Genomic DNA, 111,750 nt, shown 5'->3' on the forward strand with positions numbered 1-111,750 from the left:
GGCGCCGCGCTGGACCTGGCCGAGCGCTGGGCCGGGCACCCGCGGGTGCAGGTGCAGCTTGCCGCCCATGCCGTCGATACCTGCTCCGACAGCTTCCTGCGCGAGATCGCCGGCCTGGCCGCCGCGCGCGACATGCGCGTCAACATGCACCTGGGGCAGAGCCAGGTCGAGGTGGAGCGCGTCAGGGCGCGCACCGGCCGCACGTCCACCGAGGTCCTTGACGACACCGGCCTGCTGACGCCGCGCCTGATGGGCGGGCACTGCATCTACCTGAGCGAGGCCGACATGGCGCGCATGGCGCGCGCCGGCGCGCATGCCGTGCACATCCCCAAGTGCAACGCCACCTCCGGCCGCCTGGCGCCGACGCCGGCGCTCAAGCGCGCCGGCATCAATATCGCGCTGGCGACCGACACCCAGCACGCCGACATGATCGAGCTGATGCGCTGGGCGCTGGTCACCGCGCGCGTGCAGGAAGGGGGCGTTGCCGATGACTGGCAGCCACACCATGTGTTCGAGATGGCCACGCTGGGCGGCGCGCGCGCGCTGGGCCAGGCGCATCGCCTCGGCAGCCTCGAGGTGGGCAAGCGCGCCGACCTGGTGATGCTGGACTTCCGCCGGCCGCACCTGGTGCCGCTGGTCAACCCGCTCGGCAACCTGGTGCATACCGGCCAGGGGCGCGACGTGGAGATGGTGGTGGTCGACGGCGAGATCCTGGTCGAAGGCGGACTGCCCACGCGCGTGGACATGGACGAGGTCTGCCGCGAGGCCGAGCAGGCCTGCCGCGAGCTGTGGGCCGATGTCGGCCGCGCCTACTGGGAGCCGGCCGCCTGAGCACGGCCGGCCGCCATCGATTGCATCACGAGGTGATATATCCGTGCGATGGCATGCCTGTTGCGTCAGGGCAGGGACCACGCAACCACACTTTCCGTTCAGAGGTGACACCCATGCATTTGCCGCGCCGTGTTTCCCGCCATGTTTTCCGCTGTGTTTCCCGCCATATCGTCCGTTCCTTCGCTTGCCTGGCCATGATCGCGCCGCTGCTGGCGGCCGGCCCGGCGCAGGCCGCCGCACAGGCCTATCCGACCAGGACCGTGCGGCTGGTGATCCCGTTCCCGCCGGGCGGGGCCGCCGACACTTTCGGCCGCATCGTCGCCGACAAGCTCGGCGCAGGCTGGAAGCAATCGGTGCTGGTGGAGAACCGGCCGGGCGCGGGCGGGCAGATCGCCACCGAGTACGTCGCCAAGTCGGCGCCGGATGGCTACACACTGCTGCTGGTGACAGTCGGGCACGCCGTCAACCCGAGCCTCTATCCGCGCCTGCGCTACGACACCGAACGCGACTTCACGCCCGTGGCCATGCTGGCGACGCTGCCGAGCGTGCTGGCGGTCAACGCCGGCGTGCCTGCCAACTCGCTCGCCGAACTGATCGCGCTGGCCAGGCAGCGGGACGGCAAGCTCACCTTCGCCTCGGCCGGCAATGCCTCGACCAGCCATATCGCCGGCGCGCAGTTCGCCAGCCTGGCCCATATCAACCTGATGCACGTGCCATACAAGGGGGCGCCGCCTGCGCTGGCCGACCTCGTCGGCGGGCAGGTGGACCTGATGATCGATCCGGTGGTGTCGTCGCTCGGCTATATCAAGGGCGGCAAGCTGCGCGCGCTGGCGGTGACCTCGGGCAAGCGCCTGCCGGCGCTGCCCGACGTGCCGACCATGGCCGAGGCCGGCCTGCCGGAGTACCGGTTCTCGCCCTGGTTCCTGGTGGTGGCGCCGGCGGGCGTGCCCGCGGACATCGTGCTCCAGATCAACCGCGACCTGGCCGCGGTGCAGGCCATGAGCGACGTGCGGCAGCGCTTTGCCACGCTCGGCGCGGAGCCCGCCGGCGGCTCGCCCGCCGAGGTCGGCGCCTTCCTGCACAAGGAGATCGAGCGCTACGCGAAGATGGTGCGCAGCGGGAAGCTGGCGGTCGAATAGGGCATGGGGCGCGGCCTCCGCACGCCCGCGGAGGGCGCCATGCCGGGAGCGCAAGCGGACCATGGGCCATCCAAACCTTCGGCCGGCACGCTGTGGCCGGCCATTTTCTGAGAGCATGGCCCCTGAGGCATAGAATATTGGTTTCGCGATCAGTACAAGAGACCATGCACCGCACCGACGAATCACTTTCGGAGCAGGAACCGGCAGCCATCCACGAACCCCGACTTTGGCGAGACAAGGGTTGGACTGCCCGAGTGATCAAGAACGAGGATGGCGACGGCTGGGCTGTCGAAATGATCCGGGATGGCAGCGCAGAACCGGCGCTGGTCGGTCCCTGGACCATGGGACGCAACAAGGTCGATCCGAAGCCGCTCGATGCCACGGCTCACCAAACGCTGGTCAAGACCGCCACCGAAGTCATTCGGCGGCATGAGCAGCAACTGCACGCGCAACTCAACAAGCAGACCAGCTTCGACACCGAATCCGGAGCCGTCACCGTGAAGCTCGTCGTTACGCCGGATGAATTCGAGCCTTTCGGTACGCTTACGGCGGTGGATCCCTTCGGGGATGTGATTGCGACCGTCAAGGTATCGCCAGATTTTCGCCTGACGCGGGACAGCGCCGCCCGCTGGGCGGCTGATGGCTATGGCAAGGTTCGCTGACGTCGCACACGGTTCCCCGGAGCGGCCAATAGCCGTTGCTGGAGATTGGTAAGGCACCTGCAATGCCGCCTCCTGGTCAGCCCCCTGGCTGGAAGCGATTGGCGAGTTCTTCGACGATCGAGGCCTGTAGCCTGTCGCGGGAAACCTTGAGTGGATCACGATCCGCGGTCGATGCCATCCAACGCTTGAAGTCGACAAACGCGCTTGGACTGATCGTTGTCATCCGAGCCATCCGTCCGGTGACGGAAACGATGGGCGCCGAGAATGGCGCTGATCCGAGCAAGACATTGGCGCGTCGCGCCTGGACAGCCCGGAGGGCATCTTCATCGTCGGTCAGTTGAAGCGGGTGGGGACCTGAAGGATGGATACGAGGATGTCTGGCGCTCGTCCGACGCGGACCGCGCGGTTCAGCCGCCTCCGATCGGCCGGGCACCGCCAGTCCCTGTCCCCTGACCATAGGAGGTGACATGTCCGAGGCATTTACCACCTTGTTCTACCTCCTCGTGGGCCATGCGCTCGCCGACTACCCCCTGCAGGGTGACTTCCTGGCCAATGGGAAAAACCGCAACACGCCCCTCGGCAAGGTTTTCTGGCCACATGCCTTGTTCGCCCATTCGATGATCCATGGCGGATTCGTCGCCGTGATCACCGGCCATGTGTGGCTCGGCATCGCCGAGGCGGCGATTCACGCGGCCACCGACTGGCTGAAGTGTGAGAAGCGGATCTCGTTGCGCTTGGACCAATTCGTGCACTACGGCTCCAAGGTCGCGTGGGCGCTCATCACGTGGTGGATGGCATGACGCGTCTCGATCCTGGATCGCCAGCCTTGAACAATTGCCGTCACGCATGCTCGTGCTTGCGCCGCTCAATTGCCGAAGCGGGCCGGATCGTACGGCCGGGGATCCACGTAAGGCGTCTCGCCGTCGATCAGTTCGGCGAGCAGCCGCGCTGTGGCGGGGCCGAGGGTAAAGCCCTGGTGCGCATGTCCGAAGTGGAACCACAGGCCCGGATGGCGCGGGGCCCGGCCCACTACCGGGCGCATGTCGGCCACGCAGGGCCGCGCGCCCAGCCAGGGGGTGTCCTCGACGGGGGCGCCGAGCTCCACCAACTCGCTGGCATGGCGCTCGGCCCGCAAAAGCTGCACCGGCGTGGGCGGCGCATCGTGGCGGGCGAATTCCGCGCCCGTGGTGAGGCGCAGGCCCCGCTTCATCGGCGCCAGCAAGAGGCCGTTCTCGGTATCGAGCAGCGGCAGCCTGGGCATCGCCGGGGCCGCATAGTGGCGGTGGTAGCCTCGCTTCACGAACAGCGGAATCCGGTATCCGAGCGGCCGGGTCAGCGCCGGCGTCCACGGGCCCAGCGCAATGACCGCATGCTGCGCCGTGACCACGCCGTCGTCCGTTGACACACTCCAGCCGCCGCCGGCAGGCCTGAGCGTACTGGCGTCGCCGCGGCTGAGGATGCCGCCGGCGTTCTGGTAGCAGGCGGCATAGCGGTGGACCAGCTCGCCGGGGTCGGCGACGGTCCACGGATCGCGCCAATGGACCGCGCCGGCCAGTGCCCCGTGCAGGGCCGGCTCCGCGGCGGCGAGGGCGGTGCCGTCCAGGATCCGGCAATCGAGGCCGTGCTCCCGCGAGAGCGCTGCGGCCTTTGCCGCCTCGCGGTCGAACGCCGCGCTGGTGCGGTAAGCCTGCAGCCATCCCTGCTTGCTGACCAGGTCCTGCGCGCCCGCCAGCGCGATCAGGCGTTCGTGCTCGGCCAGGCAGTGCCGGATCAGCGCGCTGTATGCAGTGACCGTCGCCGCATAGCGGCCGGGTGCCGATTCGTGCCAGTAGCGGACCAGCGCCGGCAGCAGGCCGGCGAGCGCCCGCGGATGGTAATGGACATCGTTGCCCTGGCGCGCCATCACCCGCAGCACCGCAGTCCACTCGCGCGGGAAGGCATAAGGCTGCACCGCCTCGCGCTGGATGATGCCGGCATTGCCGTAAGAGGTTTCACGGCCGGGTGCCTGCCGGTCGACCAGCACCACCGTGTGGCCGCGCTGGCGCAGCGCCAGCGCCGTGCAGACGCCAATCATGCCGGCGCCGAGTACCAGGATGTCTTTGCTCATGCGGGGGGTCTGCCTTTCCTGCAACGTTGATCCGATGCCCCGATTCTGCAACGCCGGCGTACGGGGCGGAACTGGCATCGGCAGCAATGGATTGAATTCCCGATTGCTTCTTCGGCCATCGATTCGCACTTGCCCTGTCGATCACTTACCCGCATCGATGCGCATGATGGCTTGCGCCAGGTGCCGGACGAAGGCGCGGCCCGCGGGCGGCAGGTTGCGTCGGGCCAGCGTCCGCTATTCTTCACCACTAAGCTGCTCGAGGCGCCGCCGGAAATCTCGAGGAGATTCGCCTGTTTCACGTTTGAAGAACCTGGTGAAGTAGGCCGGATCTGAGAAGCCGATGGCGTATGAGAGCTCGCTGATGGACATCGAGGTGTACGCCAGGCTCCGCTTGGCCTCGAGGAGCAGGCGTTCATGTACAAGGTCCAACGCCGACTTCTGCGCAATGCGGCGGCACAGAAAGTTGAGATGCGCAGTAGTAATGCCAAGCTCCCTGGCATAGCGGTCCAACGCGTAGTGCTTATCCCACCACTGGTCCAGCAAGTCGGTGAAGCGTAGATAGAGCGGGTTATCTTTCACTCCGCGCGCACCTTGCGGTCGGCACTGCTGAATTTTCCTTGCCAGCAGCACGATAACGGTGGAGAGCAATGACTCCACCAGCAGGTGCCGGTGCGGTGCGCCACCCCGATACTCGCGAACGAAGGCAGAAAATGCGGAGGCAAGGCAAGTGCTGTCTTCGTCGCTTCCTACGGTATGCAGGAATGGATGGGAGAACCAGCCTGGCCCGCCCTCCATTGTCTGTGCCAGTCTCACGACGAACGGATAGGCGACGGTCACGACGTAACCGATGGCGTCAGGGCTGAACTTGAAGCCATGGACGAAATTTTGCGGAACGAGGAGCATTCGTCCGCTTTCCATGTCGCTCTCCTCTCCATCCAGGTGGAGTTGCGCGATGCCTCGCTGCAGATAGAGAACCTGCAGCAGACCAGCGTGCTGGTGCGGCTTGATGTGCCAGTCGTGAAGTCGGCTCCGTGCCTCAATAGACTCGCAATGCATCATATCCGGCATGGGCCAGACCTCCTGTTCGCCGTAGAGCATGTAGATGGGGACGCGCGGGCTTTTCATGTTCCTCCTCCGTTTCCGATCCTGGCGGCGGTTTCCCGAAGAAGATAACTCCTGTCGGGGCAGTCAGCAGTGGCATGTTCGAAAAGTACAAGTGATTGCGTCGAATGTGCAAGTCGAGCGTCCTGACGAACGGGACAGTCTGCCTGCATGCGCACTTGAAAGTCATTTCCAGGTCGTTGGTATAGCCACGAAAAGTACAAGTTTTTGTCTTGATCGTACATTCCGGTTGATGGTCCCGGGTGCAAGAATTCACCAGCACACAAGAGGCTGCGTCCCCCTCGGATCCGCATCGAATGCAGGTCATCTGCATCTGCCGCGCGATCGATACGCAAGCCGTAATGATTAATACAGCCGGAGACATCTGTGCGCACCCAGGTAGGCATCATTGGCGCGGGCCCGGCGGGCCTGCTGCTATCGCAGCTTTTGCATCTTGCAGGTATTGAGTCCGTCGTTCTTGAATCAAGAAGCCGGGACGCAATTGAAGCCACGATTCGGGCTGGCATTCTCGAACATGGAACCGTCGATCTGATGGAGCGCATCGGAGCTGGGGAGCGCCTGAAGCGCGAAGGCTTCCGCCACGACGGCATCCATTTGCGCTTCGACGGTCAGACGCGGCGCATCGATTTCCCCGAGCTGACTGGCGGCAAGTCGGTGTACCTGTATCCGCAGCATGAGGTCATCAAGGATCTTGTGGCGCTTCGTCTGCGGTTGGGCGGCGACATTCGCTTCGCGGTAAGGAACGTCACGCTCCACGACCTCGAAACAACCGCGCCGCGGCTAAAGTACGTGAATAGCCAGGGCGCCGCGGAAGAAATTCATTGCGACTACATCGTTGGCTGTGATGGTACCAACGGTGTATCGAAGCCCAGTATCCCAGAGGGCAAGTTGAAGACCTACGAGAAGGTCTATCCGTTCGGTTGGTTCGGCATTCTGTGCAAGGCGCCTCCTTCATCGGACGAGTTGATTTACGCCCAGCACCAACGTGGATTTGCGCTTGCATCCACCCGGTCGCCGGAAATTCAACGTATGTACTTCCAGGTCGACCCCACAGAGAAGGTTCAAAACTGGTCGGACGACCGCATTTGGGCCGAGTTCCGCGCACGCCTGGAAACCAGGGATGGCTGGCTACCTGCGGAAGGACCGATCTTCAGCAAGGTCATTGTAGGCATGCGGAGCCTGGTGACGGAGCCGATGCAGTACGGCCGTTTGTTCCTCGCGGGAGACGCCGCACATGTGGTCCCTCCTACCGGCGCAAAGGGGCTCAATCTCGCAGCGGCGGACGTTCAGGTTCTGGCGAACGGCTTCGAAGCGTTTTACCGCCGCGGCAATTCAGAGCCGCTGCTTCGCTACTCCGACATGGCGCTGAAGCGCATCTGGAAGGCTCAGCGATTCTCCTGGTGGATGACGTCGCTGATGCACCGCGCCCCAGGCGACGACGACTTTCGCTATCAAATGCAAATGGCCGAACTCGACTACGTCACGAGTTCTCCGCTCGGCGCTGCATCCCTCGCAGAGAACTACGTTGGCCTGCCGATGCAGTACGCATCGTAGACCCAGCTTCCCGATTTCCATCTTTCAGAGCATTCCTTCGAGAGGGAGGGAGTGCGCTCATTCGTACAAGATGAACCGCAGTTCACCTAAAAAGCAGGCATACGCATAGCGAACATAGAGTCAAAAAAAGACCGAGTTCCATTCCATGTTGTTATACGGAGAGACATCGTGCCCCCAAGCCAGAAATCAACCGCGAGCGCCGCGGTAGATGTGCAGGCGGTTATCAATAACCACCCGTTTTCCTCGTTTCAGTGGTTCGTCTTCGCCATGTGCTTTGTCATCGTGCTGCTCGACGGCTTCGACACGGCAGCCATTGGCTTCATCGCACCATCCCTGATCGCTGAGTGGGGTATTGGCCGGCCCGCGCTTGCGCCGGTGCTGAGCGCGGCCCTGTTTGGCCTGGCGGGGGGTGCCCTCGTCGCCGGCCCGCTTTCAGACCGCCTGGGCCGCCGGGTGATGCTCATCATCTCCGTCGGGATCTTTGGCGTTGCCTGTCTGGCATCCGGTTACGCGGGAACGCTCACTCAGTTGACGATTCTCCGGTTCATTACCGGCCTGGGGCTTGGGGCAGCCATGCCTAACACTGTGACGCTGATGAGCGAGTTCTGCCCGGACAAGCGCCGAGCCGCAATCGTGAATCTGATGTTCTGCGGTTTCCCGCTGGGCGCAGCCTTTGGTGGATTCCTGGCGGCCTGGATGATTCCGACCTTCGGCTGGCGCAGTGTTCTCCACCTTGGCGGCGTGGCACCGCTGGTTCTTCTGGTGTTCCTTGTGATTCTGCTTCCTGAGTCGGTTCGCTACATGGCTGCAAAGAGGAAATCGCAGGCGAAGATTCGCCAGACGCTTGAGCGCATCGCCGGCACGCGCGTCGAGGCGGCTGAGTTTGTCGCTATCGAGCCTGCTGAAACCGCCGGCCAGGCAGGGATCCGCGTGGTTCTGTCCCGCAAGTATGCCGTTGGCTCTGTCATGCTGTGGGTGGCCTACTTCATGGGCCTGGTCATTTTCTACGCGTCGATCAACTGGATGCCCATCCTGCTGAAAGAGGCGGGCCTGACGCAGAAAACGGCCACGCTCATCTCGGCACTGTTCCCTCTGGGTGGTATCGGCGCTGTGCTTTGCGGCGTCCTGATGGACAAGTTCAACGCCAATCGCGTCATCGCCATCTGCTATGCGTTGACTGCAATCTCCGTGTACGGCATCGGACAGGCGGTTGGCAATGTGGGCCTGCTGGTATTGGTCGTCTTCCTCGCCGGCGTGCTCATGAACACGGCGCAGTCCTCGATGCCAGCACTTGCCGCGGCATTCTATCCGACTGCCGGCCGCGGTACTGGCGTCGCATGGATGCTGGGCATTGGTCGCTTTGGCGGGATTGCAGGTTCGTTCCTGGTAGCCGAGCTCGCCCGCCTGCATGTCGGGTTCACCGGCATCTTCGCCATCGTGGCTGTTGCCGGCCTCATATCCTGCATCGCGCTGACCATTAAACAAGCAGCAAATCCGAGGGCGTCAGCAGCGCGCTTCAACTCGAGCGAAGCCGTCGGCCACTAATCGCCCAGCTTCTTCCGCGGTAGCCTAAGCCTCTGATTCAAAAAAGAAATTGATCGACGGGCAGGGCAGCGGTGGCCGTGCAGGCTGTTGCGCAATGGCGCCAGCGATGTGTTTGCATTCGCACTACGCCACTTCCCGACCTAATATAGCCATGCCATGGGCGGCACGGGGGGCTACCTATGATGGTCGGTCTGGCGGTCTTGCCATGTTGACGCGCAGGGCTTTCCTGCTTGGCGGCGCGGGCGCTGCCGGTGCGCTGGTGATCGGATGGGCGTGGCTGCCGCCGCGCCAGCGGCTGGCGGGCGATCCGCCGCCGGTGCGCGACGGGCAGTTCGCGCTGAACGGCTGGGTCAAGGTGGCGTCCGACAACACCGTGACGGTGGTGATGAGCAAGGCCGAGATGGGGCAGGGCGTGCATACCGGCGCGGCCATGCTGCTGGCCGAGGAGATGGAGGCCGACTGGTCGCAGATCCGCGTCGAGCCGTCGCCCGTCGACAACCTGTACAACAACATCGAGGGCGTGGTCACTAACCTGCCGTTCCGGCCCGACGACAAGGGGTGGCCCAGGCGCGCCGCGGAATGGTTCACGCGCAAGGGCGTGCGCGAGGTGGGCATGATGTTCACCGGCGGCTCCACCAGCATCAGGGACCTGTGGCATCCGATGCGCGAGGCCGGCGCCGCCGCCCGCATGATGCTGTGCGCGGCAGCGGCGAAGCAGTGGGACGTCAAGGCCGAAGAATGCCGCGCGCAGGCCGGCAAGGTGGTGCACCCGTCGGGACGCAGCGCCACCTTCGGCGAACTGGCCGCGGCTGCCGCGCGCGAGGCTTTGCCACGCAAGGTGGAACTGAAGGACCCGGCCAGCTACAGGCTCATCGGCACCCGCGCGGCGCGCCTTGATGCCCCTGCCAAGCTCCACGGCAAGGCCAGTTTCGGCATCGACGTGGTGGCGGATGCGATGGTCTACGCCAGCGTGCAGATGTGCCCGACGCTGGGCGGCAAGCTGCAGGGCTCCCCGCCGGACGACGTGAAGACGCTGCCCGGCGTGCTCGACGTCGTCCCGCTGCCTCCGTTCCCGGGCGGCAGCGGCGGGGTGGCGGTGATCGCCAGCGATGCGTGGATCGCCATGCAGGCGGCGGAAAAGGTCCAGTGCAAATGGGACGAAGGAGAAGCGGCGAAGCTGTCGAGCGACGGCATCCGCGACACGCTGGTGAAGGCGCTCGACGCCTCCGGCCCGCGCGTCTGGCACGAGCATGGCGACGGGCGCGCCATGCAGCAGGGCAAGCCCGGCATCCAGGTCTTGTACTCGGCGCCATACCTTGCGCATGCCGCGCTGGAGCCGGTCAACTGCACGGTGCTGGTCGAGGACGGCCGCGCCGTCGTGTGGGCCGCCACGCAGATGCCCGGGCTGGCGCGCCGCTGCGTGGCGAAGACCCTCAAGCTGGACACGGACCAGGTCGAACTGCGCCAGCTATCCATCGGCGGTGCCTTCGGGCGCCGGCTGGAAGTCGATTTCATCTGCCAGGCGGCCGCCATCGCCGCGAAGCGCAAGGGCGTGCCGGTGCAGACGATCTGGTCGCGCCCCGAGGACATGCGGCATGACTTCTACCGTCCGGCCAGCGTGTCGCGCTTTGAGGCGTGGCTGGACGGGAACCGCAAGGTCATCGCCGTGCGCAATATCTCGGCCAGCCAGTCGGTGCTGGAGAGCACCGCGAAACGCAACTTCGGGCTGCCGGACATCTTCGTGTCGCGGCTGGACAAGTCGACGGTGGAAGGGGCGTTCGACCAGGCTTATGACTGGCCGGACGTGTGGGTCGGCCACCAGAGCGTGGATCTTGCCATTCCGGTCGGCTACTGGCGCTCGGTGGGGCACTCGCACCATGCCTTCTTCATGGAGAGCTTTGTCGACGAGCTGGCGGCGGCGGTCGGCAAGGATCCGCTCGACTACCGCTTGAGCCTGCTCAGGGATGAGCGCCAGCGCGCGGTGCTGGAGCAGGCAGGGAAAATGTCGGGCTGGGGCCAGCCCTTGCGCAAGAAGCCCGGCGTGGTGAAGGTGGGGCGCGGGGTGGCTCTGCACGAGTCGTTCGGCAGCGTGGTGGCGCAGGTCGCCGAGGTGTCGGTGGACAGCGCGGGGCAGGTCCGCGTGGATCGCGTCTTCTGCGCCATCGATTGCGGCATGCCGGTCAACCCGACCCTGATCGAGCAGCAGGTAGAGGGCGGCGTCGTGTTCGGGCTGTCGGCAGCGCTGTGGCAGAAGATCACGCTGGAGGCAGGCAAGGTGAAGGAGGACTACTACACCGCGTTTCCGGCCATGCGCCTGCGCGATTGCCCGGACATCCAGGTGCACGTCATGCCTTCGACGGGCCCGCCACAGGGCGTGGGCGAGTCCACCACGCCGCCGATCGCGCCGGCGGTGGCGAACGCCTTGTTCCAGGCGACCGGCGAACGCCTGCGCGACCTGCCGTTGCTGAAGACCCTGCCGCCTTCCGGAGCCTGCGATGCCAGACCAACAGCTCAGTGTCAACGGTAAGCGCGTCGACATCCGCTCTGACGGCTGCACGCCGCTGTTGTGGGTGCTGCGCTGCGAGCTGAAGCTGACGGGCACCAAGTTCGGCTGCGGCGTGGGCGTGTGCGGCGCCTGCGCGGTGCATGTCGACGGCAAGATGCTGCTGTCGTGCCAGCACCAGGCGAGCGAGATGGCAGGCAAGCGGATCGTCACCATCGAAGGACTCGACGGCCCCGAGGCGAGCGCCCTGCGGGCGGCCTGGCTCAAGCACGAGGTCGTGCAGTGCGGCTACTGCCAGAGCGCGCAACTGATGGCAGCGAGCGCGCTGCTCAGGCGCACCCGCAATCCGAAGGAAACCGAGATCGTCGACCAGATGAGCTGCGTGCTCTGCCGTTGCGGCACGTATACGCGGATCAGGCGGGCCATTGCGGCAGCCGTGGAGATGTTGAGAGGCTGAGGCAGCATCGCTGCCGACAGTCGCGCGTGGCCGCAATGCCGTGCAGACGAGCTGGAAGTCTTGGGGAGGACGGCGATGAAGCATTCCGGGCCAGCACCAGGGTCGCCCTGTCCGGGCGGGTCGCAACCGGCGGCCCATGCCGCCGGCGCCGCGGCGATCCCGTCCGCGCCCGCTGCGACCGGACGCGTGGAGCTTTATACGCAACGAACCATGGTCAACTGGCTGAGCCCGCTGCAGCTTCCGTTCACCGCCATGCGCGTTGCCGTGGCGATGGCGGTCGGCACCTTTGCCGACCAGCGCATGGTGCAGGCTGCGCTTACCACCCTGAATCCGAATCCGCCGATCCCCGTGCCGGCCGACGAGGGCGGCGGGGTCTGGGTCGACTACCTGGCCGACACCGGCGATGGCTGGGACGCGTCGTATTCCATGGCGCTGTGCGTCAGTCACGCGGTCACGCTGCGCGAGCCGGGCGTGACGCTGCCGCGGGCCAAGGTGCTGCTGCTCGGGGGCGACCAGGTGTATCCGACCCCTGCGCATGATGGCTATCGGACGCGCTTTGTCGACCCGTTTCGCGCGGCGTTTCCTGCGCCGGTCGAGTCGGCGGGCCCTGCATACGACGACCAGCCGATCAAGTTGCCGGATGCGCCGTGGATGGTCGCCACGCCAGGCAATCACGACTGGTACGATGGCCTGCGCGGCTTCGCCCGGCTGTTCTGCAGCGGCAAGCCCGTGGGCGGCTGGGAGACACGCCAGCGCACGGGCTACTATGCCCTGCAGTTGCCCGGCGGCTGGTGGATCTGGGGGCTGGACCTGCAACTGGAATCGGAAATCGACCGGCCGCAGCGCGAATACTTCCAGAAGATGGTCACGGAACTGCAGCCCGGTGACCTTGTCGTGCTCTGCGCGCCCGAGCCGAGCTGGATTGACGAGATGGAGCGCGTGCGCCGCGGGGAGCGGCGGGCCGTGCCGTCGATCGAGACCAAGACGCCGCGCTTCCGCAGCCTGAGCGAAATCGAGGGGATGCTGGGCGACCGGCTCGCGCTGGTGCTGGCCGGCAATGCGCACCACTACGCGCATTACGTGCCGAGCGCGGGCACGGCGGGGCCGCATCGCATCACCTGCGGTGGCGGGGGCGCGTTTCTCCACGGCACGCACCAGTTGCCGGATCCGCCGCGGCCCATCGTCGTGGGCGCGGCTAAACAGGCGTATGCGCTGCAGTCCGTGTATCCGGAGAAGGAGACGTCCCGGCAACTGCGCAATCGCGCGTGGCAACTGCCCGCGCGCAACCTCTCGTTCTGCGCACTGGTGGCCATCCTGTACCTGCTGTTCGACTGGATCGTCCAGAGCGCGAGCCTGGCGGTCGCGCCTGGCCCTGGCCAGCGCGGCTTCGTGCAATGGCTGGCCGGTCTCGAGGTGACATTCGGGAATATCGGCGCGGTGTATGGCGAGCTGTTCCGGGTCATGGCGCATAGCCCGGCTTCGGTGGTGTACGCGGCGGCGATCGTCGCGACCTGTGCTGCGCTGTCGACCAGGAATGTCAGGCGCGGCGTCGGGCTGGCGTGCCTTGTCGGCGCGTTGCACGGGCTGCTGCACCTGGCACTGGCGATCGCCCTGCTATGGCTCATCACGCGTTTCAACCTCCATGGCTTTGGCGCTGACAATCCGCCACCCATCCTGTTTTTCCTCATCGAGGCCATGGTGCTGGGCGGGGCCGCCGGCGGCCTGCTGTTCGGCGTATGGATGGTGCTGGGCAACGCCTTGTGGCGCCTGCACCCGGAGGAGGTGTTCTCGTCCCAGCGCATCGCCGATTACAAGTGCTTCCTGCGGATGCGGTTCGAGGGCGGGCAATTGACGATCTACCCGCTCAAGCTGGAAAGGGTTTGCCGTCGCTGGAAGCTGGGAGAAGGTGTCAGGCAAGTGACGAAGGTCCGCAGCACCTGGCGTGTGCGCGCCCAGCCCGGCGCAAGCGGCCCGCGGTTCGTGCCGGCGGACGGTGAGGTATCGCCGCCGGAGGCGGTGCAGATGATCGAGGAAAAAGCCGTCATCATCCGGCGACAGGGGGCGGCATGACGCGCAATGCGCTGGCTTACGATGTCGTCGTCATCGGCAGCGGCTTCGGCGGCGCGGTCTCGGCCTGCAGGCTCGCGCAGGCCGGCCGCAAGGTGCTGGTGCTCGAGCGCGGCCGGCGCTGGAGCCCGGCAAACTATCCGCGCGACGAGAATGACCCCTGGCTGTGGAACCAGGAGCGCGCACACCGCTTCAGTGGCTGGGCCGATATCCGGACCTTCTCCGATGTCTGGGTCATCGCCGGGGCGGGAGTCGGCGGTGGCTCGCTGATCTACGCCAACGTTTCCGTGGAAGCCAGGCCAGAGGCGTTCCAGCAGGGCTGGCCGGAAGACGTGACCTATGCCGGCCTGCAGCCCCATTACGAGGAAGTCGGGCGCATGCTCGACGTGAGCGCAGTGCCGGATAACCAGCTGAGCGTGCGAACCCGGCTATTGCGCGAGGGGGCGGAAGCCTGCGGCTGGGGCGGGCGATTCCGCAAACTGCCGCTGGCGGTGTCGTTTTCCAGCGACTGGGACCCGGCGCGGCCAGACGCCCGCGATGACCGGCATTCAGAGCGATTCCTGAACCGGCATGGACGGTGGCAGGGCACTTGTGTCCATTGCGGCAACTGCGACGTCGGGTGCCAGGTGTCGGCCAGGAATACGCTGGACCTGAACTACCTGGCGGTGGCCGAAGACAACGGCGCCGAGATCCGTCCCTTGCACCTGGTGGACAGGCTCGAGCCGCTGGAGCAGGGCTGGCGGATATGCTTCCGGAAAATCGACCCCGAAGACCAGACCACGAGCCCCGGTGAAGTCACGGCCGCCCGGGTGATCCTGGCCGCCGGTTCTATCGGCAGCACCGAGCTGCTGCTGCGCTGCAGGGATCAGCATCGCACGCTGCCCGGGCTTTCACCGCGGCTGGGATATGGCTGGGCTCACAACGGCGACTTCGTGACGCCTGCCTGGTATGGCAACAGGACGATCTCTCCTTCTCATGGCGTGACCATCTCTGCCGCAATCGACCTGCTGGACCACGGCGGCCCGAACGGACAGGCGCTCTTCGTGGAGGACGGCGGCATCCCGAACCTCGCAGGCAACTTCATCCGGCGCCACATGAAAAGAACGCGTTCGCGCAAGCTGCGCGCGGTGTGGAAGGAGGTAGGGGAGCTGTTCGACGACGGCGATCCGGTCGAGCGGATGATGCCCTGGTTCGGGCAGGGCGTGGACCCTGGCGATGGCCGGCTGAGGCTGGGCCGCACGTGGTACGCGCCGTGGCGTCGGGTACTGCGGCTCGACTGGTCCTATCAGGCCTCGGTGGCTGTCATCGAGTCCATGATTGCCGCGCACACGCGGCTCTCGGAAGCGACCGGCGGGGATCCGTGGGTGCCGCTCACCTGGCGACGCTGGCACAACCTGATCACGCCGCACCCGCTGGGAGGCTGCAACATGGGGGCATCCCTCGCGGACGGCGTCGTCGATGCGTGGGGCCGGGTATTTGGCTACGAGGGACTGTATGTCATGGACGGTGCGATCGTCCCGCGTCCGCTGGGCCTGAACCCTTCGCGCACGATTGCAGCGCTGGCGGAGCGCAACGTGACCATGCTCTTGCGCGAGCAGGGCTGACGCTGGCTTGTGGCGCATGACCCGCAAAGGGCAGATGCTCCCCCAAAGGGGAGCAATCCGTCCGCTGCCGAGCAATTCTATTGAGCGAGTTGGCTGGCGGACGGCTTACCGGACGGCTTACCGGGCGGCTTACATGCGTGCGAACTCGGTGTAGCCCTCCGCGCCGCCACCGAAGTAAGTGGCGGCCGGAGCGTCATGCAGCGGAGCTTCCAGCCGCAACCGCTCGACGAGGTCGGGATTGCCGATGAAGGGCTTGCCGAAGGCGATCATATCCGCGTGACCCGAAGCGGTGGCGTCCAGCGCGCGCTGCCGATCATAGCCATTGTTGGCAATGTAGGCACCGCCGAAGGCCGTGCGCAGCGCTTGCACGTCAAGCATGCCGGCCCCGTTACCACCGTGCAGCTGTCCTTCGACGACGTGCAGGTAGGCCAACCCCATCTCTCCCAGCCGGCGAGCCAGGTAGCCATGCGTCGCCATTGGCGTGCTGTCCAGCGGGGTGTCGCCGACCGCGGTGGAGAGCGGCGAAAGGCGAAGTCCCACGCGATCGGCGCCCCAGATGTCCGCAACGGCTTCAACAACTTCCAGCGGAAAGCGGGCGCGGTTCTCGATGGAGCCGCCGTAGCGGTCGTCGCGACGGTTTGTGCTGTCGCGCAGGAATTGCTCCAGCAGATAACCGTTGGCCGCGTGCACTTCTACGCCATCGAACCCCGCATCCTTCGCGCGACGTGCGGCCTGTCGGTAGTCTTCCAGGATAGCGGCGATCTCCTCGGTGGCGAGTTCACGCGGCATCGAGGGCGGCAGGTGTCCGGCTTCGGTGAAGACGGTGCCGCCAGCCTGGAGCGCGGAAGGCGCTACGGGCGCAGCGCCACCCTCCTGCAGGCTGGCGTGCGACATGCGGCCTACGTGCCACAACTGGATCACGATACGGCCGCCGGCTGCATGGACTGCCTCTGTCACGGGCGCCCAGGCCTCCACGTGCGCATCGGTATAGATGCCGGGCGTATAAGCGTAGCCACGGGCCTGACGAGAGATGTTGGTCGCTTCGGTGATGATCAGCCCCGCGGAAGCACGCTGCCCGTAGTAGTCGATGGCCAGCGGCGTCTGGATACCGTCCATGCCTGCGCGCGACCGCGTGAGCGGCGCCATGGCAATTCGGTTGCGTACGTCGATAGCACCCAGGCGGGCAGGGGAGAAAAGGGCTTCGGAAGACATGGCAGCTCCAGATGACTGAGGACGGTTGCAGTGTGAGGCGAAGGGCTCGCCGCCTGCCGGAAAGGCCAGGGCGGCGGCGCTTCGTTGCAGTGCAGTATGTGCGCCGGAGTTGCATTCATCCAATTTATTTGTTGAATTCAAGTTATATCGTCAGCAATATGACTACATGCGCTACGACCTGAATCTGTTGCCCGTTTTCCTCGCGCTCATGGAAGAGCGCAGCGTCACCCGTGCCGCCGAGCGGCTGGGGATGACGCAGCCGGCGCTGTCTAATGCGCTGGCCCGACTGCGCGAGATGCTGCAGGACCCGTTGTTCATCCGTGAACGGTACGGCATGCAGCCGACCGGGAGGGCTGAAGCCCTGGCCCCCGGCATCGCCGCCGCCGTCGCCAGCCTGGACGAACTGGTGCTTGGCCAGCAAGGCTTCGATCCGACGAAGGCGGATCGCCTGTTCACACTGGCGCCGAACAGTTACGTCGAGTTCGTGCTGGTGCCAGGTATCGTCGCGCGACTGCGCGAGCGCGCTCCGGGCATCCGGCTGCGACTGGTGCCGTTCGGGGCGGACCTGGCGGAAACGGGCGTGACCTCCGGGGCGACGGCGATGGTGCTGGGCCGCATCATCGACCCGCCCGGCAACCTTGTTGTGCAGCCCGTGATGGAAGACGGCCTGGCCTGCGTATTGCGCGCCGGCCATCCGCAAGTCAACAAGCGAATCTCCACGAAGCAGTATGAGCAACTCAAGCACGTCAATGTGCTGCCTCCCGGCCGCTTGCGTGCTGGCCTGTTCCAGGCGCTCCAGCGCCATGGCCTGCGACGCGAGGTCGCGATTTCGGTGACGCACTTCCTGGCCGTTCCGGAAATCGTCGCCGCGACAGACTACTGCGCGACATTGCCGGGCCTGATCTGTCGCCACCTGGCGCGCGATGCACGGCTGAAGATACTGGCCGCGCCGGTCGACCTGGGCACATTCCCGGTGGAGATGGCGTGGCATGTGCGCTACCGTCACGATCCTGCGCACCAGTGGTTGCGCGACCTCGTCATCGAGGTGGCTCGCGAAACATTGCCCGGCAAGACGGCCTGAAGGGCGGCCAGGAGTTGGCTCCGGCGGCTCAGTGGCGTGGCTCGACCCGACGCAATGCGCGCAGCATCGCGAGATCACAGGCTGTCTTCAGCACGCCGCAGGCGAGCAGCGGCGTACTGGCCTAACCGTAGGCCGTCAACGCGGCGGCGATGCTGGAGCGAAAGCGTTCCGCTACTGCTTGCTACTGCCGGTATTGGCGCCATCGGTGAATGGATCCGCCTTGCCCGCCTTCGCGCCGTCGGTATAGGGATCCGCCTTGCCAACCCTTGCGCCATCGGTGTACGGGTCAGGCTTCTTGGCCGGCGCCAGGTCAGTGCGGGTCGAGGACTTGGCCCCATCCGTATAGGGGTCGAATTTCCCGGATTTCGCACCGTCCGTATACGGATCCGGCTTTCCCTTGGCTCCTTGCGTATAGGGATCCACCGCCTTTTGCGCATAGCCGGGCAGGGCTAGCGATGCTCCGAAGGCCGCAATTGCCGCGATAACTATTGCTCTCATTTCTTTCTCCTGAGAGTATCAACTTCGCTCAAGCGTAGAACCCGACGGACACTGGCGAACCGCCATGAACTGGCATTGCCAGGCGCGCCCGCGCTGGGTTGCCTCCCCATAGTAGGTCGTATTGTGAAGGCATTCAGATACTTGCGCGGCTAATCGCGGGTCAGGCTGGCCCGAGGTGTCCCATGCTCCGCTCTTCGGCCAGCAGGCTATGAATCTGTGCCACCACGGCCGCACCTTCTCCCACGGCGGCGGCGACGCGCTTGGTGGACGCAGAACGCACGTCGCCGATCGCAAAGATGCCTTCGATGCTTGTCTGCAGCGGCAATGCCTGTACCGCGTCGGCGCCGGTGCCGGTCAATACGAAACCCTTGCTGTCGAGCGCAACCCCGCAAGACTTCAGCCAGCCGGTGTTGGGTTCGGCGCCGATAAATATGAACAGATGATGCGTGGTCATGCTGCCCTCCGTGCCGCCTGCCCCGCGGTAGTGCACGCGCCTGAGCTGCACGTCTCCCTCGAGCCCCTGAAGCTCGATACGGGTATGCAGTGTCAGGTTTGGCAGCGACCGGACCCGCTCGACCAGGTAGCGCGACATCGTCTGCTCAAGGCTTGGCCCGCGGATGAACAGGTGCACATGCTCCGCATGCGATGAAAGGAATACGGCGGCCTGTCCCGCGGAATTGCCCCCGCCGACCAGCACCACAGGCTCCTTGCGGCATAGCCTGGCTTCGATCGGCGTCGCCCAGTAATAGACGCCGGAGCCCTCGAAGCGCTCAAGTCCGTCGAGGACAGGGCGCCGATACTCCGCGCCCGTGGCAATGACCGCGGTCCGGGCAAGGATGCGCTTGCCATCGGATAGCTCGATGACGCGCGGGTATTTGTCGCAGTACAGGGCCTTGACCTCGCATGGAATCGCGATATGGGCGCCGAACTTCTGGGCCTGCACGAACGCGCGGCCCGCGAGTTCCTGTCCCGTGATGCCGGTGGGGAAGCCCAGGTAATTCTCGATGCGCGCGCTCGTGCCGGCCTGGCCGCCCGGTGCGCGGCAGTCGAACACGGCGACAGACAACCCATCCGATGCCGCATAGACGGCCGCCGCAAGCCCGGCAGGGCCGGCGCCGATGATCGCCACGTCATAGACATGCATCGGATCGAATTCGGGGATCAGTCCGAGGCAGGACGCGAGCTGGCCGACATCGGGATTGCGCAGCACGGCGCCGCTCGGACAGACGACAAGCGGAAAATCGTCGGCCAGTGGCGCGAGGCGCCTGAGAAAGGCAATCGCTTCCGCGTCCCGCTCCGCGTCCAGCGCGATATTGGGATAGTTGTTACGACGCAGGAAATTCTGCAGTTCAAGGAATCGTGCATTGCCGGGTGCGCCGACAACGACGGCCCCGCGTCCACGTTCGACTGCCAGAACGCGCCTCAGGATCAGGGCGCGCATGATCTTCTCGCCAATATCGGCTTCCTTGATCACCAGCGCGCTCAGCTCATCGGGCCGCAACAGCACGGCCTTGACGTCTTCGAGAACCTGCGCGTCGACAATCGCAGGCTTGTTGGAAAGCTGCGTGATATCCGAAGTGAACTCCCCGTGCCGCGTATAGGTGTGGATGATCTTGCGGTGATTCAGGCGGTCGCGGATGACGATCCGCACCTTGCCCGACAGGATGACGAACACTCCGGGGCAGAGGCTGCCCGCGCGATAGAGGAAGTTGCCTTGCGGGTAGTGGTGCAGCTTGCCAAAGCGGCGCACCCTTTCCACCTCGGTATCGGTGAGGACCGGAAACATCTGCTCGAAACGAGGATGGTCGCGTATGGCCGCATCTTCCTCGATGGCCGCCTCGCCGAGGTCTGCACTCGCTTCGAAGTCTGGCGACGGCGTCTCGCGTGCTTCGTCCGGGTCGTTGTTCATCGCCGATCCTCCACGGTGTAGCCTTGGCCACGTCAAATATAGGCGCAAACCGGAATGAGTTCGGGTTGCGCTGGATTCACGCGACGCACTTGAGCGCATTCGGTCACATCGAGCCATGCGCTCCACGACGCAAGGGTGCAGCCTGCGCCTCGTGCGTGTCGATCTCGCTATGCCAGCCTTTGGCCTTTCGGCCGTTTTTCTGGTCAGGCAATGACCCGCTTGCCGCGCTCGCCGGATCCACAACTATCGGTTGCGAGTGAATCAAGATTGCTCAGCCTAGTGCTACCTCCGGCCGGCTCCTAGAGTGGTTTCCAACGGCGACGCGCTCCAACCCACCAGCGCAAGCCGCCTGAAGCATCCGTTATCCATACCCTCAGGAGTTGATCATGTTTGCCCATTTCTCTCGCGTGCTTGCTGTTGCTTCCTTCACCTTGGCTGCTGGCGCGGCGCTGGCCTCCGGCAGTGCCCATGCCGGTTCGCTTGTCGCCGGCATGGATACCTCCGGCGTATCGTCTTCGCCGGCGCGCTCGGTCGATGCCTTTACCGACGGCGCCCGCAACGGGCCCCGCAATCCGTATGTCGACGGCGCACGCGTTGGCAACCGCAACCCGTTTGTGGATGGTGCCCGGATCGGTGGCCACGATGTCTTCACCGACGGCGCCCGCATCGGCCCCCGCGACACGTTCTCCGCAGGCGCCTGAGCCGCTACTGTCACCGCTCCATGGCTGGCAGGTCTCGATCGCGTTGAGCGGAAGAGGCCTCCCTGAATTCCCATCCTCCGGCCCCGCTGACCATCCCGGCAGCGGGGCATCTTGCTCCGGAACGCTTGAGGAAATCGCAAGCGAAGCGGGCGAAAAAATCGTTTGCCAGCGAGTGCTGCGGCAACAACTATCCAATGGCGAGCCAGCCAGGCGCGTACTGCGGCCCGCAACCGGAAACCACCCCAGCCATCAGACAAATGCAGACATTGCCAGGCGCCGCGCGCGTTTCAGCACCTTCTTGAAAAAGCCGGCGTTGTGAATAAAGTTAGAGCGCGCCGCACCGGCGGTGCCTCTGCGACAGCGTTCCCCACGCTTCCGAAACGGAGAAAGAATATGGAAGACCACACCACTGCGCCCACGGCAGGCCATGGCACTGCTGCTCCTGGTGACGACGCCGTCACGCTTACGCGCCGCCGGTTCCTGCAATCCGTCTGCGCCTCCGGCGCGGGGATCACAAGCGTGGGCTGGGCACCTGGCGCATTCGGCCAGTCCGTGCCGCAGGTGCCCGCGCAAGCCGGCGCTGCCGAGGGATATCCCGTCACGCTGAAGGTCAACGGCACCACGCACCGGCTGACGGTAGCCGCCAACGCCATCCTGCTCGACACGCTGCGCGACCAGCTTCACCTGACCGGGACAAAGAAGGGATGCGACCACGGCCAGTGCGGCGCGTGCACGCTGATCGTGAACGGGGTCACGGTCAATGCCTGCCTGTCGGTGACGGTCATGCACGACGGCGACGAGATCACGACCATCGAAGGGCTGGCGCGCGATGGCAGGCTGCACCCGGTGCAGCAGGCGTTCTGGGACCACGACGCCTACCAGTGCGGCTACTGCACGGCGGGGCAGATGATGAGCGCGGTCGGCATCCTGCAGGACAAGCGGATTCCGGCCGACGACGCTGCGGTCCGGGAAGCCATGAGCGGTAACATCTGCCGCTGCGGCGCGTATAAGAACATCGTCACGGCAGTCCAGGACGCGCGCGGCAAGATGCGGAGGAACGTCTGATGCGCAACTTCGAATACGCGCGCGCCGCCGATATCGAGCAGGCGATCATGCTGCATGCGCGCGGCAGCGACACGGTCTTCCTGGCCGGCGGCACGACGCTGCTGGACCTGATGAAGCTCGACATCATGCAGCCCGCCCGCGTGGTGGACATCCACAAGCTCAAGCTCGACCAGGTGGAGCCGCTTGGCGACGGCCGGGTGCGCATCGGCGCCATGGTCAGCAACACCGACCTGGCCCGGCACGACCATATCCGCAAGCACTATCCCGCGCTGTCGCAGGCACTGCTCTCCGGTGCCAGCACGCAGCTGCGCAACAAGGCCACGACCGGCGGCAACGTGATGCAGCGGGTGCGGTGCGGCTATTTCCGTGACGGGGTCTCGGCGTGCAACAAGCGCAACCCGGGTTCGGGCTGCGCCGCCATCGAAGGCCTCAACCGCAATGTGCACGCGGTGCTTGGCGGCAGCCAGCACTGCATCGCGGCGCATCCGTCCGATATGTGTGTCGCGATGGTGGCCATTGGCGCGACGATCCACTTGCAGGGGCCGAAGGGCAGGCGCGACGTGCCGTTCGCGGATTTCCACCTGCTGCCCGGCGACACGCCGTGGAAGGAGCACGCGCTGGAGGCCGGCGAGATGATCACCCATATCACCCTCGACGCGCCGATGCCCGGCAGCCGCTCGGCATACCTGAAGCTGCGCGACCGCGGCTCGTACCAGTTCGCGCTGGCTTCGAGCGCCGTGGTGGTCGCGCTCGACGGGAACGTCGTTCGCGATATCCGCATCGCGCTTGGCGGCGTCACGACCAAGCCCTGGCGCGCGGCCAATGCCGAGGCCGTGATGCGCGGCAAGCCGGCGTCGGAGGCCTTGATCCGCGAGGCCGCCGCGACGGCCATGGCCGGCGGGCAGTCGTACGGACAGAATGGCTTTAAGCTCATGCTCGGCCAGCAGGCCGTCATGCGGAATTTGTCGCTTCTCATGGCCTGAAGGGGGTGCGAGCGTGAACAACACTGCTATCGGCGCGTCGCCGCGCCGCATCGACGGCCGGCTCAAGGTATCCGGCAGCGCCCTCTATACGGCGGATCGCACGCTGCCCGGCATGCTGCACGCCTACGGCGTGTACAGCACCGTGGCGAGCGGCCGCGTCACCGGCATCGAGATGGCCGACGCGCGCCGCGTGCCCGGCGTGGTCGATATCCTGCACAACGGCAACTTCCCGCGGCTCTACCGGATTCCAAAAAGCCCGATCTCCGGCGCGACGATCCTGACCGCGTCGATTACCGACGAACACCGGCTTCCGTTCGAGGACAATACCATCCACTACGGCGGCCAGATGGTGGCACTGGTCGTGGCCGACACGTTCGAGCACGCCCGTGAGGCGGCATACCGCGTCAAGGTGTCGTACGCCCGCGCCAAACCGGTCACGGACCTCGAACACGGTATCAAGGCGAATGGGCTGCGCGATGGCGGCAGAGGGCATGCGCGCGGCACGCCGGCACCGGCGTTCGACCGGTCCGCCGTCAAGGTCGACGCCGTCTACCGTACCCCGGTCGAGACCCACAACCCGATGGAAATGCACGCCACGCTGGCGTGGTGGGAGGGGGGTGAGCTCCATCTCTACGAAGCCACCCAGGGCGCCACCGTCCATCGCAATACCATCGCGCAGATCTTTGGCCTGACGCCCGAGCGCGTCACCGTCGACGCGCCCTTTATCGGCTCGGGATTCGGCTCCAAGCTGTTCCTGTGGCCGCATTCCGTCGCGGCCAGCGCGGCGGCGCGGATGACCGGCCGGCCGGTAAAGCTGGTGGTGCCGCGCGCATACATGTTCACGACCACCGGACAGCGGCCTGAAACGCGCCAGCGCGTGCGCCTGTCGGCAGGGGCCGACGGCAAGCTCACGTCGATCCGGCATGAATCGGTCAACACCACCTCGTTCATCGAACAGTACGTAGAAAATTGCGGCGGGATGACGCAGAGCGTGTATTCGTGCCCGAACCTCATGGTGAGCCATCACACGACCAACGTGCACCGGGGCGCGCCGACGTCGATGCGCGCTCCCGGCGCCGCGCCGGGATTGTTCGCGCTCGAATCCGCCATCGACGAGCTGGCACTGGCCTGCCGCATGGATCCCTTGCAGTTCCGGCTTGCCAACCTGTCCGCGCGCGATGAAAGCCTTGACCTGCCGTGGTCCAGCAACCACCTGCGCGAGGCCATCGAGCAGGGCAGCCGCAAGTTCGGCTGGGGCCGGCGCGATCCGCGGCCGGGTTCGATGACGGCCGGCACCGAGATCGTCGGCTACGGCATGGCGGTGTGCAACTGGGACGCCTGGCGCACGCCAGCCGAGGCTCGTGTCCTCCTGCGCAGCGATGGCACCGCCGCGGTGACCTGCGCAATCCAGGACATCGGCACGGGCATGTACACCATCGTCGCGCAAACGGTCAGCGAACTGACCGGGCTGCCATTTGAAAAGATCGATGTCAGGCTGGGCGATTCGGCGTTTCCGGCGGCTCCGGTAGCGGGCGGTTCGTGGGCGACGGCCAGCGTGCTCCCGGCCGTCGCCGAGGCCACGCGCAACGCGATCGGCCAGCTGCGCACGTTCGCGACGCAGGACGGCGCCGCCTTCGCAGGTGCCAGGCCCGAAACGCTGAAGATGCAGAACGGCCGCCTGACCGACGGCAAGCGCGCCGTCGACCATGCCTCGATCCTCAATGCCCAGCGCTTTGCCAGCGCGGAGGGCTTCGCCCGCACCGGCGGCACACCGACCGACAAGCTGTCCTTCATGTCCTTCGGCGCCCACTTCGTCGAGGTGCGCTGGGATCCCGGCATTTCACGGTTGCGCGTCGCCAGGGTCGTGAGCGCGATCGACGTGGGGCGGGTCATCAACCCGGTCACTGCGCGCAACCAGGTGGAAGGTGCGATCGTGATGGGCGTCGGCATGGCCTTGTTCGAAGCCACCGAGTATGACGAACGCGACGGCATGCCGGGCAACAACAACTATGCCGAGTATGCCGTTCCGGTCCATGCAGACCAGCCGGAGATCGAGGTGATCCTGCTCAACCATCCCGACCTCGAATTCAATGAATTCGGCGCGCGCGGCATCGGGGAAATCGGCATCACCGGCTTTGCCGGCGCTGTCGCCAATGCGGTGTACCACGCCACCGGCAAGCGGATCCGGGATCTCCCCATCACGAAGGAGAAGCTGATGGCGTAAGCGTGTCACCGGGTTGCCGGAAGCGCCAAGGCAGTGTGCGCATCAGCCCAGTTGCGCGAGTCGATAAACTCTTCCGCGAGCGCGCCTTTCGACAGTGATCAAAGCGACCCGTAAAATGGCAGATCCAGCCTCTTCTGCCATCGCGGACGGGCACTCTCCGACCGCTCCATGGAGTTCGCTATGCACCACGTAGCCCTGGCGCTGTATCCCGGCTTCCAGGCGTTGAACCTGGCAGTCTCGACGGTGCTGGAATTTGCCAACCGCTCGCTCGCACAGCCGATGTACAAGGTTCACCTGCTGTCCGAACATGGCGGGCCGGTGCCGAGTTCAGGGGGGTTTTCGGTCAGCACCGAGCCGTTCGGCAGGCGCCGCTTCGATACGGTGCTGGTGGTCGGAGATAACGACGTCCTGCCCACGCCGCCCGCACTGGTGAAATTCCTGCAGCGCGCGGCGCGGACCTCGCGGCGCATTGGCGCCACCTGCACCGGCGCCTTCAACCTGGCGGAGGCCGGGCTGCTGGACGGCCGCCGCGCCACCACGCACTGGTACTACGCGGAGCAGCTGCGTCGGCGCTTCCCGGAAGTCGGGGTGGAGGAGGACCGCATCTTCATCATCGACGGCCCGGTCTGGACCTCGGCCGGCATGTCGGCCTGCATCGACCTGGCGCTGGCGCTTGTGGAGAAGGATGCCGGTGGCGCCGTTGCGCGCGATGTCGCCAGGAAGCTCGTCGTGTATCACCGGCGGGCCGGCGGGCAGTCCCAGTTCTCGGCGCTGCTGGACCTGGAGCCGCGCTCTGACCGCATCCGCGCCGCGCTGGATTTTGCGCGGCAGAACCTGCAGCGGGAGCTCTCCGTGGATCAACTTGCCGAAGCGGCGCACCTGAGCCCGCGCCAGTTTGCCCGCGCATTCCGGGATGAGACCGGGCAGACCCCGGCCAAGGCCGTGGAGCACCTGCGCGTGGAAGCGGCCCGGCTGATGATGGAAAGCGGCCGCCACGCCATCGACGTGGTCGCGCGGGATACCGGCTTCGGCGACCGCGAGCGCATGCGGCGGGCATTCCTGCGGGCATTCGGACAACCGCCGCAGGCGATCCGCCGCATGGCGCGCGGCGATGCGTTGCAGGTCGCGTAGCTTCGTATTCCGCGACGTACCGGCGAAAAAGGCCGGCCATGCGCGGACCATTCAGGCTACCAGGGAACTACCGCGCCACGCCGTACCGGGCCGCGGGCTGGTCGCGCGACAGGTTGGGGCCAAGCGCGGCACGTGCAGCCTCGAACGCCTTCCAGTCGGCTTCGTCAGGCAACGATGGCACGGTAATCACTTCACCCAGGTCGAGCCCGGCCAACGCGGCATCGACCAGGTCGTCGCCGCTCATCACGATGCCTTGCGGCAGGTTCTCGACCGGCTGGCCCGCAATGTCCCAGAACTCGGTCCGCGTCGCGCCGGGAAGCACGGCCTGCACGCGTACCCCCTTGCCGGCGAGCTCATGCTGCAGCGACTGGGTAAAGGCCAGCACGAACGCCTTGGAGCCGCCATAGACTCCATTCAGGATCTCGGGCGCCACCGCGACGACGGACGCGATATTGATGATGGTGCCTTCGCCGCGCGCCACGAATGCCGGCGCAGCGGCATAGGTCAGGCGAGTCAGAGCCGTGACGTTGAGCTCGATCATCGCCTGCATCTTGTCGACATCCGACACCAGCAACGGTGCCGCCGCGCCAATGCCGGCATTGTTGACCAGCGTGGCGATGCTGGCATCGGTGCGCAGCAGGTCTTCGATACGCCGGACATCGGCAGGCTGGCCCAGGTCAGCGGCCACGATCTCGACCGAGCGGCCAGTGTCGTCGGCGATGCGGCGGGCCAGCGCCTCGAGCCGGGATCGGTTGCGTGCCACCAGGATCAGGTCGTGGCCGCGGCGGGCGAGGCGGTCCGCATAAATGGCGCCGATGCCGGAAGATGCGCCGGTAATGAGGGCGGTGCCGGCATGGATGTCAGTCGTCATGTCAAAGTTCCTGGTTCACGGGAGGGACGTCTCGCCGGCTGGCCGGCTGCGTGAGCTCAAGATTAGGTACGGAAGGCCATGGCGACAATGTCATAGATACCACCTTTTCTGCCACCACCAACGAGGGGGGCTTTCACGGGAAGGAAAGAGTCCCACATGACCCGCGCGCGGTATCCACCGACGATGGCGGTGCCCCGTGAGCAAGCGGGTATGTATCGGACTGTGGCGTCTGCTGCACCAGATACAGTGCGATACACGGAAAATCGCCGGCACTCATACAATGGCGTCGACGCAGACTGGCGGTTCAGCGTACTTTTCTGAGGGGACAGAGATGGATGCACACGTCGACCATATCCTGGTTGTCGATGACGACCGGGAAATCCGGGAGCTGGTATCGACCTACCTGGCCAAGAATGGACTGCGCGTGACCGTGGCGCAGGATGGCAGGCAAATGCGCTCGATCCTGGAGGCCAATGCCGTCGACCTGATCGTGCTGGACGTGATGATGCCGGGCGACGATGGCCTGGTACTGTGCCGTGAACTGCGGGCCGGCAAGCACAAGACCACCCCGGTCCTGATGCTGACCGCGCGCAGCGACGAGACCGACCGCATCCTCGGCCTTGAAATGGGTGCCGACGACTATCTCCCCAAGCCGTTCGCCGCGCGCGAGCTGCTGGCCCGCATCAAGGCGGTGCTGCGCCGGACGCGCATGCTGCCGCCCAATCTGCAGATCACGGAAGCGGGCCGGCTGCTGGCGTTCGGCGACTGGCAGCTGGACACCACGGCGCGGCATCTGATCGACCACGATGGCATCATCGTCGCGCTGAGTGGCGCGGAATACCGCTTGCTGCGCGTGTTTGTCGACCATCCGCAGCGCGTGCTCAACCGCGACCAGCTGCTCAGCCTCACGCAGGGCCGCGAGGCGGAAATGTTCGAGCGGTCGGTCGACCTGCTGGTCAGCCGGTTGCGCCAGCATCTCAAGGACGATGCGCGCGAGCCCCGCTACATCAAGACCGTGCGCAGCGAGGGCTACGTGTTCTCGATGCCGGTAGCGATCCGGGAGGCGCGGCAGTGAACCTCCGGGCCTTGCCGTGGCCCCGCACGCTGGGCGCGCGGCTGTTCCTGATCCTGCTGGCCGGGCTGGTGGTGGCTCATGGCCTGTCGTTCGGCGTGCTGTTTGCGGAGCGCTACATCACCGCGCGCCAGGTCATGCTCGGCACGCTGGAAACCGACGTATCAACGTCGATCGCGATCCTCGACCGCGTGCCGGCGGCGGAGCGGCCGCAGTGGCTGCGGCACGTCAACCGCGGCAACTACCAGTATGTGCTCGGGCCGGGCCTGCCGGGCGTGCCGGAGATGAGCGCGCAGGCCCAGGAGATCGCCGACCGCATTACCGAAGCGAGCGGCGGCCGCTTCCCCGTCAGGGTCGAATCGATCCCGGGGCAGGGCAAACGCCTGCAGGCGCACCTCACCCTCAGCGATGGCAGCCCGCTGACCATCGACGTGCATCCGAAGCCGCCCGCGATCGCGCAATGGCTGCCCTATGTGCTGGTGCTGCAGTTGTTGCTGCTGGTGCTGTGCTGCTGGCTGGCGGTACGGCTGTCGCTGCGCCCGGTGGTGGCGCTGGCCAATGCCGCCGACGCCCTCGACCCGAACGCCGCGAGCGAGCCGCTGGCCGAGACCGGGCCGACTGAACTGGTGCGTGCCGCGCGCGCGTTCAACGCCATGCGCGAGCGCATTGCACGCTTTGTCGAGGAGCGCGTGCAGATCCTGGCGGCAATCTCGCACGACCTGCAGACGCCGATCACGCGCATGAAGCTGCGCGCCGAGATGGCGGATGACTCCGAAGACAAGCGCAAGCTGGTGCACGACCTTGCCGAGATCGAGACGCTGGTCAAGGAGGGGCTGACCTATGCGCGCGCCATGCATGGTGACGGCGAGAAGGCATCGCGGATCGACATCGGTTCTTTTGTCGAGAGCCTGGTCTACGATTACCAGGACACCGGCAAGGCCGTCACCATCCGGCAGAATATCGGCGGCGCCATCCTGACGCGCCCGCACGCCCTGCGCCGCATCCTGACCAACCTGACCGACAACGCCATCAAATTCGGCGGGGCGGCGGAGCTGAGCGTGCGCCGCGACGGCGCCGCGGTGGTGATCGGCGTGCTTGATCGCGGGCCCGGCATCCCGGCAGAGAAGCTTGAATCCGTGATACAGCCGTTTGTCCGGCTCGAAGCGTCGCGTAACCGGGAGACCGGCGGCACGGGCCTGGGCCTGGCCATCGCGCACCAGCTGGCGCTGGCGATCGGCGGTTCGCTGACGCTGCGCAACCGGGAGGGCGGTGGGCTGGAGGCGCAGCTCAGGCTTGGCTGAGGGGACAAGCCTCGCTCAGGACGCGCGGATTTCAAGAGTTCCCGCATAGGCGGGAACCCAGTGACTTCATCGGCCCCCGCTGACGGCAGGTTGCCCCGGCGAGCCCCGCAGCGCTGCACCGCGCCACATCGCGTTGGCGACCGCCGTGACGCAATTCTCCAGAAGTTGTCTATGCTTGCGCGTAAGCCGGCGACGATTGCTGGCCGATCCTCAGTGCGCATGCAACGCTGCGCATGGTGAGTGCAGCGGGCACGGCACAAGGCAAGGAGGAACGCGATGGCCAAGGGATTCGACGCAATCATCATCGGTACCGGACAAGCCGGCCCCGCACTTGCCGCGCGGCTGTCCGGCGCGGGCATGAACGTGGCCGTCATCGAGCGCGCGCATTTTGGCGGCACCTGCGTGAACACCGGCTGCATTCCTACCAAGACCCTGATCGCGAGCGCTTATGCGGCCCACCTTGCGCGGCGGGCGGGCGACTATGGCGTGACGATTGGCGGGCCGGTCGCTGTCGACATGAGGCAGGTGAAGGCGCGCAAGGACGGCATCGCCGGGCACTCCGCCAGCGGCGTGGAACAGTGGATGCGCGGCCTGGCCAACGGCACGGTCTACCAGGGGCACGCCCGCCTGGAAAGCGCGCACGGTGTGCGCGTCAATGGCGAACTGCTGCAAGCCGACCGCATCTTCATCAACGTCGGCGGCCGGGCCCTCGTTCCGCCGATGCCCGGGCTCGACACGGTGGCGTACCTGACCAATTCGGGCATGATGGACGTGGACTACCTGCCGGAGCACCTGGTCGTCATTGGCGGCAGCTACATCGGCCTGGAGTTTGCCCAGATGTACCGCCGCTTTGGCGCCAGGGTCACCGTCGTGGAAAAAGGCCCGCGCCTGATCCAGCGCGAAGACGAAGACGTGTCGGAGGCGGTGCGGGAGATCCTGGAGCGCGAGGGGGTGGAAATCCGCCTCGATGCCAACTGCCTGAGCGCGCGCCGGGCCGGAGAGGGCATCGCCGTCGGGCTCGATTGCGCGACCGGTTCGCGCGATGTGCACGGCTCGCACCTGCTGCTGGCGGTGGGGAGGGTGCCCAACACGGAAGACCTGGGGCTCGACAAGGCCGGTGTCGAAACCGACGAGCGCGGCTATATCAAGGTGGATGAACAGCTGCGCACCAGCGTTCCCGGCATCTGGGCGCTGGGGGACTGCAACGGCCGCGGGGCCTTCACGCATACGTCGTATCACGACCACGAGATCGTCGCCGCCAACTTGCTCGACAACGATCCCCGCACGGTTGCGGACCGCATCACCGCCTATGCCTTGTTCACCGATCCCCCGCTCGGGCGCGCCGGCATGACGGAAACGCAGGCCCGCCAGAGCGGGCGCAAGGTGCTGGTCGGCAGGCGCACGATGAGCCGCGTCGGGCGCGCCGTGGAAAAGGGCGAAAGCCAGGGCTTCATGAAAGTGGTGGTCGATGCCGAGACCCGCTTGATCCTGGGGGCGGCAATCCTGGGCCTGAACGGCGACGAGGTGATCCACTCGCTGCTCGACGTGATGTATGCCGGGGCACCCTATACCACCATCAGCCGCGCCATGCACATCCACCCGACAGTCTCCGAGCTGGTGCCGACGATGCTGCAGGAGCTGGCATAAGCCGGAATGAGTGAATGGAAGGGAGGCCGGCCTCAGCCGAAGGTAAAGGCATAGGCCTGCGCACCGGTGTCCAGGAAGCGGATCTCGAAGGTATGCTCTCCCACCTTGCCGGCCTGGCGTACCAGTTGGTAGAGCCGCGTCTGCGTGACCGCACCGTTGCCGGCGGCATCGATGTCGGCGCCGTGGCTGTCGCCAGGGGGCTTGCCGTCGATCGTCACCAGGAAGCGCACCGCCCGGCCGTCGGGCGCCGGACCCAGCACCAGGTGCAGGTCGCGTGCATGGAAGCGATAGGCGATGCTGCCATCGGCCTTGTCGACGGTAGCCCGCTCGGCGCCCACGGTCCATTGGCCGGCCAGGCCCCACTGGTTGAGCCGGAGCTTGCCGACGCCGTACCGCTGCGGGGCATCCTGCCGCATGCCGCCCGGCGAGGCGAAGTTGGCCGCTTGCAGATAGCCCAGGTAGGTTTCGCCGGAGCGGAGATTGGACAGGTCCGGTGCGGCCTGGGCGCCTTCCGCAAGCGGGGCGACGACATCGCGCGCCGTGGACGGCTGGCCGGCTTCCGCCAGCAGCGCCTGGATCACACGCTCCGAGTTGGCGTAGTCGCCTTCGCCGAACTGGTGGTGGCGGATATTGCCGTGGGCATCGACAAAATACGCGGCGGGCCAGTAGCTGTTCCGGAAGGCGCGCCAGATGCGGTAGTCGCTGTCGACGGCGACGGGGAAGCCGATGCGGAAGTTCGCGACCGCGCGCTGCACGTTGTCCGGCGATTTTTCGAAAGCGAACTCGGGCGTGTGCACGCCGATCACCGTCAGGCCCTGGTCCTTGTACTTGTCCGCCCACGCGCGCAAATAGGGCAGGGTGCGGATGCAGTTGATGCAGGAGTATGTCCAGAAGTAGACCAGCGTGACTTTGCCGCGCAAGTGATCGCGCGTGAGCGGTGCCGAGTTGATCCATTGCACGGCGCCGTCGAGTGCCGGCATGCGGCCCTCCACTGGCAGGCGGCTCGGCATGGCCACCGGCATGTCATTGGCGGCCAGCAGCATGCCGGTGCCGGGCTCTGCCGCCGCGTGCGCGGCCTGGGGCGCAGGGCGCGCCTTGTGCAGCACGTCGACCAGCGCCTGTTCGATCCGCGCCGGCCCGCTCGCGGACAGGCGGGCCAGCAGGCCGGTGTCGGCGCCCAGCCCGATGGCAAGCACGCTGCCAAGCACGCCGGCACCCAGCCCCCGCCGCACCCATTCACCGGCACCCATCGACCGCTTCATGGCTGCCAACACGTGGGCGCCGATGCCGAGCGCGGCCGCCAGCGAGGTCGCCGCGCCCGCGGCATAGGCGGCCAGCGCCAGGGAGGTCGAGACGCTCGCGCCCTGCAGCGCCGCAGCGGTCAGCACTATGCCGAGGATCGGCCCCGCGCAGGGTGCCCATAGCATCCCGGTGGCGATGCCGAGCAGCAGCGATCCCCAGGGCGAAGGTGAGGCTGTCTGGGTCGAAGCTGAGGCCGCGGCAGCGTTGCCGGCCAGGCGGTTGCCAAGCGCCACCAGGGGCCGGGCCAGCGTATCCGCCACCTTTGGCAGGAGCAGGGAGAGCCCGAACAGTGCCAGCAGCGACAGCGCGGCCAGGCGCCCGTAGGCATTGGCCTGCACAGCCCAGGCGCCGCCGGCCGAGGCCAGCGTGGCGATGGCGGCAAAAGTCAGCGCCATGCCGGCCAGCATCGGCAGCTTGCCGCGCAGGAACGGCTGGCCGGCGCGGCTCAGCACGAAGGGCAGGACCGGCAGGATGCAGGGGCTCAGGATGGTCAGTACCCCCCCGAGGTAGGCGAGTATCAGCAGGCTCATGATCAGTGTTTCCCACAGGGCTTGGCTTCCCCGTATCAGACACCGTCCGCGTAGCCGGATTGTGTCGTGGATCGGCGCCTGTGTACCGGATTGTCGAGCCCGTGCCGCCAGATACACTGCCATACAAAAACCTGCCGCGGCACGCATCGGGCAGGGCGAAAGCGTCCCGCCGGTCTGCTCAACATCGAGAGTGTCGAGAGCGTCGTATTCGCACCCGCCCTGGCTGAGCGGGACGGTCCGGCGACGTACCGACTTTGTACGCCTTTGTATCAACGCGACCTCCCGACACGTCCGGCGACAAAAGTGCCGCCCATCCGCTAAGGGGCAGATACATCGGTCGCCTTCAATGCAATCCGTGGCACGGCGGTGAACTGCAACACAAGCAATCCCGGTGAGCCGCAACTCCGATGACCATTTACTGGAAGCTGATCATGACTGCCAACACTGCAAAGACTGTCAATATTGCCAAGCGTTTTGTCTTCGCCATCGCCCTGCTGGCCGCCGCCGCTGGCGCACAGGCCGCGTCGTCCGGCGTCGGTGCGCGCGACCCGTACACCGACGGCGCCCGTGCCGTGCACGATGCGCGCAGTCCGTTCAACGACGGCGCCCGCTCGGTGCAGTCGCCGCGCAGCCCGTACAGCGACGGCGCCCGCTATGTCGATCCGTTCACGGACGGCGCACATTCGCTGGCCGGCATGGATCGCACCGGCGTATCGGCCGAGCCGGCGCGCAGCATCGACCCGTACCTGGACGGTGCCTACGCCTGACGCCATGCAACCTGGGTGGCCAGGGCCGCATCAGGCGCGGAGCGCGCCGATTCGCCGCGCTCCGGCAGACGCCGGAGCGGACGGGCCCCTGGGGCATCCGCTTCCCTCACAATTCTGCACGGACCAGTATCATGCGCACGACGTTATACCGCCTCGTACCGATAGGGCTGCTGATAGGGCTGCTGATCGCGGCAGCCGGAATTGCCGCCTTCGGCCAGCGAGGCCTCGCACCGGCCGTTGGCGACCAGGGTCGCGCGCCCGAGTTCGCAGGGATCCATCAGTGGCTGAACTCGCCGCCGCTGTCCATGGAGGGCCTGCGCGGTAAAGTCGTGCTGGTCGATTTCTGGACCTATGCCTGCGGCAACTGCATCAACACGCTGCCATACGTAAAGCAGTGGCACCACAAGTACAAGGACCAGGGCCTGGTCGTGGTGGGCGTCCACACGCCGGAATTCCCGTTCGAGAGATCGACCGCCAACGTGCAGGCGGCGATCAGGCGCTTCGATATCCGCTATCCGGTTGCCCTGGACAATGCCTACGCCACGTGGTCAGCCTTCAGCAACCAGTACTGGCCCGCCCTCTACCTGATCGATGCCAATGGGCGCATCGTGTACAAGCACTATGGCGAGGGCAGCTACGCCGAAACCGAGGACACCATCCGCAAGCTGCTGGCGCAACGCCAGTAAGCGCCTCGCACAGATCTCACGGACGGGATTTCACGGACGCGCGGCAAAGCCGCGCCAGTGGATATAGGCCGCGCTGGCAGCGCGGCCTTTGGCCGTCCGTTTGCTGGTCATGATTACATCGGTGAGCGCCTGCGCGTCACCGAGTCAGTGCCGATACCCGTCTGCCGTTTTTCCACGCGCTCTCGCCGGGGCATGCCGCTCCATATGCAGCGGTGGCCGGAACCACCAAGCTCCGAAGCGAGTGCTGACAGGGTCATGGCAGCCAGTATCAATACTCTGCGCAGCATGGCGGTTCGCCCCGTCAGCGCTTGTCGACGTCCAGTACCGCCTGCGCAAAGGCCGTGGGCGCTTCCTGCGGCGGATTGTGGCCAATCCCGCCGGCCAGGTCCCGATGCTCGTAGCGGCCGGTGAACTTGCTGGCATAGGTGCCGGGTTTGGGGTGCGGCGCGCCGTTGGCATCGGCTTCGATGGTGATGGTGGGCACGCTGATGGCCGGCGCCGTGGCGAGGCGCTTCTCGAAGTCGTCGAACCGGGCCTCGCCGGCAGCCAGCCCCAGCCGCCAGCGATAGTTGTGAATGGTAATGGCCACGTGATCCGGATTGTCGAAGGCGGCGGCACTGCGGTCGAACGTGGCGTCATCGAAATCCCACTTCGGCGACGCCAGCTTCCAGATCAGCCTGGCGAACTGCCGGGTGTACTGCTTGTAGCCGGCCTGGCCGCGGTCCGTGGCGAAATAGAACTGGTACCACCACTGGAGCTCGGCCTCGGGCGGCAGCGGCTGCTTGCCGGCCGCCTGGTTGCCGATCAGGTAGCCGCTGACCGCAACCAGTCCCCTGCAGCGGTCCGGCCAGAGGGCGGCCATGATGGCGGCGGTGCGCGCGCCCCAGTCAAAGCCGGCCACCACGGCGTTGCGGATGTTGAGCGCGTCCATCAGGGCGATCATGTCGACGGCGATTGCCGAAGGCTGCCCGTTGCGCATGGTGTCGGCGGAAAGGAAAGTCGTCGAACCATAGCCACGCAGGTAGGGAACGATCACCCGGTAGCCGCGGGCCGCCAGCAACGGCGCCACGTCGACGAAGCTGTGGATATCGTAGGGCCAGCCGTGCAGCAGCAGCGCGACGGGCCCGTCGGCCGGGCCTGCCTCGGCGTAGCCGACGTTCAGCACCCCGGCGCGGACATGCTTGATCGGGCCGAAGGTCTTGTGGGTGCCTGGTGCCGTCGCCGGCAGGGGTGCCGCCCTGGGCATCGCGGTTTGCGCGCGGGCGGCCTGCGACAGGCCCAGCTGCGCGGCGGCCAGCGCCATCGTTGCTGCGCCCAGAAAGCCTCGACGAGGCAAATCGATCGTGTTCGACATCTTCTTCTCCTGTATGCGGAATCAACCTGAGGCTGAGTGTAGGAGGCCGTGGCAAGCGGCATGTGTCGAACGTCATGAGTTTTGTACCGCCATGTATATGCCGGCGTCTGCCAAATGTGCTGATACAAAGCGATCGCCCCATGAAATGCAAAGAGGGCGATCCCCCGGATCGCCCCTTTCCTTCCTGCCTTGTGCCCTCAGGCCACGACGATGTGCCGCGGGTCAGCCAAGGCAAGCGCTTCTTCACGACTGGCGCTCGGGGGATAGATCCACTCGGTATTGATCCGCGTCTTCAGCGCCTTGGCGACGCCGCCCGTCATCTTCACCTGGCGGTTCCAGCCTTCCGTGTAGACAGCACCCCAGGGCCCCAGGTCCAGGCAGGTCACGTACTTCGGCTGGCTATAAGGGATTTGCGCCGCGCCCACCAGGTCTGCTGCCACGTTGTGGCCCGCCGAGCGGCCGAGATTCATGGCGTGCTGGCAAGACATGGTGGCGAAGTTGCCTTCGTCATCGGTCGCGGCATAGGCGCAGTCGCCGGTGGCGAACACCGCGTCGACCCCCTTGACCTTCAGGTTGCGGTCAACATGAAGCCGGCCGAAGTTGTCCCGCTCTGCCGGAATCTGTGCGGTGAGTTCGCTGGCCCGGGCACCCGCCGTCCAGATCACGGTGTCTGCCTCGATGCGCTCCCCGTTCTCGAGCGTGACGCCTTTTGCATCAACAGCCGCGACACCCGAGCCGAGCTTCCATGTCACCCCAAGCTCGGTCAGCGCCTGCGTGATGACCGGACGCGGACCCTCGCCCAGGTCAGGGCCGATCTCGGCATTGCGCTCGACCATGATCACGTTCACGGCAGCGTCCTCGCCGAGGACCTCGCGCAGGCGAGCCGGCATTTCGGCAGCTGTCTCGATACCGGTAAAGCCGGCACCCGCGATTACCACCGTATTGCGGCCGCGGCCCTCCGGGCGGGAGGCCAGGCCATGGATATGCGCTTCAAGTTCCGCTGCGTCAGCGACCTGGTCGACATTGAAGGCATGCTGGTCCAGCCCCGGAATCTGCGGCCGGAACAGGCGGCTTCCTGCGGCAAGCACCAGACGGTCATAGCTGATGCGCTGGCGCGGCGCATCCGCGCCAACGCCCGCAACGCTCACCGCCTGGTTTGCGACATCGATGTGCTCCACCTTGCCCTGGATGAACCTGACGCCAACAGCCTGGAAGATGTCCTGCAGCGGCGCTTTCATCCCGTTCGGATTCTGCTCGTAGAGGCGAGGGCGGACGTGCAGTTCCGGCTTCGGTGCGACAAGGGCGATCTCCACATCGGTGCGCCCAACCTGGTCAAGCAAACGGGCCGAAGCCAGCGCGCTCCACATGCCGGCAAAGCCGGCGCCGATGACAAGAATCCGCTTGGACATCTTTCATGCTCCTGAACAAATCTCATATAACAGGCCGACGCCGCTGCGGCGTAGCGCGCCCGATCTAAACAGCGAGCGCTCATCCGCGCCGCATAACTACGATCATAGTAGTCGTAGTTATGCGGCGCAAGATTTTTTTCGACTGCTACCCGCGGACCCGCGCGCCTGGCTTGCGCTCCGGCACGCAATCCATTATCGTTACTACGACTTATGTAGTCGTAGTTTAAAGGAGATAGACATGAAACCCAAACGCCTGCTTTTGTCCCTCATGGCCGCCACAACGATGGCATTCTGTGGCGCCGCAGCCGCGCATGGAACCGGCGAGACGGTGAAGGAGAACTTTGCCCGACCCGTCACCAACATCCCGGGCAAATCACTGATCGCAGTGGAAGTGCTTTATCCGCCCGGGGCTGCCTCCGCACCGCATTTCCACGCCAAGTCGGCATTCATCTATGCCTATGTCGTCACAGGCAGCATTGCGAGCAAGGTCGACAATGGGCCGGAACGCATCTACAAGGCGGGCGAGAGCTTCCATGAGGAGCCCGGATCGCACCATGCAGTCAGCCGCAACGCGAGCAAGTCAAAGCCCGCCAAACTGCTGGCCGTGTTTGTGGTGGACAGCGATGACAAGGAACTGACGACGTTGGAAAGGAGCGCGAAATGAGGCTCGCGATCAGCTTCCCATGCCCGGCGCCGCCAGACCCCTGATCCTGACTATCCTGGCTGGACTTGCCTTGACTCTCAGTGGCGGTGGGCGCCTGATGCCTTCACGTCCGGCACCGTGACTGCCACGGACTCGGTAGCGAGGATCTTGTGGCTGGGGTCGGCAAGCTCCAGGCGGATCTTGTGATCCCCGGGAGCAAGGCCGACCACGATAACTGGATCAAGACTGGTATGTGCCCATGTGCCGCGCCAATCGTCGATGGTCACGTGAAGATGACCGATTCGCGGAGATACCTTGACGGCATCTTGTCCGAAGACCGGCATCACACGAAAGTTCTCTGTCTTGAATTGAATGATCACCACGCCGCGTGCCAATGGGTCGGCCAGCGGAGGGTAGGCGACGAGCCTCGGCGCTGCTTCCGACTCGAGCGGAAGAATCGCGGGGGGCTGCCCGACTTCCGGTCGCTGCTGCGCCAATGCGGGAACGCATACCGTGAACGATACGATTGTTGCAAACAGCCTGAACGAATTTAGCATGATGTTCCTTTGGGCGCGCCAATCCTGTACAAGGCCGGCGCTTCGTGCTGGTTCTGTCAGATGAAGCGCCGCCGGCTAGCCCGACTACACAAGCAGCGTTACGACGTCAATATTGCCGCGTGTGGCCTTCGAATACGGGCACGTCTGGTGCGCTGTCGCAATCAGAGCCTCCGCCAGCTCACGGTCGATGCCCGGGAGGCTCACGTGAAGCCGAGCCTGCAGCAAATAGCCGTCGTCATTCATGCCCAGATCGATCTCCGCATCAATGGCAGTCTCTTTGGGTAGGGCAATTCCCTTCGTCTGCGCAGCTTTGCCAAGGGCGCCGATAAAACACGCCGACCAGCCGGCCGCGAGCAACTGCTCAGGGTTCGTTCCGGTGCCAGTGCCCAGATGAGACAGTTTGATGTCCAGGTGACCATCAGAGCTACGTGCTGCGCCGTCCCGTCCACCTGTGGTACGGGTCTTTCCAGTGTAAATAACCTTTTCCAGTCGAGGCATTGCGATGCTCCAAAATTTGCATTCAAAGAAAGCGCAGGAGGAGGGCTCCCGCTGCTTCGGAGGACATTAGATTCGACCCATGTATCTGGCGTGTACCTTCCAGTTGGGAGAGCGTATGCCTGCGTATCTGGGCTGGAGTGGAGATACAAGAGAATACAAAGCCTGTCTCCGGACCTGGAAGCAGCGTGTGCTGGCCTTGTGGTCCCCAAGGAAGTTGTATAGCATTGCAACTACGACAAATAAAGTCTGAGTAAGCCATGTCCTACATCAGCACAGGCGTCGAATACAGCCTGCACTGCCTGCTGTACCTGACGCGTTCGCGGGCGGCCGTGGAGGAAGCCAGCGTCCGTGATCTGGCTGAGCTTCAAGGCGTTCCGCACGACTTCCTGGCCAAGCTGTTCACCAAGTTGGCCAAGGCCGGGCTCGTGGTTGCGACGGAGGGCATCAAGGGCGGATTCCGACTCGCTCGGCCCGCCAATCAGATTACCGTTCACGATGTCGTGGTCGCGATCGACGGCGAGAAGGCGCTGTTCGACTGCCTCGAGATCCGTGGGCGCTGTGCCGTCTTCGATGATCACGCACCGGGCTGGGCGACGCGTGGCGTCTGCTCGATTCACGCTGTCATGCAGGCCGCGGAGAAAGCCATGCGGGCGGAACTGAAGCGGCACACTTTGGCCGACCTTTCCCAGCGCGTTAACGACAAGACACCGGCCAGCTACGGGATGCAGGTTGTCCAATGGCTGTCGGATCGTGCGGCAAATCGGCGCGGCGAAAAGCCTGCGGCCACGCGCTCGGGTCCGCGCAGGAGCAGTTGAGGTCCGCTACGCAAATCCCCTGCGCACATCATCGTGACGACAGCTTAGTCCCTACATGTGATGTCCAGCGGGTTTTGAAAGGTCGCACCGCCCGCTATATTCAAATGTCGACATGGGCGTGCTTTTCTCTGTGGGAGTGTGACTGGCGATGCCTCAGGACCGGGGGAGGGCAGCGCCTTGTCGCGACGGATGCGCAACGCCGCATCGCCCCCGCCGGCGCAGGGCACGCTTGCGTTTTCCTGCTAGACGAATGGCAGAGTTCTATCCGCAGAGAGAGCCATCTCTCTAACGTGATAAACCGTCGGCTCTCCCGCCAGGTATCCCTCCAATCCGGCCATGAACATCCGATGATCATCGCTCGGTTCGAAACCCAGCCGATGATCCTCGAGCGAGGACCATCGTACGATCAGGTTGAAGACTTCGGGCGTTTCAATGCCCTGTGCAAGCAGATGGCCGCCATAGCCCTTCGCTCGGGCGAGCAGTGGCGCGACCTCGGCGAGAGCATCGGTAAACGTGTCGAGATGTTCCTCATGGACGGGCAGTAGTGCAATTTCGTAGATCATGATGTTCCTTCAATGAATCAGGCGTTCGCACTGTCGAGCTGCGCCAACGATCCGACCGCAATCGCGATTTTTCCCTGTAGGCCGTTGTTGGAACTCTCGAGTCGGGCGTGGGCGAGTGGGATGTCGGCGAGGGAATAGACTGCGCCTACATGCGGCCGCAGTTGGCCGCGCTCGACCAATGCGCTCAGTTCATCGAGCTTGCCGCGGTTCTGCCGTGTGAACACGAAGTGGTAGCTCGCGTTCTTGCCCCATGCCTGCATCACGTTCTGCGGCTGCGCGGTATCGACGATCGTGACGACGCGGCCGAGCTGAGCGAGGGCGTCGGGGCTGCGGGACAGCGTGTTGCCGCCGATGGTGTCGAACACCACATCGACGCCTCGGCCGCCTGTTTCGCGCAGGATCGCGTCGACGTAATCCTCTTTCCGATAGTCGATGACCACGTCGCCCCCCAGACGTCTTGCGAACTCGAAGTTCGTGTCGCGTACGGTCGTGAACACTCTGGCCCCCATCGCTTTCGCGAGTTGGATCGCGATATGGCCGACGCCGCCCGCGCCGCCGTGGATCAGGATGTTTTCTCCCACGCGCAGCGCCGCACGCGCGACCAGCGCTTCCCACACCGTGCCGCCAACGAGGCTAAGGCTTGCCGCTTCGACGTGGCTGATGGACGAAGGCTTCTTCGCTACGATGCTCTCGGATGCAACATGGTATTCGGCATAGCTTCCGGGGCCGTCGAAGATCTTCGGGGTATACCAGACTTCGTCGCCGGGGATGAAGGCAGTCACACCGGGGCCGATTGCTTCGACGACGCCGGAGACGTCGTGGCCGGTAATGGCGGGCAGTGGCACCAGGTCGGCGTAGTCACCGCGCCGGACCTGATAGTCCAGGGGATTAATCGAAGTCGCCTCAACCCGGACCAGAACTTGTCCCGCCTGAGGCGAGGGCTTAGGTACTTTGCAAAGTTCGAACGCGTCGGGGCCGCCAAATTTCGTCAGTATCAGTGCTTTCATTGCGAGGTGTCTCCGGTTAATTTCGATAAAACGGGATATCGGTAAATATCGATATACCTAGACAAAAAATTACAGATCATTCCCGATGAGCCGGGCGAGGGCGCTGATGGTTTCTTCGTTCCGCTTGTAGTAAGTCCACTGCCCGATACGCCGGACCTCGACCAGGCCCGCGCGTTGCAGCGTGGCAAGGTAATCCGACACCGTTGATTGCGACAGTCCAACCCCTTCCTGGATGCTGCTCACGCAAACGCCCACTGTGTGGACGTCGCCCTCATCCTGCGGCGGGAAGTTCTTCACGGGATCTTTCAAGCCGCGCAGGATCTCGAGGCGTGTCCGGTTCGAGAGTGCTTTGAAAATTTCGAGCAGGTCCATGACGGAATTATATCGATATTTCCCGATATGTCAATGAGGGGTGCAGCCGGTGTTGAATCGCCGGGTGACCGTAACAAGCCATCTAGCATTACATGTGATGTCCAGCGGTTTTGATGGGTCGGAGCGCCCGCTACATTCAAATGTCGGTGCGGGCGTGCTTTTTGTGCGGGGTTGGAGTCTTTTGCGGGGTTCCCGTCGGGCGGTGGTGCTGGCCTGAGACGACAGAGTTGTGACCAAGGGTGGGGCGGTTGAACGCGCGCCGGCAAAGTTGAAATGTCCGCGCGCTTGGCTGAGTCCGCAGCCCCCGCCAGGGCCGTCCTCCTGAAGCCGCAAGACCAGCCGTCTGACGTGCCGGGCACTGATGCCCAGCCGCTCGGCAGCGCAGCACCAGACGTTCCACCTGACGCCGCGACAAGCCGAGCTTCTCGGCGGCGCGCCAGACCGCCAGGCCATGGTCGACCACGGCCTGAATCACCTTGAGCCGATCGAGTTCGCGCATCGTCATCGTGATGGTCTCTGGTTGGCGCATCGCGGCCTCCGGTCTCGGACGGACGGAAAGCCGCCAGCATGCCAGTCCCGGCAAGGGGGTACGACATGTCTATTTGGCTCAGGTACGACAATTCTATTTGGCTCAGGTACGACAATTCTATTTGGCCGTGACACCGCTGGTTCGCATAATGTATGTTATGTCAAATCACTGATCCGGCTCCGCAACCCAATGCTGGCGCAGCATTCAGGAAAGAAACTCCTCTATCGCGTGATGCGCGCCGGCTTTGCCGCCCAGCCGTGAATCGCCCAGGGCCGCGGAGGCGCGGATCCCGACAACGCGGACGGCCAGGTGCCGACTGAGCGCCGGCATCTGGCCGTCCGCGTTTCAGGCTTCAGTGAACCTGCATGCCACGCATGGCGTGGATGCGCCCATGATGCCGCATCAGTTCGTCATACTGGCGCTGGAGCATGGCGCTGGCTTCCGGTGGCAGCGGCTTCATCATGACCGACTGATACTCGCGCCTGGCGGCTTCTTCCTCGTGCTCGCACATGCCCAGGATCGCATCGTCGTTGTTCGGTTGCAGCATGTGGCGCAACGCCATCCAGCTGCGGAACAACGTGCCTTGCATGCTGCCGCGCTCGGCCGGGTCGCCGCCCATGGCGCTGACCATCGATTGCAGTTCCCGCACCGAGCCGCGGCAGGATTCCGCGGTGCTGGCGAGAATGTCGCGAAGCTGTGCATCGTGCACATTGCTGGCCCCGCTGGTGCAGGCCAGTTCGCTGTCCTTGCCAGCCGCGATCAGCTGGTTCAGGGCGAAGACACTTCTTTGTTGCTGGGTTTCGGCCATGGCTTTCTCCCATCATTTCAGCCGGCGAGGCCGGCGTTTGCGCGAATCGCCAGATTGCCACGAGTGTCATGTCAGAGTCTGAGCATTGATCCCCGTGGCGCGTGACGAACCTCGTAAGAATTTTAGGCGCGAGTTCTCCGTATGGGATAGAAACTCAGGCGCATGGCGGATGTCACGCATGAGTTCTGGCGCTGATGGATTGTGGAGCACCCCGGACCAGGGGCGTCAGTAGCGTGAGTGGCCTGAGTGGCGTCAAAGAACGATATTGTGCTCCACCTTTGGCTTGGCAATATCGCTCTTTTCGCCAAGCATCTCCATGAGCTCGCGTTCGATCTTCTGGCAGATCTGGGCCATGGGCACGTCATTGGCGTTTCCTTCAAACGGATTTTCCGTGCTTTCGCCCACCTGCTCCAGTGAGAGGTACATCCACGAGATCATCGTGCTGAATGGAATGACCAGCCAGATCATGTTGCCATGCATGAACCCTGAAACGCCGGCATTGAGCTTTTCGAATTCCGTCAGCATGCCAAAAGGCAGCAGCAGGCAAAAGGTACGGACAAAGAGCTTGTTGATGACCGCATATTGCCTGGGATACGGATAGTCCTTGATACGCTCCGCCCGTCCTTGCTGCGTGAAGAAGCCCCTGATCGATCCTCCCAACTCCATATAGAAGGCATTGCTGATCTCGCCGGCGTCAAGGAACCGCTTGATCGTCGCTGACTGGGTGCCCAGCAACTGGCTGGCCTTGCTCTCGGCCCGCGCAAGGGAGTCGAGTTCGGCTTGTGACAGATACCGCGCGAGCGCCGCTTCCAATGGCGTCTCCCACTCCGGGACCCGGTAGTACTTTCTTCGGTACTCCACGCTGGACGCCTTGCCCGCGCTTTCCCAGATCCTTGGTGTTCTTAGCTGGTAGCGCAGCGCCGTCAGCCAGGCGCAATGCCGGAGAATCAGTTCCCTGGCGCCCGCCTGCCCTGCCAGGAATTCCCGGCTCATCACACCCAGACTCCGGCTGCCATTCAGAATCTCGGTCCAGATCTGATGGGCCTCCAAGGCCCTGCTGTAAGTCTGCACGTTCCTGAAGCCCACGATGAATGAAGTGGCCGTTCCCAGAAGCACCACAACCGCGACGGGGATCGACAGCCATTTCAGTCCGAGCAGCTGATAGAGGAGGACTGGCAGTGATGCGCACGCTACCGAGGCATAGAGCTGCCGTCTCGACCAGAACGTGAACTCGGATATTGAGTACGATTTTCCAAGGTGCATGGTGCATGCGCTCTTAGCGGCGTGTCAGGTCACAGGATCGGGGGTGGCGGGTCGAGGTTCGAACCGTCGACTGCCAACATGGCCGACCGTCCTCATTCTTGACAAGATAGCTGCCAGGAATCCGGTTTTGTCATGGTGATGTGGCCAGCCGCCGGACTAATTGCGCCCCGCCGCCAGCCGCGCCAGTGCGGTATCGATGGCGCCCACGGACGCGTGCAGGCCGGCCGCATGCGCTTCGTCCCTGAGCTGGTGCAGATTCTCGTGAAGCGCCGGCGTGCCGCCACCCTCCTCTTCCTGTCCGGCGCTGACCAGGGCGCGGCCCCGGCGGATCAGGAAGTCGCCCCACGGAAACGGCTCAGGCCGCATGTAATCCTGTAGCGCCGCGAGGTAGCGATCCGCCTCCTGCCAGCGTCGCAACGACACGGAAACGTCGATCGCGGCTTCCAGCAGGTCGACGTGGCAATGGCTCACGCAGCCCTGCGCCAGGATCGCCTCGGCCTGCCGCAAGGCGTGGAGCTGCCGGCCGGGATCGCGTGCGGTGCGTGCCAGGAAGCCCAGCACGGTGGGCCCGGAGTAGCGCAGTCCGCTGGCGTGGCTCAGTTGCAGCGCCTCGTCGAGCAGTGCCTCGGCTTCCTGCATCTGGCCGAGCGCGCCGAGGGCGAGGCCAAGCCGCGCCAGCACCTCGGCTTCGAAGCGCCGTGCGCCCAGCCGGCGCGTCAGCGCCAGCGCCAGCCGCGCGTGCGCTTCGGCGTGCGGCCAGTCGCCGGCCAGCTGCGCGGTCGAGGTCATCACATCGTAGGCCAGCATCTCGCTGCGCGCATCGCCGATGCGCTGCGCCAGGCGCAGCCCTTCCTCGCAGCTGGCCCGCGCAGCATCGAGCTGGTTGCGGAACAGCTCCACCGCGCCCACCATCGGCAGGTTGGCGCATTCGATGCGGACAAAGTCGTGTGCCCGCGCCAGCCCGACGCAGCGGACAAAGTGCGCATGGGCGGTCATCATGCGGCCTTGCTGGTAGTAGGCATCGCCGAGCCCGCCCAGCGCACGCGCCTCGCCCAGCACCGATCCGGCCGCGCGCGCGTGGCCGAGGGCGCGCTGGTGGGCGGCGAGGCACCGGTCCATGTCGCCCATCGGAAAATAAAGATTGCCGCGCAGCGATTCGATCTCGGCCAGCCGCTCGGACTGGCCCAGCTCGGCGGCGGCCTGCTCGGCCTCGTGCAGCGCTGACAGGGCCTCGTCATGGCGGTCGAGCAGGCGCAAGGCAGCCGCAGTGCCCTGCCATACCCGGGCCTGTTGCGCCGCCCCGCTCGCAAGCGGCTGGGCCTGCCGGAACGCTTGCAGGGATTGCGCGGCCAGGCCCAGGTCCAGCGCCAGTTCGCCATGCAGGCAGGCAAGCGCATGCCGGCAGGCGGCATCGCTGTCCAGCCGCTGCGCGCGCTCGACCAGGCGCAGCGCGCGCTCGCCGCGGAAGTGCACCGCCTCGTGCCGTGCCGCAGCGGCATAGGCCTCGGGCGCACCGGGATCGCCCGCGGCATCCAGGTGCTCGGCCATCAGTGCCGGGTCCCTGCCCTCGTACCAGGCCGCCGCGCGCCGGTGCAGGTTCTGCCGGCGCGACTTGAGCAGCGACGCGTACACCGCCTCATGGATCAGCGCGTGCATGAACAGGTAGTCGTCGCCTTCCGGCCGCGTCATGGCGGCCATGACCAGGCGCTCGCACGCGTAGTCAGGGTCCTGGATCAGGTGCCGCAGCGCAGCGGGGCTGAAGCGCTGGCCCAGCACGGCAGCGGCCTGCAGCGCCTGCCGGTCCGCGGTGGAAAAGCGGTCCAGCCGCGCCAGCACGATGCTCTGCAGCGTCCCGGGCAGTTCCTCGATGCCCTCTTCCGCGCCCGCCTCGGCGCCGCGCAGCAACTGGTCGAGGAACAGGGGATTCCCTTCGGCCCGGCGGATGCAGGAAGTGGCGACTGCCGGATCGACCTGCCGGTAGCAGGCGGCCAGTTCGTGCGCTTCGGCATCGTCGAGCGGGCCGAGGTCGATGGTGGTCAGCGGCGCGCCCTGGCTGGTCGCGCGCCAGGCCGCATCGACCGGGTCGTGCTCCGGGCGCACGGTCAGCACCAGGACCAGCGCATGGCTGCGCGTTGCCGCCGCCAGCTGCGCCAGGCAATCGAGCACCGTGCGCTCGGCCCAGTGCACGTCTTCAACCACGATCAGCAACGCTCGCGCGGCGCTGCGGCGGGTGGCCAGCGTCACCATCAGCCGCTGGGCGCCGCGCTGCCTGCTGGCGGGGTCCATCGCGGCCAGCGCGGCGGCATGCTCGGGGGACTGGGGCAGCTCCAGCATGTCGCGCACGAACATCAGGTCTTGCTCGGCAAGTTGCCAGGCCGTGAGCGTGCCTTCGGTGGCAGCCGCGTTGCTGCCTTTCGCGCCGGAACCCCGCGCGGCGCCCACCAGGCTGTGCGCGAGCATGCGCATGGGATCGCCGCCGCTGCCCGCGCCGAAGTCAAGCACCAGGACCCGGTGCGCCTCCAGGCCGCGTTCGCGCGCCAGCGCGACAAAGCGTCCGGCCAGCCGGCTCTTGCCGATGCCGGCCTCGCCACGGATCAATACGACGCGGCCGTGGCCCGAGCGCAGGCAGCTGTCGGCCACACCGGCCAACTGGGCCAGTTCCGCGTGCCTGCCGACGAAGGCGTGCTCGGCCGGCGCCTGCTCCACCCCAAGGAAACGCCGCACGCGCCACAGCGGGATCGGTTCGGCTACGCCGGGTAGCACGGCGCGGGCCACGCAATCGGCTTCCAGGCGTCCGGGCAGCGCCTGGTAGACCCGGTTGGATACCATCGTGCCGCCAGCCTCGGCGGCTTCCATCGCCTGCAAGGCCACGCCGACCGGGCCGCCGGTCAGCGTCATGTTGCTGTCGTCACAGGCCGCCAGCACCTGCCCGCTTGCCAGGCCGACGCGGGCCTGCAGCCGCGACCCGGCGGCACCGGCCAACCGCGCCAGCGCTGCATGCAGCGCCCCGGCGGTGTGCAGCGCGCGCTCGGCGTCGTTGCCGTGCGCCACCGGAACCCCAAACACGATGGTCAGCCGGGTGCCGATCTCATCGGTAATGTGGCCGCCACAGGCGCCCGCCAGGGCGCGGGCCTGCTGGCGCCAGCCGGCCAGGGCCTGGTGCAGCGGCTCAGGTTCCAGCGCGTCGGCGGCGCCCTCCTCCAGGCTGGCCACGAGTACCACCGCGTGGCGCAGTTGCGGCTCGGGTATCAGGGCGGCCGCCGGCGTGGCAGGGGGTGGGACCGTGTCCGATCCGGCCGCTTGCCCGGCACCGGCGTCGTCGTCACCACCCAGGCTGCCTGCCGCCGGCTCGCGCCGCGCGCGCAGGATGGCCTGGTACAGCGCTTCGGTCTCGGGCTCCGGCGACACACCGAGCTCGCGCTGCAGCGCCGCCCGGCACAGACGATACTGCTTGAGTGCCAGGGCTTGCCTGCCCTGCCGCTCATAGAGCCGGATCAGCGCCCGGTGCACGCCTTCCTGCAGCGGATCGAGCGCAAGCAGGCGCGTGGCACTGGCGATGGCCAGATCTGTCGCGCCGGCCTGTTCGTGGTGCGCCAGCAGCTTCGCCAGGGCGCCCAGCGCCACGCCGCGCAGGCGCTCGCGCTCGATCGCCAGCCAGTGGTCGAAGGCCGGCGCGGCGGCGTGGAAGCCCTCCAGCAGGTCGCCACGGTACAGGTCCGCCGCGCGGGCCAGAGATGCCGGCGAGGCTTCACGGGCACATTGCTCGAACTCGCACACGTCGACCGAGATCTCGCCCAGCATCAAGCAGTCGCCTTCCGCCAGTACCACCTGCTGGCCCTGCGTGCCCGCATCGTCGAGCGCGCGGCGTGCCGCGCTCAGGGCCTGTCGCAGGCTGCTGCGCGCCTGCTCGGCATTGCTTTCCGCCCAGCACAGCGCGGCGAGCTTGTCGCGCGGCTGGGCTCGCCCCCGGGCCAGTGCAAGGTACGCCAGCACGGCGCGCGCCTTGCGCGCGGTCAGCGATATCGGCATGCCGTCGGCGGAACTGAGCTGGAAACCGCCGAACAGGTCGAGACGGGCGCGGGTCATGGGAGGGGAAGCTGGCAAGCCCATCCTTTATAGGCGACGGCAAAGGACTACGCTGCGCCCCCAGCCGCAAAGTCAGGTAGCCGTTACTTTCCGGCCCGCGGCAATTTTCACGATTCTTTCACGCCGGACTGCCGGCCCCCTTCACGGCCCCTGCCTAGTATCAGCACAACCCCGGCTCGCGCGGCATCACCGCAGCTCGCATTAACTGGCTGTTTAAATGGGCTGTCTATCGAGACAAAAGCTGTCTCCATCACACTGGAAGGACTTGCATCATGGCACACACGGATTCGCGGAGTGTTTCGCTCTCAAGCACCAACGCCAGCTCGATCGAGCGCTTCGAGGCGGCCCTGGAACTGCTGCACGGCTACTACGGCGACCCGCTCACGGTGATCGATCATGCCCTGGCGGAAGACCCCGGCTTCGTCATGGGGCATGCCCTGCGCGCCGGGATGATGATCACCGCCGGCGACGGCACCGTAGCGCCGCTGCTGCGGGAAAGCGTCGAAGCCGGCGAGGCGCTGTCCGCCAGCGCGAACGAGCGCGAGCGCCGGCATATCGCCGCGGCGCGCGCCTGGCTGGATGGCCACTTCACACGTTCGATCCAGCTCTACGGCGACATCGTGATCGACTACCCGCGCGACAGCCTGGCGCTGCAGGTTGCCCATATCGGGGACTTCCTGCTCGGGCAGTCCACCCTGCTGCGCGACCGCATCGCCCAGGTGCTGCCCCACTGGAATACCCGCGTGCCGGGCTTCGGCTATGTGCTTGGCATGCATGCCTTCGGCCTGGAGGAAACGAACTTGTACGAGCAGGCCGAGGAACGTGGCCGCTTCGCGCTGGAACTGAACCCGCGCGATCCCTGGGCGATCCACGCCGTGGCCCACGTGATGGAAATGCAAGGCCGCCAGGACGAAGGCATCGACTGGCTGAGCGGGCGTGCCAGCGACTGGTCGCAGGACAACATGATGGCCGTGCACAACTGGTGGCACCTGGCGCTGTTTCATCTGGAGCTCGGCCATGCCAGGCAGGTGCTGGACATCTACGACGCGCATATCCGCGAAAACCAGTCGTCGGTCGCGCTGGAACTGATCGATGCCTGCGCCATGCTGTGGCGCCTGCACCTGCGCGGCAGCGATGTGGGCTCGCGCTGGAACGAGCTGGCCGACACCTGGCAGGCCCGCGGCGCGCAAGGGTACTACGCCTTCAACGACACCCATGCGGCGATGGCCTTCCTGTGCGCCGGGCGCGATGACGCGCTCGCCGCCCTGCTCGCCGGCATGCGCGCCGCGGCAGCCGGAGGCGGCTGCAACGCGATGATGACGCGCGCGGTCGGGCTGCCGGTGACCGAGGCCCTGGTTGCCTTCTCGAGGCGCGATTACGATCGCACCATCGAGCTGCTGATGCCGGTACGCCAGATCGCACACCGCTTCGGCGGCAGCCATGCCCAGCGCGACCTGATCAACCTGACCCTGATCGAGGCGGCGCTGCGCGGCGAACGCGCCAACCTGGCCTGCGCGCTGGCGGCCGAGCGCATGGAACTCAAGCCGATGAACCCCAGCCTCAGCAAGCTGGTGCAGCGTGCCTCCGCGCTGCAGCGCGAGGCGGCGGACGGCGCGCGCGACGCGGCAGCCGTGAAGGCGGCATAGGGCTGGAGCCGGCTGGTGTGGAGAACCCGCCGGCGACCTGAGCCAGCGACAACCGCTACGTCTCCGGCGGACCATAAGCCACGGTGGCCAGGGCACGTGCGCCCGCGGCCACTCCCACCGTCTGCGAGGGCGGCTGCGGCCTGAGGAGCCCACTGCCCGTCAGCACGCTGGCGGCACTGACGGTATAGCTGCCAGCAGCGAGGTTGGACAGCGTGGACGGCTGGGTCACGGTCTGGCGGAACTCGCCAGGGCCCAATACCGTGATGGCCGCCGACGTTCCGGACGGCAGGCCGGAGATGGAGATCGTCAGCGTGCCGGTGCCGTCATTGCCCTCGTCTTCCCCGCCCCCGCCGCAGGCTGCGATGCCAAGGCAGCAGGCGACGAGGAATTGGTAAAGCGAGGATCGAAGTGCTACGGACATGGCACGCTCCTTCCCCGGCTCGGAAACAGCCTGTCATCCCATCGCGTGCTGGGGCGAAGCAGCTCAGTTGGACAGGGCGCGGAATATTTCAATTGCAGGGCGTGCCAGGGAGCGGCGTCCCATAGCTGGTTATCCCATAACAGGCATCGCCTGGCTTGAGCGGGCCGTCGGCACTCGATTCCGGGTCAAGGGGAAATCTTCCGACCTTGGTGCAGCAGAAACGAAACTCTGTCAAAGGCGCTGGGGAATTCGCCACTGCCGGAGAAGCCATGCCGGATTGCTCGGCCGGCGCGGGCTCGGGGGCCGGAAGTCTGGTCGTCATTGGCGCAGCCTTGGGAGCTGGCGCAGGCGCCGGAACATTCCTCGTTGCCGGCGGAGCCGCGGCGGGCTGCCCAACTCTTGGAACGCTTTTCGGGGCCGTGGGAGCACTGCCGGGTTGCTGGACATTCCGATGATCCTGTGCGCCGGCGCCGGGCGTAACGCACTGACTGTTTTCGCAGATGCGCTCCCCTTTGCACTGCATATCAAATTGGCATCCAGCGGCTCCGGCGTGAGGCGCAAACCACGCCGCCATTGATATGCCGAGAAGCATGCCTAGTGCTTTCATATCTGCTTTGGCCTCTTTACCGTTTTGGCGCCCCTCGAGCTTCCCCCAGAACGAGCGCTGTTGCGCCAGCCTGAGCCCCGTGGCCCCATTGCCTGCAGGGGCACCACTTCCAGTATGGAATGCGCGCGCGCTGAGCGCCACCCTGGCCTGCCGTTTCATTCCCCGGCGACTGGACGACGCAGTCAATGCTGGACGAACTCGTAGCCTGGCGGCTGACACTTGACCAGGATCATGCGAGGCCTCGCCCAGCGTCGCTACACTTTTCCAGTCGTAGTCCGACGTGCGCCCGAGTTATCTTGATGGGCAGGTCTCGAAGCCGTGTTCGCCCCCACCTCAGCCATGCAGCCTGCTATCGCCCGACACACCCCCATAGAAAACTGGCAGGCACTGCTTATTGGCACACTGCTGGTCGCACTGGCGGTATCCATGTTCAAGCAGGCAGGTTTGCTGTCGGGCGGTACGGCTGGCCTGGCATTTCTTGCCCATTACCTCGGCGGCATATCGTTCAGCCTGGCGTTCTTCGTCTTCAACCTGCCCTTCTACTGGCTTGCGTGGAAATACATGGGCGGGACGTTCACCTTCCGGACGTTCGTGGCCGTGCTGTTGTTCTCCGTCGAGACCGACTTGCTGCCGCGCTGGCTCAGCTTCGCCACGCTCGACCCCACGCTTGCCGCAATACTGGGAGGCGCACTATTGGGCAACGGATTCCTGATTCTGTTCCGGCACAAGGCGAGCCTCGGCGGTATCGGCATCCTTGCGGTCGTGCTTCAGGAACGGCGCAACTGGCGTGCCGGCCATATCCAGATGGCGATGGATGCGGCGATCGTCGCAGCGGCTCTCCTGACCGTTCCATGGCCACGCGTCGCGCTCTCCATTCTCGGTGCCGTGGTCCTCAACTTTGTGTTGGCAACCAACCACCGCCCGGGACGCTACGTGGCCCAGTGACCATGGCGGGCCGATTTTCTCGGTCGCTGCCCCCACCACGGCAGTCAGGGAATTCGCCTCCGCTTTGGCGCGGCCATGCGCAAGCGCGATTGCCCTTCCGTAGTGCCTAGACCGCAGCCCGCGTCACGACTACCATCGACGCCGGGATCTGCGCGCAGGGTGAAACGATGACCAACGGACGACGCGGAAGCGGTCCAAAGCTTTTCGGAACCGGACGGATCGTGCTCTGGCGCGGCGGAAGCATCTGGATCGGTCATGCGGAAGAGCAGACCGGTTTCCATGCGCATCACGCAATTCAGGTTACGCTCGCGCTCTCCGGTGGTCCGGTGCGCGTCCAGAGTCCCGGAGAAGACTGGGCGGCCTATCAAGCGGCGATCATTGCTGCAAATCACCCTCACGCCTTTGAGGCACGCGGCGCGCTGATTGCGCTGATTTTCACCGAACCCGAATCACATGAAGGAAGGATGCTGCGGGAACGCTTCCGTGCAGGAGTCGCATCGCTGACCCCAGGTGCCTTCGCCACCGAGGCGGCGGCACTCGCGGCCGCCTATCATTCGGACGCCCCTGACAAAGACCTTATCCTCCGCGCCCGGGCCGTGACTGCAAGGCTCACCCTGGCCCAGCCTTCGCCGCCAAAAGTGCTCGACAACCGGATAGAACGCGCTATTGAAGTGCTGCGTGAACGGATCGGCGAGACGGTTACGATGACCGAGATCGCTGAGGCCGTCCATCTCTCCCCGGAACGTTTCCGTCATCTGTTCCTGAAGGAAACCGGCATCCGGTTCCGGCCCTACGTGCTATGGCTGCGCCTTGAACTCTCCCTCGCCTCATATGCTGCCGGACACAACCTGACCGAAGCTTCCTGTGCCGGGGGCTTCGCCGACTCCGCTCATTTCTCCCGCACCTTCAAGCGCATGTTCGGCGTCCTGGCGGTGGGAGTCCGCGTCCAGCGGGTCCGGGGCGGAACTTAGCCGTTTCGTTCAAGCTGCCCGCAATCCGGGACGGCACACTGGCGACTCGTTTCCAACAGAAAGGAGCATCGCCATGTATCCCACCACCCAATCCCCCTGCCAGTGCACCGCTTGCCCGGGCGCCAGCTGCGCCTGCGGTTGCCAGAAGACAGCCGAACGCAACGCATGCTCCTGCGGGCCGCAATGCCCTTGCAGAGCCGGCAGCACCCCTGTGAAGAGCTGATTCACAGCCCGCGGCCGCGGGGCCGGCCTACGTTGCTTGGCCGGCCCGGTGGCGTTCTCATCCTTTCCGATTTTCCCCAAGTGAATCCATATCAACGAGCAACTGCCGTGTTTCGAAACCTTGCGTTCATGCTTTCATTGATCGGGCTCACGTCCCTTGCCGCCTGCATGCCGCTGCCGTCGGGGCTGAACCTCTCGCTGGACCGGCCAACCGTTCACGACAAATATCACGTCGCGATCTATCCGCCCGGCGAGCCGATCGCCATCAACAAGCTGCACGCTTTTGAGATCCGCTTGCGCTCGCCCTCGGGCGAGCCGGTATCGGGCGCCCGCATCAGCATTGACGGCGGCATGCCCCAGCACGGCCACGGCTTTCCGACCCAGCCCAGGGTCACGCGTGAACTCGGCGGTGGCCGCTATCTGCTCGAAGGCATGAAGTTCAGCATGCCCGGCTGGTGGGAAATCAAGCTCAGGATCGACGCCGCGTCCGGAACCGATGACGTGACGTTCAATACGATCATCGCTTCCCGCACCGCGGTGCCGGCCGTCGCGGGTGATCCGGCGCAGCGCTGAAGAGGTGCTGCCATGAATCGTAGAGCACTCCGGGTGGCCTGCCTGTTTGGCGGCGAACTGCTTGCTGCCTGCGCCATCGCAAGCACGATCGGCACAACGGCCGTCGACGGCTGGAATGCCGACGAGACCGCCATTCTGTCCTCGATACGGTTAAGCGCACTGCCACCGGCACCGAAGGATCCGTCGAACGCCTACGAGTCGTCACCGTCCGCGGCCAGACTTGGCGAGCGGTTGTTTTTCGACCGCCGGTTCAGCGGCAACGGCTCGGTGTCTTGCGGAAGTTGCCACCAGCCAGACAAGCAGTTCCAGGATGGCCGTCCGGTGGGGCTCGGCGTGGGCACTGGCATGCGCAGAACGATGCCGGTCGTCGGTGCCGGATATAGCCCGTTCCTGTTCTGGGACGGGCGCAAGGACAGCCTGTGGTCGCAGGCCCTCGGACCACTCGAGGATCCCGCCGAGCATGGAGGAAACCGGCTTGCCTATGTGCATCTGCTTGCGGCGCACTACCGCGCTGAATACGAATCGGTATTTGGCGGCATTCCGAATCTTGGGCGGCTTCCGTCGCAGGCGAGCCCGGTGGGTACGCCGGGGCAGCGGGCGGCGTGGGACAGCATGAGCGAGAAGGAACGACAGGATGTGTCCCGGGTGTTTGCCATCGCTGTGTGGAAAAACCGCTGCCTCTCAACAAGGGGCAGGCTCATTCGAATGCCTTCCCTTCGTAGGGAATCTTGACCACCAGGCAAAAGCCTTGTCCGGGCGCGCTGTCGACGGCAACTGTGCCGCCAAGCAGCCGTGCACGTTCCCGAATACCGAGCAGTCCGAGAGACTTCCGTGGCTCATCGTTGGCAGACAACTTGTCCCAACCAACACCATTGTCTTGTACCTGCAGCGCCAGTTGGTCTTGCGCCCGGGCAACGTGAATATGGACGGCCGTCGCGTTGGCGTGCCGGACGACATTGCTCAACGCCTCCTGGACGATACGGAACATTGCAATTGCCACTTGCTCGGGAACGTCAGCATCCACGCCGTCTACGGTTACTGTTAGTCCGTAGCGGGTCGCGCAGTCGTTGGCAAGCCACTCAATGGCTGGCAGCATCCCCAGTTCATCAAGCAAGGCCGGCCGCAGGTCGCTTGCTATCCGCCGAACCGAGGCCACCGTTTCGTCAATGACGACGTTCATGGCGGCAACCTCCGCCAGCAGGCATTGAATACTCCTTTCCTCCTTCAGGTCTGCGCCGAGCATGGCGAGATCCATTTTCAGGGCACTTAGGCGCTGGCCAAGATCGTCGTGCAATTCACGTGCGATCCGACGCTTTTCCTCCTCGCGCGTGGCAAGAATGCTGTCCGACAGGTGCTGTAACTCCTCGCGCGAATGCCGCATCGCCTCCTCCGCCCGTACGCGTTCGGTGATATCGCGCAGCATCACCGTGTACAGCCTGGTGCCTCTATCGGCAATCTGTGAGATGGAGGCTTCTATCGGAAACTCGCTGCCGTCACGACGCAGCGCGTACAGCGCGCGCTGGCGCCCCATTTCGCGGTCCGACACGCCGGTAACACCAAAACGGCGCACATGCTCTTCGTGAGCAGGCCGGAAGCGTTCTGGAATGAAGTCGCCCAGCGGACGACCGATCGCATTCTCGGCAGGCCATGCGAACAGCTTCTCTGCCATGGGATTGAACAGTATGACCCGTTGCTCGCTGTCGACGGTAATGATCGCCTCCATGGACGACCGGATAATGCCCGCCAAACGCGCTTCGCTTTCCTCCACGCTCCTGCTTTTTCCGCCAGAAGGATGCCCGAACCGCCGCTGGTGAATCAGGAACAGCCCCAGGACAAGCCCGAATCCGGCCCCCAGCCACTCGAACCGCGGAGGTGACATCTCCCAATAATGCCGGACTATTTCCTGCAACAGAAAAGACAGCGCCGCAAATAGCACGACTGTGCCACTGCCGATCGCGATGTCGATAGCAAGAGAAGTCAATCTGTTCAGCGGCAGCGGCTTGCCCTCTGGGGCGAAGGGGCTGGTCATGCGGCGCAATGTCTGACTGTCGCGGTGCCTCTTGCGGCTATTCCGAACACCAATATAGCCCTCCCATTGCTGATCACAACCGGCAATAGTGCGATAACGCATCCCATAAGGCCCGTTTGCAGCGCAGCGGCTCAGTCTGAAAAGTGTTCCTGATATCGGCGCTTGACATCTGCCAGCTGGCAAAGGCCGGTTCCTGCACTCAGCCGCCTCTGACTCGATCGGGATCAACGGCCCGCCTGCTGCGGTGCAAAGATGGCAGCGGCGGATGGCAGTTACCTGCCCACGCAGGCGCCAGAGGCTGCGCCCCGGTATCCGGGAGATCGCGGCGTTATGATGGGCTGGTTTCAGGCTTGACCAACACCACGGGGCATGGCGCGCGTGCGATGACGCGGCTCGCAACCGAGCCCACGATCGCATCAAGGAATGCGCCGCGCCCGTGCGTTCCCATGACAATGGCCAAGGCCTTGACAGACGTCGCGTACGCGACGATACGCTCGGGAGCAAAGCCGACCAGGCCCTGCCATACTGTCGGCACGCCTGCTTTTTGCAGGATGTCGATCGCGGATTTCATGACCCGCCCGCTTTCGTCGGTATGCCAGGCCTCGAGGTCACCCTTGCTGATGTAGGACTTCACCTCTGCGGAAACGTCCGGCATGCAGTGCACCACGTGCACGCAGAGGTCTTCCTTGAATAGTTTCCGCTTCGCGACCCATTCCGCCGCAGCATCGCTATAGACCGAACCGTCTGTTGCCAGGACAACATTTGCCATTTCACCCTCCGTTTCAGCATGGGCATGTCAGGCACCTTGTCTTGCGTCGGCGTGCCTGAGTCGGTATCGAGCTGCCATCTGTGCATTGCCGATGGCACTCCTCCCTAACCTATATCCGCGGGGGGATTGGTAGTTGACATACATCAACAGTGGGCGCACCAGCCGGACGGTGCACGTCCACAGGCTTGTCACCGTATCGGAGCCGGGCAATCAAGGACGGCGATCCGGGTAATGCCGTTCAGTTAACCACTGTCGTTCCCGCGAAGGCGGGAACCCAGTGACTTCGAAAGACGCTGGATTCCCGCCTTCGCGGGGAATGACAGTAGTGGTTGAGACCCCAAGAGATGACCAGTCGGGCGCATAATGACCACTTCCCCGCCGCTCGCCATTGCTGCGCCATGTTTGACGACCCAAACTCAGGGGCCATCAGGCGCCTCAGGGCCATCGATGCCGTATGCGTACTGGATATCGCAACATTGACCTGGGTCTGCTGCCAGTCGCCGTTGGCACGCTGAGCGGCGGCATGCTGCTGCTTGCCTTCGGCCAGGAAGCTGCCGCGGGCCTGTCGTGGGCGGCGGGCGCATTGGCCACCACGGCAGCCTTGCTGGTCGCCATGGTGCGATCGCTGCGGCGCAAGGAAGCTGGTGTCGATATCCTCGCGCTCCTGGCGCTCGGGCTGGCGCTCGCGCTTGGCGAGTTTCTTGCCGCCGCCGTACTCGCTTTGATGATTGAAAGCGGCAAGGCACTGGAGGGTTATGCGCAGGCGCGTTCCCAGCGTGAGATGAGTGCCCTGCTCAGCCGTGCCCCGCAGTTTGCCAACCGGTTCGAGGATGGCGAATGGCGTACCGTCTCGCTGGAGGCCGTCCGACCGGGCGATCGCCTCCTGGTCCGGCAGGGAGAAGTGGTGCCGGTCGACGGCGCACTGGTGGGACAAGCGCTGCTGGACGAGTCTGCGCTGACCGGCGAATCGCTGCCAACCCAATATGAACCCGGCGAAACCGCGCGCAGCAGTGTGCTGAATGCCGGCGCGCCGTTTGAGATGGTGGCTGCCACGACCGCGGCGGAAAGCACCTTCGCCGGGATTGCCAGGCTGGTGCAGACCGCCCGCGCCGAGCGCCCGCCCGCGGCTCGGCTGGCTGACCGTTACGCGCTGTGGTTCGTGCCGGTCACCCTGCTGGTTGCGGGGATTGCCTGGTACGCCAGCGGAGATCTGCGCCGGGCGCTGGCCGTGCTGGTGGTCGCTACACCGTGCCCGCTGATACTCGCGGTGCCGGTGGCGATTGTCGCAGGCATGTCGCGCTGCGCCCGGCACGGCGTGCTGGTAAAGGGCGGTGGCGCGCTGGAGCGGCTGGCACAGGCCAGCATCCTGTTTTTCGACAAGACCGGGACGCTGACACGGGGCAAGACGCGGCTGGCTGCCGTCGATTGCGCACCCGGCTGGGCGGTGGCCGACTTGCTGCGCCTTGCGGGCTCGCTGGCGCAGGCTTCGGGCCATGCCGCCGCCGAGGCCATTGCAACCGCGGCGCGCGAACGGGGACTGGTTCTGGATCTGCCATCGGAGGTGACGGAGACGGCCGGGGCAGGCGTTGCCGGACGCGTCGGCCAGCATGCCGTCGTGGTGGGCTTGCCTGCATTCGCCAGCGGCCCGGAAGCCTGGCCGCCCTGGTGCAAGGCCGCGCTGCAGCGCGCGGCCTATGAGGGCGCATCCGTCTCGCTCGCGACGGTCGACGGCGTACTGGTCGGAGCGCTGCGCTTCGAAGACCAGATCCGGATGGAGACACCGCGCGCACTGCGCTTGCTGCGCAAGGCCGGCATTCAGCGCCTGGCCATGCTGACGGGAGACAGGCCCGACGTCGCCGAGACAGTTGGCGCTGTCCTCGGTGTCACGGAAATCCATGCAAGCGTCAGCCCCGCCGAGAAACTGGCGAAGATCGAAGCGGCGCGCCATGATGGCATCGTGGTGATGGTGGGCGACGGCGTCAACGATGCACCGGCGCTGGCTGCGGCGGATGTTGGCGTCGCCATGGGGGCGCGAGGCGCCGCGGCCTCATCGGAAGCCGCGGATATCGTTCTGCTCGTCGACCGCCTTGACCGGCTGGCAGATGCAATACGCATTGCCCGGCACTCGCGCGCACTTGCCGCTCAAAGCGCCTTGGCCGGCATGGGCCTGTCTTTCGTGGCGATGGCGGCGGCTGCGCTCGGCTATCTTCCGCCGCTGGCTGGCGCAGTGTTGCAGGAGGTTATCGATGTGCTGGTCATCGCCAATGCGCTGCGAGCTCTCCGCGCCGGTGGGCCGGTAGGGGCACAAGGGTTGTCCGCAGCCAAGGCGGCAAGCCTGGACCGAGAGCATACCGCGCTCGGTCCGCTGATGGAGGATATTCGCGGACTCGCCGACAGATTGCCCACTCTGCCCGGACCGTCTGCCGCGACCGAGTTGCGCCGTTTATGCACGGCCCTCGGCACGACGCTCCTGCCCCATGAACAGCGCGATGACGCCGAGCTCTACCCGCAACTGGCCAGGCTGGTAGGGGGCGATGACCCGCTGGCAGCGATGAGCGGCATGCATCGCGAACTCTTCCGCCTGATTCGCGTCCTGCAACGGATGGCGGACGATCTGCCGCCGGAGGGCCTCGACGACAGCCGGGCCAGGGAGTGCCAGCGATTGCTCTACGGGCTCGAGGCGGTATTGCGTCTGCACTGCGCACAGGAAGACGAACTGTTCCACACGCTACGCGAAGATGCGCGTGGGTGACACGATCCGGGTCAACCCGCCCCAAGATCCAGGGCGTTCTCGGCAGTACCGCTTTCGGCCTGAATCAACACCCTTCCCAGCCAGGACCGCCCGCGGACAAGCGGCATTTCCGTCCACCACGCTGTCAGATTCCACTGACAGCGTGGTAAGCGGGCCAGACGCTCGGCTTCGCGCAACCCGTACAAGACGAATGGCACCAGGCCGACACCATTTTCGGCGTTGGATGATTCAGGCATTGCCGACCGGAAACGATACTTGAAGCGTACAAAGCGCACGGAGCGGACGGCGACCCGACAAGCCGGAAGAGATGAGCACGGCAAAGCCAGCAAGGGGACAGCGATGAGCGACGGACAACACATCGACGATGCACAATGCCTGCCGGCAATCGCCGTGGACATCCCCCTGGGCGCGCACCTCACGACAAGCCGCCGTGGCTATGTCCACCATGGCATCTACGCCGGCAACGGCGAGGTGGTTCACTATGTAGGATTCAAAGGATTCATGCGGCGCGGACCGGTCGAGAAGACCACACTGGCAGGCTTTGCCGGCGGCTACGGATTCCAGATCGAGCCGGCCCCGCAGGCCCGCTACCTCAAGGCGGAGGTTGTCCGCCGCGCGGCCTCGCGGCTTGGTGAGGACGATTACCGCCTTCTTACCAACAATTGCGAGCACTTCTGCTCGTGGTGCCTGTATGGCGAGAGCCGCAGCACGCAGGTGGAGGCACTGTTGACACATCGCTGGCGGGCGGCGATTGCCATCCTTGGGGTGATGTGCAACGCGGTCGTCACCGCCGGCCAGACTGCGGCTGCACAGGTAACGGCTTAGGGCAGGGCAAACCAGCCGAAATGATGCGCGAGTACGATCTGCGCCAGGCACGTCCTGCCGGCCTGCCCGAGCAACCCAGGCCGGCAATTGGCTGGTCGGTCAATGACGCCGCGCCCCCCTGCTCTCCCTACTCTTCGGCTTGCCGCGCAAACAGATGTTCATGGTGTCGCTGGCAAGCGGTGCATCGCTTGGCGGTCGGATATGCCTGCAGCCGGACAAACATGATAGGCTCCCCACAATCGACGCAGATGCCGTACTGGGCGCGCTGCATACGACTGCGGGCAGCTTCAATGTCGGCGAGCTGCGTACGGTAGTGTTTCAGCATTGCGTCAGCCTGGCGCTGCGTAGTTTCTTCGCCGGCCAGGTCGCTTTCGTCCCGCGACTCCCGCGGTACCAGGGAAGGCATGGGCGTGTCGGCGGAGCCAGCAACAGCATGGATATGGGCTTCTTCGGCATCAAGCTGAGCGGCCAGCGAGGCGATTTCCTGCGCGGTAAGCTCGTTCATGATCGATCTCCTGAGCAAGGCAATTCTTGCAGCGCCTGACGAATGCCGGCTGCCAGTTGTTGAGCGACGGCAATGCAGTTGGATGGATGCGCGATGGTGTCGCAAGTCGCTACGCCGGCCGCGATGGCTTTCAGCTCCGCATAGGCTGTCCCGGCGAACAGGGCATGGATGCCAACGCAGACCGGCGCACGATAGCCATACTGGCGCAGCAGCCGGCACGACGCCACCATGGTGCGGGCGGTAGACACCACGTCGTCCACCAGAACCGGCGTGCGCCCGTCCGGCGCGGGCAGGTCGGGCGCCTTGACGGTGACCGCGCGGTCCCCAAGGCGCTGTTTGGCCAGTACAACGCTGTCCGCGCCGCAGAGGCGGGCTATCTCGTCCACCCATTGCCGGCTCTCCTCGTCCGGACCGACAAGCAAGGGCTGAGGCACAGTCGCACGAATCCATGACGCAACCGCCGCGGCGGCATGCACGACGACTGCAGGCTGGGGAAAAATTTCCCCGACGTTGTGGATCCTGTGCAAGTGTGGATCTATCGTGACCAGCCAGTCGAAGGTGCGCCCGAGGAGCGCAGCGAAGTAATGGGCTGAGACGATTTCCCCGTCGCGAAAGATCGCGTCCTGGCGCATATACGCGAGGTATGGTGCCACCAGACCTACTCGCGCTGCACCTCCTTCCGTCAGCGCGGCGGCCAGCCACAACAGCGGCACCAGTTTCGTATCCGGATCGTTCAGCGAGCACACCACCATGACGTCGCAACGCGCTACGCGACTCAGCAGCCTGACGTACGATTCCCCGTCAGGAAAATGCCGGATTTCGGCATCCCCGGGCTGCCCGGGCAGGCAAGCCGCCAGAGCCGCCGCTTGCCGTTCATTGCCCGGCATGGCAAACAGGATTGGGGTCATTCGCTACGGGCGATTGGGCCGGCGTGCGGCATGTGCACGCGCTAGCGGTGCGTTACGGCCAATGCTGCCATGGCACCCGCCACGGCTGCGACCGCTGCAGCAGAACCCACGCTCTGCCACGGATGCTCGCGGACGTAGCGATCGGTGGAATTCGCCCATTGCGACAATTGGCCTTTTGCTGCCTGGCGCTGCACGCTCAATCGTTTTTGGAGTGCGCCCAGGCGCACCGCCAGTTGCTCGCGAGCTTGCGCCGATTCATGATTGGCTTCGGCCGCGACATCCTGCAACAATGCCTGGACATCGGCCAGCAACGCGCTGGCGTCGCGGACCAATGCATCCTTGTGGACCACCAGATCTGCGCGGATATCGTTCATGTCATTCCCCTGTTCACTGAATCATTGCCGTGGATGGCACGGCGACCATCGAACCGGCTTTGCATTGCTTCGATTCTGTCCAACCACGCGGCCTTCGGGTTGCGGCAAATCAAGGCCTCGTGTTTTCGCTGCATTGCATGACTTTCATTGATGCGACTCAACAGGCTACGCCATCGCACCACTATGCTCGTTTATGCGAATGCCTCGCGCGATACCAGAGCCGGACTGGCATCCTCTCAGGCCAGAGGAACTTGTGAGGAACACTGCACCGACAGACAAACAGGAGCTAAGCATGATCAATGAAACGAGCCAGCCCAGACCACTGGATCCGGGTCGCGTCAATCTGATGGATCCGCTTGAAGTGCAGTACTGGTGCCGCGAGCTACGTTGCAGTGAGCGGCAGCTGGAGGAGGCCGTCAGTGTCGCCGGAGACCATATTGCGGCGGTAAGGGAAAGACTGGAGGCCAGCCGGCCGGGTTAATTGTTCCCCAAGGCGGCCCAGTGCCTCGCTGTCGCGCCTGCGCTTCCATCGGGACGTCAACTAGGCCGAGGCAACGAAGTTTCGTCTCTGTTGACCTGCCTGCGAGCTTACGCGCTCTGCATGCCCGATCTGGTCTTCTCTGCGAACTCGAAGGCCGCCATGCCAGCCAGCATCGCGACCAGGAACCCGACAGCCTTCGGGTACCCTGCGCCCAGGGCCACGATAGCCGGGCCAGGGCAAAATCCCGCCAGGCCCCAACCCACGCCGAACGCTGCGCTGCCGAGTATCAGACGCAAGGTTACTGCCGTGCTTGCGGGCAACTGGACCGGCAAACCAAGCAAAGACCGCCGACGGCGTTTGGCGATCGCGAAGGCGATCGCGCTGACGACAATTGCGCCGACCATCACAAACGCCAATGAGGGGTCCCAGGTTCCCGCAAGATCGAGAAATGCAAGCACCTTGGCTGGGTTGGCCATGCCGGAAATCATCAGCCCAAGGCCGAACAGCAGGCCTGCAAGCCATGCGGTCACGACGATCATTTCAACCTCCGAGCAGATGGCGTTGGATGAGCACGGTCAGAAATCCCGCCGCCATGAATGTGGCGGTAGCGACCAGTGAGCGAATGGAGCCGCGAGAGATGCCGCATACACCGTGGCCACTGGTGCATCCGCTGGCGTAGCGGGTGCCAACGCCTACAACGAAGCCGGCGACCATGATTTCGCTCCAGCCAGCCTGGATGTCGGCAATTGCCGGCATGCCAAGCAGGCCGGCGATAACCGGGACACTGACGAGGCCGGCAAGGAAGGCAAGGCGCCAGGCCATGTCATGGCGTGGCAGGCCCAGCAAGCCGCCGACGATGCCGCTGATGCCTGCGATTCGGCCATTGAACAGCACCAGCACGGCTGCCGCAGCGCCAATGAGGATGCCTCCTGCCATGGACTGCCAAGGCGTGAAGTTGGCAAGGTCAATCAACATGTTGCTTCCTCGTTTCTGGCACAGAATTGATCATAGAGTACGGCCATCACGGCAAGCGCCTGACCGCTCGCTACCGAATAGAAGATGTTCTTGCCGTCGCGGCGCGTCGCGACAAGGCCGTTCTCGCGCAGCACGCCGAGCTGTTGGGACAGCGTCGGCTGCCGGATCCCGAGTTGCTCCTCGAGTTCACCAACCGACAGTTCGCCTTGGGACAGCCTGCACATCAGCAGCAGGCGGTCCGGATTGGCTAGCACCTTCAACAAGGCGCACGCACGGGTCGCGGCGGCCTGCATGGTGTCGATGTCAATGACGTGATGGTTCGGCTTCATGGTCCGCACATGCCTTCTACGTTAACATTATACTCACCAATATTATATCATCAAATATAATGAAATCCGGGAGGCCCGCGTGGCAGTGACTTCAAACGACGCTGAATTCCCGCCTGCGCGGGAATGACAGTAGTACTTGATGCACTAACTGAACGGCATTAACGCCTCAGCTGTACCCATCCTTGCTGCCGATTCGCCCACGGGACCGATCGTGTCTCGCGCGGTTGACGTCGATCAAGGGCCAACCTGCACTCGCCGCTATGTTGGAAGCACGCAAGACCGCTTTGCGGCCGGACGCATATGTACGCAAGGGCAAGACAGGAGCTACGAGGATGATGGACCACCAACGGATTGCCCTGGTAACGGGAGGTATGGGCGGCCTCGGCGAAGCGATTGCTCAGAGGCTGCTGGCCGATGGCATGCGTGTCGTGGTAACACACTCGCTGCACAACGACCACGTAGCGCAGTGGCTGCAAGCGCAGCGCAACGCGGGTCGCCTGTTCACGGCATTCCCGGTGGACGTGACCGATTTCGCGTCATGTCAGGACTGTGTCTCGCACGTGCGCAGCGAAGTGGGCGAAGTCGACATCCTGATCAACAACGCCGGCGTGACCCGGGACCGGACCTTGCGCAAGATGGACAAGGCCGACTGGGACTTTGTATTGCGCACAGACCTGGACTCGCTGTTTCATATGACGCGCCCCCTGGTCGATCCCATGATCGCGCGCGGCTGGGGACGCATCGTCAATATCTCATCGGTCAATGCCTCCCGCGGCGCCTTTGGCCAGACCAACTATGCAGCAGCCAAGGCCGGCGTGCATGGTTTCACCAAGGCGCTGGCGCTTGAACTGGCTCGCAAGGGCATCACCGTCAACACGGTTTCACCTGGCTACCTGGACACCCGGATGGTGACCGCCATGCCCGCGAAGGTCCTGGAGCGCGACGTGCTGCCTGCCATCCCGGTGGGCCGGCTTGGCAAGCCGGCGGAGGTCGCGGCGTTGATTTCTTACCTCTGCGGCGACGACGGCGCCTTTGTCACCGGCGCCAATTTTGCCATCAACGGCGGACAGCATCTGCAATGAAACTCGATGACGGCATAGCGCCCGCCAAGGGCCCGGCGATACCGGAGTGCGTGCCCCAGCAGGAACTCCCCGCCCATGTCTGGCTGGACAAGCAGTTTCGCGCGTGCCTGGCGCGCGCCACAGGCGGGCTGTCGGTGATCTCGGCGAGCATGGCGGGACTTGACTGGGCGCTGCAGTTGGGCATTTCGCCGGCAAAGCTCATGCAGGCGTGGCAGGTGTGGCTGCGCCAGAGCATCGAAGATTCGCCGCGGCTATTGCCCACGACATCCGAACCGCCGTCTGTCCCGCAGAGCGACCAACGCTTTGCCCACCCGGGCTGGCGGGACTGGCCCTATCGCTGTTGGCGCGATGCGTTCATGCGCAGCGAGGTCTTCTGGGAGACGCTGACACAGGATATCGATGGCCTGTCGCGCCACCATCAGCACATCGTATCCTTCTGCGCGCGGCAATGGCTGGACCTGGCAGCGCCGGGCAATGCCTGGTGGATGAATCCCGAGGTGACCAGTGTCGCTTCACGCACGCTCGGCAGCAATTTCTTGCGCGGCTTCCATCACTGGCTGGAGGATATCGGCGAGTGGCTGTCGGAGCTTCCCGCGAGTCCGCCGGCCCGCCCCGTTCTCGAGTACCTGCCAGGCCGGGACGTCGCGGTGACGCCGGGCAAGGTGGTGTTCCGCAACGCGCTCATCGAGCTGATCGAGTATGCGCCGCTCACCGACACCGTGTGGCGGGAGCCGGTGCTGATCGTGCCGTCCTGGATCATGCGGTACTACATTCTGGACCTGAAACCGGAGGACTCGCTGGTGCGCCACATGGTCGAGCGTGGCCACACAGTGTTCATGATCTCGTGGAAGAACCCGGACGCGTCCGCCCGCGATTTCGGGTTGAATACCTACCTGGAATCCGGGTTGTTCGCCGCGCTCGATGCCGTTCTCGCCCGTTGCGATGGTGCCCCGATCCACGCCGCCGGATATTGCCTTGGTGGCACGTTGCTTGCGACAGGCGCCGCAACGCTGGCGCGCGATGCCGGCGGCGGTCCCCTCGGCAGCCTGACCCTCTTTGCCGCCGAGACGGATTTCCATGACCCGGGCGAGCTGGGGCTGTTTATCGACAAGAGTTCGCTCGCTACGCTGGATGCCTTGATGTGGAGTCAGGGCTTTCTGGATGGGCCGCAGATGAAGTCCGCGTTCCAGATGCTCAACGCACGGGACCTGATCTGGTCGCGCGCAATGAGCGAATACCTGCTCGGCCAGCGGTTGCGCGCCAATGACCTGATCTCCTGGAACCGCGACGCCACGCGCTTGCCCTACCGGCTGCATTCCGAATGTCTGCACAAACTGTTTCTTGGCAATGAACTGGCCACCGGCAAGCTGTGCGTGGGTGGCCGGCCCGTGGCGCTGTCGGATCTCGACCTGCCGCTGTTCGTGGTGGGTACGGAGCACGACCACGTCTCGCCCTGGCGCTCGGTATACAAGCTGCACTTGCTGACGCAGGCCGAACTTACCTTCCTGCTGACTTCGGGCGGCCACAATGCCGGCATTGTGTCGGAGCCAGGGCATCCGCGCCGGCGCTATCGCGTGCATACACGCCACGCTGGTACGCCTTACCTGAGTCCGGACCAGTTCCTGTCCCGGTCCACGTACCACGAAGGTTCCTGGTGGCCCGCCTGGCAGCAATGGCTGGCGGCACGCTCGAGCGGGCGTTGCGTGCGTGAACCGTTGCCATCCGGGAGCCCGGAAGCGCCTGGCACGTATGTACTGGAAGCCTAGCCGGCGCTCCCTCGACTACGGGGCGGGGCCGCAACGATACATATCGCCGCTCGCACACGAATGCAGGCATCGAAGAAGTCCCCGGCACTGAAGCCGGCCGCCAGGGCACGCGCTCGCCAGACGGCGCAGGTACGGCGTTGCACTTCGATATACCGCACGCGAAGAGCCGGATCGAACGGAAACATGCCGTCGGTGGCGGGGAATACCGGACGGCGGCGCAGGAACTCGCTCCAGAATCCCTGCGCCAGCAGGCGTAGCCGGTCCGCCGCTGTCTCCGTCGCTTGAGGCAGGCTTTCCGTAGCGTTCGCTCGCGCAGGCATGTTTTCAATGCGACATGAGGACCGGTACGGTCATCGACTGGAGCAGCGTTCTGGTGACGCCGCCCAGCGCGAGTTCCCGGACCCGGCTATGGCCGTAGGCACCCATGACAATCAGGTCGGTATTCCGGTCGGCGGCGTGGGAGAGCAGCCGTTGCCCGATGTCATGGCCATCCTCGTCCGGATAGCTGCGCAACTGTGCTGTCACGCCATGACGGGCCAGCCACTCGACCGCATACTGCGGCGGTGACAGCCATGGACCCTTCAGCGCGTGCGACGGCGTCCATGACACCACGTCGATGGTTTCGGCACGCCTGAGGAGCGGCAGCGCGTCATGGATGGCGCGGGCGGCCTCGCGGCTGCCGTTCCAGGCCACCAGGACAGTCTTGCCGACGCTGGGGAACCAGCCCGCGTAAGGTACCACCAGGACGGGCCGCCCACATTCAAGCACGATGGATTCCACAAAGGCCGGCTCCGCGTACGCCTCTTCGTCGGTCGGATCACGCTGCCCGAGTATGACGAGGTCGGCCAGATGCGCCTCTGCCTGGACGGTCGAGGCCGTGGCCCAGTCGGGAGCGAGCCATTGCGTCGTGATGACGGCCTCGTCGGTGGCATCCATCAGGGCATGACGTGCCCGTTCGCCAACCTCGTGCTGCCATTCATTGTACGAAGCGAGATAGCGGTCGCCATCGACCAGATAGCGCACGGCGGTGGGATCGGGCTTGCCGACTGCGAGCAAGCCCACCAGGGTCGACTTGAACTGCACTGCCAGTTGCGTGGCAAGGTGCAGCCGCTGGTACACGCGTCGGCTAGCGTCCAGGTGAACCAGGATCGTGGCGTAGTCCATGAATCGTCTCCGTCAGACATGCCGTGACAGACTGCCGGCGCCGAACTCCGCATGCATGAAACGGAAGGCGGCCAGCGCGTTGGCGTCTTGCTCCAATCCCACGACTATGATTGTCTCGTAGGGTCTGCAGGAACCAGCACCTGCTGGCGTCCTTTCTTCCCCGGAGGCAGGATGTGACTGAAACAAGACGTTCGTACAAAGGGTTTCACTTTGTTCTATGCGTGCCGGACACCGTCGAACCGGGCAAGCCGTGCGGTCACGTGGACCTCACCGCGCCAGACGGTGGTCTCGGCATTCGCTTTACGCCAGACTGGCCCAACCCGCCCGCCAGCCCGCAACAGGCCGAAGAATGGCTCTTTGCCTATGCGGCAGGCATCGTCGACTGCGAGCTGGCCGGCGGTTTTGGCATCGACCTGCACTACGACTAGGCTTGCGCCGCGGCAGGAAAGCCCACATGCCGGTGCCAGGCCGCCTGGCACTGGCGCCGCCGCGCGCGGTTTCGGCGGTCGCCAGAAATCCGGCATCGCAGAACAGGCTGCGCAAAGCGCGACCAGCGTGGTGGCCGCAAGCATGCGCCGTACTGGTCGACCGGCCGGACGAGGGCGTGAAATGCATGGCGTCATGGCAAACGCCCTTGATCAGACCGCAAAGCGGAAATGACCGCTGTGCAGCACGATATGCTTCGCCCCGGTCATCTCGAACAGGGCGCCGGCCACGCGTTCGATGTCCTGGCGGTTGCGGAGGAATGCGGGCACCAGGTCTTCGCTGCGGTAGGAGCGCGCGCCAAAATGGTCTTCGAGCGCCTCCGCGGTAATCTCATAGGTTGCCGGTGCACCATCCACCTTCACGGGACACTGCAAGCTGGGCCCGGTCGGGCAGTATTCCGGCACATCGCCGGTGAAGTCGATCTTGTACATGGCTGAATGGGGGTAAGCCCCTCCTGAATGACCAGTGGCCTAAGCCTCCTGGGTGCGGATAAGCAGGACAGGCGCGAGCGCCTGTGCGACGACCCCACGCGCAACGCTGCCCATGACCAGGCGCCGGACGCCCCGGCGGCCATGTGTGCCCATGACGATCAGGTCGGCGCCCCAGCCGTTGGCTTCGGTGGCGATTGTCATGGCAATGTCGCCCTGCACCATCGGCTTGCCCAGCAACCGGGTGGCATGGCGGATATGGCCCGCCGCCAGCCGGCTGCGCGCGGCGGCGAGTATGCTCTCGCCGGCGGTCGTGAGATCCTCCACCAGTCTCACCGGGTCCAGGCCCGTCACGTCCATGAACGGGCTGCGGTCATCGACGACGTAGATCACTTCCACTTCGGCGTCGGCGGCGCGGGCAATGACCATGGCCTGATCCAGCGCCAGCTCCGAAGCTGCGCCGCCGTCCATGGCGACAAGGATGCGTTGATACATGGCGCCTTCTCCAGGAATCTCAGGCATCGGCCCTTCTGCCCGTCGGGGTTGATTTCAGCGTAGGACAGCCCACCGTCTCGCAATTGATGCGCATCAAGGCCCTTGCTGCGTGTTCTCGGCCAATGGGCACGCCTTTGCGAGCACGCACCTGGCTTGACAGAACCCGACTGTCAGAGTGCGTCACCATCGGACCGATCGCGCACCAGCAGCACTGGACGAACCGTCCTCGCGACGACATGCTCCGAGACGGAACCCAGTATGGCGCCCCGGACGCCCCGGTGCCCGTACGTTCCCATCACGATGACGTCCGCGCTCCACTGATCGCCCTGTGCAATGATCGCTTCGGCAATCCTTGCGGGGCTGCCTGACTCCTCGGCCAGCCGGCTGCTCCAGCGCACGCCGGCAGCACCAAGGCGTCTCCCGGCCTGGGCCAGTACCTGCTTGCCGTAGGCAATGGTATCGGCCATCAGTGCCGGGCGGTTGAAGTGGGCAATCTCAAGGAAGAAATCGCTGTCGTCGGCGACAAACATGGCGCACACCTCGGCGTGCGTGACCAGCGCCAGTGACACGGCTTGCTCCAGCGCGAGCAGCGACGAGCGGCTGCCATCAATGGCTAGCAGAATGCGGCGGTACATGGGCAACCTCGGTTCGATGACGGCTTGTTTCCAGCCTTTGCGGTTGCAGGCTCTTCCAAGCACCAGCCGCAAGGCTATTCGATGACAAACGGCACGTGCGCCAGCGCATAGCTGAATGCATAGTCAAGTTCCCCGGACGCCTGAGCATGCAGCGTGCAGAGCGGCGCGCCGGCATCGACTGCGTCGCCCACCCGGACATGGAGTTCCAGGCCGGCTACCTGCCGACGCGGTGCGCCAGCGAGCTTCGCTGCGCGTGATACATGGCGATTGTCGATTGCCGCGACGACGCCACTGCGGGTCGCGACCAGGTCGCGTCGGAATACCGCTTGCCCCGGCATTCGAAGTCCGCCTTGCGCTTCACAAATGGCCTGGAAACGCGCCCATGCGGCACCGTTATCGAGCAGGCGGCCAGCCTGAAGCCGGCCCTGCCCGGCCGGCACCACACCACAGAACTCAAGGAGTTCGCCGGCCAGCAACAGTGAGCGCTCGCGCAGCGCGGCAGGCGCCTCGGCCTGGCACTGCAGCACCGCCAGCACGTCAAGCGCCTCCAGCGCTGGCCCGACGCCGCGCCCGACAGGCTGCGACCCGTCGGTTGGCACGATCCTGAGGTTCAGCCCAAAGGCCTCGGCGACCTTGGTCATGGTGGCGTGCAGATGCGCAAGCTTGCTTTCCTCGCGGATTTTCGCCGTCTTTCCGACCGGCACATCGATCAGCACATGGGTCGATCCCGCGGCAATCTTCTTAGACAGGATCGAGGCGACCATCTGCGCATCGCTGTCGATGTCCAGCGCACGCTCCACGCGAATCAGCACGTCGTCGGCAGGACTCAGGCTGAGCGCTCCGCCCCAGACCAACGCCGCCCCGGCGTGCTCGACCACGCGCCGCATTTGCGCCGCATCCAGGGTCACGCACGTCAGTGCCTCCATCACATCGGCGGTGCCCGCCGGCGAGGTGATCGCTCGCGAGGACGTCTTCGGCACCAACAAGCCCGCCGCCGCTGCGATGGCAACGACAACGGGCGTGGTGCGGTTTCCCGGCAGTCCGCCGACACAGTGCTTGTCCGCAACCACGTCGCGGTCCCAGTGCAGCCGCTGTCCGAATTTCACCATGGCACGCGTCAGGTCGACGGTTTCGCGCAGGGTCATCCGCTCGTTGGCGCATGCGGTGAGGAAAGCCGCGATATGCACATCGGCATACCGGCCGGCACTGACATCGTCGATGATGCTGTCAAGCTGTACGCTATCCAGGTGCGAGCCATAGATTTTCGCGCGCAGTGCTCGCACGGACTCCAGCGCCGGCGCATGGCTCACACGGACGACATCGCCGGCGCGTGCCTTCAGTATCCGTGACGCACTGAGCGACAGGCTGGCTTCGCCCGCGGCGAGCAATGGCGCGCCCAGCAGCGTCAGGGTGGCAATCAGCGTATTGTCCCCGATCTGTACGCGCACGCGCGTCTGAGCGGAGAATCCTTCTGCCCTGCAGACCGCGCAATCCGGATGCATATAGATGACATGTTCCTGCCAGGTATCGATATCGAGCGGCCGGAACAGCAGCGTCCTGACCTCTCCCTCCAGGTCACCGCCCGCTGCCTCAGCTCGCGGGGCCGGCGCGGCGGGACGCTCGGCGGGCGCATTCATCTCACACCTGGCCAGAGCTGAAGCTAGCGCGCGTCCAGCGCATCGAGGTTCAGCAGGTCGAGGGACTTGCCTTGCACGGCTAGCAGGCCTTCTTGCTGGAACTTGGACAGTGTCCGGCTCACCGTTTCGAGCGTAACCCCGAGGTAGCTGCCAATGTCCTCGCGGGTCATGCGCAGGACAAATGACGTGGCCGAATAGCCGCGCTCACGATGGCGGGCTGAAATGCTCAGCAGAAAGGTGGCAACGCGCTGCTCGGCGGACATGTTGCCCAACAGCATCATCTGGTTCGCCTCCCTGACGATTTCAGCACTAAGCATCTTGTGAAATTGCCGCTGCAGCGGCTTGAGCTCCCGGCAAAGGGCTTCCAGCAGGTGATAGGGAATCACACAGACCACGCTGTCCTCCAGGGCAATGGCATCGGAAGTGTGAGTCTCCTCGCAGATTCCGTCCATGCCGATGGCGTCGCCCGCCATGTAAAAGCCCGAGATATGTTCCTTGCCGCGCTCGGATGTCACCACGGTCTTGAAGGAGCCGGCCCGCACCGCGTAGAGGCTGCGGAACGGATCGCCGGCGCGGAACAGTTTCTCGCCCTGCCTGACCGTGCGCCAGCCCTGCATGACACGGTCGAGCTGCTCTACGTCATCCGCTTCCAGGCTTGCGGCCATGCAGATGTGCCGCATCATGCAGTTGGCGCAGCGGGCGCCGGCGTTTGCTGCGGCAGGCCGGGACGCCGCCACGGGCCGGGGCGGCTCGGGCGAGGCAAACGTGTCGGCCGCATCGCTAGCCGGATTGGCCTTGCCAGGCATTCCATACATAGTCGTCTCCGGCCCCATGGCCACCTTGGTCCCGACCCGCTGTCACCCGTCTGTCGAAGGCTGCATCGGTGTGCGCTGCCCTCTTGTGACAGCAAGTATCGGCGGCCACCGCTTTCTCTCCTAGAAGGCTTCGCTGAGTTGTTCGTCAGAATTGGGGGCCATCTTGTCAGGTTTCCCTGACATGGGGCTGACCACTTGTCCAGGGACTCACAGGACGAAAGGACACGATGTCGGCATTGGTGCACGAGTGCGGCGGCAAACCTTAGTCGATTTGATGCAAAACAAATCGAAACGGCCGCCGCTTGCCAAAGTGAAAGCACCCGGCGCGCACCGCGGCCGCTTCTTCAGGAGACGACGATGAGCAACATCCGACGCTATGACCCGTTCTCGATCGAACCGCTTGGCGACATGCTGCAAGGCATGTTTCGCAACCTGCGGCTCGGTGCCGAGGCCGAACTGCCCTTCAAGGTCGACGTGACCGAATCCGACGGCAGCTATGCCATTACCGCCGACTTGCCAGGCGTGAAAAAGGAAGACATCAACGTCAGCGTGGATCGCGGCACGGTCATGATCACCGCCAAGCTCGAAAAGGCATCCGAGGTCAAGGAAGGGGATCGGGTAATCCGGCAGGAGCGCTACAGCGGTTCCATGCAGCGAGCCTTCACGCTGGACGGCAACATCGACACAAACAAGATCGATGCCAGCTTCCAGGACGGTGTGCTGCGTGTCGTGCTACCCAAGAAGGAAGCGTCGCCGCAGCAGCGCGTGACCATCCGCTAACCCGGCGCGACAGGACGGCGCCGCTTGCGGCGCCCGCTTCTTGCAGGGGGACATGATGAAAACCGATCATCAAATTCAGAAGGAAGTGAGCGAAGAGCTCGACTGGGATCCGTCCATTGACGCGGCGGCCATTGGTGTCGAAGTCAACGAGGGCATCGTCACGCTGAATGGTCATCTGCCCAGCTATGCCGCGAAGCTTGCTGCCGAACGGGCGGCGGAACGCGTTGCCGGCGTGCGGGCGGTCGTCGTCAAGCTGGACGTGCATCCACCCGGTGCACTCGATGACGAGTCCATTGCCGAGGCGGCCCGGGATGCGCTGCAATGGCACGTACATGTACCCGCGGATGCGATCATGGTCCGCGTCGAGCGAGGCTGGGTAACGTTGGCCGGCGATGTCGACTGGGGCTATCAGAAAAAGCTTGCAGAGCGCACGGTGGGCCAACTGCGCGGCGTCATTGGCGTCGTCAACAATATTCGCCTCAATGCCACGGCCGTGCCACCCGACATCGAAAGACGGATCGAAGAGGCCCTGAAGCGGCACGCCGCACGCGAGGCGCACCATATCACCGTCAAGGTGGAACGGGGCACGGCCACCCTCCAGGGCGAGGTCGACTCGCTGGCCGACCGTCGTGCGGCCGTCGGCGCGGTGTGGTCTGCGCCCGGCATCTCGGCCGTTATCGACCAACTTGAAACCAGGCGCTGACGCACTATCCCGGGCGCGCGCAAATCAGACAAGGACACCCTGGATGATGATCCGCCATGACAGTCCGTAACCTCCATGCCCTGTTTCGCCCCCGCTCGGTCGCTTTGATCGGCGCGACGATGCGGCCGCTCAGCGTCGGGGCCACCGTACTGGCCAACCTGACCGCGGGCGGCTTCGCCGGCCCGGTTTACCTGGTCAATCCCAAGTACGCCACGCTCGCCGGCAGGCCCTGCTACCCGTCTGTCGACGCCCTTCCCGCGCCGCCCGACCTGGCGGTGCTCTGTACGCCCGCTGCCACCATACCCAGGCTCATCACCGAGCTCGGTGCCGCCGGCACGCGCGCGGCCATCGTGCTGAGCGCCGGCTTCGAGGGACCGGCGGACAGCGCCGCCGGCGCCATGCGTCAGGCCATCCTGGAAGCGGCGCGGCCCCATCTGCTAAGGATCCTGGGACCGAACTGCGTCGGCCTCGTTGCCTCGGGCATCGGCCTGAACGCGAGCTTCGCGCCCGGCACGGCCATCCGTGGCAGCCTGGCATTCGCCACGCAGTCCGGCGCGCTGGCCACGGCGGTACTCGACTGGGCACGATCGCGGCAGATCGGCTTTTCTCACTTCATCTCTCTCGGTGACAGTGCCGACGTGGACGTGGCCGATGTGCTCGACTACCTGGCTAGCGACAGCGCGACGCGCGCCATCCTGCTCTATGTCGAGGCCATCCGGCATGGTTCGAAGTTCATGTCGGCGGCGCGCGCTGCGGCCCGCAGCAAGCCGGTACTGATCGTCAAGGCCGGGCGCTCGGCGCAGTCAGCGCGCGCCGCCGCTTCTCATACCGGCGCGCTGGCCGGCGCCGACGGGGTCTATGACGCCGCGATCCGGCGAGCCGGCATGTTACGGATCGATAGCACGGAGGCGCTGTTCGACGCGGTCGAGATGCTGGCGCGGCTGCACGGCGTGCATGGCACGCGCCTTGCCATCCTGACCAACGGCGGCGGCGCCGGCGTGATGGCGACCGACGCGCTCGCGGACGGCGGCGGGATCCTGGCCAGCCTCTCGGACCAGACCTTGGCCAGGCTGGACGACGTGCTTCCCGCCACTTGGCCGCGCGCCAATCCGGTCGACATCATCGGCGATGCGCCCGTCGGGCGCTACCAGAAGGCGCACGCCATCCTGTGCGATGCACCGGAGGTCGATGCCGTGCTGATGATCCATGCCCCCACGGCCATCGTCCCCGCCACGGAGATTGCTGCCGCGCTTGTCAGTGCGCCGCCCGGCGGCAAGCCGCTGCTGACTGCGTGGCTCGGCGGGGATGCGGTGCAACAGGCGCGCCGCTTGTGCCAGCGCGCCGGCTTGCCGACCTTCGAGACACCCGAACAGGCCGTGCGCACATTCCTGCAGGCCTGCGAGTACCGCGACAACCAGCAGCTATTGATGCGCACCCCGCCTGCCGACGACACGTCGGCGCCAACCGACAAGGTCACAGCGCGTGGGATCGTCGCCGATGCGCTGCGCAGTGGCAGACGGACGTTGACAGAACCGGAGGCAAAAGAAGCATTGGCAGCCTATGGCATCCCGGTGGTCCCGACCGCAACGGCGGAAAACGTCGACGACGCAGTGCGGCAGGCCGCATTGCTGGGCTATCCCGTTGCACTGAAGATCCTTTCCGGCGATATCACACACAAAGCCACCGCCGGAGGCGTGGCATTGGGGCTGGCCGACGCTGCCGCCGTGCGTAGCGCCGGCAACGCCATGCTCGCGCGGATCCGGCAGGAGCTTCCGGATGCACGGCTGGACGGATTCACCGTCCAGCCAATGGTCAGCTTCAGCGACAGTTTCGAACTGATCGCCGGTGTCACGACGGATGCCGTGTTCGGGCCGGTGCTGCTGTTCGGCCACGGCGGCGTCAACACCGAGCATATCCGGGACACCGCCATCGCGCTGCCGCCGCTCGATGCCTTGCTCGCCCAGGACCTGGTCTCGCGTACCCGCGTCGGCCGCCTGCTGCAAGGCTGGCGGGGGCATCCGGGCATCGATCGGGAGCGCCTGCTCCACGCACTGGTGCAGCTGTCCCGCATGGTGTGCGACATCCCCGAGATCGCCGAACTCGACGTCAATCCCTTGCTGGCAAGCCCCCATGGCGTGATTGCGCTCGACGCGCGCATCGCCGTGGCCGTTCCGTCCGGCGGAGGACCGCGGCTGTCCATCCAGCCCTATCCGGAAGCGCTGGAGGAGCGCATCGCGTGCAATGGGCACGACTACCTGATACGTCCGGTGCGGCCGACGGATGAGGCTGCCTACCAGGCCTATTTTCGTCAGCTCACGCCGGAGGATATCCACGCACGCTACTTCTGTGCGTTCCGCGAGCCCGACCACGACCGACTCGCGCGGCTGACGCAGATCGACTACGCGCGCGAAATGGTCTTTGTTGCGACGACCACGGATGCTTCGGGCCGGTGCGCGATGCTGGGCGAGGTGCGCGCCATTGCGGACCCGGACAATGTCCAGGCCGAGTTCGGCATCGCCGTGCGCTCGGATTGCCACGGACAGGGATTGGGAAAGCTGTTGCTCGACAAGATGGTGCGCTATGCACGTGCAAGAGGCATCGGCGCGCTGGTGGGCGCTACCTTGCCGCACAACGCCGCCATGCTTGGGCTGGCGCGCAGCTGCGGGTTCACCGTCAAAGCCACGCCAGGCAACGAAGGCGTCAGCCTGCACCTTGCACTGGGGGAAGATGGCTCAAGGCCAGTGCGCCCGGACCTTGTCAGGAAACGCTGACATGGCCTTCTCCGGCCCTGACCCCACGTTCAGCCGTCACCTATTTGCCACTGCGGGGATAAACCAGACACTAGTGTCATGCCCGAGGCCAGTCCAACCCACATCCCTACGCTGTATCTCGTCGAGCCGTCGAATTCGCTCCGCGGTCGGCAGTTGAGCATGCTTGCCCGCATTGCCGGTATCCGCGTCATCGCGGCCGGCGCCAGCGCCAGCAGCGAGCTGGCTTGCCTCTCGCACTACCAGCCCGACATCGTGGTCATCGGCCTGGGCACCGCCAGCACGCGCGCGCTGCACGACGTCAGGGCGATCCGGTCCGCGTTGCCTGGCTGCATCCTGCTCGTGCTGGTCGATACCCTGGCGCAACCGCTTCGGCGTGCCTGCCTGAAGGCAGGTGGCGATTATTGCTTTGACCGAACCCTGGAGCTGGATGCGATACGTACGACGCTGGGACGCCTGGCGCTCGGTGCATGACTGCGATGCCCGTCCTGGCCGGCCCCTCCCGGCCCCTCCTACAGATCCACGTCTTCATCGAACAAATGGTTTCGCATCGCGTAGCGCAATAGCATGGCCTCGTTGGGCATCTGCATTTTTTCCATCAGGCGCATCTTGTATGTGCTGACCGTCTTTGCACTGACGCACAGAGCCGAGGCAATGGCCGTGATGGACTCACCCATCACGAGCCGCCGGTACACTTCCAGCTCCCGGTCCGATAGCCGCAGGTGAGGCAGGTCATCGGTCTGGTCCTTGATGCCACTGGCCAGCTTGGCGGCCATGCCCTGGCTGACATAAGTCCCGCCGCGGGCCACCTGTTCGATGGCGGATACCAACTCGGTCGCCGCGCTCTCCTTGGTCAGGTAGCCAGCCGCCCCCGCCTGGAAGGCTCGTACGATGTATTGCTCTTCGGCGTGCATGGTCAGGACCAGGATGCGCAATGCGGGCTCATCGGCACGCAACAGCCGGATGAGCTCCAGGCCGCTCCGTCCCGGCATGGACAGGTCCAGCAACAGCACTTGCGGGCGACAGTCCCTTACCATTTTCGGCACCTGTGAGCCGTCGGCCGCTTCGCCCACAACCTGGAACACGCCGGCACGCTCCAGAATATGCCGTAATCCGTCGCGCACCACGGCGTGGTCATCCGCAATCATCACGCGTGTCATGCCTTGTCTCCCAGGTCGCTGGGCCAGTGAACAGTCAAGCCCGGCTTCAGTGCGACATGAAGACCGGGAAGGCAGACTGGCGTAGCAGGCAGCGGGTCGATCCTCCCAGCACAAGCTCGCGCAGGCGCGAGTGGCCATAGCCGCCTGCAACGAGCAGGCCGGCCTGCACGGCGTCGACAAGCCGCGGCAGCGCCTCATCCGGGTCACCCTGCTCCACGTGCAGGTCAGCCTCGACGCCGTGGCTAGCCAGCCAGGCCACGAGGCGCTGGCCGCTCTCGTGGCTCGCGTCGCTTTCATGGGTTTCGTGACCCGGCGGCTCACGGCTTTCGTTCACCGTCGCAACCACCAGGACAGACACCGCGGCGGCACGCGCCAGCCACGGCATCGCATCCGCTACAGCCCGCGCGGCCGCCCGCGAGCCATTCCACGCTATCGCGACGCGGCCTTCCAGTGTCGGGCCGGCCAGCCCCGGCAACAGCAGGATGGGCCGTCCGGCTTGCAGCATCACATACTCGGCAACGCCCGACAGTCCGACGGGAACGTCGGTATGTACGGAGGGCGGTCCGGGCAGGATAAGGTCGGCGAAACGGCCGTGTGTAGCCAGCGCCCAGCCGGCTTCAGCTTCAACCACGACATGCCGCGTTGGAATTGTCGGCGAGACGCGCCCGACCCACTCCCGCAGCGCCTCATGGTGTCTCGCAGCCAGGCGCTGGAGCTTGTCCCGTGCGAGGGCGGCGTATTGTCCAGCCTCTTCCCCTGCACTGCGAAACGGCTCCAGCTGCGTCCCGGTTGCGGTGAGTCCGACCACGCTGCCGGCAAATGCCGCGGCAACCTGCGCTGCGCTCTCGACGCGGGCCGCACACGCCGGCCCATCGGTCAGGTCGACAAGGATCGTCTTGAAATTCATGGTTCAGGCCTGCTGGTTGTGGAGGATCGGCATGTCTTAAGTCACCTGGGCTGATACGACGCGGCCGCCCGTGGCCATGCCGCTACCAGCAAGGATGATCTTAGGACTACGATCCCGGTTCAGCCAGATCGATTGCTCCCTGCTCTGCACGGCATCGACAGGCGGCAGGCGGCGGCACATCCGGCACGAATCCGTTTGCTGACAGGGAGTTTCCTGTTATTCCCGGATACAGGCCATAACCTGTTTATCAGTAATACAGGCTACAGCTTGTAAAAGCATAAAACAGGTTATATCCTGTATGGCAACAGCAAACAACGGTCGACCACACCGGGCCGGCAGCCGCCGATATGCACTATTCCATCCAGACACTCAGCCAGTTGCGGCCGATCCTGCAGGGCTTCCGGAAGTCCAGGGGCCTGACGCAGGCAAATATGGCGGCTTACCTCGGCGTCAGGCAGCAGACCTATGCCGAACTGGAAGCCAACCCTGCCGCGGCCAGCGTAGAGCGGCTGTTCAAGGCGCTGCGCGTGCTGGGCGTGGAGATGGTCCTTTCCCCTGCTCCAGATACCGCCATGCAGCCGGAACCGGAGCCTCCTTCCGGCTCCGTGACGCCGCCGGAAAAGGATCCGCGCCGGGCTACACAGGAAGAACAGCCGAAAATGCCCGCGAAGCGCAAGGCAAGCCGCACCGCCCTCGAGACCGGTCAGCCAAAGCGGGAGGACTGGTAGCCATGACGCGCGGCACGCACGCGAAGCGTCTCGACCTGTGGATGAACGGCTTGCCGGTGGGTCACTGGGAAACCGCGCCCGCCGGCGACCGGCTGGCCTATCGCGAAGACTGGATTGCCGACCCGCAAGGCCGGCCGCTGTCCTTGTCATTGCCCTTTACGCCGGGCAACCAGCCACACCGCGGACCGGTAGTCGCCAACTATTTCGACAACCTGCTGCCCGACAGCGATGCCATCAGGCGGCGCATCGCGGCCCGGTATCAGACCGGCGGGACCGACGCCTTCGCGCTGCTGGCCAGGCTCGGCCGCGACTGCGCCGGCGCCCTGCAGATGCTGCCGCCGCAGGAAGCGCCGATGGCGTTGAAGCGCGTCCAGGGCCGCCCGCTGTCGGAGACGGAGATCGCCACCCTGCTGCACGAGGCCACGGCCGAGCCCGTGCTCGGGCTGCGCGAGCCTATCGATGACCTGCGCCTGTCAATTGCCGGCGCACAGGAAAAGACCGCGCTGCTGCGCTGGGACGGGCAATGGCTGTTGCCGCAAGGCAGTACGCCGACCACGCATATCTTCAAGCTGCCCATGGGACTGGTGGGCAATATGCGCGCCGACATGCGGACCTCGGTGGAAAACGAATGGCTCTGCGCCAGGATCGTCGCCGCGTTTGGCCTGCCGGTCGCTGCCTGCGAGATCGCCCGCTTCGGGGATACCAAGGCGCTGGTCGTCGAACGCTTCGACCGCAAGCCCTCGGCAGACGGTTCCTGGCTGCTGCGCCTGCCGCAGGAAGACATGTGCCAGGCCACCGGGACGTCGGCATTGCAGAAGTACGAGTCGGACGGCGGGCCTGGCATCCAGCAGATCGCAGACATCCTCTCGGGCTCGCGCTCGGCGCTGTCCGATCGCCGCAACTTCTTCCTCGCGCAGATCGTCTTCTGGCTGCTCGCGGCCACGGATGGACATGGCAAGAACTTCAGCATCAGCCACCTGCCGGGCAGCCGATATGAGGCGACGCCGCTGTATGACATCCTGTCGGCGCATCCGATCATCGGCAAAGGCAAGAACCAGGTGGCGCCGCAACGGGCCCGGCTGGCGATGGCGTTGCACGGCAAGAATTCGCACTACGCCATCCAGGAGATCCAGCGGCGGCACTGGTTTGCCCAGGGACAGCGCATCGGCTTCTCGCCCGACGATGTCGAGTCGATGCTCGACGAGGTCATGTCGCAGACCAGCCGGGCTATCGACGCCGCCGCTTCCGCGCTGCCGCCGGAATTCCCCATGGACCTGGCCGATGCGATCTTCGATGGCATGCGCCGGCAGCAGCGGCGCCTGGCCGCCTGAGACTGGCGCCGGCTTTCATGGCGGTTGCGCCTCACCACCGCCCTCACCTTGCCACGCCGCCCAAATCTGCCTCTAATAGTCTGAACAGGCGGGTCGGCATGACCCGGGCCGGTCAGGAGGCGAAATGCGCTGCACGCATTGCGGCTTCGCGAACCTTGCGGGCGCCAACTTCTGCGAGGAGTGCGGGGCAAGGCTTGCCCGCATTTGCCCGCAATGCGGCGCAGAAGCCACTCCGGCGGCCAAGTTCTGCCGGGCCTGCGGCGTTTCCCTGGCCGATGCACCCGTGCCGCAGCGCTTGTCGCCCCAATCGCCCCAATCGCCCCAATCGCCCCAATCGCCTCAATCGCCCCAATCGCCTCAATCGCCCAGGCCACCCGCGACCGCCCCGGTCCATTACACCCCGCCCCATCTCGCCGAACGCATCCTGGCCGAACAGGCCGCGATGGAAGCCCGCGGCGATGCCGCCGGCGAGCGCAAGACCATCACCGCGCTGTTTGCCGACATGGCCGGCTCGACCGCGCTGACGCAGGACATGGACCCGGAAGACGCGCGCCGCCTGATCGACCCGGTGGTGACGCTGATGATGGAGGCAGTCCACCATTACGAAGGCTATGTCGCCAAGTTCCTCGGCGACGGCATCCTGGCGCTGTTCGGCGCGCCCATCGCGCACGAGGACCACGCCCTGCGTGCGCTGTACGCCGCGCTGCGGATGCAGGGCGCGATGCATCGCCACAGCGACCGGGTCCGGCTGGAGCAAGGCATCCCGCTGCAGATCCGCATCGGCATCCATACCGGCGAGGTGGTGGTGCGATCGATCCGCAAGGACGACCTGCATACCGATTACGATCCGGTCGGCCACACCATCCACATTGCCTCGCGCATGGAAGGGATTGCCACCCCGGCATCGATCCTGGTCAGCGAATCCACGCACAAGCTCGCCGAGGGCTATTTCGAGTTCACGGCGCTGGGCACCACGCATGTCAAGGGCGTGCGCGAACCGCTGGCGGTGTACGAGGTGGTGGGCCTGGGGGCATTGCGCACGCGCCTGCAGGTGGCGGCGCACCGCGGGCTGGCCCGCTTCGTCGGGCGCCAGCAGGAACTGGAGCACCTGCATGAGGCGCTGGAGCACGCCAAGGCGGGCAGCGGGCGCATCGTCGCCGTGGTCGGCGAAGCGGGCGTGGGCAAGTCGCGGCTGTTCCATGAGTTCAAGACCCGCTCGCAACAGGGCTGCCTGGCGCTGGAGACGTTCTCGGTCTCGCACGGCAAGGCTTTTGCCTACCTGCCGCTGATCGAACTGCTGAAGAACTACTTCCAGATCACCGCGCAGGACGGCGACCGCGCCTGCCGCGAGAAGGTGACGGGACGGCTGCTGACGCTTGACCGTTCGCTGGAAGATCACCTGCCCTACCTGCTCTACCTGCTCGGCACCACCGAACCGGGTTCGCCGCTGCCGACCATGGACCCGTCGATCCGGCGCCAGCGCACCTTTGACGCGATCGCCCGCCTGCTGGTGCGCGAGAGCGTCAACCAGCCGCTGATGCTGATCTTCGAAGACCTGCAATGGCTCGACGGCGAGACCGAGGCCTTCCTCAACATGATGGTCGACCATGTGCCCGCCGCGCGCATGGTGCTGCTGGTCAACTACCGGCCCGAATACACCCATCGCTGGGAAGCCGGGCCGCATTACTCGCAGCTGCGGCTGCAGCCGCTGGGCCCGGCCGAGGCGCAGGGCCTGCTGACCGCGCTGCTGGGCGACGACCAGAGCCTGGTGCCGCTGAAGCGGCTGATCCTCGACAAGACCGAAGGCAACCCGTTCTTCATGGAGGAAGTGGTCCAGACCCTGTCCGAGGAAGGCGCGCTGCTGGGCCAGCCCGGCTGCTACCGCATCGAGCAGGCGCCTGCCCTGCTCCATATCCCCACCACGGTCCAGGGGGTGCTCGCCGCGCGTATCGACCGGTTGCCGCTGGCGCAGAAAGAACTGCTGCAGACGCTGGCGATCATCGGCAAGGAATTCCCGCAGAGCCTGGTGCTGCGGGTGGCCGGGCTGGAGGGTGACAAGCTGCATCCGCTGCTGGCCGACCTGCAGGCTGCGGATTTCATCCATGAACGACCGGCGTTCCCCGAAGTCGAGTACGCCTTCAAGCACGCGCTGACCCAGGAAGTCGCAGGCAATTCGCTGCTGACCGAACGCCGCAGCGCCTTGCATGAAATCACGGCGCGCGCGATCGAGGACTTGTTCCAGGGCCGGCTCAAGGACTATTGCAGCGAGCTGGCCCACCACTACAGCCTCAGCGGCAACGTGCCCAAGGCGGTCGAGTACCTGCACTGCGCCGGCCAGCAGGCGCTGCAGCGCTCGGCGCAGGTCGAGGCGATCCGGCACCTGAGCACCGCCATCGAGTTGCTCAAGCGCCAGCCCGATACCGCCGAGCGCGCGCGCCAGGAACTGACGCTGCTGCTGACGCTGGGGCCGGCGCTGATGGCGACGCGGGGGCAGGCGTCGCAGGAAGTCGAGGCCAACTACCGGCGCGCGCTGGCGCTGTGCGAACAGGGCCGGCAGACGCCCTACGTCTTTTCCGCGCAGCTCGGCCTGTGGGCCTTCTACCAGTTGCGTGCGCAATACCAGGTGGCGTTGCCGCTGGGCAAGCGGCTGCTCGGCCTGGCGCTGCAGTCGCAGCGCCCCAAGCAACTGGCCGAAGGCCATCGCGTGCTGGGCGCCACGCTGTTCCGGATGGGCAAGCTCGACGCCGCGCGCTCGCATATGGAGGCCGTGCTCGCCCTGCCCCACCCCGACGCGCAGGCCTATGACTTCCTGATGGGCTACGGGCGCGATCCGGCCGTGCACGCGACCAGCACGCTGGGCTGGATCCTGTGGTACCTCGGCTGTCCCGACCATGCCCGCGCGCTGTGCCAGGAAGCGCTGGTGATGGCGCGCGCGCCCCGATGCCTACAACCTGGCGCTGTGCCTGGTATTTGCCGCGGAAGTGCACCAATGCCGGCGCGAGGCGCAGCTGGCACGCGAGTATGCCGAGGCCGCGATCGCAATCTCCGGCGAGCAGGGTTTCCCGATCTACCTGGCGTGGGCCACGGTGGTGCAAGGCTGGGCCATGGCAGAACTGGGAGACGTCGAAAAAGGGATCGCCCGTATCCGCCATGGCCTGGCCGCCTACGAGGCCACCGGCGCGGTGCTCGGCACGCCCAACCTTTTGTCGCTGCTGGCCTACGCCTGCAACAAGGCCGGACAGACGGACGCCGCGCAGGAAGCGCTGGCGCGAGGGCTGGCGCTGGCCGAAGAGAACGGCGAGCGGCTCGACGAAGCCACGCTGTGGCGACTGCGCGGCGACATGCTGTGCCGGCTGCAGCCTGACGAACACCAGCAAGCGGAAGCCTGCTTCCGGCAGGCGCTCGACATCGCCACCGGGCAAGGCTCCAGACTGCTGGCGCTGCGCGCCGCGCTAAGCCTGGCCAGGCTGTGGCGCGCGCAAGGCAAGACCGGCGTGGCGCGCGAGACGCTGGCCCGGCACCTTGCGCCGCTGACCGAAGGCAGCGACACCGCCGACCAGCAGGAGGCCGCCGCGCTGCTGGCGGCGCTGGGAGGCGAGGTATCGGGCACTGCGGGCGGCACCTCCGCCGGCACCCCGGCCGGCACCTCAACCCCTGCGCGCCCATGACCCCGCTCCAGGCCCGCCAGCTGCAGGACCGCTTCGCTGCCGTGTGGACGCGCGCGGGCGGCACGCATGCGGGCGACGCCTATGCCGATCTTGCCGGCCGCTATGGCGAGCCGGGCCGCCATTACCACACCCTCGACCATATCCGCCGCTGCCTGCGTGACCTGGATTGGGCTCGCGGCGCCATCGCCACGGCCGATGCCGATGCGGTGGAACTGGCGCTGTGGTGCCATGACGTGATCTTTGTACCTGGCGCGGCCGACAACGAAGCCCGCAGCGCAGGCTGGATCCTGCAATGGGGGACCGGCATCGCCAGGGCCGACCGGATCGCCGCACTGGTGCTGGAAACCGTCCACGACGGGATCCCTGCCAGCACAGCGGGCCGCTTCACCGCCGATATCGACCTGGCGGCGCTCGGCTGCAGCCGGACGCGCTTCCGTCATAACGGCGCCTGCCTGCGCGCCGAGCGCACCGACCTCGACGACCAGGCCTACGACGCAGCCGAGCGCGCCTTCCTGCGCGCGCTGCTGGACAGCCCGCGCATCTACCATACCGAGCCGTTCCACGCGCGCTATGAAGCCCGCGCGCGCGCCAACCTGGCGTGGCGGCTGGCGCAGCCGGGCCTTGCTGGCGTCACAGGCGTCACAGGCGTCACAGGAACTCGCCGCTGATGTCGATGCTGGAGCGCTGGCCGATGCTGTCGTAGTGCTGCGCCAGCCAGTCCGTGGCCTGCGCCCTGCCCTGGTCGCGCAGCGCGCACAGGAAGCCCCAGTCGGCGTTGTACTTGGTCGACACGCCAAGCGCAGCCATGGTCTCGTCGGAGCGGATCGAGTGGATCCACATCTCCTTCATGTCGCGCCCGTCCACCTTGCCCTGCTGGATCAGCGCGGTGACAAAGGCAATGGCGCGCATCTCGCGCATCAGCGATGAGTTGAAGCTGAGCTCGTTGACGCGGTTGAGGATATCCGCCGCCGAGGTCGGCACGCCGTGGCGCACGATCGGGTTGATATGGACGATGACCACGTCGCGGGTCTGGCAGTGGTAGATCAGCGGAAAGATCGCCGGGTTGCCGACATAACCGCCGTCCCAGTAATACTGGCCATCGATGCACACCGCCTGGAACAGCGTGGGAACGCAGGCCGACGCCAGCACGGCATCGATGCTCAGCTCCTCCGGCGGGAAGATGCGAATGCGGCCGGTCTCGATATTGGTGGCGCACAGGTAGAGCCGGATCGGGCAATGCTCGCGCAGCGCGGCGAAGTCGACTTGCGTGCCGAGCACTTCGCGCAGCGGGTTCAGGTTGTTGGGATTGAACTGGTACGGCGACAGCAGGCGCAGCGCAATGTCGGCCATGGCATACAGCGGCGAATGGTTCAGCCCCAGGGTATGGCCGGTCTTGAACCACGGCATCCAGCGGAACGGGCTGTAGCGCTGCGCGGAGCTCGAGATCGCCAGCCAGAACGCGTGCAAGGCCTCGCGCGCGCCCGCGCTGCCGCCTTGCAGCAGCCCGTAGGCCAGCACCGCGCCGTTCATGGCCCCGGCGCTGGTGGCGCTGACGCCCTCGATCGCCAGCCTGCCGTCCTCGAGCAGACGGTCGAGCACGCCCCAGGTGAATGCGCCGTGCATGCCGCCGCCCTGCAGGGCAAGCGACACGGGTTTGCGGTCTGGCTGGTCCGGCTGCATCCGAGGCTCCCTCCCTGGCGTGCCATGCGGCTGCGCCAGGCTCCGTGCTGCGGGCGGTTATCCGTATCCATCCAGTGTAGGGAATAAGCCGTTTGCCGGCAGCCCGGCGCGTGGCCTGGCGGGCGGACCGATGGCGGGCTTGCCGCTTGCGCCAGGCCTGGACATCCGTCAGGCGCTGGCGGCGGCCATCACGACGTGCGCCTGCATCGGGCCGGAGACGGGGCCGTTGCCATATGCCGCCCGGAACGCCTGGGCGCAAGCGTCGGTCGCCCGCGCCAGCGCATCGGGACCGCGCCGCTCCAGGTCCGCGCGCAGCGGCGTGCCCTGGCAGTACGCCACCGCCGGGATGCGGGCGGCATCGGCGCGGCTGGTGGCGGTGACGGTCTCGAACAGCGGCGGCGCGGTAAAGCCGCCGTGCCGCAAGTCCTGCTCGATCGCCGCCTGGCTGTGATAGCCGTGCGGCGTGCGCGCCATGAAATCCGGCGGCGACCCGGGGAACAGGCGGGCCAGCGCCGCCGTGACATCGCGGGCAAAGGCATTGAATTCGATCCGGTCCCACACGTTGAACACCAGCGTCCCGCCGGGCACCAGCACGCGGCGCGCTTCGGCGAAGGCGCGGGCCTTGTCCGGGAAGAACATCACGCCGAACTGGCAGGCTACCAGGTCGAAGCTGGCATCGCCGAACGGCAGCGCCATCGCATCGGCCTCGCGCCAGGTCACGGGGCGCTCTGTGCCTTCGGCCTGGGCCCGCGCCAGCATCGGCGCATTGAGGTCGGTGGCGACGATGATCGCGCCGGGCGCGAGCCGGCGCGCCAGCTCGCGCGTGAGCACGCCGGTGCCGGCGGCCAGTTCCAGCACACGGCGCGGCTGCAGCGCGGCGATGCGCTCGGCGAGGTCGGCGGCATAAGGCGCAAAGATCATGGGCACCATCAGCGACGCATACACGTCGGGGATCGCACCGGCGAAAAGGTTGTCGGCATTCGGGTAGTCGACACTCGGGCGGCCGGCATTCGGCAAAGCCATGGAAATCCCCTTGCCCGGCGCACTGGAAGCCGGGATCGACTCAGTGGGTGTAGGACACCCGGCCGCGAAAGTAAACCGGCCGGCGCTGCCTGCCGGGGCGCAATGGTGTCACGGCCGACCCAGTGCCCGCGCTTCCTTCATCTGTGCGTTGGCGAATTCGAGCATGCGCAGCACTTCGTCAAATACCGGCAGCGCGTATTCGCGGCCCGGCACGTCCGGCATGCCGGCGCGGTCGGCGGCAACGCCGCGGATCAGGTCCTCCAGGAAGCCGGGCTGGCTCGCCTCGGCGCGCTGCAACAGCAGGTGCAGCAGGTATGCGCAGGCGTCAAGGCGCGAAACTTGCATGGCATTCATGGAACTTTCCCCCTGTCATGTCGGGCACGGCGCGCACCGCGCGTGGTGCGCGCCATTGAAAAAATACAGGGCACACGCGGACAAGGCAATGATCCGGATCGGCATCTCGGGCTGGCGCTACGACGGGTGGCGCGGCGTGTTCTATCCCAAGGGGCTGGCGCAGCGGCGCGAGCTGGAGTTCGCCTCGCGCGCGGTCGATTCGATCGAGATCAACGGCTCCCACTATGCGCTGCAGACGCTGCGCAGCTATCGCGCGTGGTACGAGGCCACGCCCGAGGATTTTGTCTTCAGCGTCAAGGGATCGCGCTACCTGACGCATATGCTGCGCGTCCGCGACGACAAGGCGCGCCCGGCCATGGCCAACTTCCTGGCATCCGGCGTGCTGGCGCTGGAGGAAAAGCTGGGTCCGATGCTGTGGCAGTTCCCCCCGAACTTTGCCTTCGATCCGGAGCGGATGGCGCGCTTCCTCGCCCTGCTGCCGCACAACACCCACAGCGCGCGCGAACTGGCGCGCGAACACGACAGCCGGGTCAAGCAGCCCTGGTGCGAGACGCGGCGCCGGCGCCCGATCCGGCACGCGGTGGAAATCCGGCACGACAGCTTCTGCACGCCCGAATTCCCGGCGCTGCTGCGGCGCCATCGCGTCGCGCTGGTGATCTCCGACGCCGTCGCCGACTGGCCCTACGCAGAAGACATCACCAGCAATTTCCTCTACCTGCGGCTGCATGGCAGCCAGACGCTGTACGGCGGCAGCTACTCCGACAAGGCGCTGCACCGCTGGGCCGACCGGCTGGACAGATGGGCCAGCGGCCACGAACCGGCCGATGCGCAGCGGATCTCGCCCAGGCGCCCGCGCAAGGCCGCCCACCGCGACGTCTACTGCTATTTCGACAACGACCAGAAGGTCAAGGCGCCGTTCGATGCGCAGCGCCTGATGCGCCTGCTGCAAAAGGCCTGAGCGGCCCTGGAAGGTGGCAGGCGCGCCGCCGTGTACAGCTACTCCCGCATCCTCTCTGCCATGAACGCCCGCAGCATCTCCATCGCGGGCGTCTCAGTCCGTCCCAGCAAGGTGATCAGCGCGAACTGCGCGCTGGTGTGCAGTGGCGGCGTCAATGCCAGCTCCACCAGTTCCCCGCTTGCCATGGGCTCGCGCGCGGCAGAGATGATGCCGAGGAACACCGCATCGGTGATGCGGGCTGCTTCCACCAGGCTGGCAATCTCCTCGCAGCGCAGCGTGACCATCTGGTCGGGATGGGCGCGTGGCCCGAAGTGGGCGATCAGGATGCGCGCCACCTCGTCCGACAGTGGGCTGGAAGCGATCGGATAGGCCAGCAGATCGTCGAAGCTCACGCGGCGCAGCTTGCACAACGGATGGCCGCTGCGGCAGATGAAGCCGGCGCGCAGATCCGGCAGCCGCTCCACACGCAGGTCGGGGCCCGGCACTAGCGAGCGCAGGTCGATGACCACGCCGTCAAGCGCGCGGGCGCGCAACTGCTGAAGCTGCAGATTGGTCGCGCCGCGAGAAATAGTCAGCCTTACCCTGGGATGGTGCTTGGCCATATGGACCAGCAACGGCGTCATCAGCATGGCGCCCGGCCCGGATCCCATGCCGATGCGCAGCGTGCCCGCCTGGCCGGCCTGCAACTCCAGCGCGCTCTGCCTGAGCTCGCCGGCCTCGAAGGCGATGCGCCGAGCCCTTTCCAGCGCCAGCTGCCCGAACGGTGTCAGTTCGTTGCGCTTGCCGATACGGTCCACCAGCGGCATGCCCAGTTCCGCTTCCAGCGCCTGGATGCTGCGGCTGAGTGCCGGCTGTGTCAGATGCAGCCGCGCGGCGGCCCGGCTGAACGAGCCCGTCTCCGCCAGCGCGATCAGGTGCTTGAGCTGTATCAGGTTCATCGCCGCCCCTCCATGCAATTTTGTAATGATAATGAGAAAAATGATGCATTGGACATCCGGTTCTCGCCTTCCTAACATTGCTGCGAGCCGCGCGTCCCGCCGGGGCAACAAGACAGACGCGGCACCCATGCTCAGGAGACGACGATGTACCTCACCCAATGCCTGCGCCGCTCGCTGGCGAAACTGCCTGGCGGCCTGCTCGCCGCCATGCTGGCCGGCCCGCTCTGTGCCGGCGCGGCCGGCGCAACCGCAATCACGGGGGCGAACGGGGCGGCCACCGCCTATCCTGCCAAGCCGATCGCACTGATGGTGCCCTATCCCGCCGGCGGCGCCTCAGACGCCATCGCCCGTGTGCTGAGCCAGCCCATCGGCAAGCAGCTCGGCCAGACCGTGCTGGTGGAGAACCTGGGCGGCGTCAGCGGCGCCATCGGCGCGCAGAAGGTGCTGTCGGCGCCGGGCGACGGCTACCATCTGTTCCAGGGTTCTCCCAACGAAGTGATCCTGTCCCCGCTGGCCAATGCCGCGGTCAAGCTGCAGGCGGAGGACTTCCAGCTGGTGCAGCCGATTTCCACCGCGGTGCTGGCACTGATCGCACGCAAGGACCTGGAAGCCAACTCCGCGGACGAACTGATCGCCCTGGCACGCAGCCGCAAGGACAAGCCGCTGTCTTACGGGAGCGTGGGAGTGGGCTCGCTGTACCACATCCTGGCCGAGCACATGCAGCAACTCACCGGCACCAGGATGACCCACGTCCCCTACAAAGGCGCAGCGCCGCTGGTGCAGGACCTCGGCGGCGGCCAGCTCGACTTCGCCATCGTGCCGTTCAACGCCGCGCTCGGCGCGATGGCCCAGCAGGGACGGCTGAAGCTGCTCGCCACCGCGGGTGCCACCCGGGCGCCGCTGCTGCCAAATGTGCCCACCATCAGCGAAGGCAAGCTGCTGAAGAACTTCGCCTTCACGATCTGGACCGGCTTCATGGTGAAGAAGGGAACCCCGCCCGAGGTGATGCAGCGCCTGAACCTGGCGCTCGGCAATGTGCTCAAGGATCCCGCCGTGCGCGCCGGGCTGGAAGCCCAGATGCAGATCGTGGCCACGCCGATGACGCTGCAGGAGGCGGCCCGTTTCTATGAAGGCGAGACGGCACGCTACCGCGGCCTGGCCAAGGCCATCGGACTGCAGCCGCAATGACGCAACGCCAACGCATATAGAGAGGGGAAGCCCCATGCACGCCATCCTGGAATCCTTGCGCTCCCGCGCGGACAAGTTCGTTGCCCTGCGCCGCGACATTCACCAGCATCCGGAACTCGGCTTCCAGGAGCACCGCACCAGCGACGCCGTGGCCGAACGCCTCGCCCAATGGGGCTACGACGTGGAGCGCGGGCTGGGCGGTACCGGCGTGGTGGGCAGGCTGCGGCGAGGCAGCGGCAAGCGCCGGCTCGGGCTGCGCGCCGACATGGATGCCCTGCCGATCGGCGAGGCGACCGGCCTGCCCTACTCCAGCAGCCATGCCGGCGTCATGCATGCTTGCGGGCATGACGGGCACACCGCCATGCTGCTTTGCGCCGCGGAATACCTGGCGCAGGAAGCGCAATTCTCCGGCACGCTCAACCTGATTTTCCAGCCAGCCGAGGAAAGCATGGGCGGCGCCGTGCGCATGATCCAGGACGGGCTGTTCGAGAAGTATCCCTGCGACGCGGTCTTCGCCATGCACAATATGCCTGGCATGGCGCAGGGCCAGCTGGTGCTGCGCGAGGGTCCCACCATGGCCTCGTCGGACTACGCTACCGTCACGATCAGAGGCGTGGGCGGCCACGGCGCGCTGCCGCATCGCGCGGCCGATCCGCTGGTGGCCGCCGCCGGCATCGTGCTGGCATTGCAGACCGTGGTTTCGCGCAACGTCGACCCGCTACAGATGGCCGTGGTGACGGTCGGCGCCATGCATGCCGGCAAGGCCAACAACGTGATCCCGCAGGAAGCCACGCTCGAAATCAGCGTGCGGGCGCTCGACCGCGACGTGCGGGCCAATTTGGAGCAGCGTATCAGGGCCCTGGTGCGGGCCCAGGCGGAAAGCTACGGCGTGCGCGCCGAGATCGATTACCGGCAAGGCTATGCGGTGCTCGTCAACTCTCCGGAAGAGACGAAATTCGCGCGCCAGACCGCCCTCGCCTTGCTTGGGCCGGACAAGGTCGTGCCGCAAGGCCCGGCGCTGCCCGGCAGCGAGGACTTCGCCTTCATGCTGGAGCGCTGCCCCGGCAGCTATCTGCTGATCGGCAACGGCGACGGCGACAGCGCAGGCGCCTGCATGGTGCACAACCCCGGCTACGACTTCAACGACGATAACATCGCCATCGGCGCGGCCTACTGGGCGCTGCTGACGCAGCGCTACCTGGTCGACTGAGGCTGCAGATCGCTGTTTCGGCCAAGAACTCATTTCAAGATGCAGTCTCGTCACGCTGAAGGATGCGCCAGCGAATGAGGCAACAGGCCAGCTTGAGGAGAGCTTCACAACGGACGAGGTTAACAGCTTCGCCTTGCGGTTAGCAGTACCCAACTGTTCTTTTTGAAACAGGTTCCCAGTCAGTCACGGATGCGCGGCATCCAGCCGCTGCCGCGCGTGCGCGGGTCCACCGGCAGCTGGCGCTGCAGCGCGGCCTTGGACAGCATATGGGCACTGATCGGCGCGGTCAGGAACAGGAACGCGGTCACCAGCAGCTCATGCAGGCTGGCATTGCCACGGAAACTGAAATACGCCACCGACGCCAGCACGACGCCACCCACGCCCAGCGTGGTCGACTTGGTGGGTCCGTGCAGCCGCATGAAGAAGTCCGGCAGGCGGAACAGCCCGATCGCCCCCACCAGCATGAAGATGCTGCCGGTTACAAGCAGCGCGCAAACGACGAATTCCGCGACGGGATGCAGCATGGCCGGGCTCCTTAATATTCGATGATGTCGCCGCGCTGCAGGTACTTGGACAGCGCCACCGTGCCGACGAAGCCCATCACCGCAATCAGCAGCGCAGCCTCGAAGAACATCGCCGAATCCAGGCTGATGCCCAGCAGCACGATCAATGCGATGGCGTTGATATTGAGCGTATCGAGCGCCAGGATGCGGTCCGGCAGGCTGGGCCCGCGCAGCAGCCGCGCAAAGGTCAGCAGGAAGGCCAGTCCGAGGATGGCCAGGCACACCGGTATCACGATGGCAAGCATTGGAAAATCTCCTTCAGCGGGACTTCATAGCGCGACTTGATCCGTTCGACCAGGGCCGCCTCTTCCTCCAGGTCTAGCACGTGCACCAGCAGCGCGCGCCGGTCGTCGCTCAGTTCGGCGCACAGCGTGCCGGGGCTCAGCGAGACGATGCTGATCAGCGCGGTGGTGGCCAGTTCGTGCTCCGCGTCCAGCGGCACCACGATAAAGGCCGGGCGCAGCCGCGCGGTGCGGCCCAGCACCAGGATCGCCACTTGGACATTGGCCATGACGATATCGATCAGCACATGGATGCTCAGGCGCAGGATCAGGTCGGGACGCGACAGCCGGAACGCGCCCAGCACCAGCCAGCGGTCGGCCAGGCGGCCGATGGCCCAGCCGAGCAGCGCGCCCAGCAGCCAGTGGCCGGGCGCGCTGCTGTTGGTCAGCATCAGCCATACCAACAACAGGATCAGGCTGAGCCAGGGATGCGGCAGCAGGCGGTGCAGCATGGCCTACTCCTTCTGCGCGGGCAACACGGCCCGCATGTAGGCTGCCCGGTCCAGCAACTGCGCGGCGGCGTCCGCCATATATTCGGTGGCTGGCCGCGCGTACACCGTCAGCGCGACGTTGCCCGCCAGCAGTAGCGCGCAGCAGGCCAGCTTGCGCGGGTCCGGGCGCACGCGGGCGCGCGCGACGGCGGGATGGTTCTCGTCAAGATGCTCGGCGCCTTCCGGCACCTGCGCCGCCTCATGCGGCAGGCGCCACAGCAGCCGCGTGCCGGTGCGCGACACGGCGATCAGCAGCAGCAAGCTCGACAGCAGCACCACCGGCCACAGCGCCGGCATCCATGGCACCGGGGTTGCGCGCAGGATCATGGCCTTGCCCAGGAAGCCCGACAGCGGCGGCAGGCCCACCGCCGACAGCACGCCGACCAGGTACAGCGTCCCGGCCAGCCGCGAGGCCACCGGCACCGCGCCGTCACGCGCAGGATCCGGCTCCAGCGCATCGGCCAGCAGGAACAGGCCCGCCGTGCACAGCGTGGTGCTCGGCAGGTAGTACAGCGCGGCGGCCCAGCCGGCTTGCGACTGCATCGCCACGCACGCCGACAGCAACCCCACCGACGCCACCACCAGGTAGCTTGTCATCGCGCGCAGCGTGCGGGCAGCTACCGCGCCGATGCCGCCGATCGCCAGCGTCACCAGCGCCAGCGGAAACACCCAGTCATGCAGGAACGGTTCCAGCAAGCCCTGCGCGCCGCCGAACAGCAGCGCGGCACAGCGCAACATGGCGTAGATGCCCACCTTGGTCATGATGGCGAACAGCGCGGCGACCGGGCCGGTGGCGCTGGCATAGGCGCGCGGCAGCCAGAAATACAGCGGGAACAGCGCCGCCTTGAGCCCGAACACCAGCATCAGCATGACGCCGGCGGCCACCGCCAGCGGCAGGTCCTGCGCCGGCAGGCCGGCCAGCCGCAGGCCCAGGTGCGCCATGTTAAGGGTGCCGCTGAGCCCGTACAGCACCCCGATCGCCACCAGGAAGAACGACGACGCCACCAGGTTCAGGATCACGTAATGGAGCCCGGCACCGATGCGTGCGCGGCCGGCGCCATGCACCAGCAGCGCGTAGGACGCGATCAGCAGGATCTCGAAGAAGACGAACAGGTTGAACAGGTCGCCGGCCAGGAACGCGCCGTTCAGGCCCATCAACTGGAACTGGAACAGGGCGTGGAAATGCCGCCCCTGGCGTGCGGTGCCATCACCTGCCGCGGCAAGCGCCGCGACCGCCAGCACCGCGGTCAGCACCAGCATCATGGCGCCGATGCGGTCCAGTTGCAGCACGATGCCGAACGGCGCGGCCCAGTCACCCATCGCATAGACGTCGATGGCGCCCGTTGCCGCATGCTGCATCAGCATGACGGCCACCGGCAGCAGCAACAGCGTCGCGACCGCGCACACGGCACGCTGCGCGCGCAGGGCCTGCGCCGGCATCGCCGCCAGCAGTGCGCCGGCGAACATCGGCAGCAGGATGGGAAGCAGCACGGCGTGGTTCATGGCCGCCGCTCCCGCGATTCATCGTCGCCGTCCGGGTCTGGCAGCGTGGCGCTTTCCGGCATGCCGACGGCGTCGACATGGTCGCTACCGGCCAGCCCCAGCGAACGCAGCGCCAGCACCACGGCAAACGCCGTCATGCCGAACGCGATCACGATAGCGGTCAGCACCAGCGCCTGCGGCAGCGGATCGGCATAGCTGGCGCCTGGCACGATCACCGGCGGCTGGCCGATCGACAACCGGCCCATGCCAAGCAGGAACAGGCTGACCGCATACGACAGCAGCGTCAGACCCAGCACCACGGTGAAGATGCGCTCGCGCAGCAGCAGGTAGATGCCGCAGGCCGTCAGGATGCCGATGGTCACGGCGTAGAGGGCGGCCATCAGTCGTCCTCCTTGGCGGGCGCGGGCGGCAAGTTGCGCACCCCAAGGTGCGAGATGATGACCACCGTGGTCCCGGTCACGGTGCAGAACACCCCAAGGTCAAAGATCATGGCCGTGGCCAGTTCGATTTCGCCGATGCCCGGCAGGTGGAAGTGCCCGAACGCCGTCGTCAGGAACGGATAGCCGAAGGCCAGGCTGCCGAGACCGGTCAGCCCCGCCAGCAGGATGCCGGCGCCGGCAATAGCACGGTAGTCCGGCGCGATGCGCGCTTCTGTCCAGCGCACGCCGTTGGCCACGTACTGCAGCAGCAGCGCCACTGACGTGATCAGCGCCGCGATAAAGCCGCCGCCCGGCAGGTTGTGCCCGCGCAGCAGGATAAACACCGCCACCAGCAGCGTCAGCGGCAGCATCAGCCGCGCCAGCATGGACAGCAGCAGCGGATGCGCCTGGCTGGTCCACGGCAGCCCGTCGGGCGCGGCCGACGGCGTCAGCAGGCGCATGCCCTTGAGCAGCGCCTGCACCGCCAGGCCGGCGATCAGCAACACGCAGATCTCGCCCATGGTGTCGAAGCCGCGGAAGTCCACCAGCAGCACATTGACCACGTTGTGGCCGCCGCCGCCCGGCACCGCTTGCTCGATATAGAAGACCGACACCGGGTCGTACGGGCGCGTCATCACCGCGTAGGCCGCCACGGCGAGCAGCGCGCCGCCGCCCAGCGCCAGCACCACGTCGCGGATGCGGCGCGCAGGGCCGCCCTGTGCGGCCGTCTCGCGCGGCAGGTAGAACAGCGCCAGCACCAGCAGCACCACCGTCACCACTTCCACCGACAGCTGCGTCAGCGCCAGGTCCGGTGCCGAGAAGCGCAGGAACACCAGCGACACCATCAGCCCGCAGCCGCTGAGCAGCACCAGCGCCGCCAGCCGTTGCCCGCGCGCGACCACCACGGCAATTGCCAGCACCGACAGCAGCACCAGCGCGGCAGTGCCCATCGGATCGAGCGCGCCGGCCGGGACGGTGCCCGCGAGCGCATCGAGGTCTGCCAGGAACCAGGCCGGCAGCGCCAGCAGCGCCAGCAGCATCCAGGCGATATAGCCCGGCAGCGAGCCGCGCTCCAGCGCGCGCGTGATCGCAGTGGCCATGCGCTCGAGCGCGCGCATGCCACTCTCGAACGAACGGCGCGCATTCAGGTGCTCGAGCGACTGCTGCCAGCGCCGCAGCGCATCGCGGCGCAGGAAGAACAGCGCCGCGCCGCCCGTCATGGACAGCAGGCTCATCACCAGCGGCAGGTTGACGCCATGCCACAGGTGCAGGCTGTACGGCGGCAGCGGCGCGCGCAGCGTGGCCAGCGACGCCGCCGCCAGCAGGCTGCCCACCGTGTACGCAGGCACCAGCCCCACCACCAGGCAGATCACCACCAGGCACTCCACCGGCACCTTCATGAAACGCGGCGGCTCGTGCGGCGGATAGTTGGGTACGTCAGGCTGCCTGCCGCCGAAGAACACGCCGTAGATAAAACGCAGCGAATACGCCATCGTCAGTGCGCCCGCCATGGTCGCCGCCGCCGGAATGACCCAGCTGAACTCGCCCAGCAGCTCCTGCTCCAGCGTCTCGCCAAAGAACATTTCCTTGCTGAGGAAGCCGTTGAACAGTGGCACGCCCGCCATCGACAGCGACGCCACGATTGCCAGCACCGCCGTATGCGGCATGTAGCGCGCCAGCCCGTGCAGGCGGTCCAGGTCGCGCGTGCCGGTTTCATGGTCGATGATGCCGGCGGCCATGAACAGCGACGCCTTGAATACGGCGTGGTTGATGATGTGGAAGATCGCCGCCACCGTGCTGAGCTGCGTATCGAGGCCGAACAGCAGCGTGATCAGCCCCAGGTGGCTGATGGTGGAATACGCCAGCAACCCCTTGAGGTCCCGCTGCAGCAGCGCCATCGCGGCGCCGAAGATCAGCGTGGCCAGTCCGGTTATGCTGACCAGGTAAAACCAGCCGTTGGTGCCGTCCAGTACCGGGTACAGCCGCGCCAGCAGGAACACGCCGGCCTTGACCATGGTGGCCGAATGCAGGTAGGCGGACACCGGCGTGGGCGCGGCCATCGCCTGCGGCAGCCAGAAGCTGAACGGGAACTGCGCCGACTTGGTAAACACCGCCAGCAGGATCAGCACCAGCATCGGCATGTAGAGCGGGTGGCGCTGCACGCTGCCGGCCTGCGCCAGCACCGCCGACAGCTCGAAGCTGCCGCAGATATGGCCCAGCAGCAGGACCCCGGCGAGCAGCGCCAGCCCGCCGCCGCCGGTGACGGCCAGCGCCATGCGCGCGCCCTGGCGGGCATCGCGGCGCCACGACCAGAAGCCGATCAGCAGGAACGACAGGATGCTGGTCAGTTCCCAGAACACCGCCAGCAACAGCAGGTTGCCGGCCAGCACCACGCCCAGCATGGCCGTCATGAACAGCAGCAGCAGGCAAAAGAAGCGCATGGCCGATTCATTGCGGGCCAGGTAGTAGCGCGCGTACAGGATCACCAGCAGGCCCACGCCGACCACCAGCAGCGCAAACAGGTAGGCCAAACCGTCCAGGCGCAGCGACAGGTCGAGTCCCAGCGCAGGCAGCCAGCTCACGCGCCAGGCCAGGCCGTCCCCGGGCTGGTCGAAGACCGCCCCGCTCAGTTGCAGCAGCAGCACCAGCGCGGCCAGCGGCAGGCCGACGATGACGGGCGCCACCAGCCGCGGCGCGCGCATGCCGATCACCCAGGTCAGCCCCGCGGCAAGCAGCGGCAACGCGAGCAGCAGCGGCAGTTCCATGGGCGCCGCCTCAGGCCTGCGCAGGCGCGCGCGCCTGCGCGGCGCGCGGATTGACGACGATGACCGGCACCGTGGCCTGTGCCAGCACCGCCGATACCACCGATCCCAGCAGCGCCGCCACGATGGCGCCGCGCCCCTTGGCGCCCAGCATGATCGCATCGGCATCCAGCGTCTCGGCCAACTGCACCAGTTCGGCCGCGGGATCGCCATGCAGCCAGTGCCGCACCAGCGGCAAGCCGGGCAGCACCGCCTCGGCGGCGGCAAAGGCGCTGTCGGCCTGGCTGCGGTTCTCGGCATCGAGCGCGGCGCCGGACAGCCCGGGGCTGCCCAGCACCGGCGAGACATGGGCAACATGCACGGACAAGGACCCGGCCAGCAGCGGGCGGCTGGCCAGGCGGCGGGCGGCGGCAACGCTGTCGGGCGATCCGTCCATCGCGAGTACGACGACTGTCATGGGCAAAGTTCCAAGCTTAACAAGGCAGCGGGCAGGCGTGCCCCCTACTTTCCGGATTCTGGGGGTATTGCGCAAGTCATGCCTGACCTGTTAGTGACCGCACGAAAGAATTCATCGCCCTGCATAACATACTGAAGTCCTGAGAATCGCCCCGGCAATCGATACATGCCCGCTATCGCCCGCCAACAAATGAATATTGGACGCGGCGGGCCCGGCTGCCTTAGCCTTGGCGCCAGCAACTGAACCCGATGCCCCCGGAGACACCGACCATGAGCAACTTCCTCCTCTACGAACAGGACGGCCACATCGTCACGCTGACGATGAACGAGCCCGAGCGCCGCAACCCGCTGACCGGCAACACCGCGGTGGCGGAGTTCCTGGCCGCGATCGAGCGCATCCATGCCGACCGCAGCGTGCGCGCCGTGGTCATCACCGGCGCCGGCACGGCGTTCTCGTCGGGCGGCAACATCAAGGACATGGAACGCCAGGCCTCCGGCCAGGTGCCCGGCATGGAGATCCGGCAGGACTACCGCTGCGGCATCCAGCGCCTGCCGCTGGCGCTGTTCAACCTGGAAGTGCCGGTGATCGCCGCGGTCAACGGCGCCGCCATGGGCGCGGGGCTGGACCTGACCTGCATGTGCGATATCCGCATCGCGTCGGAACGCGCGCAGTTTGCCGAGTCGTTCGTCAAGCTGGGCATCATTCCCGGCGATGGCGGCGCCTGGCTGCTGCCGCGCGTGATCGGGCTGTCGCGAGCCGCCGAGATGACCTTCACCGGCCAGGCGATCGACGCGAAGACCGCGCTGGAATGGAACCTGGTGTCGCGCGTGGTGGCGCCCGAGGCGCTGCTGCCGACCGCATACGAACTGGCCGGGCGCATCGCCGCCAACCCGCCGCACGCGGTGCGGCTGGCCAAGCGGCTGATGCGCGAGGCCATGCACACCCGGCTCGACACGCTGCTGGAATTGTCGGCCGGCTTCCAGGCACTGTCGCACCAGACCGCCGACCACCGCGAGGCGGTGCAGGCGTTCCTGGACAAGCGCACGCCGGTGTTCAGCGGCAACTGATCAAACCGGCGGCCAGCCCGCTTCAGGCGGATTGCGTTTCCGCCGCCTTGAGCTGGTTGACCAGCGCCACATAATCGCGCATGGCCTGCTCGCGCGGCAGGCCGCGCCGGGCGGCCCAGGCGTCGTACTTGGCACGCCCGACCATGTCCATCATGCCCGGGCGGTCGCCGCTGACGTCGCCGGCGCTGCCTTGCTTGTAGAGCGCATAGAGCGACAGCAGGGTGTCGTTGTCGGGCGCCTGGCGCAGCGTCTTCGACAACGCCGCGGCGGCCTCGAAGGCCTGTTCGGCAGGACTTGGGCCCTGCAGCGCCGGCGTGCCGCCGAAGTGCGCATCTTCCAGCGCCACTTCGTCCGGGAACCACCGCCCCTCCAGCAGCTTGCCGTCGCGCAGCGCAAACGCCAGCACGCCCTGCGAGGCCAGCGTGCCGCTGCGCAAGGTCGCAGGCACCACGGCCATGCCGGTGTTGAGCACCGGCGCGCCGAAAGCGGTGAACGCCAGCCCCGCATCCGCCCATTCGCGCAGCCGCGCCAGGCCACGGTCGCCACGGTAGACCCCGCTGGTCCGGTTGGCGCCCGGCTGGAACCACGCAAAATCGCCCTTGCCGCGCGCATACAGCGCGGCCAGGTCCCCTTGTTCAAGGTCCGCGCGTGCCGCCGCCAGCAGCCCGGTCATCTGCTCCGGCGTCATGCGCGCATCGTCGCGCTCCGCACCCGCCATCCCAAGCGACGTGCCCACGCTGGCCTCGAAGAATTCCAGCACGTTGCGCGCCACCAGCTCGCGGTCATTGTCGACGCAGACCATGTGGTAGCTGTCTTCCAGCACCAGCATGCGCGCCTGCCCGGCACGCTTGCCCTGCCCGATCTGCTCGACCAGGAAGTTGGCCGAGCGCAGGCTGGTCAGCTCGTCCAGCCGCGCGTGGACCACCAGCGTGGGGCAGGCAATGCGCTGCAGCCCCTTGCGCACATAGCCGCGCAAGCGGTCCACTTCGCGGATGCACGCCAGTGGCACCCACTGGTAGTGGAAGTTCTCGCCGCGCGCGAACTTGGCCTTGACGATCTCGCGCAGCTGCTCGTTCCTGATGCCGAACGGCTCTTCCTCTTCCACCTTCATCCGGTTGGGGACGCCAGGGATCCGGTACAGCAGCGGGCGCAGGCCGCGATACCACGGCGTGGCCCAGCCGTCGATATAGACCGGCGGCGCCAGCGCCACCAGCCGGCCCTTGGTGTGCTGCTCGCGCTTGACCGTCTCCACCGCCAGCAGCGCGCCCATGCACATGCCCATCACGTGCAGCGTTTCATGCTGGTCGATGATCTCGCGGTATTTGGCGCGCACCGCTTCGAGCCAGTCCTCGGCGCGCACGCCGCACAGGTCTTCGGGCTGCGTGCCGTGCCCCGGCAGCGTCAGCGAGTGCGTGACGAAGCCGGCGCGCTTGAGCCGCTTGTGCATCGAGCCCAGGTCATACTGCGTGCCGCCCAGGCCATGGATCAGGAACACGCCGGGGTCAGGCATGCGCGGGCTCCGCGCCGGCGCGGCGCAGCAGTGCCGCCACCTGCTCCACCTTGCCGTCCGCGCCGCGGATGCCGGCCAGCCGCTCATGCACGCGCAGCCGGCCGCTGCCCGGCAGCGTCACGGCGTATTCCTGCACGCTGTCGGGCGCATCGCCGCGCGCCACGGCAGACCAGGTGGCCTGCACCAGCCCGCGGTCGGTGGCGTCGATGCGGTCCAGCCATTCGTCGACACTGTTGACGTCGCGGATCGTGTCGCCGAGCAACGCCGCCGCGCCCTCGCTCCATGTAGCACGGCCGGTGACCGCGTCATACTCCACGCTGGCCACGCCCACCGCCTGCAGCGTGCGCGCATAGCGCAGGCGCCAGGCACGCGCTTCCTCCAGCGCGGTGCGGCGGCCCTCGGACAAGGCGCGGCCGAGCAGCATCACCAGCGCCCAGACAATGACAAAGCCCTGCACCTCGACCACCGCCTCGCCCGGAAAGCCTTCGATGACGTTGAACGGTCCCGCGCCGGCCGCGGTGCGGTGGATGATCAGCAGGCAGCCCGCCAGCGTGGCGATGGCGCCGCCGCGCGGCCCCCACAGCAGCGCGGTGGCCAGCAGCAGCGGCATCGGCACGTACGCAAGCGTGGGCGCGAGGCCGCCGAAGCGCTGCGCGGCGTTGTCAGAAAACACCGCCAACACCGCCACGATAAAGACCACGAAGGCCAGCCCGCCGGCCGCGAACTGCTGCATCGGCATGCCGCCCGAGCGCCGCACGCGGAAGCCGCGGAATGCCACCGCCAGCGGCCCGACCAGCAGCAGCCCGGCCGCGGTGGAGAAGGCCCAGGCGCGCCATTCGACCGGCAGGTCCAGGCCCGGCCGCTGCCAGCGCCACAGCTCGACCGCCAGCGAGGCGCCCAGCGCCGAGCCGGCCAGCGCCCCCGCGATCAGCAGCGTGGCGCCCGGCGGGCTTTGCGGGTCGCGGCGGCCATAGGTGGCGATCCAGCCGGCGGTGCCCAGGCTGATGACCTCGATCAGGCCGAAGGCGACCGCGCCGCGCAGCGGCAGGCCGTGCGTGGCCATGCCCCACCCCGCCAGGGCCAGCCCGGCGCCGGCCAGCACCGCCGGCCATGACCAGCGCGCACAGACCAGCAGCGCGGCAAAGGTGACGCCGCTGCCGAGCCAGACCGGCACCGCCTCGGTCGACGCCTGCGCCAGCGAGCGCGACACCACGCCGGCGGCAAGGACCAGCACGGCGACGATGGCCGCCAGGCGTATCTGCTGCATTGGCATACCCCCAGGAGGCTGTTCTTGACGGGTTCCCGATGTCCTGTTTGTGACTCAGGATAGTCGCCAGCCCGCCGGGGGCCAAGGTAAGTCACCCGGCCAGGCCTGGGCTCCTGCGCGTCAGCCGGACACGCCGAGTGCTCCCTCCACGTTGCGCACCAGGCTGACCAGCCGCGGGCCGATGTCTTCCTCGACCTGCTTGCTCTGCGGGCTGAACACCGGCACCGACGCAGCAAAGATCCACGCCTCGCCATCGCGCCGCGCGCGCATCGGCACGGCAATGGACTCCACCTCGCGATGCAGGTCGCGATGGCCGCGGCAGAAGCCGTGCTCCTGCAGGTCGCGTGCGGCATCGGCCAGGCGCTGCTGCAGCCAGTCGGCGCGCGCGGGATCGGCGGCGCGCAGCTGGGCGAGATACGCCTCGCGCTCGGACTCCGGCATCAGCAACAGGTAGCCGCGGCCCGAACCGGTACGCGAGATCGATACCCGGGTGCCGACCTCGGGCCGGAATACATGGCTGCCCACCCCTTGGGCGATCTCGACGTAGGTCATGGCGTGGCCGGTGCCGACGATCAGTTCGACCTGTCCGGCGATATGGTCGGCCAGCTCCTGCATGGCCGGCCGCGCCAGCTGGCGCACCGTCATCCGCGCCAGCGCGGGCGCGGCCAGGTTGACCAGCCCGACCCCCGGCACATAGCGCGACAGGCGCTCCGAATAGCGCAGCAGGCCCAGCTCGCACAGGGTGTCGAGCAGGCGGAACAGCGTCGGCTTGGCCAGCCCGGTGCGCTCCATCAGCTCGCGGCTGCTCAGCTCCTGCACCGTCGGCGAGAAGCAGTTGAGGATCGAAACGCCCCGCGCCAGCGCGCTGACAAGGCGCGACTCGCCATCGGCATCGGCGGGCGGCGGGATCAGGGAGGCGTGTGCTTCATTCGTCATAACCGGGCCTTCGTCTGGATTTTTTTGATACCAGCGTCTCAAAACCCGGATGTTGCCCTTCGTTGAATCCGAAGTCAAACGTGGGATTTTGAGTTTACATCGCGAATTTCCGACGCGAGAATCCCGATTCATCGTATTGGACGATCACTTTCTGAAACTGACGTCTCAATATCCCGACTCCACGCCTCATCCACGACTCGCAACCGCTCTGCATCAGGAGACACCCCATGCAACAAGCCGTCATCGTCGACGCCATCCGCAGCCCGATGGGCCGCTCCAAGCCGGGATCGGCCTTCACCGAGCTGCATGCCACCGAACTGCTGGCGCAGGTGCTCAAGGGCCTGGTCGAACGCAACCAGCTCGACCCCGGCCTGGTCGACGACGTCATCACCGGTTGCGTGACGCAGGCCGGCGAGCAGTCCGCCGGGCCGGGCCGCGTGGCCTGGCTGGCAGCGGGCTTCCCCGACCATGTTCCCGCCACCACCATCGACCGCAAGTGCGGCTCTAGCCAGCAGGCGGTGCACTTTGCCGCGCAGGGCATCATGGCCGGCGCCTATGACATCGTCATCGCCTGCGGCATCGAGTCGATGAGCCGCGTGCCGATGGGCTCGGCCCGCATCGGCCAGAACCCGTACGGCCCGTCGATGGAAGCGCGCTACGCGCCGGGGCTGGTGTCGCAGGGCGTTGCGGCGGAGCTGGTCGCGGCGAAGTATGAGCTGTCGCGCCAGGACATGGACAGCTACTCGGCCCGCTCGCACGAGCTGGCCGCCGCGGCGCGCGAAAGCGGCGCCTTCCGCCGCGAGATCCTGCCGATCAGCACACCCAACGGCGTGGTGGAGCATGACGAAACCATCCGCCCCGGCACGTCGGTGGAAAAGCTGGGGACGCTGCAGGCCTCGTTCCGCAACGACGAACTGAGCGAGCGCTTTCCGCAGATCGGCTGGAACGTCACCGCCGGCAATGCCTCGCAGATCAGTGACGGCGCCTCGGCCATGCTGCTGATGAGCGAAGCCATGGCGCAGCGCCTGGGCCTGAAGCCGCGCGCGCGCTTTGTCGCCTTCGACGTCTGCGGCGACGATCCGGTGATGATGCTGACCGCCCCGATCGCGGCCAGCCAGCGCGCCATCAGGAAGAGCGGCCTGGCGCTGGACCAGATCGACCACTACGAAATCAATGAAGCCTTCGCCTGCGTGCCGCTGGCCTGGCAGAAGGCGCTGGGCGCCGACCCGGCGCGCCTGAACCCGCGCGGCGGCGCGATCGCGCTGGGGCATCCGCTGGGTGCGTCGGGCGTGCGCCTGATGACCACCATGCTGCATGCGCTGGAAGACAGCGGCCAGCGCTACGGCCTGCAGTCGATGTGCGAGGCCGGCGGCATGGCCAACGCCACCATCATCGAGCGCCTGTAAACACCCGCATCCGCATCAACACCTGCGTCGTTCCCGCGAAGGCGGGAACCCAGCGACTTTCTTCTAGGAGACACCCATGAAACTCGAAAACATGTCCGCCGTCGTCACCGGCGGTGCTTCCGGCCTGGGCCTGGCCTGCACGCGCCGCCTGGTGGAGCGCGGCGTCGGCGTGGTCATCGCCGACCTGAACGAAGAGCGCGGCAACGCGGTGGTGGACGAGTTCGGCGGCAAGGTCCGCTTCGTCAAGGCCGACGTCACCGACACCGACCAGATGAACGCCGTCTACGACGCCGCCGAGGCCATCGCCCCGCTGCGCGCGCTGATCCACTGCGCCGGCCTGGGCGCGGCGGTGCGCGTGGTCGAGAAGGACGGCTCGCCGGGCTCGCTGGAAAAGTACGAGTCGGTGGTGCGCATCAACCTGATCGGCACCTTCAACGCGCTGCGCCTGGGCGCCGCGCGCATGGCCAAAAACGAAATGGTCGACGGCGAGCGCGGCGCCTGCGTGCTGACCGCCTCGGTGGCGGCCTACGAAGGCCAGATCGGCCAGATCCCGTACAGCTCGGCCAAGGCCGGCATCGTCGGCATGACGCTGGTGGCCGCGCGCGACCTGGCGCAGCGCGCCATCCGCGTGTGCACCATCGCCCCGGGGCTGTTCGACACGCCGCTGCTGGCGAAGCTGCCGGAGAACGTGCGCACCTCGCTGGGCGCCATGGTGCCGCACCCGGCGCGCCTGGGCGCACCGGACGAGTACGCCTCGACCGCGCTGCACATCCTGGAGAACCCGATGCTCAACGGCGAGACCATCCGCCTGGACGGCGCCATCCGCATGGCCCCGCGCTGAGCGCCATCGATCCACATCCAGCACTCCCCAATGGCCTTCTTGACCAGGACACCTGCATGAGCGACACGCTGCAACTAGAGACCCGCGGCAATACGCTGCTGATCACCATGAACCGGCCCCAGGCGCGCAACGCCATGGATTTCGAGACGGCGACCGCGCTGGCCGCTGCGATCGACCAGCTGGAAAGCCGTGACGACCTCGCCGTCGCCATCCTGACCGGCGCCGGCGGCACCTTCTGTTCCGGCATGGACCTGAAGGGCTTCCTGGAGGGCAAGCGCCCGAGCCTGCCCGGCCGTGGCTTCGGCGGGCTGACCGAGAAGCCGCCGCGCAAGGTGCTGATCGCCGCGGTGGAAGGCTATGCGCTGGCCGGCGGCTTCGAGCTGGCGCTGGCCTGCGACCTGATCGTCTCGTCGAAGGCGGCAAAGTTCGGCCTGCCGGAAGTCAAGCGCGGGCTGGTCGCCGGTGCCGGCGGCCTGATGCGCCTGCCGCGCCGCGTGCCGTACCACATCGCCATGGAATATGCGCTGACCGGCAATATGCTCGGTGCCGAGCAGGCGCATGCCTACGGCCTGATCAACCGCCTGACCGAACCGGGCGAAGCGCTGCAGGGCGCGCTGGCGCTGGCCGACGAGATCGGCGCCAACGGCCCGCTGGCGGTGGCGGTCAGCAAGCAGATCGTGGCCGATTCGGCGGACTGGAGCAACGAGGAGATGTTCGAGCGCCAGCGCCCGCTGATGGCGCCGGTGTTCACCTCGGCCGATGCGCGCGAAGGCGCCGCGGCCTTTGCGGAAAAGCGCAAGCCGGTGTGGACCGGCAAGTAATGCGCAGGCAAGCAATACCGTAGTCACGCTTTTTCGCCTGGACGGCCGGCCGCAAGCCGGCCGTTTGCACATGGCACCGCAGCCCAGACATCACAACATGGAGGAGACCCATGAACACCAAGCTGCCGCAATCGCTGTGCCCTTCCTTTTCCCTTTCCCTTTCCCCTTCCCTTTCCCGTCCCCTTTCCCTTTGCGCCAGCCTGCTGGCCGTCACCGCCGCCACGCTGCCGACAGCCGCGCACGCCGCCCCCGCCTGGCCCGACAAGCCGATCACCATCATCGTCCCCGGCGCGCCCGGCGGCACCACCGACATCCCGACCCGCCTGGTCGCGCAGAAGCTGTCGGCCATCCTCGGCCAGCCCGTGGTGGTCGACAACAAGCCCGGCAGCGGCGGCATCATCGGCACACAGGCTTTGCTGCGCGCGGCACCTGACGGCTACACGCTGGTGGTCGGCAACACCGGCTCGCATGCCATCAACTACAGCGCCTACAAGCAGCTGGCCTATCAGCCGCAGGACTTCATGCCGCTGACCGACATGATTTCCTTCCCCAACGTGCTGGTGGTCAATGCGCAGGCGCCGGTGCGCAGCGTGGCCGAGCTGGTCGCGCAGCTGAAGCAGTCGCCGGGCAAGTATTCGTATGCCTCGGCGGGCATCGGCCAGACCACGCACCTGACCGCCGAGCTGTTCCGGCTGCGCACCGCCACCGAGGTGCTGCACGTGCCCTACAAGGGCTCGACGCCGGCCACCACCTCGGTGCTTGCCGGCGAAACCACCTTCATGTTCGACAACCTGACGCAGGCGCTGCCGCACATCCGCGCCGGCAAGCTGCGAGCGCTGGCGGTGACCAGCGCCGAGCGGCTGCCGTCGCTGCCGGACGTGCCGACCATGGAGCAGGCCGGCGTGAAGGATTTCGTGGTGATGGGCTGGCTCGGCGTGTTCGCGTCCGCGAAGACGCCGCCCGCCGTCGCCGCCATCCTGCAGGACGCCCTGTCCCGGGCCATGCGCGATCCCGACGTGGTGGCGAAATTCCGCGACATGGGCGGCATCCCCGGCGGCGAACCTCAGCCCCGCTTCGCCGCGCTGGTCAACGGCGACATCAGGCGCTGGGGCGACACCATCCGCGCATCCAGGGTCAGCCTGGACTAGCGCGGCGCCGGGCCGCCTTCGGCAAAGCGGAAGGCGGCCCGGCCCAAAGCCAAATTGACACGGTACAGGCTGCCGCTTACTCTCGGCCTACCCTGCGGTATATTCAGCGCATGCTTAACATGCCAGGCGCCGCCGCGGGCACATAACGACAACGACAATCCCGCGAGACGACCACCGTGCCTGCCCCCACCACGCCTTCCCGCCTGGACAGCCTCCGTCCGGCCCTGCCGATCCTGCTTGGCGCCTCCGTGATGCTCAGCCTGGCCATGGGCCTGCGCCAGAGCCTGGGCATCTTCATGCCGCCGCTGACGCGGGACATCGGCATCTCGGTCTCCGACTTCACCGTGGCCATCGCCGTGCAGAACCTCGCCTGGGGCCTGCTGCAGCCGCTGGCGGGCGCATGGGCCACGCGGATCGGCTTCCGGCCGCTGATGCTGGCCGGCTCGCTGTCGTATGTGGCCGGGCTGGTGCTGCTGGCGACCGCGCAAGGCATGATCGGCGTCACGCTGGGCGCGGGGGTGGCGATCGGCGCTTCGATGGCCTGCACCGGCAGCGCGCTGGCGATGGCGGTGGCGGCACGGCCAGTGCCGGCGGCGCTGCGCAGCACGGTGCTGGGGCTGGTGTCGGGGGCCGGCTCGCTCGGGGCGCTGCTGGCGGCGCCGATCGGGCAGATGGTGACGCAGACCTACGGCTGGCGCGCCGGGCTGGCCGCGTTCGTGCTGCTGGCGCTGGTGATGCTGCCGGCGGCCTGGATGGCGGGGCGCGTGGACAAGCTGCCGTTGCCCGCATTCGTCGGCGCCGACCAGAGCAATGCGCGGCAGGCGCTGGGCACGGCGCTGCGGCACGCGCCGTTCATCGTCATGGCGCTGGCGTATTTCGTCTGCGGCATGCAGCTGGTCTTCCTGACCACGCACCTGCCGTCGTACCTGGATGTCTGCGGCATGGACCCGATGCTCAGCGCGCAGGCGCTGGGCGTGATCGGCGGCTTCAACGTGCTCGGCAGCATCTTCTTCGGCTGGGCCGGCGGGCGCTTCAACAAGCTGATGCTGCTGGGCGGCATCTATACCGTGCGCTCGCTGGCGCTGACCTGGTATTTCTCGTCCGCGCCCACGCCGGGCAGCACGCTGGTGTTCGCTGCGGTGATGGGCTTCCTGTGGCTGGGCGTGGCGCCGCTGGTTTCGGGCTGGATCGCCGAGACCTTCGGCCTGCGCTGGCAGGCGATGCTGGGCGGCGTGGCCTTCTTCAGCCACCAGATCGGCAGCTTTACCGGCGCCTTCGGCGGCGGGATGGTCTATGACGCGCTGGGGTCGTACACCGTAGCCTGGCAGGCGGGCGTGGCAATGGGGCTGGCGGCCGGGCTCGCGCAGATCGCGTTTGCGGTGGCGACGCAGCGCCGGCCACCGCTGATGGCAACGTCCTGACGGCGCCGCGCCATGTCAGAATCGGGGGTTCCGCATGGAACCCCTTTTTTCATTTCCGCTTCTTCCATACCTTGGACCTGCTTCGCATCGCCCTGCTCTTCGCCGTGACCGCCGTTGCCGAAATCGTCGGCTGCTACCTTCCCTGGCTGGTGCTGCGCCAGGGCAAGAGCGCGCTGTTGCTGCTGCCCGCCGCCGTCTCGCTGGGCCTGTTCGCCTGGCTGCTGACGCTGCATCCCGCCGCCGCGGGGCGCACCTACGCCGCTTATGGCGGCATGTATATTGCCGTGGCGCTGCTGTGGCTGCGCTTCGTCGATGGCCTGGCGCTGACGCGCTGGGACGTGGCCGGCGCCACCATTGCGCTGGCCGGCATGGCCGTGATCGCGCTGCAGCCGGCGGCGCGCTGATGTTGCGCTGATGCCGCGCGGTCAGTGCCAGGCGCTGCCGACCTGGATGTAGAACGCGTTCTGCCCCTTGCTGTGGGCCACGTCGATGCCCATCGACAGGCCCAGCTTGCGCGCGATCATGTAGCGAAAGCCCGCCCCCACGCTATACACGTTGGCCGCATCGGAAAAATCATGCCAGCGCCCGTATGCCTTGCCCGCGCCGGTGAAGCCCAGCACCGCCCAGCGCGGCGTGACGTCCCAGCGCAGCTCCACTTCCGCCATCACCGCGTTGCGGTCCTGGTAGCGCCCCTTCTGCACGCCGCGCAGGTCGATATAGGGCTGGGCGTAGAACGGCACATCGCCGCTGGAAAAGCGCGTATCGCCCCGCAGCCCCAGGATCAGCGTGCGCGCCAGCGGCAGCCAGGTAAAGGCGCGCGCGTTGTACATGTCGAAGGATTGCGTACTGCCGAAGCCGCTGCGCGCGAACTGGGCTTCCAGCTCGGCGTAGATGCCGCGGTTCGGGTAGAAGATGTTGTCGCGCGAGTCGTAGTCGATCACCAGCCCGGCCTTGCCGATGCGCTGGTCGTGCTCCACGCTGCCCAGCTCGGCGGCATTGCCGAACTTGAAATTGGTCCGGGAATCGAAATACACGTAGCGCGGGCCGATGTACCAGCGCGTATCGGCAACCCGGACCAGCAACTGCTGCACCAGGAAAAAGCCCTGCAACTGGTAGGCGCGTGGCTGGTTCTGGATCCCGTAGTAGTCCAGGTTGGCATTGACCTTGGCGACCGCGCCCAGGTAGCGGTAGCGATCGCCGCCCCAGGTGTGGAAATGCGCCAGCCCCGCGCCCCAGGTGCCGTTCTCCGTATAGGCGCCGCCGACGCCGGTGATATTGGGCGGGGCAGGCCCCCTGCCGCCTGCGCGGGCGGCGGCATCGGCCATCGACTCCGACAGGAACATCAGGCCAAGCCCGGCGCCGTAGCCCACGGCGGGCTCGGTGATGATGGTCGGCACCGGCAGCGCGCCCTTGTGGTTGAGCATGAAGTCGCTCATGTCGAGCTTGCCGTCCTCCGGATCGAAGAACGACAATTTTTTGGGGGCGGCGGCCTCGGGCGCGGGTTCGGACTGTGCGAGTGCCGCCGGGCACCATGCCAGAACCATCGCGGCGATGACGCCGGCACAGGTAGTCCTTGCGCTGGGGCCTGCCATCAGTGCGCCGCCGCGACGGCGAACAGGAAGTAGTGAACTTGCATGGCTTCGGTCAGTGGGTGCGATGGATGCCGGCCCGCTGCCCGGCCGTACCGGCCAAACAAATTTAGCGGCATCGGCGCATCGATGGCGAGCGCCGCGTCATGAAGATTTTTTGGTGGCGTATTAAGCAGATTGCCCATCGGCGCATCAAGGGGAACTGGGTGATGATGCTCGACCGGGTAATCGTCGCGCTGTGTCCCCTGCAGGAGTTGCGATCCCAAGAAGAGGATCCGCTATGAAGCAAGCTCTCTACTTGCGTCGCCACGCTTTCGGGACGCTCGGATGCGCCAACACCGACGCTATGCCCCATTGCTCGGTTTTCGCGAGCAAAATGTGCCGCATGATGACTAGGATTTATCCGAAAATACTTCTCGATCGGCAAATGTTGCACTAATTGACACTTGAAAAGCACCTTCTGCGGATAACATGCCTTCGCTCCGCAGAAGGTGCTTTGTGCGTATCACGGGTGCCCTGCGGTAATCCCCTTCCACTTGCTTCGGAAGAATTCTTAGCCTTCCTGGTCGGCGTACCAAGTTGGCCGTTCCTTGTCGTGTTGTTCGCTGTGAATGTTGGCATTCTGCTCCTGGATGACACCGCCACCCTCAAGTGGACCAAACGCTGTGGTTTCAGCAAGGCGTCGACCAGCGAGAAGTACAGCAGCCTGGACGCGGAATCCTTTGAGTTCGTGCAACTGGGTCTCCAGGACTCGAAGTAAGGGGGGCGATGAAATTCCCGACCATAGATGAGCGCACACCGTTCTATTTTAGGCAGACAGGCAAGCCGCTGGGGAAGTGGGAGCTGGACCACCGGTTGTCCATTATCCGCCCCGCCATTGAGGAGGCCATGGAGTACGGCAACGTCTATCGAATCGATTCGACTTGCCTGGAGATCACCGATGAATCGCAAGCGCGGATGCAGAACGTGGGGATGCTCTGGATCATCTGCTCGTTTGCGACGATCTTTATGTTGCTCGGAACAGTATTCTTTGCTTCCGCCCCATTCCGAGAAGCTGCGGAGGTGATGGCTCGTAAAGGCAACTGGGCAGGCGTGATTCTTGGCGCAACCGTCGGGATAATGGGAACTGGTTTCTTTGGCTTGTTGACCTTCGATCCGATGCGCCGGAACATGTTCACGCTGAAGCGACGCCCGATTCGGCTGAACCGCAAGACGCGCCGTATCTATGCCATCCGCACCAAGGAACCCGGAGGCATCTGGGAAGTCCCTTGGAGCGAAGACGAGTTCTTCTGTGTCGGCCATCGGCGCATGGGGGGACTCTCGCGCGCCTATGACATGTACGACATCCGCCATTATCAACTTGACGGGGATGGCAACGTCGTGCGGGCCTTCGTGCTCGGCCAGTTCACACTGACGCTGGAAGCGGCTTACGCGCAATGGGAGTACTACCGGCGCTACATGCAGGATGGGCCGTCCAAACTTCCGGAGCCCTATCGTTTCTGGGCTCCACGGGAAACGTTTTGGGAAGGCTACAAGATTTGTCGGGGCGGGAAATTC

General features: G+C 66.1%; 104 protein-coding genes and 3 pseudogenes (2 of these 107 only partly in view). 53 read left to right on the plus strand and 54 right to left on the minus strand.

All coding sequences use genetic code 11. The features are described from left to right. The 3 genes from JTE92_RS20960 to JTE92_RS20970 all read left to right on the plus strand — a co-directional run. Positions 1-831 carry the 3' portion of an amidohydrolase family protein gene (locus JTE92_RS20960; RefSeq protein ID WP_232353284.1) on the plus strand. 558 nt of this gene lie to the left of the window's left edge, so the window shows 831 of its 1,389 coding nt (coding positions 559-1,389); its start codon lies off the left edge, out of view; it ends in the stop codon at positions 829-831. 113 nt (positions 832-944) lie between these two features. Next, positions 945-1,970 carry a tripartite tricarboxylate transporter substrate binding protein gene (locus JTE92_RS20965; protein ID WP_232353287.1) on the plus strand — a complete coding sequence of 342 codons (1,026 nt, stop codon included), beginning with the start codon at positions 945-947 and terminating at the stop codon, positions 1,968-1,970. Between the two features lie 164 nt (positions 1,971-2,134). After that, positions 2,135-2,632, plus strand: coding sequence for a hypothetical protein (locus tag JTE92_RS20970; RefSeq protein WP_063238824.1), 498 nt, complete (start codon positions 2,135-2,137; stop codon positions 2,630-2,632). Positions 2,633-2,708: 76 nt separating this feature from the next. Here JTE92_RS20970 and JTE92_RS20975 read toward each other — a convergent pair whose 3' ends face one another. Continuing rightward, complete coding sequence (locus tag JTE92_RS20975; RefSeq protein WP_306431153.1) at positions 2,709-3,101, minus strand: GSU2403 family nucleotidyltransferase fold protein; 393 nt, start codon at positions 3,099-3,101, stop codon at positions 2,709-2,711. Between JTE92_RS20975 and JTE92_RS20980 the strand changes: the two genes are divergently transcribed. Continuing rightward, positions 3,100-3,432, plus strand: coding sequence for a DUF3307 domain-containing protein (locus tag JTE92_RS20980; protein WP_063238823.1), 333 nt, complete (start codon positions 3,100-3,102; stop codon positions 3,430-3,432). The two genes, JTE92_RS20975 and JTE92_RS20980, sit on opposite strands and share 2 nt — an antisense overlap. A gap of 65 nt (positions 3,433-3,497) precedes the next feature. Here JTE92_RS20980 and JTE92_RS20985 read toward each other — a convergent pair whose 3' ends face one another. Beyond that, entirely contained in the window at positions 3,498-4,739 is a 1,242-nt protein-coding gene (locus JTE92_RS20985) for an NAD(P)/FAD-dependent oxidoreductase (RefSeq protein ID WP_063238822.1), read from the minus strand. A gap of 234 nt (positions 4,740-4,973) precedes the next feature. Next, positions 4,974-5,864: a helix-turn-helix domain-containing protein gene (locus JTE92_RS30525; protein ID WP_063238821.1), complete on the minus strand. Its 891-nt coding sequence runs from the start codon at positions 5,862-5,864 to the stop codon at positions 4,974-4,976. A gap of 363 nt (positions 5,865-6,227) precedes the next feature. On the opposite strand from JTE92_RS30525, the gene JTE92_RS20995 reads away from it, so the two are divergent. The 6 genes from JTE92_RS20995 (at position 6,228) to JTE92_RS21020 (ending at position 15,591) form a co-directional block, all read left to right on the plus strand. Beyond that, positions 6,228-7,415, plus strand: a complete 1,188-nt coding sequence (locus tag JTE92_RS20995; RefSeq protein ID WP_063238820.1) for a 4-hydroxybenzoate 3-monooxygenase — start codon at positions 6,228-6,230, stop codon at positions 7,413-7,415. A gap of 168 nt (positions 7,416-7,583) precedes the next feature. After that, positions 7,584-8,960 carry an MFS transporter gene (locus tag JTE92_RS21000; protein ID WP_063238819.1) on the plus strand — a complete coding sequence of 459 codons (1,377 nt, stop codon included), beginning with the start codon at positions 7,584-7,586 and terminating at the stop codon, positions 8,958-8,960. 205 nt (positions 8,961-9,165) lie between these two features. Continuing rightward, a complete protein-coding gene (locus JTE92_RS21005) occupies positions 9,166-11,487 on the plus strand; it encodes a xanthine dehydrogenase family protein molybdopterin-binding subunit (protein WP_063238818.1) in 2,322 nt (773 codons plus the stop codon). After that, entirely contained in the window at positions 11,456-11,920 is a 465-nt protein-coding gene (locus JTE92_RS21010) for a (2Fe-2S)-binding protein (RefSeq protein WP_063238817.1), read from the plus strand. Before JTE92_RS21005 ends, JTE92_RS21010 begins: the two co-directional genes overlap by 32 nt. Before the next feature lie 270 nt (positions 11,921-12,190). Further along, positions 12,191-13,990 (plus strand): preprotein translocase subunit YajC, encoded by a 1,800-nt coding sequence (locus JTE92_RS21015; protein ID WP_239477838.1) that lies wholly within the window; start codon positions 12,191-12,193, stop codon positions 13,988-13,990. Continuing rightward, positions 13,987-15,591: a GMC oxidoreductase gene (locus JTE92_RS21020; protein ID WP_063238815.1), complete on the plus strand. Its 1,605-nt coding sequence runs from the start codon at positions 13,987-13,989 to the stop codon at positions 15,589-15,591. Before JTE92_RS21015 ends, JTE92_RS21020 begins: the two co-directional genes overlap by 4 nt. A gap of 129 nt (positions 15,592-15,720) precedes the next feature. Here the strand turns inward: JTE92_RS21020 and JTE92_RS21025 are convergent, their stop codons facing one another. Continuing rightward, positions 15,721-16,803, minus strand: a complete 1,083-nt coding sequence (locus tag JTE92_RS21025; protein ID WP_063238814.1) for an alkene reductase — start codon at positions 16,801-16,803, stop codon at positions 15,721-15,723. A gap of 166 nt (positions 16,804-16,969) precedes the next feature. On the opposite strand from JTE92_RS21025, the gene JTE92_RS21030 reads away from it, so the two are divergent. Beyond that, the gene (locus JTE92_RS21030) at positions 16,970-17,884 is read left to right on the plus strand and encodes a LysR family transcriptional regulator (protein WP_063238813.1); all 915 of its coding nucleotides are present in this window, start codon (positions 16,970-16,972) and stop codon (positions 17,882-17,884) included. 171 nt (positions 17,885-18,055) lie between these two features. On the opposite strand, the gene JTE92_RS21035 is transcribed toward JTE92_RS21030, so the two are convergent. Beyond that, on the minus strand, positions 18,056-18,382 hold the full coding sequence (locus JTE92_RS21035; protein WP_063238812.1) for a hypothetical protein: 327 nt from the start codon (positions 18,380-18,382) through the stop codon (positions 18,056-18,058). A 160-nt stretch (positions 18,383-18,542) separates the two neighbouring features. Continuing rightward, positions 18,543-20,291 carry an FAD-dependent oxidoreductase gene (locus JTE92_RS21040; protein WP_063238811.1) on the minus strand — a complete coding sequence of 583 codons (1,749 nt, stop codon included), beginning with the start codon at positions 20,289-20,291 and terminating at the stop codon, positions 18,543-18,545. A gap of 386 nt (positions 20,292-20,677) precedes the next feature. Here JTE92_RS21040 and JTE92_RS21045 point away from each other — a divergent pair, with 386 nt between their 5' ends. The 5 genes from JTE92_RS21045 to JTE92_RS21065 all read left to right on the plus strand — a co-directional run bounded on the left by JTE92_RS21045 (position 20,678) and on the right by JTE92_RS21065 (position 26,395). Then, on the plus strand, positions 20,678-20,992 hold the full coding sequence (locus JTE92_RS21045) for a hypothetical protein (RefSeq protein WP_174544859.1): 315 nt from the start codon (positions 20,678-20,680) through the stop codon (positions 20,990-20,992). Between the two features lie 393 nt (positions 20,993-21,385). Then, complete coding sequence (locus tag JTE92_RS21050; protein ID WP_063238810.1) at positions 21,386-22,057, plus strand: (2Fe-2S)-binding protein; 672 nt, start codon at positions 21,386-21,388, stop codon at positions 22,055-22,057. Continuing rightward, positions 22,057-23,040, plus strand: a complete 984-nt coding sequence (locus JTE92_RS21055; RefSeq protein ID WP_063238809.1) for an FAD binding domain-containing protein — start codon at positions 22,057-22,059, stop codon at positions 23,038-23,040. Before JTE92_RS21050 ends, JTE92_RS21055 begins: the two co-directional genes overlap by 1 nt. Before the next feature lie 13 nt (positions 23,041-23,053). Further along, positions 23,054-25,264: a xanthine dehydrogenase family protein molybdopterin-binding subunit gene (locus tag JTE92_RS21060; protein WP_063238808.1), complete on the plus strand. Its 2,211-nt coding sequence runs from the start codon at positions 23,054-23,056 to the stop codon at positions 25,262-25,264. A gap of 180 nt (positions 25,265-25,444) precedes the next feature. After that, complete coding sequence (locus tag JTE92_RS21065; protein WP_063238807.1) at positions 25,445-26,395, plus strand: GlxA family transcriptional regulator; 951 nt, start codon at positions 25,445-25,447, stop codon at positions 26,393-26,395. Positions 26,396-26,462: 67 nt separating this feature from the next. Here the strand turns inward: JTE92_RS21065 and JTE92_RS21070 are convergent, their stop codons facing one another. Further along, positions 26,463-27,266 (minus strand): SDR family NAD(P)-dependent oxidoreductase, encoded by an 804-nt coding sequence (locus tag JTE92_RS21070; protein ID WP_063238806.1) that lies wholly within the window; start codon positions 27,264-27,266, stop codon positions 26,463-26,465. Between the two features lie 331 nt (positions 27,267-27,597). Here JTE92_RS21070 and JTE92_RS21075 point away from each other — a divergent pair, with 331 nt between their 5' ends. From JTE92_RS21075 to JTE92_RS21085, 3 genes are all read left to right on the plus strand, one after another. Next, positions 27,598-28,341, plus strand: a complete 744-nt coding sequence (locus tag JTE92_RS21075) for a response regulator (protein WP_063238805.1) — start codon at positions 27,598-27,600, stop codon at positions 28,339-28,341. Further along, positions 28,338-29,639 (plus strand): sensor histidine kinase, encoded by a 1,302-nt coding sequence (locus tag JTE92_RS21080; protein WP_063238804.1) that lies wholly within the window; start codon positions 28,338-28,340, stop codon positions 29,637-29,639. The genes JTE92_RS21075 and JTE92_RS21080 overlap by 4 nt, the downstream gene beginning before the upstream one ends. A gap of 276 nt (positions 29,640-29,915) precedes the next feature. Then, the gene (locus JTE92_RS21085; RefSeq protein WP_063238803.1) at positions 29,916-31,286 is read left to right on the plus strand and encodes an FAD-containing oxidoreductase; all 1,371 of its coding nucleotides are present in this window, start codon (positions 29,916-29,918) and stop codon (positions 31,284-31,286) included. A gap of 32 nt (positions 31,287-31,318) precedes the next feature. Here JTE92_RS21085 and JTE92_RS21090 read toward each other — a convergent pair whose 3' ends face one another. Continuing rightward, positions 31,319-33,118 (minus strand): cytochrome c biogenesis protein DipZ, encoded by a 1,800-nt coding sequence (locus JTE92_RS21090; protein ID WP_063238802.1) that lies wholly within the window; start codon positions 33,116-33,118, stop codon positions 31,319-31,321. 431 nt (positions 33,119-33,549) lie between these two features. On the opposite strand from JTE92_RS21090, the gene JTE92_RS21095 reads away from it, so the two are divergent. After that, positions 33,550-33,885: a hypothetical protein gene (locus JTE92_RS21095; RefSeq protein ID WP_063239043.1), complete on the plus strand. Its 336-nt coding sequence runs from the start codon at positions 33,550-33,552 to the stop codon at positions 33,883-33,885. Positions 33,886-34,016: 131 nt separating this feature from the next. Further along, positions 34,017-34,571 (plus strand): thioredoxin family protein, encoded by a 555-nt coding sequence (locus JTE92_RS21100; protein ID WP_084254545.1) that lies wholly within the window; start codon positions 34,017-34,019, stop codon positions 34,569-34,571. Between the two features lie 301 nt (positions 34,572-34,872). Here JTE92_RS21100 and JTE92_RS21105 read toward each other — a convergent pair whose 3' ends face one another. Then, positions 34,873-35,925: an alpha/beta fold hydrolase gene (locus JTE92_RS21105; RefSeq protein ID WP_063238801.1), complete on the minus strand. Its 1,053-nt coding sequence runs from the start codon at positions 35,923-35,925 to the stop codon at positions 34,873-34,875. Between the two features lie 197 nt (positions 35,926-36,122). Continuing rightward, positions 36,123-37,334: an NAD(P)/FAD-dependent oxidoreductase gene (locus JTE92_RS21110; RefSeq protein ID WP_063238800.1), complete on the minus strand. Its 1,212-nt coding sequence runs from the start codon at positions 37,332-37,334 to the stop codon at positions 36,123-36,125. A 238-nt stretch (positions 37,335-37,572) separates the two neighbouring features. Here JTE92_RS21110 and JTE92_RS21115 point away from each other — a divergent pair, with 238 nt between their 5' ends. Continuing rightward, positions 37,573-37,998: a cupin domain-containing protein gene (locus JTE92_RS21115; RefSeq protein ID WP_063238799.1), complete on the plus strand. Its 426-nt coding sequence runs from the start codon at positions 37,573-37,575 to the stop codon at positions 37,996-37,998. Positions 37,999-38,075: 77 nt separating this feature from the next. Here JTE92_RS21115 and JTE92_RS21120 read toward each other — a convergent pair whose 3' ends face one another. Together JTE92_RS21120 and JTE92_RS21125 are read right to left on the minus strand one after the other, a co-directional pair. Continuing rightward, entirely contained in the window at positions 38,076-38,534 is a 459-nt protein-coding gene (locus JTE92_RS21120; protein ID WP_063238798.1) for a DUF6130 family protein, read from the minus strand. 84 nt (positions 38,535-38,618) lie between these two features. Further along, positions 38,619-39,032 carry an organic hydroperoxide resistance protein gene (locus tag JTE92_RS21125; protein ID WP_063238797.1) on the minus strand — a complete coding sequence of 138 codons (414 nt, stop codon included), beginning with the start codon at positions 39,030-39,032 and terminating at the stop codon, positions 38,619-38,621. Between the two features lie 257 nt (positions 39,033-39,289). On the opposite strand from JTE92_RS21125, the gene JTE92_RS21130 reads away from it, so the two are divergent. Continuing rightward, the gene (locus tag JTE92_RS21130) at positions 39,290-39,847 is read left to right on the plus strand and encodes an RrF2 family transcriptional regulator (RefSeq protein ID WP_063238796.1); all 558 of its coding nucleotides are present in this window, start codon (positions 39,290-39,292) and stop codon (positions 39,845-39,847) included. Positions 39,848-40,089: 242 nt separating this feature from the next. On the opposite strand, the gene JTE92_RS21135 is transcribed toward JTE92_RS21130, so the two are convergent. The 7 genes and pseudogenes from JTE92_RS21135 to JTE92_RS30730 form a co-directional block, all read right to left on the minus strand. After that, entirely contained in the window at positions 40,090-40,410 is a 321-nt protein-coding gene (locus JTE92_RS21135; protein WP_084254544.1) for an antibiotic biosynthesis monooxygenase family protein, read from the minus strand. A 17-nt stretch (positions 40,411-40,427) separates the two neighbouring features. Continuing rightward, complete coding sequence (locus JTE92_RS21140; RefSeq protein WP_063238794.1) at positions 40,428-41,417, minus strand: zinc-dependent alcohol dehydrogenase family protein; 990 nt, start codon at positions 41,415-41,417, stop codon at positions 40,428-40,430. 69 nt (positions 41,418-41,486) lie between these two features. After that, positions 41,487-41,789, minus strand: a complete 303-nt coding sequence (locus JTE92_RS21145) for an ArsR/SmtB family transcription factor (RefSeq protein ID WP_063238793.1) — start codon at positions 41,787-41,789, stop codon at positions 41,487-41,489. Between the two features lie 364 nt (positions 41,790-42,153). Further along, positions 42,154-42,318: pseudogene (locus JTE92_RS21150) on the minus strand (helix-turn-helix domain-containing protein); the annotation flags it as partial. Between the two features lie 352 nt (positions 42,319-42,670). Then, complete coding sequence (locus JTE92_RS21155) at positions 42,671-43,126, minus strand: PA2169 family four-helix-bundle protein (protein ID WP_063238792.1); 456 nt, start codon at positions 43,124-43,126, stop codon at positions 42,671-42,673. 252 nt (positions 43,127-43,378) lie between these two features. Then, the gene (locus JTE92_RS21160; RefSeq protein ID WP_063238791.1) at positions 43,379-44,389 is read right to left on the minus strand and encodes a bestrophin family protein; all 1,011 of its coding nucleotides are present in this window, start codon (positions 44,387-44,389) and stop codon (positions 43,379-43,381) included. A gap of 156 nt (positions 44,390-44,545) precedes the next feature. Continuing rightward, entirely contained in the window at positions 44,546-48,475 is a 3,930-nt protein-coding gene (locus tag JTE92_RS30730; protein WP_063238790.1) for an ATP-binding protein, read from the minus strand. Between the two features lie 272 nt (positions 48,476-48,747). Between JTE92_RS30730 and JTE92_RS21170 the strand changes: the two genes are divergently transcribed. Then, positions 48,748-50,121: a tetratricopeptide repeat protein gene (locus JTE92_RS21170; RefSeq protein ID WP_063238789.1), complete on the plus strand. Its 1,374-nt coding sequence runs from the start codon at positions 48,748-48,750 to the stop codon at positions 50,119-50,121. Between the two features lie 55 nt (positions 50,122-50,176). On the opposite strand, the gene JTE92_RS21175 is transcribed toward JTE92_RS21170, so the two are convergent. Beyond that, on the minus strand, positions 50,177-50,542 hold the full coding sequence (locus JTE92_RS21175) for a hypothetical protein (protein WP_063238788.1): 366 nt from the start codon (positions 50,540-50,542) through the stop codon (positions 50,177-50,179). 925 nt (positions 50,543-51,467) lie between these two features. On the opposite strand from JTE92_RS21175, the gene JTE92_RS21180 reads away from it, so the two are divergent. The 4 genes from JTE92_RS21180 (at position 51,468) to JTE92_RS21195 (ending at position 54,592) form a co-directional block, all read left to right on the plus strand. Further along, complete coding sequence (locus tag JTE92_RS21180; protein WP_306431155.1) at positions 51,468-52,094, plus strand: YitT family protein; 627 nt, start codon at positions 51,468-51,470, stop codon at positions 52,092-52,094. 167 nt (positions 52,095-52,261) lie between these two features. Next, complete coding sequence (locus JTE92_RS21185; protein ID WP_063238786.1) at positions 52,262-53,065, plus strand: helix-turn-helix transcriptional regulator; 804 nt, start codon at positions 52,262-52,264, stop codon at positions 53,063-53,065. Positions 53,066-53,416: 351 nt separating this feature from the next. Continuing rightward, positions 53,417-53,860: a FixH family protein gene (locus JTE92_RS21190; RefSeq protein ID WP_063238785.1), complete on the plus strand. Its 444-nt coding sequence runs from the start codon at positions 53,417-53,419 to the stop codon at positions 53,858-53,860. Positions 53,861-53,872: 12 nt separating this feature from the next. Further along, positions 53,873-54,592, plus strand: coding sequence for a cytochrome-c peroxidase (locus JTE92_RS21195; RefSeq protein WP_084254542.1), 720 nt, complete (start codon positions 53,873-53,875; stop codon positions 54,590-54,592). Here JTE92_RS21195 and JTE92_RS21200 read toward each other — a convergent pair. Continuing rightward, positions 54,558-55,889 carry a PAS domain-containing sensor histidine kinase gene (locus JTE92_RS21200; protein WP_063238784.1) on the minus strand — a complete coding sequence of 444 codons (1,332 nt, stop codon included), beginning with the start codon at positions 55,887-55,889 and terminating at the stop codon, positions 54,558-54,560. The genes JTE92_RS21195 and JTE92_RS21200 overlap by 35 nt on opposite strands. 328 nt (positions 55,890-56,217) lie before the next feature. Beyond that, the gene (locus JTE92_RS21205; RefSeq protein WP_063238783.1) at positions 56,218-56,658 is read right to left on the minus strand and encodes a universal stress protein; all 441 of its coding nucleotides are present in this window, start codon (positions 56,656-56,658) and stop codon (positions 56,218-56,220) included. A 454-nt stretch (positions 56,659-57,112) separates the two neighbouring features. Between JTE92_RS21205 and JTE92_RS21210 the strand changes: the two genes are divergently transcribed. Both JTE92_RS21210 and JTE92_RS21215 read left to right on the plus strand, forming a co-directional pair. Beyond that, complete coding sequence (locus tag JTE92_RS21210; protein WP_063238782.1) at positions 57,113-59,410, plus strand: heavy metal translocating P-type ATPase; 2,298 nt, start codon at positions 57,113-57,115, stop codon at positions 59,408-59,410. A gap of 339 nt (positions 59,411-59,749) precedes the next feature. Next, the gene (locus tag JTE92_RS21215) at positions 59,750-60,235 is read left to right on the plus strand and encodes a lecithin retinol acyltransferase family protein (protein WP_063238781.1); all 486 of its coding nucleotides are present in this window, start codon (positions 59,750-59,752) and stop codon (positions 60,233-60,235) included. Between the two features lie 127 nt (positions 60,236-60,362). Here JTE92_RS21215 and JTE92_RS21220 read toward each other — a convergent pair whose 3' ends face one another. The 3 genes from JTE92_RS21220 to JTE92_RS21230 are packed head-to-tail and all read right to left on the minus strand — an operon-like array spanning position 60,363 to position 62,022. Next, positions 60,363-60,740, minus strand: coding sequence for a TraR/DksA family transcriptional regulator (locus JTE92_RS21220; RefSeq protein WP_063238780.1), 378 nt, complete (start codon positions 60,738-60,740; stop codon positions 60,363-60,365). Continuing rightward, positions 60,737-61,648: a ribose-phosphate diphosphokinase gene (locus tag JTE92_RS21225; protein ID WP_063238779.1), complete on the minus strand. Its 912-nt coding sequence runs from the start codon at positions 61,646-61,648 to the stop codon at positions 60,737-60,739. The genes JTE92_RS21220 and JTE92_RS21225 overlap by 4 nt, the downstream gene beginning before the upstream one ends. A gap of 41 nt (positions 61,649-61,689) precedes the next feature. Then, a complete protein-coding gene (locus tag JTE92_RS21230; RefSeq protein ID WP_084254541.1) occupies positions 61,690-62,022 on the minus strand; it encodes an ElaB/YgaM/YqjD family protein in 333 nt (110 codons plus the stop codon). A 292-nt stretch (positions 62,023-62,314) separates the two neighbouring features. On the opposite strand from JTE92_RS21230, the gene JTE92_RS21235 reads away from it, so the two are divergent. Beyond that, positions 62,315-62,503 carry a DUF3606 domain-containing protein gene (locus JTE92_RS21235; protein WP_063238777.1) on the plus strand — a complete coding sequence of 63 codons (189 nt, stop codon included), beginning with the start codon at positions 62,315-62,317 and terminating at the stop codon, positions 62,501-62,503. A gap of 107 nt (positions 62,504-62,610) precedes the next feature. Here JTE92_RS21235 and JTE92_RS21240 read toward each other — a convergent pair whose 3' ends face one another. Genes JTE92_RS21240 through JTE92_RS21250 form a run of 3 tightly spaced genes read right to left on the minus strand, consistent with a single transcriptional unit; the run spans position 62,611 to position 63,807 of the window. Continuing rightward, positions 62,611-63,042, minus strand: a complete 432-nt coding sequence (locus tag JTE92_RS21240) for a DUF6691 family protein (protein WP_063238776.1) — start codon at positions 63,040-63,042, stop codon at positions 62,611-62,613. A gap of 1 nt (position 63,043) precedes the next feature. Then, on the minus strand, positions 63,044-63,478 hold the full coding sequence (locus JTE92_RS21245; RefSeq protein ID WP_063238775.1) for a YeeE/YedE family protein: 435 nt from the start codon (positions 63,476-63,478) through the stop codon (positions 63,044-63,046). Further along, positions 63,472-63,807: an ArsR/SmtB family transcription factor gene (locus JTE92_RS21250; RefSeq protein ID WP_063238774.1), complete on the minus strand. Its 336-nt coding sequence runs from the start codon at positions 63,805-63,807 to the stop codon at positions 63,472-63,474. The genes JTE92_RS21245 and JTE92_RS21250 overlap by 7 nt, the downstream gene beginning before the upstream one ends. A gap of 335 nt (positions 63,808-64,142) precedes the next feature. Between JTE92_RS21250 and phbB the strand changes: the two genes are divergently transcribed. Together phbB and JTE92_RS21260 are read left to right on the plus strand one after the other, a co-directional pair. Continuing rightward, the gene (gene phbB, locus JTE92_RS21255; protein WP_063239041.1) at positions 64,143-64,889 is read left to right on the plus strand and encodes an acetoacetyl-CoA reductase; all 747 of its coding nucleotides are present in this window, start codon (positions 64,143-64,145) and stop codon (positions 64,887-64,889) included. Continuing rightward, a complete protein-coding gene (locus JTE92_RS21260) occupies positions 64,886-66,655 on the plus strand; it encodes a PHA/PHB synthase family protein (RefSeq protein ID WP_063238773.1) in 1,770 nt (589 codons plus the stop codon). The genes phbB and JTE92_RS21260 overlap by 4 nt, the downstream gene beginning before the upstream one ends. A 324-nt stretch (positions 66,656-66,979) precedes the next feature. On the opposite strand, the gene JTE92_RS21265 is transcribed toward JTE92_RS21260, so the two are convergent. Then, positions 66,980-67,819: a universal stress protein gene (locus JTE92_RS21265; protein ID WP_063238772.1), complete on the minus strand. Its 840-nt coding sequence runs from the start codon at positions 67,817-67,819 to the stop codon at positions 66,980-66,982. A gap of 173 nt (positions 67,820-67,992) precedes the next feature. On the opposite strand from JTE92_RS21265, the gene JTE92_RS21270 reads away from it, so the two are divergent. After that, on the plus strand, positions 67,993-68,247 hold the full coding sequence (locus JTE92_RS21270; protein WP_063238771.1) for a hypothetical protein: 255 nt from the start codon (positions 67,993-67,995) through the stop codon (positions 68,245-68,247). A 210-nt stretch (positions 68,248-68,457) separates the two neighbouring features. Here the strand turns inward: JTE92_RS21270 and JTE92_RS21275 are convergent, their stop codons facing one another. From JTE92_RS21275 to fnr, 5 genes are all read right to left on the minus strand, one after another. Beyond that, complete coding sequence (locus JTE92_RS21275) at positions 68,458-68,736, minus strand: DUF1488 family protein (protein WP_063238770.1); 279 nt, start codon at positions 68,734-68,736, stop codon at positions 68,458-68,460. A gap of 39 nt (positions 68,737-68,775) precedes the next feature. After that, the gene (locus tag JTE92_RS21280; protein WP_063238769.1) at positions 68,776-69,228 is read right to left on the minus strand and encodes a universal stress protein; all 453 of its coding nucleotides are present in this window, start codon (positions 69,226-69,228) and stop codon (positions 68,776-68,778) included. Positions 69,229-69,398: 170 nt separating this feature from the next. Next, positions 69,399-69,863, minus strand: coding sequence for a universal stress protein (locus JTE92_RS21285; protein ID WP_063238768.1), 465 nt, complete (start codon positions 69,861-69,863; stop codon positions 69,399-69,401). 74 nt (positions 69,864-69,937) lie between these two features. Then, positions 69,938-71,500: a thymidine phosphorylase family protein gene (locus tag JTE92_RS21290; RefSeq protein ID WP_084254540.1), complete on the minus strand. Its 1,563-nt coding sequence runs from the start codon at positions 71,498-71,500 to the stop codon at positions 69,938-69,940. A gap of 23 nt (positions 71,501-71,523) precedes the next feature. Then, on the minus strand, positions 71,524-72,315 hold the full coding sequence (fnr, locus tag JTE92_RS21295) for a fumarate/nitrate reduction transcriptional regulator Fnr (RefSeq protein WP_063238767.1): 792 nt from the start codon (positions 72,313-72,315) through the stop codon (positions 71,524-71,526). 357 nt (positions 72,316-72,672) lie between these two features. Between fnr and JTE92_RS21300 the strand changes: the two genes are divergently transcribed. The 4 genes from JTE92_RS21300 (at position 72,673) to JTE92_RS21315 (ending at position 77,040) form a co-directional block, all read left to right on the plus strand. Next, positions 72,673-73,095, plus strand: a complete 423-nt coding sequence (locus JTE92_RS21300) for an Hsp20/alpha crystallin family protein (protein WP_063238766.1) — start codon at positions 72,673-72,675, stop codon at positions 73,093-73,095. 55 nt (positions 73,096-73,150) lie between these two features. Then, positions 73,151-73,798 (plus strand): BON domain-containing protein, encoded by a 648-nt coding sequence (locus JTE92_RS21305; protein ID WP_063239039.1) that lies wholly within the window; start codon positions 73,151-73,153, stop codon positions 73,796-73,798. Between the two features lie 56 nt (positions 73,799-73,854). Then, entirely contained in the window at positions 73,855-76,569 is a 2,715-nt protein-coding gene (locus tag JTE92_RS21310) for a bifunctional acetate--CoA ligase family protein/GNAT family N-acetyltransferase (RefSeq protein ID WP_063238765.1), read from the plus strand. Positions 76,570-76,728: 159 nt separating this feature from the next. Further along, a complete protein-coding gene (locus JTE92_RS21315) occupies positions 76,729-77,040 on the plus strand; it encodes a response regulator (RefSeq protein ID WP_063238764.1) in 312 nt (103 codons plus the stop codon). A gap of 38 nt (positions 77,041-77,078) precedes the next feature. On the opposite strand, the gene JTE92_RS21320 is transcribed toward JTE92_RS21315, so the two are convergent. From JTE92_RS21320 to JTE92_RS30810, 3 genes and pseudogenes are all read right to left on the minus strand, one after another. Beyond that, on the minus strand, positions 77,079-77,726 hold the full coding sequence (locus tag JTE92_RS21320) for a response regulator (protein ID WP_063238763.1): 648 nt from the start codon (positions 77,724-77,726) through the stop codon (positions 77,079-77,081). Between the two features lie 46 nt (positions 77,727-77,772). Further along, positions 77,773-78,633, minus strand: coding sequence for a universal stress protein (locus JTE92_RS21325; protein ID WP_063238762.1), 861 nt, complete (start codon positions 78,631-78,633; stop codon positions 77,773-77,775). Positions 78,634-78,687: 54 nt separating this feature from the next. Then, positions 78,688-78,818: pseudogene (locus JTE92_RS30810) on the minus strand (hypothetical protein); the annotation flags it as partial. A 162-nt stretch (positions 78,819-78,980) separates the two neighbouring features. On the opposite strand from JTE92_RS30810, the gene JTE92_RS21335 reads away from it, so the two are divergent. The 4 genes and pseudogenes from JTE92_RS21335 to JTE92_RS21350 all read left to right on the plus strand — a co-directional run bounded on the left by JTE92_RS21335 (position 78,981) and on the right by JTE92_RS21350 (position 85,028). Further along, on the plus strand, positions 78,981-79,361 hold the full coding sequence (locus JTE92_RS21335; RefSeq protein WP_063238761.1) for a helix-turn-helix domain-containing protein: 381 nt from the start codon (positions 78,981-78,983) through the stop codon (positions 79,359-79,361). 2 nt (positions 79,362-79,363) lie between these two features. Next, positions 79,364-80,692 (plus strand): type II toxin-antitoxin system HipA family toxin, encoded by a 1,329-nt coding sequence (locus JTE92_RS21340; RefSeq protein ID WP_063238760.1) that lies wholly within the window; start codon positions 79,364-79,366, stop codon positions 80,690-80,692. Between the two features lie 124 nt (positions 80,693-80,816). Then, a pseudogene (locus tag JTE92_RS21345) lies at positions 80,817-84,360 on the plus strand (adenylate/guanylate cyclase domain-containing protein). Beyond that, entirely contained in the window at positions 84,357-85,028 is a 672-nt protein-coding gene (locus JTE92_RS21350) for an HD domain-containing protein (protein ID WP_063238758.1), read from the plus strand. Before JTE92_RS21345 ends, JTE92_RS21350 begins: the two are co-directional and overlap by 4 nt. Here the strand turns inward: JTE92_RS21350 and JTE92_RS21355 are convergent. From JTE92_RS21355 to JTE92_RS21365, 3 genes are all read right to left on the minus strand, one after another. Beyond that, a complete protein-coding gene (locus JTE92_RS21355) occupies positions 85,009-86,040 on the minus strand; it encodes a patatin-like phospholipase family protein (RefSeq protein ID WP_063238757.1) in 1,032 nt (343 codons plus the stop codon). The two genes, JTE92_RS21350 and JTE92_RS21355, sit on opposite strands and share 20 nt — an antisense overlap. Before the next feature lie 168 nt (positions 86,041-86,208). Then, a complete protein-coding gene (locus JTE92_RS21360; RefSeq protein WP_063238756.1) occupies positions 86,209-87,063 on the minus strand; it encodes a class I SAM-dependent methyltransferase in 855 nt (284 codons plus the stop codon). Between the two features lie 108 nt (positions 87,064-87,171). Next, complete coding sequence (locus tag JTE92_RS21365; RefSeq protein ID WP_063238755.1) at positions 87,172-87,417, minus strand: hypothetical protein; 246 nt, start codon at positions 87,415-87,417, stop codon at positions 87,172-87,174. Positions 87,418-87,505: 88 nt separating this feature from the next. Between JTE92_RS21365 and JTE92_RS21370 the strand changes: the two genes are divergently transcribed. Beyond that, the gene (locus JTE92_RS21370) at positions 87,506-88,375 is read left to right on the plus strand and encodes a DUF72 domain-containing protein (protein WP_063238754.1); all 870 of its coding nucleotides are present in this window, start codon (positions 87,506-87,508) and stop codon (positions 88,373-88,375) included. Positions 88,376-88,413: 38 nt separating this feature from the next. On the opposite strand, the gene JTE92_RS21375 is transcribed toward JTE92_RS21370, so the two are convergent. Further along, positions 88,414-89,313, minus strand: coding sequence for a LysR family transcriptional regulator (locus JTE92_RS21375; RefSeq protein WP_063238753.1), 900 nt, complete (start codon positions 89,311-89,313; stop codon positions 88,414-88,416). Positions 89,314-89,457: 144 nt separating this feature from the next. Between JTE92_RS21375 and JTE92_RS21380 the strand changes: the two genes are divergently transcribed. Together JTE92_RS21380 and JTE92_RS21385 are read left to right on the plus strand one after the other, a co-directional pair. Further along, a complete protein-coding gene (locus JTE92_RS21380; protein WP_063238752.1) occupies positions 89,458-90,501 on the plus strand; it encodes a tripartite tricarboxylate transporter substrate binding protein in 1,044 nt (347 codons plus the stop codon). Positions 90,502-90,535: 34 nt separating this feature from the next. Next, positions 90,536-91,711, plus strand: a complete 1,176-nt coding sequence (locus tag JTE92_RS21385; protein WP_063238751.1) for a M20 aminoacylase family protein — start codon at positions 90,536-90,538, stop codon at positions 91,709-91,711. Positions 91,712-91,890: 179 nt separating this feature from the next. Here JTE92_RS21385 and JTE92_RS21390 read toward each other — a convergent pair whose 3' ends face one another. The 7 genes from JTE92_RS21390 to JTE92_RS21420 are packed head-to-tail and all read right to left on the minus strand — an operon-like array spanning position 91,891 to position 98,187. Then, entirely contained in the window at positions 91,891-92,235 is a 345-nt protein-coding gene (locus JTE92_RS21390) for a Na+/H+ antiporter subunit G (protein WP_063238750.1), read from the minus strand. An 11-nt stretch (positions 92,236-92,246) separates the two neighbouring features. After that, positions 92,247-92,519, minus strand: a complete 273-nt coding sequence (locus tag JTE92_RS21395) for a K+/H+ antiporter subunit F (protein ID WP_063238749.1) — start codon at positions 92,517-92,519, stop codon at positions 92,247-92,249. Further along, positions 92,504-93,007 carry a Na+/H+ antiporter subunit E gene (locus JTE92_RS21400; RefSeq protein WP_063238748.1) on the minus strand — a complete coding sequence of 168 codons (504 nt, stop codon included), beginning with the start codon at positions 93,005-93,007 and terminating at the stop codon, positions 92,504-92,506. The genes JTE92_RS21395 and JTE92_RS21400 overlap by 16 nt, the downstream gene beginning before the upstream one ends. A 3-nt stretch (positions 93,008-93,010) precedes the next feature. Then, the gene (locus JTE92_RS21405) at positions 93,011-94,549 is read right to left on the minus strand and encodes a monovalent cation/H+ antiporter subunit D (protein WP_063238747.1); all 1,539 of its coding nucleotides are present in this window, start codon (positions 94,547-94,549) and stop codon (positions 93,011-93,013) included. After that, positions 94,546-94,929 (minus strand): Na+/H+ antiporter subunit C, encoded by a 384-nt coding sequence (locus tag JTE92_RS21410; RefSeq protein WP_063238746.1) that lies wholly within the window; start codon positions 94,927-94,929, stop codon positions 94,546-94,548. Before JTE92_RS21410 ends, JTE92_RS21405 begins: the two co-directional genes overlap by 4 nt. Further along, on the minus strand, positions 94,929-97,733 hold the full coding sequence (locus tag JTE92_RS21415) for a monovalent cation/H+ antiporter subunit A (protein WP_063238745.1): 2,805 nt from the start codon (positions 97,731-97,733) through the stop codon (positions 94,929-94,931). The genes JTE92_RS21410 and JTE92_RS21415 overlap by 1 nt, the downstream gene beginning before the upstream one ends. 10 nt (positions 97,734-97,743) lie before the next feature. Continuing rightward, positions 97,744-98,187: a universal stress protein gene (locus JTE92_RS21420; protein WP_084254539.1), complete on the minus strand. Its 444-nt coding sequence runs from the start codon at positions 98,185-98,187 to the stop codon at positions 97,744-97,746. Positions 98,188-98,456: 269 nt separating this feature from the next. Here JTE92_RS21420 and JTE92_RS21425 point away from each other — a divergent pair, with 269 nt between their 5' ends. After that, complete coding sequence (locus JTE92_RS21425) at positions 98,457-99,254, plus strand: crotonase/enoyl-CoA hydratase family protein (RefSeq protein WP_063238743.1); 798 nt, start codon at positions 98,457-98,459, stop codon at positions 99,252-99,254. 22 nt (positions 99,255-99,276) lie between these two features. On the opposite strand, the gene JTE92_RS21430 is transcribed toward JTE92_RS21425, so the two are convergent. The 3 genes from JTE92_RS21430 to JTE92_RS21440 form a co-directional block, all read right to left on the minus strand. Further along, positions 99,277-100,764: an acyl-CoA-binding protein gene (locus JTE92_RS21430; RefSeq protein WP_063238742.1), complete on the minus strand. Its 1,488-nt coding sequence runs from the start codon at positions 100,762-100,764 to the stop codon at positions 99,277-99,279. Continuing rightward, positions 100,757-102,031, minus strand: a complete 1,275-nt coding sequence (locus tag JTE92_RS21435) for an MASE1 domain-containing protein (RefSeq protein WP_169834807.1) — start codon at positions 102,029-102,031, stop codon at positions 100,757-100,759. Before JTE92_RS21435 ends, JTE92_RS21430 begins: the two co-directional genes overlap by 8 nt. Positions 102,032-102,151: 120 nt before the next feature. Then, a complete protein-coding gene (locus JTE92_RS21440) occupies positions 102,152-102,967 on the minus strand; it encodes an IclR family transcriptional regulator (RefSeq protein ID WP_063238740.1) in 816 nt (271 codons plus the stop codon). A gap of 227 nt (positions 102,968-103,194) precedes the next feature. Here JTE92_RS21440 and JTE92_RS21445 point away from each other — a divergent pair, with 227 nt between their 5' ends. From JTE92_RS21445 to JTE92_RS21470, 6 genes are all read left to right on the plus strand, one after another. Further along, a complete protein-coding gene (locus JTE92_RS21445) occupies positions 103,195-104,373 on the plus strand; it encodes a thiolase family protein (RefSeq protein WP_063238739.1) in 1,179 nt (392 codons plus the stop codon). Between the two features lie 76 nt (positions 104,374-104,449). After that, positions 104,450-105,214 carry an SDR family NAD(P)-dependent oxidoreductase gene (locus JTE92_RS21450; RefSeq protein ID WP_063238738.1) on the plus strand — a complete coding sequence of 255 codons (765 nt, stop codon included), beginning with the start codon at positions 104,450-104,452 and terminating at the stop codon, positions 105,212-105,214. Between the two features lie 56 nt (positions 105,215-105,270). After that, a complete protein-coding gene (locus JTE92_RS21455) occupies positions 105,271-106,035 on the plus strand; it encodes a crotonase/enoyl-CoA hydratase family protein (protein ID WP_063238737.1) in 765 nt (254 codons plus the stop codon). A 110-nt stretch (positions 106,036-106,145) separates the two neighbouring features. Further along, a complete protein-coding gene (locus JTE92_RS21460; protein ID WP_084254538.1) occupies positions 106,146-107,183 on the plus strand; it encodes a Bug family tripartite tricarboxylate transporter substrate binding protein in 1,038 nt (345 codons plus the stop codon). A 176-nt stretch (positions 107,184-107,359) separates the two neighbouring features. Next, entirely contained in the window at positions 107,360-108,604 is a 1,245-nt protein-coding gene (locus tag JTE92_RS21465) for an MFS transporter (RefSeq protein WP_063238736.1), read from the plus strand. 71 nt (positions 108,605-108,675) lie between these two features. Next, a complete protein-coding gene (locus JTE92_RS21470; protein WP_063238735.1) occupies positions 108,676-109,008 on the plus strand; it encodes a YnfA family protein in 333 nt (110 codons plus the stop codon). A gap of 21 nt (positions 109,009-109,029) precedes the next feature. Here JTE92_RS21470 and JTE92_RS21475 read toward each other — a convergent pair whose 3' ends face one another. The 3 genes from JTE92_RS21475 to JTE92_RS21485 all read right to left on the minus strand — a co-directional run bounded on the left by JTE92_RS21475 (position 109,030) and on the right by JTE92_RS21485 (position 110,929). Further along, positions 109,030-110,196: a BamA/TamA family outer membrane protein gene (locus JTE92_RS21475; RefSeq protein ID WP_116386789.1), complete on the minus strand. Its 1,167-nt coding sequence runs from the start codon at positions 110,194-110,196 to the stop codon at positions 109,030-109,032. Continuing rightward, positions 110,196-110,459: a hypothetical protein gene (locus JTE92_RS21480; protein WP_147318570.1), complete on the minus strand. Its 264-nt coding sequence runs from the start codon at positions 110,457-110,459 to the stop codon at positions 110,196-110,198. The genes JTE92_RS21475 and JTE92_RS21480 overlap by 1 nt, the downstream gene beginning before the upstream one ends. A 287-nt stretch (positions 110,460-110,746) precedes the next feature. Continuing rightward, positions 110,747-110,929 (minus strand): hypothetical protein, encoded by a 183-nt coding sequence (locus JTE92_RS21485; RefSeq protein WP_157096921.1) that lies wholly within the window; start codon positions 110,927-110,929, stop codon positions 110,747-110,749. Positions 110,930-110,961: 32 nt separating this feature from the next. Between JTE92_RS21485 and JTE92_RS21490 the strand changes: the two genes are divergently transcribed. Next, positions 110,962-111,750, plus strand: partial view of a DUF6708 domain-containing protein gene (locus JTE92_RS21490; protein ID WP_063238733.1) — the 5' portion only. The gene runs 324 nt beyond the window's last position; 789 of the gene's 1,113 nt are visible here — the first part of the coding sequence; the start codon lies at positions 110,962-110,964; its stop codon lies beyond the right edge, outside the window.

It is taken from the genome of Cupriavidus oxalaticus (assembly GCF_016894385.1).
GTDB classification, from domain to species: Bacteria; Pseudomonadota; Gammaproteobacteria; order Burkholderiales; family Burkholderiaceae; genus Cupriavidus; species Cupriavidus oxalaticus.

Excerpts from the sequence above, each read along its gene's own strand:
- JTE92_RS21405 (WP_063238747.1), bottom strand. The coding sequence starts at position 94,549 with ATGAACCACGCCGTGCTGCTTCCCATCCTGCTGCCGATGTTCGCCGGC.
- JTE92_RS20985 (WP_063238822.1), bottom strand. The coding sequence starts at position 4,739 with ATGAGCAAAGACATCCTGGTACTCGGCGCCGGCATGATTGGCGTCTGC.
- JTE92_RS21135 (WP_084254544.1), bottom strand. The coding sequence starts at position 40,410 with ATGATCTACGAAATTGCACTACTGCCCGTCCATGAGGAACATCTCGAC.
- fnr (WP_063238767.1), bottom strand. The coding sequence starts at position 72,315 with ATGTATGGAATGCCTGGCAAGGCCAATCCGGCTAGCGATGCGGCCGAC.
- JTE92_RS21230 (WP_084254541.1), bottom strand. The coding sequence starts at position 62,022 with ATGAACGATATCCGCGCAGATCTGGTGGTCCACAAGGATGCATTGGTC.
- JTE92_RS21090 (WP_063238802.1), bottom strand. The coding sequence starts at position 33,118 with ATGAGCCTGCTGATACTCGCCTACCTCGGGGGGGTACTGACCATCCTG.
- JTE92_RS21010 (WP_063238817.1), top strand. The coding sequence starts at position 11,456 with ATGCCAGACCAACAGCTCAGTGTCAACGGTAAGCGCGTCGACATCCGC.
- JTE92_RS21200 (WP_063238784.1), bottom strand. The coding sequence starts at position 55,889 with ATGACCAGCCCCTTCGCCCCAGAGGGCAAGCCGCTGCCGCTGAACAGA.
- JTE92_RS21050 (WP_063238810.1), top strand. The coding sequence starts at position 21,386 with ATGGAAGACCACACCACTGCGCCCACGGCAGGCCATGGCACTGCTGCT.
- JTE92_RS21325 (WP_063238762.1), bottom strand. The coding sequence starts at position 78,633 with ATGAATTTCAAGACGATCCTTGTCGACCTGACCGATGGGCCGGCGTGT.
- JTE92_RS21290 (WP_084254540.1), bottom strand. The coding sequence starts at position 71,500 with ATGAATGCGCCCGCCGAGCGTCCCGCCGCGCCGGCCCCGCGAGCTGAG.
- JTE92_RS21040 (WP_063238811.1), bottom strand. The coding sequence starts at position 20,291 with ATGAACAACGACCCGGACGAAGCACGCGAGACGCCGTCGCCAGACTTC.
- JTE92_RS21195 (WP_084254542.1), top strand. The coding sequence starts at position 53,873 with ATGAATCGTAGAGCACTCCGGGTGGCCTGCCTGTTTGGCGGCGAACTG.
- phbB (WP_063239041.1), top strand. The coding sequence starts at position 64,143 with ATGGACCACCAACGGATTGCCCTGGTAACGGGAGGTATGGGCGGCCTC.
- JTE92_RS21070 (WP_063238806.1), bottom strand. The coding sequence starts at position 27,266 with ATGACGACTGACATCCATGCCGGCACCGCCCTCATTACCGGCGCATCT.
- JTE92_RS21430 (WP_063238742.1), bottom strand. The coding sequence starts at position 100,764 with ATGCCTGACCCCGGCGTGTTCCTGATCCATGGCCTGGGCGGCACGCAG.
- JTE92_RS21400 (WP_063238748.1), bottom strand. The coding sequence starts at position 93,007 with ATGCTGCACCGCCTGCTGCCGCATCCCTGGCTCAGCCTGATCCTGTTG.
- JTE92_RS21215 (WP_063238781.1), top strand. The coding sequence starts at position 59,750 with ATGAGCGACGGACAACACATCGACGATGCACAATGCCTGCCGGCAATC.
- JTE92_RS21020 (WP_063238815.1), top strand. The coding sequence starts at position 13,987 with ATGACGCGCAATGCGCTGGCTTACGATGTCGTCGTCATCGGCAGCGGC.
- JTE92_RS21390 (WP_063238750.1), bottom strand. The coding sequence starts at position 92,235 with ATGCTGCATCCCGTCGCGGAATTCGTCGTTTGCGCGCTGCTTGTAACC.
- JTE92_RS21025 (WP_063238814.1), bottom strand. The coding sequence starts at position 16,803 with ATGTCTTCCGAAGCCCTTTTCTCCCCTGCCCGCCTGGGTGCTATCGAC.
- JTE92_RS21185 (WP_063238786.1), top strand. The coding sequence starts at position 52,262 with ATGACCAACGGACGACGCGGAAGCGGTCCAAAGCTTTTCGGAACCGGA.
- JTE92_RS21125 (WP_063238797.1), bottom strand. The coding sequence starts at position 39,032 with ATGCCTCGACTGGAAAAGGTTATTTACACTGGAAAGACCCGTACCACA.
- JTE92_RS21105 (WP_063238801.1), bottom strand. The coding sequence starts at position 35,925 with ATGTCGAACACGATCGATTTGCCTCGTCGAGGCTTTCTGGGCGCAGCA.
- JTE92_RS21410 (WP_063238746.1), bottom strand. The coding sequence starts at position 94,929 with ATGGCCGCCCTCTACGCCGTGACCATCGGCATCCTGACGGCCTGCGGC.
- JTE92_RS21005 (WP_063238818.1), top strand. The coding sequence starts at position 9,166 with ATGTTGACGCGCAGGGCTTTCCTGCTTGGCGGCGCGGGCGCTGCCGGT.
- JTE92_RS21355 (WP_063238757.1), bottom strand. The coding sequence starts at position 86,040 with ATGCAGCCGGACCAGCCAGACCGCAAACCCGTGTCGCTTGCCCTGCAG.
- JTE92_RS21045 (WP_174544859.1), top strand. The coding sequence starts at position 20,678 with ATGTTTGCCCATTTCTCTCGCGTGCTTGCTGTTGCTTCCTTCACCTTG.
- JTE92_RS20970 (WP_063238824.1), top strand. The coding sequence starts at position 2,135 with ATGCACCGCACCGACGAATCACTTTCGGAGCAGGAACCGGCAGCCATC.
- JTE92_RS21130 (WP_063238796.1), top strand. The coding sequence starts at position 39,290 with ATGTCCTACATCAGCACAGGCGTCGAATACAGCCTGCACTGCCTGCTG.
- JTE92_RS21280 (WP_063238769.1), bottom strand. The coding sequence starts at position 69,228 with ATGTATCAACGCATCCTTGTCGCCATGGACGGCGGCGCAGCTTCGGAG.
- JTE92_RS21250 (WP_063238774.1), bottom strand. The coding sequence starts at position 63,807 with ATGAAGCCGAACCATCACGTCATTGACATCGACACCATGCAGGCCGCC.
- JTE92_RS21140 (WP_063238794.1), bottom strand. The coding sequence starts at position 41,417 with ATGAAAGCACTGATACTGACGAAATTTGGCGGCCCCGACGCGTTCGAA.
- JTE92_RS21085 (WP_063238803.1), top strand. The coding sequence starts at position 29,916 with ATGGCCAAGGGATTCGACGCAATCATCATCGGTACCGGACAAGCCGGC.
- JTE92_RS21225 (WP_063238779.1), bottom strand. The coding sequence starts at position 61,648 with ATGACCCCAATCCTGTTTGCCATGCCGGGCAATGAACGGCAAGCGGCG.
- JTE92_RS21340 (WP_063238760.1), top strand. The coding sequence starts at position 79,364 with ATGACGCGCGGCACGCACGCGAAGCGTCTCGACCTGTGGATGAACGGC.
- JTE92_RS21265 (WP_063238772.1), bottom strand. The coding sequence starts at position 67,819 with ATGGACTACGCCACGATCCTGGTTCACCTGGACGCTAGCCGACGCGTG.
- JTE92_RS21370 (WP_063238754.1), top strand. The coding sequence starts at position 87,506 with ATGATCCGGATCGGCATCTCGGGCTGGCGCTACGACGGGTGGCGCGGC.
- JTE92_RS21100 (WP_084254545.1), top strand. The coding sequence starts at position 34,017 with ATGCGCACGACGTTATACCGCCTCGTACCGATAGGGCTGCTGATAGGG.
- JTE92_RS21245 (WP_063238775.1), bottom strand. The coding sequence starts at position 63,478 with ATGTTGATTGACCTTGCCAACTTCACGCCTTGGCAGTCCATGGCAGGA.
- JTE92_RS21420 (WP_084254539.1), bottom strand. The coding sequence starts at position 98,187 with ATGACAGTCGTCGTACTCGCGATGGACGGATCGCCCGACAGCGTTGCC.
- JTE92_RS21310 (WP_063238765.1), top strand. The coding sequence starts at position 73,855 with ATGACAGTCCGTAACCTCCATGCCCTGTTTCGCCCCCGCTCGGTCGCT.
- JTE92_RS21375 (WP_063238753.1), bottom strand. The coding sequence starts at position 89,313 with ATGAACCTGATACAGCTCAAGCACCTGATCGCGCTGGCGGAGACGGGC.
- JTE92_RS21190 (WP_063238785.1), top strand. The coding sequence starts at position 53,417 with ATGCTTTCATTGATCGGGCTCACGTCCCTTGCCGCCTGCATGCCGCTG.
- JTE92_RS21455 (WP_063238737.1), top strand. The coding sequence starts at position 105,271 with ATGAGCGACACGCTGCAACTAGAGACCCGCGGCAATACGCTGCTGATC.
- JTE92_RS21110 (WP_063238800.1), bottom strand. The coding sequence starts at position 37,334 with ATGTCCAAGCGGATTCTTGTCATCGGCGCCGGCTTTGCCGGCATGTGG.
- JTE92_RS21320 (WP_063238763.1), bottom strand. The coding sequence starts at position 77,726 with ATGACACGCGTGATGATTGCGGATGACCACGCCGTGGTGCGCGACGGA.
- JTE92_RS21450 (WP_063238738.1), top strand. The coding sequence starts at position 104,450 with ATGAAACTCGAAAACATGTCCGCCGTCGTCACCGGCGGTGCTTCCGGC.
- JTE92_RS20965 (WP_232353287.1), top strand. The coding sequence starts at position 945 with ATGCATTTGCCGCGCCGTGTTTCCCGCCATGTTTTCCGCTGTGTTTCC.
- JTE92_RS21115 (WP_063238799.1), top strand. The coding sequence starts at position 37,573 with ATGAAACCCAAACGCCTGCTTTTGTCCCTCATGGCCGCCACAACGATG.
- JTE92_RS21210 (WP_063238782.1), top strand. The coding sequence starts at position 57,113 with ATGCGTACTGGATATCGCAACATTGACCTGGGTCTGCTGCCAGTCGCC.
- JTE92_RS21475 (WP_116386789.1), bottom strand. The coding sequence starts at position 110,196 with ATGGCAGGCCCCAGCGCAAGGACTACCTGTGCCGGCGTCATCGCCGCG.
- JTE92_RS21145 (WP_063238793.1), bottom strand. The coding sequence starts at position 41,789 with ATGGACCTGCTCGAAATTTTCAAAGCACTCTCGAACCGGACACGCCTC.
- JTE92_RS20975 (WP_306431153.1), bottom strand. The coding sequence starts at position 3,101 with ATGTCACCTCCTATGGTCAGGGGACAGGGACTGGCGGTGCCCGGCCGA.
- JTE92_RS21175 (WP_063238788.1), bottom strand. The coding sequence starts at position 50,542 with ATGTCCGTAGCACTTCGATCCTCGCTTTACCAATTCCTCGTCGCCTGC.
- JTE92_RS21305 (WP_063239039.1), top strand. The coding sequence starts at position 73,151 with ATGAAAACCGATCATCAAATTCAGAAGGAAGTGAGCGAAGAGCTCGAC.
- JTE92_RS21440 (WP_063238740.1), bottom strand. The coding sequence starts at position 102,967 with ATGACGAATGAAGCACACGCCTCCCTGATCCCGCCGCCCGCCGATGCC.
- JTE92_RS21015 (WP_239477838.1), top strand. The coding sequence starts at position 12,191 with ATGGCGGTCGGCACCTTTGCCGACCAGCGCATGGTGCAGGCTGCGCTT.
- JTE92_RS21395 (WP_063238749.1), bottom strand. The coding sequence starts at position 92,519 with ATGCTTGCCATCGTGATACCGGTGTGCCTGGCCATCCTCGGACTGGCC.
- JTE92_RS21030 (WP_063238813.1), top strand. The coding sequence starts at position 16,970 with ATGCGCTACGACCTGAATCTGTTGCCCGTTTTCCTCGCGCTCATGGAA.
- JTE92_RS21275 (WP_063238770.1), bottom strand. The coding sequence starts at position 68,736 with ATGTACAAGATCGACTTCACCGGCGATGTGCCGGAATACTGCCCGACC.
- JTE92_RS21205 (WP_063238783.1), bottom strand. The coding sequence starts at position 56,658 with ATGGCAAATGTTGTCCTGGCAACAGACGGTTCGGTCTATAGCGATGCT.
- JTE92_RS21065 (WP_063238807.1), top strand. The coding sequence starts at position 25,445 with ATGCACCACGTAGCCCTGGCGCTGTATCCCGGCTTCCAGGCGTTGAAC.
- JTE92_RS21300 (WP_063238766.1), top strand. The coding sequence starts at position 72,673 with ATGAGCAACATCCGACGCTATGACCCGTTCTCGATCGAACCGCTTGGC.
- JTE92_RS30730 (WP_063238790.1), bottom strand. The coding sequence starts at position 48,475 with ATGACCCGCGCCCGTCTCGACCTGTTCGGCGGTTTCCAGCTCAGTTCC.
- JTE92_RS21160 (WP_063238791.1), bottom strand. The coding sequence starts at position 44,389 with ATGCACCTTGGAAAATCGTACTCAATATCCGAGTTCACGTTCTGGTCG.
- JTE92_RS21350 (WP_063238758.1), top strand. The coding sequence starts at position 84,357 with ATGACCCCGCTCCAGGCCCGCCAGCTGCAGGACCGCTTCGCTGCCGTG.
- JTE92_RS21335 (WP_063238761.1), top strand. The coding sequence starts at position 78,981 with ATGCACTATTCCATCCAGACACTCAGCCAGTTGCGGCCGATCCTGCAG.
- JTE92_RS21055 (WP_063238809.1), top strand. The coding sequence starts at position 22,057 with ATGCGCAACTTCGAATACGCGCGCGCCGCCGATATCGAGCAGGCGATC.
- JTE92_RS21445 (WP_063238739.1), top strand. The coding sequence starts at position 103,195 with ATGCAACAAGCCGTCATCGTCGACGCCATCCGCAGCCCGATGGGCCGC.
- JTE92_RS21365 (WP_063238755.1), bottom strand. The coding sequence starts at position 87,417 with ATGAATGCCATGCAAGTTTCGCGCCTTGACGCCTGCGCATACCTGCTG.
- JTE92_RS21240 (WP_063238776.1), bottom strand. The coding sequence starts at position 63,042 with ATGATCGTCGTGACCGCATGGCTTGCAGGCCTGCTGTTCGGCCTTGGG.
- JTE92_RS21415 (WP_063238745.1), bottom strand. The coding sequence starts at position 97,733 with ATGGAACTGCCGCTGCTGCTCGCGTTGCCGCTGCTTGCCGCGGGGCTG.
- JTE92_RS21235 (WP_063238777.1), top strand. The coding sequence starts at position 62,315 with ATGATCAATGAAACGAGCCAGCCCAGACCACTGGATCCGGGTCGCGTC.
- JTE92_RS21385 (WP_063238751.1), top strand. The coding sequence starts at position 90,536 with ATGCACGCCATCCTGGAATCCTTGCGCTCCCGCGCGGACAAGTTCGTT.
- JTE92_RS21435 (WP_169834807.1), bottom strand. The coding sequence starts at position 102,031 with ATGCAGCAGATACGCCTGGCGGCCATCGTCGCCGTGCTGGTCCTTGCC.
- JTE92_RS21075 (WP_063238805.1), top strand. The coding sequence starts at position 27,598 with ATGGATGCACACGTCGACCATATCCTGGTTGTCGATGACGACCGGGAA.
- JTE92_RS30525 (WP_063238821.1), bottom strand. The coding sequence starts at position 5,864 with ATGAAAAGCCCGCGCGTCCCCATCTACATGCTCTACGGCGAACAGGAG.
- JTE92_RS21035 (WP_063238812.1), bottom strand. The coding sequence starts at position 18,382 with ATGAGAGCAATAGTTATCGCGGCAATTGCGGCCTTCGGAGCATCGCTA.
- JTE92_RS21315 (WP_063238764.1), top strand. The coding sequence starts at position 76,729 with ATGCTTGCCCGCATTGCCGGTATCCGCGTCATCGCGGCCGGCGCCAGC.
- JTE92_RS21425 (WP_063238743.1), top strand. The coding sequence starts at position 98,457 with ATGAGCAACTTCCTCCTCTACGAACAGGACGGCCACATCGTCACGCTG.
- JTE92_RS21260 (WP_063238773.1), top strand. The coding sequence starts at position 64,886 with ATGAAACTCGATGACGGCATAGCGCCCGCCAAGGGCCCGGCGATACCG.
- JTE92_RS21155 (WP_063238792.1), bottom strand. The coding sequence starts at position 43,126 with ATGGCCGAAACCCAGCAACAAAGAAGTGTCTTCGCCCTGAACCAGCTG.
- JTE92_RS21285 (WP_063238768.1), bottom strand. The coding sequence starts at position 69,863 with ATGTACCGCCGCATTCTGCTAGCCATTGATGGCAGCCGCTCGTCGCTG.
- JTE92_RS20980 (WP_063238823.1), top strand. The coding sequence starts at position 3,100 with ATGTCCGAGGCATTTACCACCTTGTTCTACCTCCTCGTGGGCCATGCG.
- JTE92_RS21380 (WP_063238752.1), top strand. The coding sequence starts at position 89,458 with ATGTACCTCACCCAATGCCTGCGCCGCTCGCTGGCGAAACTGCCTGGC.
- JTE92_RS21095 (WP_063239043.1), top strand. The coding sequence starts at position 33,550 with ATGACTGCCAACACTGCAAAGACTGTCAATATTGCCAAGCGTTTTGTC.
- JTE92_RS21170 (WP_063238789.1), top strand. The coding sequence starts at position 48,748 with ATGGCACACACGGATTCGCGGAGTGTTTCGCTCTCAAGCACCAACGCC.
- JTE92_RS21460 (WP_084254538.1), top strand. The coding sequence starts at position 106,146 with ATGAACACCAAGCTGCCGCAATCGCTGTGCCCTTCCTTTTCCCTTTCC.
- JTE92_RS21120 (WP_063238798.1), bottom strand. The coding sequence starts at position 38,534 with ATGCTAAATTCGTTCAGGCTGTTTGCAACAATCGTATCGTTCACGGTA.
- JTE92_RS21360 (WP_063238756.1), bottom strand. The coding sequence starts at position 87,063 with ATGGCTTTGCCGAATGCCGGCCGCCCGAGTGTCGACTACCCGAATGCC.
- JTE92_RS21220 (WP_063238780.1), bottom strand. The coding sequence starts at position 60,740 with ATGAACGAGCTTACCGCGCAGGAAATCGCCTCGCTGGCCGCTCAGCTT.